Source organism: Singulisphaera chitinilytica, assembly GCF_049331405.1.
Lineage (GTDB): Bacteria > Planctomycetota > Planctomycetia > Isosphaerales > Isosphaeraceae > PoT.
On sequence record NZ_CP186274.1, the window covers coordinates 2,978,591 to 3,093,933 of the forward strand.

At 63.9% G+C, this 115,343-nt stretch carries 87 protein-coding genes (1 of these 87 cut by a window edge); 39 read left to right on the forward strand and 48 right to left on the reverse strand.

Features of this window, described 5'->3' with window-relative positions; genetic code table 11:
* Positions 1-258 precede the first annotated feature (258 nt).
* Positions 259-840: a TlpA family protein disulfide reductase gene (locus tag ACOYYX_RS12155; RefSeq protein ID WP_422930167.1), complete on the forward strand. Its 582-nt coding sequence runs from the start codon at positions 259-261 to the stop codon at positions 838-840.
* Here ACOYYX_RS12155 and ACOYYX_RS12160 read toward each other — a convergent pair.
* Positions 829-1,497: an MBL fold metallo-hydrolase gene (locus tag ACOYYX_RS12160; RefSeq protein WP_422930168.1), complete on the reverse strand. Its 669-nt coding sequence runs from the start codon at positions 1,495-1,497 to the stop codon at positions 829-831. The genes ACOYYX_RS12155 and ACOYYX_RS12160 overlap by 12 nt on opposite strands.
* Positions 1,498-1,565: 68 nt before the next feature.
* Complete coding sequence (locus tag ACOYYX_RS12165) at positions 1,566-3,113, reverse strand: thiamine phosphate synthase (protein ID WP_422930169.1); 1,548 nt, start codon at positions 3,111-3,113, stop codon at positions 1,566-1,568.
* A gap of 181 nt (positions 3,114-3,294) precedes the next feature.
* On the opposite strand from ACOYYX_RS12165, the gene ACOYYX_RS12170 reads away from it, so the two are divergent.
* Complete coding sequence (locus ACOYYX_RS12170) at positions 3,295-3,882, forward strand: glutathione peroxidase (protein WP_422930170.1); 588 nt, start codon at positions 3,295-3,297, stop codon at positions 3,880-3,882.
* Positions 3,883-4,052: 170 nt separating this feature from the next.
* On the opposite strand, the gene ACOYYX_RS12175 is transcribed toward ACOYYX_RS12170, so the two are convergent.
* On the reverse strand, positions 4,053-6,089 hold the full coding sequence (locus tag ACOYYX_RS12175; protein ID WP_422930171.1) for an HlyD family secretion protein: 2,037 nt from the start codon (positions 6,087-6,089) through the stop codon (positions 4,053-4,055).
* A 701-nt stretch (positions 6,090-6,790) separates the two neighbouring features.
* On the opposite strand from ACOYYX_RS12175, the gene ACOYYX_RS12180 reads away from it, so the two are divergent.
* The 4 genes from ACOYYX_RS12180 (at position 6,791) to ACOYYX_RS12195 (ending at position 10,632) form a co-directional block, all read left to right on the forward strand.
* Positions 6,791-8,344: a matrixin family metalloprotease gene (locus tag ACOYYX_RS12180; RefSeq protein ID WP_422930172.1), complete on the forward strand. Its 1,554-nt coding sequence runs from the start codon at positions 6,791-6,793 to the stop codon at positions 8,342-8,344.
* A 104-nt stretch (positions 8,345-8,448) separates the two neighbouring features.
* A complete protein-coding gene (locus ACOYYX_RS12185) occupies positions 8,449-9,063 on the forward strand; it encodes a superoxide dismutase (RefSeq protein WP_422930173.1) in 615 nt (204 codons plus the stop codon).
* A 323-nt stretch (positions 9,064-9,386) separates the two neighbouring features.
* Positions 9,387-9,818: a hypothetical protein gene (locus ACOYYX_RS12190; protein ID WP_422930174.1), complete on the forward strand. Its 432-nt coding sequence runs from the start codon at positions 9,387-9,389 to the stop codon at positions 9,816-9,818.
* A gap of 112 nt (positions 9,819-9,930) precedes the next feature.
* Positions 9,931-10,632 (forward strand): RluA family pseudouridine synthase, encoded by a 702-nt coding sequence (locus tag ACOYYX_RS12195; protein WP_422930175.1) that lies wholly within the window; start codon positions 9,931-9,933, stop codon positions 10,630-10,632.
* A 44-nt stretch (positions 10,633-10,676) separates the two neighbouring features.
* Here the strand turns inward: ACOYYX_RS12195 and greA are convergent, their stop codons facing one another.
* The 5 genes from greA to ACOYYX_RS12220 form a co-directional block, all read right to left on the reverse strand.
* The gene (greA, locus tag ACOYYX_RS12200) at positions 10,677-11,156 is read right to left on the reverse strand and encodes a transcription elongation factor GreA (RefSeq protein ID WP_422930176.1); all 480 of its coding nucleotides are present in this window, start codon (positions 11,154-11,156) and stop codon (positions 10,677-10,679) included.
* 382 nt (positions 11,157-11,538) lie between these two features.
* Positions 11,539-12,816, reverse strand: a complete 1,278-nt coding sequence (locus tag ACOYYX_RS12205; RefSeq protein WP_422930177.1) for an ABC transporter permease — start codon at positions 12,814-12,816, stop codon at positions 11,539-11,541.
* Positions 12,817-13,007: 191 nt separating this feature from the next.
* Positions 13,008-13,826: an ABC transporter ATP-binding protein gene (locus ACOYYX_RS12210; RefSeq protein ID WP_422930178.1), complete on the reverse strand. Its 819-nt coding sequence runs from the start codon at positions 13,824-13,826 to the stop codon at positions 13,008-13,010.
* Positions 13,826-15,586: an efflux RND transporter periplasmic adaptor subunit gene (locus tag ACOYYX_RS12215; RefSeq protein ID WP_422930179.1), complete on the reverse strand. Its 1,761-nt coding sequence runs from the start codon at positions 15,584-15,586 to the stop codon at positions 13,826-13,828. The genes ACOYYX_RS12210 and ACOYYX_RS12215 overlap by 1 nt, the downstream gene beginning before the upstream one ends.
* A 7-nt stretch (positions 15,587-15,593) precedes the next feature.
* Entirely contained in the window at positions 15,594-18,500 is a 2,907-nt protein-coding gene (locus tag ACOYYX_RS12220) for a hypothetical protein (RefSeq protein WP_422930180.1), read from the reverse strand.
* Positions 18,501-18,945: 445 nt separating this feature from the next.
* Between ACOYYX_RS12220 and ACOYYX_RS12225 the strand changes: the two genes are divergently transcribed.
* Positions 18,946-21,582, forward strand: coding sequence for a beta strand repeat-containing protein (locus ACOYYX_RS12225; protein ID WP_422930181.1), 2,637 nt, complete (start codon positions 18,946-18,948; stop codon positions 21,580-21,582).
* An 81-nt stretch (positions 21,583-21,663) separates the two neighbouring features.
* Here the strand turns inward: ACOYYX_RS12225 and ACOYYX_RS12230 are convergent, their stop codons facing one another.
* From ACOYYX_RS12230 to ACOYYX_RS12250, 5 genes are all read right to left on the reverse strand, one after another.
* Entirely contained in the window at positions 21,664-22,476 is an 813-nt protein-coding gene (locus tag ACOYYX_RS12230) for a hypothetical protein (protein ID WP_422930182.1), read from the reverse strand.
* A gap of 13 nt (positions 22,477-22,489) precedes the next feature.
* Positions 22,490-23,635 (reverse strand): M20 family metallopeptidase, encoded by a 1,146-nt coding sequence (locus tag ACOYYX_RS12235; RefSeq protein ID WP_422930183.1) that lies wholly within the window; start codon positions 23,633-23,635, stop codon positions 22,490-22,492.
* A 47-nt stretch (positions 23,636-23,682) separates the two neighbouring features.
* A complete protein-coding gene (gene menC / locus ACOYYX_RS12240) occupies positions 23,683-24,792 on the reverse strand; it encodes an o-succinylbenzoate synthase (RefSeq protein ID WP_422930184.1) in 1,110 nt (369 codons plus the stop codon).
* A gap of 217 nt (positions 24,793-25,009) precedes the next feature.
* On the reverse strand, positions 25,010-26,692 hold the full coding sequence (locus tag ACOYYX_RS12245; RefSeq protein ID WP_422930185.1) for an alpha-keto acid decarboxylase family protein: 1,683 nt from the start codon (positions 26,690-26,692) through the stop codon (positions 25,010-25,012).
* 32 nt (positions 26,693-26,724) lie between these two features.
* Positions 26,725-27,108, reverse strand: coding sequence for a gamma-glutamylcyclotransferase family protein (locus ACOYYX_RS12250; protein WP_422930186.1), 384 nt, complete (start codon positions 27,106-27,108; stop codon positions 26,725-26,727).
* A gap of 290 nt (positions 27,109-27,398) precedes the next feature.
* On the opposite strand from ACOYYX_RS12250, the gene ACOYYX_RS12255 reads away from it, so the two are divergent.
* The gene (locus ACOYYX_RS12255; RefSeq protein WP_422930187.1) at positions 27,399-30,272 is read left to right on the forward strand and encodes a sigma-70 family RNA polymerase sigma factor; all 2,874 of its coding nucleotides are present in this window, start codon (positions 27,399-27,401) and stop codon (positions 30,270-30,272) included.
* 16 nt (positions 30,273-30,288) lie between these two features.
* On the opposite strand, the gene holB is transcribed toward ACOYYX_RS12255, so the two are convergent.
* The 4 genes from holB to ACOYYX_RS12275 form a co-directional block, all read right to left on the reverse strand.
* Positions 30,289-31,323 carry a DNA polymerase III subunit delta' gene (holB, locus tag ACOYYX_RS12260; protein WP_422930188.1) on the reverse strand — a complete coding sequence of 345 codons (1,035 nt, stop codon included), beginning with the start codon at positions 31,321-31,323 and terminating at the stop codon, positions 30,289-30,291.
* The gene (tmk, locus tag ACOYYX_RS12265; RefSeq protein ID WP_422930189.1) at positions 31,295-31,972 is read right to left on the reverse strand and encodes a dTMP kinase; all 678 of its coding nucleotides are present in this window, start codon (positions 31,970-31,972) and stop codon (positions 31,295-31,297) included. Before tmk ends, holB begins: the two co-directional genes overlap by 29 nt.
* Before the next feature lie 78 nt (positions 31,973-32,050).
* Entirely contained in the window at positions 32,051-32,509 is a 459-nt protein-coding gene (locus ACOYYX_RS12270; RefSeq protein WP_422930190.1) for an NUDIX domain-containing protein, read from the reverse strand.
* 62 nt (positions 32,510-32,571) lie between these two features.
* Positions 32,572-32,862 (reverse strand): biotin/lipoyl-containing protein, encoded by a 291-nt coding sequence (locus tag ACOYYX_RS12275; RefSeq protein ID WP_422930191.1) that lies wholly within the window; start codon positions 32,860-32,862, stop codon positions 32,572-32,574.
* Between the two features lie 430 nt (positions 32,863-33,292).
* Between ACOYYX_RS12275 and ACOYYX_RS12280 the strand changes: the two genes are divergently transcribed.
* The 5 genes from ACOYYX_RS12280 to hflX all read left to right on the forward strand — a co-directional run bounded on the left by ACOYYX_RS12280 (position 33,293) and on the right by hflX (position 42,518).
* A complete protein-coding gene (locus ACOYYX_RS12280) occupies positions 33,293-35,173 on the forward strand; it encodes a redoxin domain-containing protein (RefSeq protein ID WP_422930192.1) in 1,881 nt (626 codons plus the stop codon).
* Between the two features lie 196 nt (positions 35,174-35,369).
* Positions 35,370-37,823, forward strand: a complete 2,454-nt coding sequence (locus ACOYYX_RS12285; RefSeq protein ID WP_422930193.1) for a sigma-70 family RNA polymerase sigma factor — start codon at positions 35,370-35,372, stop codon at positions 37,821-37,823.
* Positions 37,824-37,965: 142 nt separating this feature from the next.
* On the forward strand, positions 37,966-39,681 hold the full coding sequence (locus ACOYYX_RS12290; RefSeq protein WP_422930194.1) for a TolC family protein: 1,716 nt from the start codon (positions 37,966-37,968) through the stop codon (positions 39,679-39,681).
* 304 nt (positions 39,682-39,985) lie between these two features.
* Positions 39,986-40,897 (forward strand): tRNA pseudouridine(55) synthase TruB, encoded by a 912-nt coding sequence (gene truB, locus ACOYYX_RS12295; RefSeq protein ID WP_422930195.1) that lies wholly within the window; start codon positions 39,986-39,988, stop codon positions 40,895-40,897.
* Between the two features lie 373 nt (positions 40,898-41,270).
* Complete coding sequence (gene hflX / locus ACOYYX_RS12300) at positions 41,271-42,518, forward strand: GTPase HflX (RefSeq protein WP_422930196.1); 1,248 nt, start codon at positions 41,271-41,273, stop codon at positions 42,516-42,518.
* Positions 42,519-42,625: 107 nt separating this feature from the next.
* Here the strand turns inward: hflX and ACOYYX_RS12305 are convergent, their stop codons facing one another.
* The 4 genes from ACOYYX_RS12305 to ACOYYX_RS12320 form a co-directional block, all read right to left on the reverse strand.
* The gene (locus ACOYYX_RS12305; protein WP_422930197.1) at positions 42,626-43,909 is read right to left on the reverse strand and encodes a TPM domain-containing protein; all 1,284 of its coding nucleotides are present in this window, start codon (positions 43,907-43,909) and stop codon (positions 42,626-42,628) included.
* A 254-nt stretch (positions 43,910-44,163) separates the two neighbouring features.
* Positions 44,164-45,585, reverse strand: coding sequence for a phospholipase D-like domain-containing protein (locus ACOYYX_RS12310; protein ID WP_422930198.1), 1,422 nt, complete (start codon positions 45,583-45,585; stop codon positions 44,164-44,166).
* A 69-nt stretch (positions 45,586-45,654) separates the two neighbouring features.
* Positions 45,655-46,809, reverse strand: coding sequence for an SUMF1/EgtB/PvdO family nonheme iron enzyme (locus ACOYYX_RS12315; protein WP_422930199.1), 1,155 nt, complete (start codon positions 46,807-46,809; stop codon positions 45,655-45,657).
* Between the two features lie 281 nt (positions 46,810-47,090).
* Positions 47,091-48,836 (reverse strand): arylsulfatase, encoded by a 1,746-nt coding sequence (locus ACOYYX_RS12320; protein ID WP_422930200.1) that lies wholly within the window; start codon positions 48,834-48,836, stop codon positions 47,091-47,093.
* A 160-nt stretch (positions 48,837-48,996) separates the two neighbouring features.
* Here ACOYYX_RS12320 and ACOYYX_RS12325 point away from each other — a divergent pair, with 160 nt between their 5' ends.
* On the forward strand, positions 48,997-49,374 hold the full coding sequence (locus ACOYYX_RS12325; protein WP_422930201.1) for a hypothetical protein: 378 nt from the start codon (positions 48,997-48,999) through the stop codon (positions 49,372-49,374).
* A gap of 182 nt (positions 49,375-49,556) precedes the next feature.
* Positions 49,557-52,808, forward strand: a complete 3,252-nt coding sequence (locus ACOYYX_RS12330; protein WP_422930202.1) for an efflux RND transporter permease subunit — start codon at positions 49,557-49,559, stop codon at positions 52,806-52,808.
* Between the two features lie 75 nt (positions 52,809-52,883).
* Here the strand turns inward: ACOYYX_RS12330 and tuf are convergent, their stop codons facing one another.
* The gene (tuf, locus tag ACOYYX_RS12335; protein WP_422930203.1) at positions 52,884-54,059 is read right to left on the reverse strand and encodes an elongation factor Tu; all 1,176 of its coding nucleotides are present in this window, start codon (positions 54,057-54,059) and stop codon (positions 52,884-52,886) included.
* Between the two features lie 390 nt (positions 54,060-54,449).
* On the opposite strand from tuf, the gene ACOYYX_RS12340 reads away from it, so the two are divergent.
* From ACOYYX_RS12340 to ACOYYX_RS12350, 3 genes are all read left to right on the forward strand, one after another.
* The gene (locus tag ACOYYX_RS12340; RefSeq protein ID WP_422930204.1) at positions 54,450-54,893 is read left to right on the forward strand and encodes an NADAR family protein; all 444 of its coding nucleotides are present in this window, start codon (positions 54,450-54,452) and stop codon (positions 54,891-54,893) included.
* A 129-nt stretch (positions 54,894-55,022) separates the two neighbouring features.
* The gene (locus tag ACOYYX_RS12345; RefSeq protein WP_422930205.1) at positions 55,023-55,823 is read left to right on the forward strand and encodes a DUF6065 family protein; all 801 of its coding nucleotides are present in this window, start codon (positions 55,023-55,025) and stop codon (positions 55,821-55,823) included.
* Between the two features lie 258 nt (positions 55,824-56,081).
* Positions 56,082-56,756, forward strand: coding sequence for a PEP-CTERM sorting domain-containing protein (locus ACOYYX_RS12350; protein WP_422930206.1), 675 nt, complete (start codon positions 56,082-56,084; stop codon positions 56,754-56,756).
* A 44-nt stretch (positions 56,757-56,800) separates the two neighbouring features.
* On the opposite strand, the gene ACOYYX_RS12355 is transcribed toward ACOYYX_RS12350, so the two are convergent.
* The 3 genes from ACOYYX_RS12355 to ACOYYX_RS12365 all read right to left on the reverse strand — a co-directional run bounded on the left by ACOYYX_RS12355 (position 56,801) and on the right by ACOYYX_RS12365 (position 58,952).
* On the reverse strand, positions 56,801-57,394 hold the full coding sequence (locus ACOYYX_RS12355) for a histone deacetylase (RefSeq protein ID WP_422930207.1): 594 nt from the start codon (positions 57,392-57,394) through the stop codon (positions 56,801-56,803).
* 66 nt (positions 57,395-57,460) lie between these two features.
* Positions 57,461-57,730 carry a hypothetical protein gene (locus ACOYYX_RS12360; protein WP_422930208.1) on the reverse strand — a complete coding sequence of 90 codons (270 nt, stop codon included), beginning with the start codon at positions 57,728-57,730 and terminating at the stop codon, positions 57,461-57,463.
* A 49-nt stretch (positions 57,731-57,779) separates the two neighbouring features.
* On the reverse strand, positions 57,780-58,952 hold the full coding sequence (locus tag ACOYYX_RS12365) for a glycosyltransferase family 87 protein (RefSeq protein WP_422930209.1): 1,173 nt from the start codon (positions 58,950-58,952) through the stop codon (positions 57,780-57,782).
* A gap of 395 nt (positions 58,953-59,347) precedes the next feature.
* Between ACOYYX_RS12365 and ACOYYX_RS12370 the strand changes: the two genes are divergently transcribed.
* Positions 59,348-60,292, forward strand: coding sequence for a YybH family protein (locus ACOYYX_RS12370; protein ID WP_422930210.1), 945 nt, complete (start codon positions 59,348-59,350; stop codon positions 60,290-60,292).
* A 67-nt stretch (positions 60,293-60,359) separates the two neighbouring features.
* Complete coding sequence (locus ACOYYX_RS12375) at positions 60,360-62,246, forward strand: tetratricopeptide repeat protein (RefSeq protein WP_422930211.1); 1,887 nt, start codon at positions 60,360-60,362, stop codon at positions 62,244-62,246.
* A 40-nt stretch (positions 62,247-62,286) separates the two neighbouring features.
* On the opposite strand, the gene ACOYYX_RS12380 is transcribed toward ACOYYX_RS12375, so the two are convergent.
* The 5 genes from ACOYYX_RS12380 to ACOYYX_RS12400 all read right to left on the reverse strand — a co-directional run bounded on the left by ACOYYX_RS12380 (position 62,287) and on the right by ACOYYX_RS12400 (position 67,034).
* Positions 62,287-62,832: a hypothetical protein gene (locus ACOYYX_RS12380; RefSeq protein WP_422930212.1), complete on the reverse strand. Its 546-nt coding sequence runs from the start codon at positions 62,830-62,832 to the stop codon at positions 62,287-62,289.
* A 152-nt stretch (positions 62,833-62,984) separates the two neighbouring features.
* Complete coding sequence (locus ACOYYX_RS12385; protein ID WP_422930213.1) at positions 62,985-64,079, reverse strand: TlpA family protein disulfide reductase; 1,095 nt, start codon at positions 64,077-64,079, stop codon at positions 62,985-62,987.
* A 117-nt stretch (positions 64,080-64,196) separates the two neighbouring features.
* Positions 64,197-64,817, reverse strand: coding sequence for a hypothetical protein (locus ACOYYX_RS12390; RefSeq protein ID WP_422930214.1), 621 nt, complete (start codon positions 64,815-64,817; stop codon positions 64,197-64,199).
* Between the two features lie 2 nt (positions 64,818-64,819).
* On the reverse strand, positions 64,820-66,418 hold the full coding sequence (locus tag ACOYYX_RS12395; RefSeq protein WP_422930215.1) for a protein kinase domain-containing protein: 1,599 nt from the start codon (positions 66,416-66,418) through the stop codon (positions 64,820-64,822).
* The gene (locus tag ACOYYX_RS12400) at positions 66,402-67,034 is read right to left on the reverse strand and encodes an RNA polymerase sigma factor (RefSeq protein ID WP_422930216.1); all 633 of its coding nucleotides are present in this window, start codon (positions 67,032-67,034) and stop codon (positions 66,402-66,404) included. The genes ACOYYX_RS12395 and ACOYYX_RS12400 overlap by 17 nt, the downstream gene beginning before the upstream one ends.
* A gap of 653 nt (positions 67,035-67,687) precedes the next feature.
* On the opposite strand from ACOYYX_RS12400, the gene ACOYYX_RS12405 reads away from it, so the two are divergent.
* Positions 67,688-68,737 (forward strand): DUF1559 domain-containing protein, encoded by a 1,050-nt coding sequence (locus tag ACOYYX_RS12405; protein WP_422930217.1) that lies wholly within the window; start codon positions 67,688-67,690, stop codon positions 68,735-68,737.
* 69 nt (positions 68,738-68,806) lie between these two features.
* Here ACOYYX_RS12405 and ACOYYX_RS12410 read toward each other — a convergent pair whose 3' ends face one another.
* Genes ACOYYX_RS12410 through ACOYYX_RS12420 form a run of 3 tightly spaced genes read right to left on the reverse strand, consistent with a single transcriptional unit; the run spans position 68,807 to position 73,587 of the window.
* The gene (locus tag ACOYYX_RS12410; protein ID WP_422930218.1) at positions 68,807-69,586 is read right to left on the reverse strand and encodes an AraC family transcriptional regulator; all 780 of its coding nucleotides are present in this window, start codon (positions 69,584-69,586) and stop codon (positions 68,807-68,809) included.
* Between the two features lie 27 nt (positions 69,587-69,613).
* The gene (locus ACOYYX_RS12415; protein ID WP_422930219.1) at positions 69,614-70,561 is read right to left on the reverse strand and encodes a GGDEF domain-containing response regulator; all 948 of its coding nucleotides are present in this window, start codon (positions 70,559-70,561) and stop codon (positions 69,614-69,616) included.
* Entirely contained in the window at positions 70,558-73,587 is a 3,030-nt protein-coding gene (locus ACOYYX_RS12420) for a response regulator (protein WP_422930220.1), read from the reverse strand. The genes ACOYYX_RS12415 and ACOYYX_RS12420 overlap by 4 nt, the downstream gene beginning before the upstream one ends.
* 522 nt (positions 73,588-74,109) lie before the next feature.
* On the opposite strand from ACOYYX_RS12420, the gene ACOYYX_RS12425 reads away from it, so the two are divergent.
* The 3 genes from ACOYYX_RS12425 (at position 74,110) to ACOYYX_RS12435 (ending at position 76,563) form a co-directional block, all read left to right on the forward strand.
* On the forward strand, positions 74,110-74,592 hold the full coding sequence (locus ACOYYX_RS12425) for a ribosome-recycling factor (protein ID WP_422930221.1): 483 nt from the start codon (positions 74,110-74,112) through the stop codon (positions 74,590-74,592).
* A 115-nt stretch (positions 74,593-74,707) separates the two neighbouring features.
* Entirely contained in the window at positions 74,708-75,223 is a 516-nt protein-coding gene (locus tag ACOYYX_RS12430; RefSeq protein WP_422930222.1) for an endonuclease V, read from the forward strand.
* Positions 75,224-75,357: 134 nt separating this feature from the next.
* A complete protein-coding gene (locus ACOYYX_RS12435) occupies positions 75,358-76,563 on the forward strand; it encodes an acyltransferase family protein (protein WP_422930223.1) in 1,206 nt (401 codons plus the stop codon).
* On the opposite strand, the gene ACOYYX_RS12440 is transcribed toward ACOYYX_RS12435, so the two are convergent.
* The 4 genes from ACOYYX_RS12440 to ACOYYX_RS12455 are packed head-to-tail and all read right to left on the reverse strand — an operon-like array spanning position 76,558 to position 81,009.
* Positions 76,558-78,426 carry a hypothetical protein gene (locus ACOYYX_RS12440; RefSeq protein WP_422930224.1) on the reverse strand — a complete coding sequence of 623 codons (1,869 nt, stop codon included), beginning with the start codon at positions 78,424-78,426 and terminating at the stop codon, positions 76,558-76,560. The two genes, ACOYYX_RS12435 and ACOYYX_RS12440, sit on opposite strands and share 6 nt — an antisense overlap.
* A 51-nt stretch (positions 78,427-78,477) precedes the next feature.
* A complete protein-coding gene (locus ACOYYX_RS12445; RefSeq protein WP_422930225.1) occupies positions 78,478-78,681 on the reverse strand; it encodes a DUF5989 family protein in 204 nt (67 codons plus the stop codon).
* 21 nt (positions 78,682-78,702) lie between these two features.
* On the reverse strand, positions 78,703-79,119 hold the full coding sequence (locus ACOYYX_RS12450) for an SxtJ family membrane protein (RefSeq protein ID WP_422930226.1): 417 nt from the start codon (positions 79,117-79,119) through the stop codon (positions 78,703-78,705).
* Positions 79,120-79,152: 33 nt separating this feature from the next.
* Positions 79,153-81,009: a carbamoyltransferase gene (locus ACOYYX_RS12455; RefSeq protein ID WP_422930227.1), complete on the reverse strand. Its 1,857-nt coding sequence runs from the start codon at positions 81,007-81,009 to the stop codon at positions 79,153-79,155.
* A 378-nt stretch (positions 81,010-81,387) separates the two neighbouring features.
* Between ACOYYX_RS12455 and ACOYYX_RS12460 the strand changes: the two genes are divergently transcribed.
* A complete protein-coding gene (locus ACOYYX_RS12460; protein ID WP_422930228.1) occupies positions 81,388-82,149 on the forward strand; it encodes a cyclase family protein in 762 nt (253 codons plus the stop codon).
* A gap of 191 nt (positions 82,150-82,340) precedes the next feature.
* Positions 82,341-84,311 carry a hypothetical protein gene (locus tag ACOYYX_RS12465; RefSeq protein ID WP_422930229.1) on the forward strand — a complete coding sequence of 657 codons (1,971 nt, stop codon included), beginning with the start codon at positions 82,341-82,343 and terminating at the stop codon, positions 84,309-84,311.
* 23 nt (positions 84,312-84,334) lie between these two features.
* Here ACOYYX_RS12465 and ACOYYX_RS12470 read toward each other — a convergent pair whose 3' ends face one another.
* The 3 genes from ACOYYX_RS12470 to ychF form a co-directional block, all read right to left on the reverse strand.
* Positions 84,335-84,541, reverse strand: coding sequence for a hypothetical protein (locus tag ACOYYX_RS12470; protein WP_422930230.1), 207 nt, complete (start codon positions 84,539-84,541; stop codon positions 84,335-84,337).
* Between the two features lie 142 nt (positions 84,542-84,683).
* Positions 84,684-86,267 carry a threonine ammonia-lyase, biosynthetic gene (gene ilvA / locus ACOYYX_RS12475; protein WP_422930231.1) on the reverse strand — a complete coding sequence of 528 codons (1,584 nt, stop codon included), beginning with the start codon at positions 86,265-86,267 and terminating at the stop codon, positions 84,684-84,686.
* Between the two features lie 164 nt (positions 86,268-86,431).
* Positions 86,432-87,520, reverse strand: a complete 1,089-nt coding sequence (gene ychF, locus ACOYYX_RS12480; protein ID WP_422930232.1) for a redox-regulated ATPase YchF — start codon at positions 87,518-87,520, stop codon at positions 86,432-86,434.
* Between the two features lie 590 nt (positions 87,521-88,110).
* Between ychF and ACOYYX_RS12485 the strand changes: the two genes are divergently transcribed.
* The 3 genes from ACOYYX_RS12485 (at position 88,111) to ACOYYX_RS12495 (ending at position 92,154) form a co-directional block, all read left to right on the forward strand.
* Positions 88,111-88,881, forward strand: a complete 771-nt coding sequence (locus ACOYYX_RS12485; RefSeq protein WP_422930233.1) for an ABC transporter ATP-binding protein — start codon at positions 88,111-88,113, stop codon at positions 88,879-88,881.
* Entirely contained in the window at positions 88,878-90,722 is a 1,845-nt protein-coding gene (locus ACOYYX_RS12490) for a hypothetical protein (protein WP_422930234.1), read from the forward strand. Before ACOYYX_RS12485 ends, ACOYYX_RS12490 begins: the two co-directional genes overlap by 4 nt.
* Before the next feature lie 172 nt (positions 90,723-90,894).
* Positions 90,895-92,154 carry a serine/threonine-protein kinase gene (locus tag ACOYYX_RS12495; protein WP_422930235.1) on the forward strand — a complete coding sequence of 420 codons (1,260 nt, stop codon included), beginning with the start codon at positions 90,895-90,897 and terminating at the stop codon, positions 92,152-92,154.
* 97 nt (positions 92,155-92,251) lie between these two features.
* Here the strand turns inward: ACOYYX_RS12495 and ACOYYX_RS12500 are convergent, their stop codons facing one another.
* The gene (locus ACOYYX_RS12500; protein WP_422930236.1) at positions 92,252-95,335 is read right to left on the reverse strand and encodes an FtsK/SpoIIIE domain-containing protein; all 3,084 of its coding nucleotides are present in this window, start codon (positions 95,333-95,335) and stop codon (positions 92,252-92,254) included.
* A 13-nt stretch (positions 95,336-95,348) separates the two neighbouring features.
* Entirely contained in the window at positions 95,349-96,350 is a 1,002-nt protein-coding gene (locus ACOYYX_RS12505; protein WP_422930237.1) for a hypothetical protein, read from the reverse strand.
* 322 nt (positions 96,351-96,672) lie between these two features.
* Here ACOYYX_RS12505 and ACOYYX_RS12510 point away from each other — a divergent pair, with 322 nt between their 5' ends.
* The 4 genes from ACOYYX_RS12510 to ACOYYX_RS12525 all read left to right on the forward strand — a co-directional run bounded on the left by ACOYYX_RS12510 (position 96,673) and on the right by ACOYYX_RS12525 (position 102,750).
* Positions 96,673-98,136 carry a sulfatase-like hydrolase/transferase gene (locus tag ACOYYX_RS12510; RefSeq protein ID WP_422930238.1) on the forward strand — a complete coding sequence of 488 codons (1,464 nt, stop codon included), beginning with the start codon at positions 96,673-96,675 and terminating at the stop codon, positions 98,134-98,136.
* Between the two features lie 373 nt (positions 98,137-98,509).
* Entirely contained in the window at positions 98,510-99,223 is a 714-nt protein-coding gene (locus tag ACOYYX_RS12515; protein ID WP_422930239.1) for a Crp/Fnr family transcriptional regulator, read from the forward strand.
* Between the two features lie 129 nt (positions 99,224-99,352).
* Positions 99,353-101,113 carry an arylsulfatase gene (locus ACOYYX_RS12520; RefSeq protein ID WP_422930240.1) on the forward strand — a complete coding sequence of 587 codons (1,761 nt, stop codon included), beginning with the start codon at positions 99,353-99,355 and terminating at the stop codon, positions 101,111-101,113.
* An 86-nt stretch (positions 101,114-101,199) separates the two neighbouring features.
* The gene (locus tag ACOYYX_RS12525; RefSeq protein WP_422930241.1) at positions 101,200-102,750 is read left to right on the forward strand and encodes a sulfatase family protein; all 1,551 of its coding nucleotides are present in this window, start codon (positions 101,200-101,202) and stop codon (positions 102,748-102,750) included.
* 61 nt (positions 102,751-102,811) lie between these two features.
* Here ACOYYX_RS12525 and ACOYYX_RS12530 read toward each other — a convergent pair whose 3' ends face one another.
* Positions 102,812-103,309 (reverse strand): pyridoxamine 5'-phosphate oxidase family protein, encoded by a 498-nt coding sequence (locus ACOYYX_RS12530; protein ID WP_422930242.1) that lies wholly within the window; start codon positions 103,307-103,309, stop codon positions 102,812-102,814.
* A gap of 233 nt (positions 103,310-103,542) precedes the next feature.
* Here ACOYYX_RS12530 and ACOYYX_RS12535 point away from each other — a divergent pair, with 233 nt between their 5' ends.
* Both ACOYYX_RS12535 and ACOYYX_RS12540 read left to right on the forward strand, forming a co-directional pair.
* The gene (locus ACOYYX_RS12535) at positions 103,543-104,352 is read left to right on the forward strand and encodes a sugar phosphate isomerase/epimerase family protein (RefSeq protein WP_422930243.1); all 810 of its coding nucleotides are present in this window, start codon (positions 103,543-103,545) and stop codon (positions 104,350-104,352) included.
* Between the two features lie 167 nt (positions 104,353-104,519).
* Positions 104,520-105,425 carry an MBL fold metallo-hydrolase gene (locus ACOYYX_RS12540; protein WP_422930244.1) on the forward strand — a complete coding sequence of 302 codons (906 nt, stop codon included), beginning with the start codon at positions 104,520-104,522 and terminating at the stop codon, positions 105,423-105,425.
* Positions 105,426-105,444: 19 nt separating this feature from the next.
* On the opposite strand, the gene ACOYYX_RS12545 is transcribed toward ACOYYX_RS12540, so the two are convergent.
* The 3 genes from ACOYYX_RS12545 to ACOYYX_RS12555 form a co-directional block, all read right to left on the reverse strand.
* A complete protein-coding gene (locus ACOYYX_RS12545; RefSeq protein WP_422930245.1) occupies positions 105,445-106,251 on the reverse strand; it encodes a hypothetical protein in 807 nt (268 codons plus the stop codon).
* A gap of 112 nt (positions 106,252-106,363) precedes the next feature.
* Positions 106,364-107,398: a DUF1559 domain-containing protein gene (locus tag ACOYYX_RS12550; RefSeq protein WP_422930246.1), complete on the reverse strand. Its 1,035-nt coding sequence runs from the start codon at positions 107,396-107,398 to the stop codon at positions 106,364-106,366.
* 190 nt (positions 107,399-107,588) lie between these two features.
* A complete protein-coding gene (locus tag ACOYYX_RS12555; RefSeq protein WP_422930247.1) occupies positions 107,589-107,789 on the reverse strand; it encodes a hypothetical protein in 201 nt (66 codons plus the stop codon).
* 687 nt (positions 107,790-108,476) lie between these two features.
* Here ACOYYX_RS12555 and ACOYYX_RS12560 point away from each other — a divergent pair.
* Both ACOYYX_RS12560 and ACOYYX_RS12565 read left to right on the forward strand, forming a co-directional pair.
* Positions 108,477-109,163, forward strand: coding sequence for a macro domain-containing protein (locus tag ACOYYX_RS12560; protein WP_422930248.1), 687 nt, complete (start codon positions 108,477-108,479; stop codon positions 109,161-109,163).
* 343 nt (positions 109,164-109,506) lie between these two features.
* The gene (locus ACOYYX_RS12565; RefSeq protein WP_422930249.1) at positions 109,507-110,547 is read left to right on the forward strand and encodes an NAD(P)/FAD-dependent oxidoreductase; all 1,041 of its coding nucleotides are present in this window, start codon (positions 109,507-109,509) and stop codon (positions 110,545-110,547) included.
* Here the strand turns inward: ACOYYX_RS12565 and ACOYYX_RS12570 are convergent.
* Complete coding sequence (locus ACOYYX_RS12570) at positions 110,525-111,385, reverse strand: helix-turn-helix domain-containing protein (protein ID WP_422930250.1); 861 nt, start codon at positions 111,383-111,385, stop codon at positions 110,525-110,527. The two genes, ACOYYX_RS12565 and ACOYYX_RS12570, sit on opposite strands and share 23 nt — an antisense overlap.
* Before the next feature lie 408 nt (positions 111,386-111,793).
* On the opposite strand from ACOYYX_RS12570, the gene ACOYYX_RS12575 reads away from it, so the two are divergent.
* Positions 111,794-112,798, forward strand: a complete 1,005-nt coding sequence (locus ACOYYX_RS12575) for a TIGR02996 domain-containing protein (protein WP_422930251.1) — start codon at positions 111,794-111,796, stop codon at positions 112,796-112,798.
* A gap of 158 nt (positions 112,799-112,956) precedes the next feature.
* Here the strand turns inward: ACOYYX_RS12575 and ACOYYX_RS12580 are convergent, their stop codons facing one another.
* A complete protein-coding gene (locus ACOYYX_RS12580) occupies positions 112,957-113,805 on the reverse strand; it encodes a class II glutamine amidotransferase (protein WP_422930252.1) in 849 nt (282 codons plus the stop codon).
* Positions 113,806-114,240: 435 nt separating this feature from the next.
* On the opposite strand from ACOYYX_RS12580, the gene ACOYYX_RS12585 reads away from it, so the two are divergent.
* On the forward strand, positions 114,241-115,343 hold the 5' portion of the coding sequence (locus ACOYYX_RS12585) for a carboxylate-amine ligase (protein WP_422930253.1). 97 nt of this gene lie beyond the right edge of the window; the window shows 1,103 of its 1,200 coding nt (coding positions 1-1,103); it begins with the start codon at positions 114,241-114,243; its stop codon lies beyond the right edge, outside the window.

Consider the following 115,343-nt stretch of genomic DNA (forward strand, 5'->3'; position numbering starts at 1 on the left):
AAGAGCCTTCTGGGCAAATTTGAGACTGACTGAAGATCTACGCCAGGAAGTTCCAAGGCCGTGAATTAGGCCGTTGGCCAGATGGTTACTCAGAGGGGATCGGACTGAGGGTTCCCTGGAGGATCGGCTTGGGCTTAGAATCATGCAGGTCATGGGGGAGAAGGCGAAGTATTGGCCGGGATGAGAGAGATTGGCCGTTTCGGCGAAGGAAAGAGGGGGTTTGTGGAAGGGGACTCACCGGGAAAGAGGATCGATTGGGTGAGTGCCGTCATGGCGCTGGTCACGAGCGTGGCACTGGCCACGACGATCTATATGCGGTATGGGCCGGAGAAGCCCAATGAGTCGCTGGGGCTCGGGGAGTCGATGCCGCCTTTGAGGTTGAGGGACCTGGAGACGCTGGAACCTCTCGTCCTGGTGGGGCTCAAGGGGAAGGTGGTCTGGGTCAGCTTTTGGGATCAGGCCAAGGGCGAGGATCTGCTGGCGCTCGAGAAGGCGACGGACGGGATGAAGTCGCGCAAGAAGTTCACGGTCGTGGTGGCCGCAGTCGACGAACGGAATGCAGCGGCATTTCGGAAGGCCGTGGCCGAGGCGAAGGTCGGGTTGCCGACCTATCTGGCGAGCGAGGAGACCCGGAAACGGTTCGGGGCAGAGGGGAGTTCGTTGCCGTTACACGTCCTCGTCGATCGCGAGGGGAAGGTCGGGGCTGTTGCGCATGGGAGCAGGCCCGAGACGTTGAAACGACTCGAGGACCAGGCGGAACGCTGGTTGGATGAGATGGAGCCGCCGGGGGCCTCGCGCTTCGCCTCGATGGGGGGGAAAGATCGAAGGTCAGTCCGGTAAGGCCGCGACATATCTCAGGAATTTGGCCGTGTCTCGAAGCGGAGGCCCGTGGCCGAAGCATATCAGGGCGGGCTCGAGCCTGGCGAGCTGGCGGGCGGATTCGCGGTTGCGCCTCGGGTCGATCGTGTACATCAACTGTGGTTCATGAAGGCCGGGGACGCCGGTCCAGATGTTCATGTTACAGAGGACGTCGCCCATGATGAGCGTGCGGTCCGAGGCTCGCCAGTAGGCGACGTGGCCGGCGCTGTGGCCGGGGGTCTCGATGACGGTGAAGCCGCCGACCTCGTCCCCCTCGCGGAGGCGCCGAGAGACGGGATGGGCGGGGCCCATGAAATAGCGGCCGATGTTGCGGTTCACCCAGTTCTGGGGCAAACGCTCGATGATGAGGTCCGTGTCCTCGACGGCATCGGCGTCGGCCTCGCCGCACCAGAGTGGGATGTCGAGCGCCCGGCAGACGTCGTGAGAAGCCCCCTGGTGGTCGGGGTGGGCGTGGGTCAATGCGTGGGCCCGGACGGTCTGGCCTCGGAGCTGACGGAGGATCCGACGCGTCGCGAACTTCGCCCCGGCGTCGATCAGGACGTCTCCCGCGAGGTAGACGTTGATCGCGTAAGGGGGGATGCCGCCGAGCAGGTAGAGGCTATCGGCCAGGCGTTTCATGTGCGATGTCGCGTCGTCGTGGATGGATTCCTGGGGCCCCTGAGCGGGAGACCTGGATGGGGCGCGTATCAGGAGTCGAGGGCGTCGAGCCTGGCGCGGAGGGCGGCGGCGGCGGCCTTGGGACTCTCGGCGCGGACGATGGCCGAACTCACGGCGATCCGGGTTGCGCCGGCCTCGAGGACGCGGTCGACGTTCTCCTCGGTGATGCCGCCGATCGCGAACCAGGGGAGGTTCGTGGTCTCCGCGGCCGTGCGGACGTAGGCGAGGCCCGCGAGGTCGGAGAAGTCCTTCGTCGTGCTCGAGAAGACGGGGCCGACGCCGATGTAACCCGCCCCTTCTAGGATCGCGCGGTCGAGCTGTTCGCGGTCGTGCGTCGAGATGCCGATGAGCGCGGTCGGACCAACGATGCGCCGGGCGTCGCGGAAGGTGACGTCGTCCTGGCCGAGGTGCACGCCGTCGGCCCCGGCGAGGCGCGCGAGGTCGGGGCGGTCGTTGACGATGAAGCGGGCCTTGGCCTGCGCGGTGAGGATGCGGACCTCGCGGGCGCGGGTCAGCCACTCGCGATCCGTCAGGCCCTTCTCGCGGAGCTGGATGACGTCGACGCCGCCGGCGAGGGCCTCGCCCACGACCCAGGTCAGGTCGCCGAGGGTCGGGAGGCCGCCGACGAGGAGGTAGAGCTTGGCATCGCCGAGGGCGCGGTAGGCCGACACGGCCGTCATCGTGAGTTTTTCGAGAGTGTAGACGTCGTAGCGGAGGACTTCGAACCGTCCTGCGAGCCAGACGTCGACGAGCTTGCCGTATTCCTCGAGGGTCCGGAGCGCCTCGCCGGCTCGCTTGAAGTTGGCGGTGAGGACGGCCCTCGCGTTCTCACGGCTCTGCTCCGAGGCGGTCATGATGTGGGTGCCGACGTCGCCGCGCGTGTCCCTGGAGCCGATCAGGACGTCGGGGTCGAACCCCTTGATGGCCTCCGCGAGCCGGTGCCGGACCTCCTTGAGCCGCTTGGTGAGGCCGGGATCGCCGAGCACGAAGCGGACGTAGTCCTCGACGACCCGCAGGCCCTCGCGGGCCCGGTTCGCGGAGGCGTCGAGGATCCGGCCGAGGTCGACGGCCTGGCTCGGGTCGACGAGCTCCAGCGGGGCCATCTCGACCGGGAGGGGGAGCGGGTCGACGTCGGAGCTCGTCTCGGGTGCGAGCTTCTGGACGAGCTCCTCGACCACCAGGCCGGCTTCCGCGAGGATGTCGGCGGCCGGGCCGGGGGCGGCCAGCAGGCCGGCGAGGAGGTGCTCGGTGCCGACGGGTCGGCCGCGGTCGAGCGTCTTGGCCTGCACGGTGGCGTCGTTCAGGGCGGCGCGGAAGGCCTGCGACTGGGGCAGGGGAGGGAAGCTTGGGCTCGGCTCCGAGTCGTCAAGGAACTCGGCCTCCAGGCCGAGGGCGGCGAGCAGTAGCTCGGCGTCCAGGCCGTGCTCGGCGAGCAGCTCCGCGGCGCGGCTCTCGGACTCGTCGACGAGGGCGGCGAGGAGGTCAGTCGGCTCGACGCTGGCGGCCCCGCGTTGCCTCGCCCGGATCTGGGCCCGTTCCAGGGCCCGGAAGGCCCCTTCGGTGAAGGATTCAAGCATGCCTTTTCTCGATGTTCCGCGGAGGGCCCGTTGCCTTGATTTCCCCTAGGGGCCCTGCCATGATAAAAGCGTCGTGGCTCGATGTTCAACCAACGTCATACGACTTGCGTGGCCCAAAGCAGGGCCCCGAACCGCTCGACTACCGCGCCCGCCACCCACCTTCTTCAAACAGGAATCCGACGTGCTCGACCGCATCATCCCTCTGCTGCTGGTGACCGTCTCGCTGATCTCCGTCGCGACGGTTGCCCCCGCCGAAGAACCCGCCAAGAAGCCGGAATCGGTCCTCTCGTTCCAGATGAAGGACATCGACGGCAAGACCGTGGACCTGGCGAAGTACAAGGGTGAGGTCCTGCTCATCGTCAACACCGCGAGCCAGTGCGGCCTCACCCCGCAGTATGACGCTCTCGAAGACATCTACGAGAAGTATAAGGCCCAGGGCTTCGAAATCCTCGCCTTCCCCGCCAACGAGTTCGGCAACCAGGAGCCGGGTAGCGACGACCAGATCAAGACCTTCTGCTCCTCAAAGTACAACGTGACCTTCCCGCTCTTCTCCAAGATCAAGGTGAAGAACGAAGGGATCCACCCGCTCTACCAGTTCCTGACCAGCAAGGAAACCAACCCGAAGTTCGCCGGCCCTATCGGCTGGAACTTCGCCAAGTTCCTGGTCAACCGCAAGGGTGAAGTGATCGCCCGCTTCGAGCCCAAGGAGAAGCCCGACTCGGAAGCGATCACCAAGGAAATCGAGAAGGCCCTCGCCGAGGCCAAGTAACAGGCCCTCGCCCCTTTTGATCCGGGCCGGCCAACGAGTTGACGGCCGGCCTCGAAGACTTCGATCGAAATAGCAAGACGCCCCGATCCGAGCATTGGCTCGGATCGGGGCGTCTCTGTTTCCATCAGGGGAGGGGCCTTGACTCCTCCAGCCGATCGGCTGATCGTGGCTCAGCCCCGGGCGCGGCTGTTGCGACCCTGTCCGGGGTTGGCGGTCTGGATCGGCCGATCGACTTTCGGAGGCGAGAGTTCGTCCGGGGTCGCGATGACGCGATCGCCGGCCTTCACCCCCGCGACCACCTCGGCGAAGAGGGAGTCGCTCCTGCCCAGCTCGAGGGACTTCCACTGCCAGGACGGGCCTTCCTCGGTCGGGTTGGCGAGTTCCAGGGCGGCGTACGGCTTGCGGTCGACCCAACGGATCGCATCGAGCGGGATCCGCGTCACCGAGGCCGGGTAATCGACCTCGAAGTTCACCTCGGCGCTCAGGCCTGGGCGGAGCTTCTCGAAGATCCCCGACTCGATCTGAACCATCGCGTAATAGATCCGGACATCGGAGACCGGACCGTTCGCCGGCGCCGGGATGGCGGTGATCTGCGTGACCCTGCCATGCATGATCTGGTCGGGGAAGGCATCGACCCGGATGGTCGCCGACTGCCCCGTGCTGAGTTGGGCGACCTTCGACTCGTTCACCTTAGCCTTGACCTGCATCTGCTTCGGGTTGGGCACCGAGAAGATCGGCTGGCCCTGGCGGACGGTGACCCCTTCCTGGATCTGGTTCTCCACCTGGCCCCAGCCATTCGCCTGGTTGAAGTAGACGACGATGCCGTCGCGGGGCGCCCGCAGGACGCACTTCTCGACCATCTTCTTGAGCCGACGGAGCCGCTCGTCTTCCAGGACGAACTGGGCCTCGAGCGAGAGCTGGTCGGCGCGAATGGCCTCGATCTTCGCCTTGCGGGCCTTCTCGATCCGCTTGCCCGTGAAGTTCTCGAGGCGGTTGAGCATGCCGCGGGCCTCGCGCAGGGCGATATCGGCCTGCTGCTCGGCCAGTTCATCGGCCTTCACCTGGGCCGTCGAGCGGAACCCCTTCTTGGCGGTCTCTTGCGACCATTTCAACGCGTTTGCGGCCCGATTGTATTCAGTCTCGCAGGCATTGATGTACTGGCGAATGAGCTGGATGTCCTGCGGGTAGATCCCTTGCTCGTACTCCCGCAGGGAGATCTCGTTCACTTCGAGGATCGACTTGGCCTGATCCACCCAGGCCTTGGCCTGGAGGAAGCGGATCTCTTGCGCCTGGAGCTCATCCTTGAAGGCCGAGGCGTCGAGCTCGCAGACGACGTCCCCGGATTTGACCTCGGAACCCTCGGGCAGGATCCAGAGGATGCGGGTGGAGCCGGCCTGCTGGGTCTGGCCATTGTTATTACCGCCCCCGCCACCACCGCCGCCCCCGCCTCGGCCACCTCGACCGCCACCGCCGCCCTGCTGCTGTTGCTGGCTGGCGGCCTTCGCCTGGGTGCTGTTGGACGATGCTTTCGTCGCCGTACCTCGGAGGGGGATGTGGGGCTCGACAATATAGCTGAAGCTGTTGACGCTGGGCCGCTTCAATGTGTTCGTCGCTCCCTCGGCCGAGGCTCCCCCGGCCGCGCCCTGGGCCGCGGCGGGGTCGGCAGAGGCCACGCCGGCGCCTGTGGCCTTCGCCTTGGCACCCCCGGCCGACTTCTTCGCGGCGGCTCCTCCGGACGCCTTCTTCGTGGCCGCCGGGGCGGGAGTCGCCGCGGCAGCACCGCCGCCCTGTCCTCCTCCCTGGCCACCCTGACCGCCCTGGCCACCCTGACCGCCGGTACCCGCGGCTCGGCCGCCTTGCGCATTGGCCGCGCCCGTCGCGTTAATGCCGAGCAACGACTCGACCTCGCAACGGACCGGCAGGTTATCCGAGCTCTCGAGCGTCCCATTCTCCGTGATCACGAGCGCGAGGTTGCCCTGGTCGACCTCGACCGTGCGGATCTTCGCAGCGGGCTGCGCCCAAAGCCTGGAGATGCGGAACGACGTGGCCCAACCCCAGTAGCCCAGGCCGAGGGCGACGGCCAGGCCCAGCCAGACCGGCCACTTCCGCCGATGCTTGGTCTCCGGGATGACGAGCGCCCCCGGTTCCTCGCCGTGGATCAATTCCGCCTCGGCATCGTGCGGTTGGGATTCGAAGGATAAGGACATGGCGATACTCCCCCCAACGGTTGGAGCGGAGGGGGATCCTCTAAAGTAAAGAAGACTCAGGGTCGTACCGCAATCACGCTCGGCTCCGAACTCCTGATTATGAACCGTTTTCGGTTGAAGGTCAATGCAAGTTAGCTTGGGTGCTTTTGGGGATTTTTTGGCTAGTTGGATGAATGGAAAATTTAGACTCTCGCCAAAATTGGGGGAAATGGGCAGAAAAATCCTGGTCAATCGTTATAGTGCGAGCTATGAAGCTATAGACTTTTAGTTTTGCGACGAGAATGCGGTTGAGTCGTGTTGTGCTGGTTGTAGCCGGCACATTGCGAGAGATGGATTCCGAGTAGGCTTCCCCGGACTCGATTCGGATGAGCCTACGTATGTTGCTTTGGCTGATAAGGTTGGGGAATGAGCCTCGAGGCCTATTCCCTCTCCCGGCCAATTCCGCGCCGAGTGTGCGCCGTTCGCGGTGACTCACGCGAATCTCAACTCAACTTACAACCAAGAGTACACAGCACGGGGCTCCTCCATGGGAGAGCGGGATCGGCGTGCGCGCCGTGCCTGCTTAATTAGGTGGAGCCTCCAGGGTGAGGTTTGGCATGAATTTTGGCGCTCTGGTGTCCGCACTCCGAGGGAAGTCGACTCGCCCGGGAAGGAAACCTCAGTGGCGGCCCCGCTTGGAATCGCTCGAATCGCGGATGGTCATGTCGGGCACGAGCGGCGACTACGTGTTGAGTGGCTATCACTGGTCGAATACCACGCCCATCACCTACAGCATTGCTCCCGATGGTGTTTACTGGGGTCATGGGACCAATATCCTGAACTCGACCTTCAATGCCAAGTTTGGGAACGGGGTCTGGCAGCGTGAAATCGCCAGGGCCCTGGCGACGTGGGAGTCGGTCGCGAATATCAACATCACCCAGGTGGCCGATTCTCGGGCCGACCTGAACGCGTCGGGCAAGGACCAGGGAGATTCGAAGTTCGGGGACATCCGCTTCGGCGGCTTCGTCTTCGGCGACGCCCCGACGACCCTGGCCCAGACCTTCTTCCCGCCGCCCCAAGGCGGCACCCAGGCCGGGGATGTGGAGATCAACATGGCGTTGAACTACTCCATCGGGAGCGCGGGGTATGACCTGTATAGCGTCATGCTCCACGAGACCGGCCACTCCTTGGGCCTCGAACATGCCAGCAGCAACGCGGAGGTCATGTCCGGGACCTATGGCGGCGTGCGGACGGGCCTGAGCGCCGGCGACATCGCCGGGATCCAGGCCATCTACGGCGCCAGGACCGCCGACGCCTACCAGGCAAGCGGGCAGGGGACCAACTTCTCCAATGCGATCGACGTGAGCGGCGGCCTGAGCTATGGGAACGCCCTGATCTCGAACGTCTCGCTGGACACCATCGGCGACACGGAATACTTCAAGGTCGTGGCCCCGGCAGGCAGCGGGGCGGGCTTGACCGTCTCGGCGATCGCCACGAACGTCAGCATGCTGAGCCCGAAGATCACCCTGTACGATGCCTCGATGAACGCGCTCGGCAGCCAGGCGAGCCCCTCCTCCTGGAGCAACACGGTCAGCACGCAGACGGGGCAGGTCGTGCCCGGCCAGGTGTACTACGTCGCCGTCACCGGGGCGACCAGCGATGTGTTCTCGGTCGGCGGCTACAACCTCCAACTGAACTTCGGCGGGATCACCGCCCCGACGCCCACCCCCACGCCGACGCCGACCCCGACGCCCACTCCCACGCCGACCCCGACGCCGACCCCGACGCCAACTCCGACGCCCACCACGACTCCGAATAGGGGCAGCCTGAACTTCGGCCCCACGCCGCCCGCCACTCAGCCGGTCGTCGTCAACATCCCCGCGGATCGGTACGAGTCGAACGACACGATCGCGACGGCGACCCGGATCGGCTCCGTCGCCTCGAGCGTGACGCTCAGCAACCTGACGCTCAACACGGCGAATGACGTCGACAACTACTTGATCCAGCCGATGCGGGCGGGCCTGTACAAGGTCACCGCGACCGGCACGCAGATCCGGATTTTGAACGCGGCCGGGCGTCAACTCGCGGCCGGCTTCGGTGCGGTATCGTTCTCCGCGGCCCGGGCGAGGACGCCGCTTTATGTCTCCATCAGTTCCACCGGCCAGGCTGTCGCGAACTACACGCTGAACGTCGCCCCGCAGACCCAGGCCCGCGGTGGCCTCGGCGGCGGCCGGCTCACCGCCCGCCAGCGGCTGATGGCCCTCCGGTCTCATTGAAGGCTCTCCTTGGCTGTGGTAGCCTGAGCGGACCTGATGAAAAGCGAAGCCCGGGGCGTGGAGAGACTCCCGCCCCGGTGGTCCACAACCAAGGAGCGACTGCCATGGCCGAATACACCCTCCCTCCTTTGCCGTATGACTACGCCGCCTTGGAGCCGCACATCAGCGCCAAGACGATGCAGTTCCACCACGACAAGCACCACCAGGCCTACGTCACGAACCTGAACAACGCCCTGAAGGATCACCCCGACCACCAGGGCAAGTCGATCGAGGACTTGATCTCCAACCTCGACGCCCTTCCGGAAGCGATCCGGACGCCCGTCCGCAACAACGGCGGCGGCCACGCCAACCACACCCTCTTCTGGGAGATCCTCAAGCCGGGCGGGCCGAGCGAGCCGACGGGTGCCCTGGCCGAGGCGATCACCAAGGATCTCGGCGGGTTCTCGGCGTTCAAGGAAGCCTTCACCAAGGCCGCCACGACCCGCTTCGGCTCCGGCTGGGCCTGGCTCGTCGTGGGCAAGGACGGCAAGCTCGCCGTCACCTCGACCCCCAACCAGGACAGCCCCCTCATGGAAGGCCAGACGCCGCTGCTCGGCCTCGACGTCTGGGAGCACGCCTACTACCTCGACTACCAGAACCGCCGCCCCGACTACATCGGCGCCTGGTGGAACCTCCTGAACTGGGAAGAAGTCGGCGGCCGGTTCGCCGCCAAGAAGTGAACAGGTCTGTCCCAGCTATAATCCGGTGTCTCTGGATCGCTTGACCCGATAAACGCGGGGCCTTCGATCCGGGTTGACCGGGTCTTCGATTCGGTTATGATCCGGGCGCCTCGGGGGAAGGATCTCCCGAAAGCGTCCGGTTCCTTTCTTTGCTAGGCACCTCGTTACCTGCGGAATTCCTCCGGCGCCCGCCCAAAGGGTCGCATTGCGGAGGCCGCTCGCCGGGCCCAAACGGTGGTTGCGTCATGTTCCCCCCGACGAACGAGGAGACCTTGCCGATGGATCGGCTCAAACGCGCTTTGACTGCATGCGGACTTTCGGCGGTGTTGTTGAGTATGGGGACGGGTTGCCGCAGCACGCGTTCCGAAGTGCCGCCGGGGCGTCCCTACTCGGGCGACGGCCGCCAGGCCCCGCCGATCGGGTTCAGCTCCGATCCCCGTCCCCTGCCGAACAATGCCGCAGGGCTGACTCCGGGCGTGATCCCGAACACGAGCGGTAAGTTCGGAACTCCCACGCCGGGCGACTCGGGACGTTACGGCATCCCGACCGATGGCGCCTACGGGCCGCCGGGGACCTCGCCGCTGGGAGCCGCGCCTTCGGGCCCGGGACAGGTGGCCTCGCCGAACCTGGCCAATCCGCCGTCCGCCAGGCCGTCGTTTGCGGGCGGGGCCGATGGCCCGACGCCTCCCGCCGAGCCCCCTTCGGACGACCGGCCCGATCCGGCCCAGTCCCCCCTGGGCAACTACACGCCCTGACCGAGTATGATGGTCAAACCGAGGCGCGTGCCTGCGACGGCGGCCGGCCCGCTCGCCTCGGGGTCATTCGGTCTCGAGGGGTGACCCCGAACCGATCCTAGGGTCGAGACCGATGTCGGACGAACTCCTGATCCTGTTCGAGGATCCCCACGTCCTGGCGGTCGTCAAGCCCGCGGGGCTCTTGATCCAGGGGACGCCCGGGCAAGGGCCCACCCTGGAAGCGATGGTGCGTCGGCATCTCAGCCCGGATGCGCCCGAATCCGCCTACCTCGGGACGATCCATCGCCTCGATCGTCCCGTCTCCGGCGTGGTCGTCTGGGCGAAGACGCCCAAGGCCGCTCGCAGGATCGCCTCTCAGTTCGCCGCACGCGAGGCGTCGAAGGAATACTGGGCCGTCGTGGAAGGGGATGCCGGGGGCCTGGGTGGGCGCGGGACCTGGCGGGACTGGCTCTTGCCTCCGGATGCCGGAGGGGTCGCACGCGTGGTCGAGGCGGAGACGCCAAGGTCCAAACAGGCGGTGACCGCCTTCGAGCGAGGACGGTCGGGGCGCACCCCGGAAGGGACGACCTGGCTCAGGCTCTGGCCGGAGACAGGTCGAACGCATCAGATTCGCGCCCAGTGCGCCGCACACGGGTTCCCGATCCGGGGAGACCTCGGCTACGGCTCAACGCACGCGTTTCCCGGAGGGATCGCGCTGCATGCCAGAACCTTGCGGCTCCGCCATCCCATTTCGCAGCAGGAGTTGAGGTTGGTCGCGCCTCTCCCGGGCGCCTGGGCTGATCAAGGAGTCGTCTTAACCGAGACCCCTTCTTGAAGTGCGACGAGGCGATCCCTCCCTGGATATTCGGCTCAAGACCCTCAATCGATGCTGATCCCGACGATCTTGAGCCGGAGGGTCCCACGGGGGATGGGGACTTCCACTTCCTCGCCCAACTTCTTGCCGACCAAACCCTGCCCGATCGGGCTCGTGGTGAGGATCTTGTTCTGGTCGTAGTCCTCTTCGCCGGGGCCGACGAGGATGAAGTCTTCTTCGTCGTTGATGTCGAGGTCCAGGACCCGGACGCGCGAGCCGAAGACGACGCGGTCGGTAGGAAGCGTCGACTTGTCGATGATCATGGCGCGGGCGAGCTTATCCTGGAGCTCGTTGATCCTGGCCTGGAGCATGCCCTGGGCTTCGACTGCCGCGTCGAACTCGGCGTTCTCGGAGAGGTCTCCGTAACCCCGGGCCTGGGCAATCTGCTCGGCGATCCGGGGCATGTCCTCGTTTTTCATCTGGTCGAGTTGGGCCTTGAGCTTGTCATAGCCTTCCTTCGACATGGGGATCCGGTCAGTGGACATGCCTGTCTGCTCCCAAAGTCGTACTATCGCGTCGGCGTTTCATTAAATAAGGACGCCGCATTGGGACTTCGTCGACCGTCTCGAAGAGTGATGCGAGATGAGGTCCCTGGGAAGCTGCCTACAGAAGCAAACACCGCGGCTCCGGGGTGAATCCGGGTACCGCGGTCTCAGCAACGTGTTTTAGCCTAGTCTTCACATTCATGCGACGCAATACCAACACGGTGCATGCGTGCGTGGTGCATGCGTAAAAATGTTGCTGGATCGTGGGGGATGGCCCGTTGAGGCCTCCTTCAGAACCAATGGAGGGGGGCCGCACCAAGGGCGGCCCCCTCCCGAATCGGCCGGGAACGCGTTCGCGCATTCCCGGCTCGAGGCTCGGGGATCATTCGTGCCGAAGGGCGTCGATCGGATCCATCAAGGCGGCTCGCTGGGCCGGGTAGAGGCCGAACAAGATCCCGATTCCCACGGAAATACTGAAGGCCAGGAGCACCGAGAAGAGGGTGACGACGGCCTTCTGCTCGGGGATGAAGTAGACAATGATCTGAGGAATGGAGATTCCCAGGGTGACGCCGAGGAGGCCGCCCACGCCGGAGAGCACCACGGTCTCGATCAAGAACTGCTGGGTGATGTCCTTCCGCTTGGCCCCCAGGGCGCGTCGGATGCCGATCTCGCGGGTCCGCTCCGTCACCGTCGCCAGCATGATGTTCATGATGCCGATGCCGCCGACGAGCAGCGAGATCGACGCGATCGTGCCGAGGATGATGCTGAACTGGCGGGCCGTCCGCTTGGCCTCGTTCAGCAGGTCGAGCGGGACGATGATGTCGACGTCCTTCTTGAGGTGGAAGGGCTTCACCGCCGCCTCGACGATCGGATGCGTCGGGCCCACGTCGGCCAGGCTGGCCACCTGGAGCGTGAACTGCGAGAGCTGCGTCTCCTCGGCTTCCATCGAGCCGGCGCGGCTGTTCATGATCCGCTCGCCGAAACGCAGCTTGCAAGTATTAATCGGAATATAAACGTCCTTGTTGAACTCTTGCGCGGCGAGGCTGCCGCCGATGCCGGCCGTGCTCGCCCGCTCGCGGGTCACGCCGATCACGGTATAGTAGTCGGAGCCGAGCTTGACGGTCTGCTGGAGGGGATCCTCGAAGGGGAAGAGGGTCTTGGCGGTTTCGTACGCGAGCACGGCGTAGTTCTGATACTTCTCGTTGTCGAGCTCGCTGAGGAACCGCCCCTTCTCGACCTCGAGGTGGTTGAAGTCCAGGTAGTCGTGCGTCGTGCCCACGACGCGGCCGTCGATGAAGCGATTGAGGTGGCGGACCTGCTTGCGGATCTCCCGAATCGGGAGCGCCTTCTTGATCGTCGGCACGGTCGCCATCACGCGGTCGAAGTCCTCATACTTCAGGCCATAGTTGAGGATGCGGGCCGGTCGCCCGCCGGCGGCCTGGGCCTCGTCGCTCGGCTTGATCGAGCGGACGATGATGTTCGTCGCACCGAGCTGTTCGAAACGCTTCTGAGCCTCCCGGCTCGAGCCCTCGCCGATGGCGAGCATGGCGATCACCGCCGCGACCCCGAACACGATACCCAGCACGGTGAGGCCGGAGCGGAGCTTGTGCAGGAGTAAGCTCTTCAGCCCGAGTTTGAATCCGCGCAAGATGCGTTGCATGGTCGTCTCGGTATAAATTGGGAGAGTTAAGGTTGGAGGAGAGGCCGAAGGCCGTTGATGATTGCGGATATGTTTCGAGCCGGTGCAACTCGATGCGAGGCGGCTGGCGACGGCTCCGGCTCTCAGGGGCCGGACGCCTTCGCCCCGATCAGGAGGATCGCCCGGGTCGACGACCGATGACGGGCGTCGACTTACGTGGTGACGAGGCCGTTGTGCCCGTTGGCGGCCGCCTGGGCCTGGGCGGCGAGCATCCTCGGGCTCGGCCCGTCGTCGATGATCTGTCCGTCTCGCATGCGGATGATGCGCTTGGCGCACTCGGCGATGTCGTCTTCGTGGGTCACCATGATGATGGTCTTGCCGGCGTCGTTGAGCCGCCCGAGCATGTCCATGATTTCATGGCTGGTCTTGGTGTCGAGGTTACCCGTCGCCTCGTCGGCCAGGATGATGTACGGGTCGTTGATCAGGGAGCGGGCGATGGCCACACGCTGCTGCTGTCCGCCCGAGAGCTGCGTGGGGCGGTGGTCGAGGCGTTCGCCAAGGCCGACCATCTTGGCCAGCTCGACCGTCCGCTGCTGCACCGCCTCGCTGATCTCGCCGTCCCCTTGATAGGTCAGGGGGAGCTGGATGTTCTCGGTGACGGTGTACTGCTGGATGAGGTTATAGGACTGGAAGATGAAACCGATGTAGCGGCTGCGGACCTCGGAGAGCTCGTCGTCGTTGAGCTGGGCCACGTCCTTGTCACCAAGGATGTACTGGCCGCTGCTGGGGCGGTCGAGGCATCCGAGCAGGTTGAGCATGGTGCTCTTTCCCGACCCGGACGCGCCCATGATGGCGATATATTCGCCCTGGTAGAAATCGACCGAGACCCCTTTCAGAGCGTGAACGGTCACGGTCTGATCGGGGCCCTTGCGGCGGCCGAAGAGGCCGCCGCCGCTCGAGTGATGGCCCATGACGTACGTCTTGCGGACGTCGACGAGCCGGACGATGACTTTACCGGAACCCTGACCCATCACTGTTGGGGACCTCCCCTGCCGCCGCCACCGAAGCCACCGCCGCCTTCACCGCCGCCAGGACCACCGGGGCCGCGACCACCGCCGCCACCCTTCATCTTCTCCATAATCATGTCGACGTTGCCTTCGGGGACGCCGCGATCAATGAGCATCTTCCTCTGTTCGTCGGGGCTAGCGGCTTGGAATTTAGCACGTTGCTCCGGGTCCATTTTACCCATTGCCCCGCCGCCACGCTGTCCTTTTCCGCTCGCTTTCCCCTTACCTTTGCCTTCGGGCCCGCCACCCTTGCCGGCGGCGCTAGCGGCCGGCGGGCCGCCGGGGACGCCCGGGATGTCGGACTTGCCCTTGGGGGCCGAGCCCCATTCCTTCTTCGCGCTGTCCTTGCCCGAGCCGAAGGCCTCGCGCTTCTCGTCCTCGCTCATGAGCGAGGTCGGGTTCAGGGCGACGAGGTCGCCGGTCTTGAGGCCCTCACGGACCTCGATGTGACGATCGTTGGTCGTGCCGAGGACCACGTCGCGGAAGGCATACGAGTCGCCGGCGCGGACGGCGATGTGATCCTTACCTTTATATTGGAGCACGGCCTGGACGGGGACGCTCAGCACGTTGTCGAGCTCGGCCACGAGGATCTCGACCTGGGCGGTCATGCCGGGACGGAGCCCGCTGATCCCCTTGTCGATGGTGACGTGGGTCGTATAGACCTTGATGTCCGAGCTGAAGAAGCTCGAGGGGTCGGGCAGGGGGGCGACGTCTCGGACGGTGCCGGTGAGCACCTGATCGGCGAAGGCGTCGACCCGGACCCTGGCCCGCAGGCCGGCCGACAGGCGGTCGATCATCGACTCGTGGACCTTGACGTTCACCCGCATCTGGCTGATGTCGGGCAAGCTGAAGATCTTCTGGCGCTCGCGGACCGCGGCGCCTTCCTCGATCTGGGGCTGGGAGCTGCCGCCGAACCGGTTCGGGTCGTTGGCGTAGACGACCAGGCCGTCGTCCGGGGCGTACAGCATGCAGTTCTTGATCTGGACTTCCAGCTTGGCCTGCTTCTTCTTCTCAAGGTCCCAGGTCTGCTCCTTGGCGAGTTCGTCGGAGCGGGCCTTCTCCACGTCGCTCTTCAACTCCTTGACCGTCTTCTCCTTGGTGAAGTCGATGAGCACCCGGTGCTTGGTCTGGGACTGTTCGAGCGAGAAGTTCTTCTGCTGGAGCGAGACCTTATCGGCGAGGTTCTGGGCGATCGAGACATACCCCTTGGCGAGCATGCGGTTCGACCACTCGAGGCGATCCTCGGCCCGCTTCCGCTCGGCGTCGGCCAGGGTGATCTCACCCTTGACCGTCTGCTGCTCCTGGAGGAAGACGCCTTCGACGTATTCCTTGACCGCGATCTCCGCGACTTCGCGGGTCAGCTTGGCGTTGAGGTAGGCGGCCTTGGCCCCTTCGGTCGCGATGACCTGGTTGGTCAGCGAGTCCTTCAGGGTGGCCGAGTCGAGCTCGCAGACGAGCTCGCCCTTCTTCACTGCCTTGCCTTCCGGCACGATCATGATGATCGTCGTCGAACCTTCGACCTGGCAGTAGACGTCCTTATTCTGGGCGCTCTCGAGGCTGCCACGCTCGACGACCGTGACCGGAAGGCTGGCCGGTCGCACTTCGTAGGCGATGACCTCGGTCTTCGCCGAGGCGAAGAGCTTGGTGATCGACTTGTTCACGCTCGGGACGCCGAGGAAAGCTCCTACCCCGGCGACCCCGATCGCGACCAGCACGACCAGCATGACCATCTTACCGATTGATGACTTCCGTCGGCCGGACCGTTGGAGTTCGGGCAGCTCCCGGGCCGGCACCGAAGGTGTTGTTGTTTGCGGGGGCTGCGGCTCCGTTGCCGGAGGAGTCTGAAGGGAAAAGTTCACGGTATGCCTCCCATTCGTCATACGGCAAGGTGCCGAGGTCTCGTAGTAGGGCGAGCCGACCAGTCTCGTAAGTCAACCAAGTGTTAACGAGCGTATTCTCGAGGGTGAGCAACTGATTCTGGAAGCTGATGAGGTTACTCGTCTGGGTCGCCGCCAGGCTGGCCTGGGCGACGCCGCCACCGCCACCGCCTTGCTGCTGGGGCGGGGCGATGATCTGCTCGAACGCCTGGTCCTTCTGTCGGATCGTGAGCACGAGATTCCGCTTCGCAATCTCGTAGTAGATGTAAGTCGACTGCAGGGTACGAACGTCGCCGCGTAGGCCGATCTTCAACTGGTCTTCGGCGACCTGCAAGGCGCGGCGCTGACGCTGATAGTTAATCAAGGCCGCGCGGAATTGGTTTCGTTCGTTCATGCGGACGAGAGGCAATTCCGCGTTGAGAATGAGTGAGAATTCCTTGGCCTGGCTGAGGAAGGCGAACGGGTTCGACGTCGTAGGGGGGGTGACGAACTGGTTGGTCAGCGTGACGTTGAACACGCCCTTCAGTGCGTTTGCCTGCACCCGGATCTGACGCCAGAAGTCGTAGAGCTGGGCCCGGGCATTCATCAGGTCGAGGCGATGCTCGAGCCCGACTCGCTCCGCGGCAAGGAGGACGTCTTCAAGCTCATCCTCATTATCCGTTTCTTTTTTGTAGACGGCAAGCAGCGATCTGCCGTCGATGACCACGTCTTCCAAATCGGGGAGCCTGCCGACGATCGAGGGCAGATCCTCGAGCTTACGCTTGGCGTCTCGCTGCCAGATGTCGATCTCGTTGAAGGTTTTCTTGAACTTCGCGGTCAGGGCTCGGTCCAGGATGATGGGCACGTCCGGCGGCAGCCCGAGCTGGAGCTTCAGGGAGTCGAGCGTATTGCGGTAGGCGAGCTTGTCCTGGACGAGCGTGCGACGAGCATTCTGAACCTGATTATCCACCTGGTCGAGCTGAAGTTTCGTCAAACCCGAAGATTCGCCGAGGATCAGCTCAGAGTACAGCTTGTAGAGTTGCTCGAACGCGGCCAGGTTCTTGCGATCGTTCTCGATCTGCTGGATGTCCTGGACGACGTTGAGGAACCCGGTGACCGGGTCGGAGTTGCCGCCGCCCGAGAAACCCTGCGTGATGCTGGTGCCCGGGGTCGAGAACGAGCCGCCCACGAGCGTGGCCACCACGAACTCCTGGCGGAACTTGGCGAAGGCGCGGACCTGATAGAGGAGGTCACGCTCGGCCTGGGTCAGCGGCTCCAGTGTGACGGCCCGTCCGCCGCCGCGGAGGAACGGCTGCACGAAGGTCAAGGGGAGCGACGACTGGACGCTCGGCTGCTTCGAGTTCTTGCCGATGAAGTTGAAGACGACCTGGTTGGCGAACCCTAGGAGGAGCTGGCCGCCGGTGCTGAAGACCTTGCCCACGCCGGCCACGGTCCCGATGCTGAGATTCGAGGCCGGGAAGCCGGTCGCCCTGGTGGCATAGTTGAAGTTGTTCGGGGGATTCGAACCCGCGAACCCGCCCCCGCCGAGGGCACCGCCCGTTGGGACGTTCGATCCCGACCCGAACGGCGAGATCCCGGTCGGCCCGATCGGCGATCCCTTCTGCGCGGCCCCCGTCAAGGGCGAGAGGCCTGCGTAGAACTGGGGCTGGAAGGCGAAGCGCTGGAGGGTCACGGCGAGGCTCGCCAGGTACAGCTGCTCGAGCTGGAACTGGTACACGCGGGCATTGATCAGGCCGAGGACGAAGGCCTGCTCGATGGTCAGCTTGTAGGGGCGAGAATCTCGAGCCAAGCCCGCAGCCTCCGCATCGTCGAAGTCGATCTCGCCGGGGACGAGGATCCCAGCCATTTCGCTACCAGCCGCCTCGGACGCCTGATACTCTTCGGGAGTGAGGTCGGGCCTGGGGTTGTCCGGCGCCGAGAGGTCACGATCCCTCGGATCGGGATCCATGCCGACCGGTGGCGTGCCGACGTCCCTCGGGCGTCGCGACTTCACCTCTTCCTCCTCCACCGGCTGTGCGGTCACCGGCGCGGGAATACCCGTCTCCTGGAAGGCGGCGAGCTGCACCGCTCGATCCAGCTTTCCATTCTTGGCCTGGGGTGGAGTCGAGGTTTCCGGACGAGGAGGAGTCGAGGTTGGCGCTCCCGGTACGTTTGTAGGCGATGTTTCCCCGGAGGCCGGCCCGGAATTCCCATCGGAGCCGAATGGCGAGGGGGAACTCGGCGGAGGGAGCGGAGGAGCCGTGGACGTCGGCTTCCCGTCGGTGTTTGGTTTCGCGCCCGAGTTGGGCGGGCCGTTGGCCCCGGGGGCCACGTCATCCTCGTCCGGATGGGGCCTCGGGTCGCGTCGGGGTTCGTCGGGCGGCGAGGGCTGGGCCCCCGCGGCGACCTCGCCACGCTGCCAGGCGTCCAGGAGGTCGAGGTAGCCGGTGCCTTCCGCCGGCACGAGGAGCCGGTTGTCCGGCCACTGCGGGACGGGGGAGAGGGCCTGGGCGGCGTAGTCGTCCGGCGGGGCCGGCGGCACGTCGGGATCATAGGGGTCCGCGAAGCGCGACAGCGCCGGCGGGTCGATCGAGAAGAGGTCGATCCGCCATCTCGGATCCCGGCTCTTCTCGAAGATCGCTTGCGAAGCGTCCTGGTTCGCCCACTCGCGGAAGAATTCGCGGGTGCATCCCGCCTGGGAGCACATGGCGAGTATGGCGATCAGCAGCTTGCATCGATGCGAGAGGCGCGGGGATGGTGACGAGAACGCGCTGGCATTCATAAGAATCGCCTCGGAACATGCGGGATCGCGGAACATCCCTCGATCACTACGACGTACGCCTTGGACTCTTTGTCTCGAGTCGCCGGGCATGACACTCGGCAAGCCCGGCGTGGGTCGGTCGTGCTCCCGATCGGGACCGCAGTCGGGAGATCCATCCCACGTCGGTCATTTCTATCGGATCTGCCGGTCGTAGAGGTTGAGCCGAAAAGCCGTCCGGCCATTCGAGGTTAAGTCGCGTTATGGACGGATTGGATGGAGTCGGACGGCTCGGCGGGCCGAAATTTCCCACGTCGTCGGATTCTCTCGGCGGCGTGCGGATTGCGTCGATACGTCTCCAGGAATGAGCGATCGGCGTCAAGGATTCCGGCGGACTGTTCGCTGCGTGCCACGTTGAATCATCCGCAGCGACGATCTGACGACATCACGAGGGAGGAGGGAGTCTCCAATGCGGTTAAGTCATCGCGAGATTCGATCGTCGGCGGCCCGCCGACGTGCGGCCCATAAGCCGGTCATACAGACCCTGGAAGAGCGTTGCCTGTTCGCCATCGACCTGGGTTCCACGGCACCCCCGACCCTCCCGAACATCGCCTCCACCCCGTTTGGCGTCGAGCTCGCCGGCGGCCTGGCGAACGGCGGCGCGGGCTGGACCGTATCCGACGTGGGCGACGTGACCGGGAGCGGCTTCGACAGCTTCCTGATCTCGAGCCCCACGGTGACGAGCAACACCTCGTCCCCGTCGCTCGGCAGCGGCACGGCCACGGTCTACCTGGTCTTCGGCTCGTCTTCGGTCAATTCCAGCACCCTTGATTGGCTGCTCAGCACGGCGGATCAGCGCGTCGGCGACCTGACGCAGCTCGGCTCGGCCTCGCAGACGAACCCGATCAGCGGCAATGCCGGCTATGCCTTCAACGGCATCACCATCACCACCGCCTCGCAACCCGGGTCCCAACTCGGGGCCTCGGTGGCGGCCGTGGGCGATATCAACAACGACGGCTTCCAGGACTTCATGATCGGTGCCCCGGGCGGGACCGACGTCAACGGTGCCAATCCCGGCACGGGCCGGGCCTACCTCATCTATGGCGGCTCGAACCTCCCGAACGTCGCCAACCACGCGTTGAACCTCGACAGCCCCGGCGGCTCGAACGTCAACGTCGTGACCTTCGTCAATAACGCGATCGGCTCTGGCACGGGCCGTTCTGTGGGCGGCGTGGGCGACGTCATCACCGACGGCATCCCCGACATCGCGATCGGTGCCCCCACCGCGAGCATCGCCTCGTCGGTGAACACTGGTGCCGTCTACCTCGTCTCTGGCGCGGTGCTGAACTCGGCCCAGACCTCGACGATTCAGCTGCAGAACGTCGGGCAGACGAACGGCCCGGCGGGTGCCATCCTCCTCGGTGCCAACTCCCTGGATCAGACCGGCTTCGCGGTCTCCGGTGCAGGCAATACGAACGGCGGGATCACCTCGGGCAATATTTCGATCGACGACATGCTCATCGGTGCCCCCGGGGCCTCGGCCAGCACCGGCCGCGCGTACCTCATCGACGGCGCCTCCGACTTCACGTCGCTGGCCACGACCCTCAACGGCATCAACGTCATCCAGCTCTCGCAGGTCGGCAACACCGTGCCGGGTGCGATCATCAACGGCACGGCCCCCGGCGACCTCACCGGCTTCTCCGTGGCCCAGGCGGGCGACTATAACCAGGACGGGTTCGCAGACGCCCTCATCGGCTCCCCCGGCTTCCAGTCGAGCCGAGGCCAGTCGACGGTCCTCTACGGCGGTGCGAACGGCATCTCAGGCACGTTCTCCCTCTCGAGCCTGCCGACCGGCCAGCTCAGCGTCAACTTCATCGGTGCCAACACAGGCGACCTGGCGGGCTACTCGGGCACGCAGGTCGGACAGATCAACTCCAACGTGTCGGCCGGCTTCATCGCCATCGGTGCGCCGGGCTACAGCAGCGGGCAAGGTACGGCCTACCTGATCCCGTACAACATCGGCGAGCTCACCGGCAACTTCTCGCTGAGCGTTGCCGAGCAGCAGCCGATCGCCGGCACGCAGATCTTCATCACCCAGCCGACCGGCGGAGGCACCTCGCCGGCGTTCCTCGGTGCGTCGATCTCCGGCCGTCCCAACCAGACCGGCAAGGTCACGGCCGACAACGACACCCTGGCCGACCTGATCATCGGTGCCCCCGGGTACGCCGCGACCTCCTCGCGGTCGTTCAATGGCGGTGCGTTCATCCTCGAAGGCCAGTTCATCCCAATCCAGGCCCCGATCAACACCGGGATCACCACGCAGATCGGCGTCGGCCAGCCCTTCGGTCCGTTCATCGTCAACCCGACGGCTCCGAACACGCTGTCCATCTATGTCTTCAGCAACGCCTCGCTCAGCCCGACGTTCGACCCTGTCACCGACATCGACCCGACCACAGTCACGGTCAATGGCGTGGCCTTCCCGAACGCGACCATCGCCGCCGACCCGGTGGACGAGAACAACGACGGCATCCCCGACGCGATCATCACGGTCACGCCGCGGTCGTCGATCGGCCTGAACTCGGCCAACTCGACCTTCACCATCCGCGGCCGGACGCTGGCGAGCAGCGACAACGCCAACAAGTCGTGGAGCGGCACGACGAGCATCACCGTCAGCTCGACGCCGATCGTCCCGACCGGCCCGGTGACGACCTCGAACAACGTCGGGTTCGTCTTCCCGACGAGCTATAATCCCCAGTTTGGCGTGAACCAGGCGGTCCCCTCGATCGCCCAGCTCTCGGCCTACAACTACATGGCGATTCCTCGGGCCGCCGCCCTGAATCAGTACCTCCCCTCGAGGGCCTACCAGGAGCGGATCCGGAACTACTACACCCCCAACAACAAGACCCACTACACGCGACAGGTCGAAAACCTGTACGGGGTCAAGTATCGCGGCACCTTCACGCTACCCAACGACGTGGGGACCCGCGGCAACAAGCTGAAGCCGGGCAAGGTGATCCAGTTCACCCACAAGGTCCCGGTCGTCCCGGCCTACCGCCAGACCGAGCGGTACGTGCCGACTTCGCAGAAGCGAGTCCGGCTCGGTTGATCGAAGCCTCGGCTTCGATACCGGAATCAGAGACGGCCGTCCTTCGCCCCTGCGAAGGGCGGCCGTTTCACATTTTGCGGATCAGGCCCTTTCGAGGAGGTAAGTGGAGACCTCCTCCCCCTCGGATCGGAGCGTCTGGCAGGCCACGGCGCGATAGCCCGTCGCGAAGGCGGCGACGAATCGCTCGCGGACGGCGAGCCGCCACTGTTCGGCCAGGTCGGGGCGTCGTGAGCGGAGGGCTCCGATATCGGCCGGGATCTCCAGGAGAACTCGGGGCGCATCGCTCGATCGGACGCCATCGACGACCTTCTCGCCGTCTCTCGTGCCTGTGAGGATCAGCCTGGGAAGCGCCTCGAACTCGTCAGGTTCGAGCGGCGACCTCGGCTCGGCGTTCAGCTCCCACTCGGCGATCAGGCGGTCGGTAGGGACGCCCGCGTTGAGGGCGTCGGTCCTGGGTCCGTACATATCGTCGATGTAGCGATGGGCGGTGGCCCCGAGCTTGTCGAGATTGAACCGGGCGTTGCCGGATCGGAGCGGATCGAACGCCCAGGCGATGAGGTCGATGCCTTGCTCGAGGGCGTAGGCCCTCTGCGCCTGCTTCAGGCGGTTCCCGAGGCCGCGAGACTGCTGGCCGGGGACGACGCCGGTGAGCTGAGAGTAGAGGCAGAGGCGCCCTTCCGAACGGCCGAGGAATGCGAAAGAGAGCGCCGCCGCCTTGCCGTCGGGCAGGAAGGCGCCGAGGACGAGGCCCCCGTGGAGCTGCGCCCCGACGAGCGTGGCGATGGGGACGATGTAGCCTGGATCGGCGATGCCCCAGGCGAGTCTTTGCGCCTCCTGGCAGGCGAAATAATCGGCCGGGCTCTCAGCCTTTCGGATCGTGATGTCGTCGCCCATCGCCGCAATTGCCTCAGAGTTCCAGGAGCAGGCACGCCAGAAGGGCGGCCCGCTCGGGGAGGGTATCGATCAGGATATGCTCGTGGATCGCGTGGGCTCCGGCCCCCTTGACGCCGAGGCCGTCGAGCGTCGGGATCCCCGCGGCTGCCGTGAAGTTGCCGTCACTGCCGCCCCCCGTGGAACCTTCGCCGAGCTCGAGCCCGAGTCGACGGCCGATCTCTTTGGCACTGGCGAAGAGGCTGGCGATGGCCTCGGTCCGCTCCATGGGAGGCCGGTTCATCCCCCCACTGACGACGAGTGCGGCGCCGGGGTGGACCGGGCGGAGTTGCCGGATCCCTTCGTCGATCCTTTTGGCTTCGTCGGTGCTGGTGACCCGGACGTCGACGCGAGCCTGGGCATGGGCGGGGACGACGTTCGGCGTCGTACCCCCCTGAATCAGGCCCACGTTGATCGTCGTGCCGCGTGATGGGTCGGCGAGTTCGTTGATCCGGAGGATCTGGTGGGCGAGTTCGTTGATCGCGCTGATGCCTTTTTCGGGCTCGACGCCGGCGTGGGCCGCTTTCCCCTCGACTTCCACGGTGTAGGCACCGACGCCTTTCCTCGCGGTTTTGAGGCTCCCGTCCGCGAGCGGGGCCTCCAGGACGAGGGCATAGGCGCTCGGAGCGGCCGTCGCCTCGATGAGGGCCCGCGAGGTCGGGCTGCCGATTTCCTCATCGGAGGTGAAGAGGACCTCGACCGGCCTGGGCAAACTGGCTCCGACCCTGGCGATCGCCTTCAAGGCCCACTCGACCAGGACCAGGCTTGCCTTCATGTCATAGGTGCCCGGCCCGAAGGCCCAGTTGCCGTCGATCCGGAAGGGCTGGCTTTGCAGCGTCCCGATCGGCCAGACCGTGTCGAAGTGTCCGAGGACCAGGCCGGGCGCAGGGGATTCGGGCCCTTTGGAGCCGAAGCTGGCGAGGACGTGATCGCCGCCCGAGGGGTTTCCGAGGACGGACACATCCCCGCCGATCGCCTCGAAGAGATCGGCCACCGTCCTGGCCAGGCTATCGAGGGCGGCCTTGTCCCGGCTCGGCGACTCGTGGTCGACGTAGGCTTCGAGCCTCGCGAGCATGGCTTCGCGCTCGCCGGTCAGGAACTTGAGGATTTCGTGGCCGTGCATTGGGGTATCACTCGGGGCGGGTTCGGGATTTCGGGGGGATTCTGGCCTCAGGCCTCGAGCGTCCAATCCCGCACGCTCTTCTCCGCGATCCGCTCGAGGATCGGCTCATGGCCGATGCCGACCTCGACGGGGACGGTCACGAGGCCGTTGGGGGCGAGGATCGGTGGCTCGACGATGTCCTCGTGGTAGTACTTGTCGGAGCCGGAGACGTCGCCCGGGAGGCTGAAGCCGGGGAGACTGGAGATCGCCACGTTCGCCGCGCGGCCGATGCCGTACTCGTGCATGCCGCCGCACCAGACGGGGATGCCGCGCGCCAGGCAGTGGTCGTGGATCCGCTTCGCCTCGCGGAGGCCGCCGACCCGGCTGACCTTGATGTTGATGACCCGGCAGGCCTGGAGGTCGAGCGCCTTGCGGGCATCCTCGACCGAGTGGATGCTCTCATCGAGGCAGACCGGCGTCGTCAACGCCGCCTGGAGCCGGGCGTGGTCGATGATGTCGTCGTGGGCTAGCGGCTGCTCGATCAGCAGGAGGTTGAAGTCGTCGAGCCGCTTGAGGTGCTCGATGTCGTCGAGCGTGTACGCGGAGTTGGCGTCGACCTGGAGCGGGATGTCCGGGTAACGCTCGCGGACCTGCCGGACGACGTCGACATCCCAGCCGTGACCGATCTTCAGCTTGATCCGGCGATAGCCTTCGGCCAGGTATTGCTCGATCAGGTCGAAGAGGGTCTTGATGTCGCGCTCAATCCCGAGGCTCACCCCCGACGCGATCTCGGTGCGGGTCCCGCCCAGCAGTTTGGCGAGGGGCTTTTTCTGCTCGCGGGCGAGGGCATCCCAGCAGGCCATTTCCAGGCCGGCCTTGGCGAAATTGTTCCCCTTCACGAGCCGGTAGAAACCGACGAGGTCGTCGATCGACTCCCAGTCCTTGCCGATGACCGAGGGGGCCAGGAAATCCTTGAGGATGTGCCAGCAGGTCTCGGCCGTCTCGGGACAATAGTACGGGTCGGACGGGCAGGCGCACTCGCCCCAGCCGACGACCCCCGAGGCCGCCTCGACGCGCACGAGGATGTGCGCGATGTGATCCTTGGCGCTGGAGCTGGTCCGGAAGGGGCGGACGAGGGGTAGCCGGAGGAGTTGGAGGGAGATCTTTTGAAGTCGCATCCTGGCGTCCGTCCGCTCCCGCAGGTGGAAAGTGCAATTCGTGATGATGCGTCCCGGTCGAGTGGGCGAGCACTCGTGGCATGTCATCCTACGTAGATGCGAAGACCTGTTCAGGCGAGGGGCTTTCCTCGGCATCCGGGACCATTCTACACTCTCGCCGGGCCCCTTGCGAGCCGCGAGGTGGTCGATCCCAGATGCCGAGGGACCCGTCGGCGTGTCAGACCATCTTCGAGATCTTCTCCGCGAGCCGCTCGAGGGCGGGGCTGCGGTCGTAGCGGTCGAGGTGGACGTTGATCAGGCTGAAGCTGGTCGTGTTGGCCACCGAGGCCTGCAGGGCCGACTCGAATTCCTCCTCGGTGCGGACCTCGAACCCGAGGCCGGTGCCGAAGACGAGCGGGATCTTGTGGAAGGCCCACTCCTGGATGTCGTTGAAGGTCCCTTCGAGCAGGAACCGCTCGGTCGTGTACCCGTGGTTATTGAGGATCACCACGATCGGGTTGAGCCCGTGCCGAGCGACGGTGGAGAGTTCCATCCCCGTCATCTGGAAGGCTCCGTCGCCGACGATGACCAGGGCCCTCGACTGGGGATTGGCCATCCCCACGCCGACCGCGGCCGGCACCGAGAACCCCATCGACGTGTAATAGGCCGGGCTGAGGAACTCGGTCCGTCGGCTCATGGAGAGGTCGACCGAGCCGAAGAGGCAGTCGCCGATGTCGGCGATCACGGTCATCGAGTCGTCGATCAGGTGGTTCAAGCGGGAGAAGAGCCGGGCCGAGGTCATCGGCTCCCCTTGTTTCGGGACCCAGGGAGTGGCGAGCACTTCAGGCCTGGCGGGGACCGGCGTACGCGCGAGCTTGAGGTTGCGTGCGGTCAGGCCCCGGATGAAGTCGTCGAGGCGGACGTCGCTGTAGTGGTGGTAGCGGATCCGCAGGTCCTCGCTCGTCGCGTCGATGCAGCGAGAGGGGTCGAGCTTGGCGGTGAAGATGCCGAGGTTGATGTCGGTCAGGAAGCATCCGAGCATCAAGAGGCAGTCGGCCGACTCCACGCACTCGGTCACCTCGGCCCGCCCCATCGCCCCTTCGTACACGCCGGCGAAGAGGGGGTGCCCTTCGGAGATCACGCTCTTGCCCAGGATCGTCGTGGCGATCGGCATGCCGGTCTGCTCGGCCAGGGCGATGAGGTCGTCCTGGAGGCCGAAGCGGTGGATCTCGACGTCGGCCAGGATCATCGGGCGTTTGGCGGCGGTCAGCATCGCCGACGTTTCGTCGAGTGCCTCGCGGAGGGCGTCGGGGTCGCTGGCGGGGAGGCCGACGGGGGCTCGGTGGGGGGCGACCTGCTTGGCCTGGACCTGGTCGCGCGGGATCTCGAGGTAGACCGGGCGCTTGTAGCGGACGGCCGCCTCGAGAACGCGGTCGATCTCGTTGAAGGCGGTCAGCGGGTCGTCGAGCACGGCCGAGGCCACCGTGATCTTCTCGAAGACCTCGAACTGCGTCTCGAAGCCCTTCACTTTGTGGTGCAGCAACGGGTTGCGGGCCCGCTCCGAGAGCCCCGGAGAGCCGCTGATCACGATGACCGGCGACTTCTCGGCGTAGGCCCCGGCGATGCTGTTGCAGAGGCTCAACCCGCCGGCGCAATAGGTGACGCAGACGCAGCCGACGCCTCTGAGCCGGGCGTAGGCGTCGGCGGCGAACCCCGCGCTATCCTCGCGCGTGACCCCCACCAACGTCATCGGGCCTGTCTCCATCATCTTGTAGAGGGTGAGCACGTAGTCGCCCGGGATCCCGAAGACGTGCTCGACGCCGAGGCCGTGGATCCGGTCGAGGAGGTACTGGCCGATCGTCGGCGTCGAGGGATCGGAATCATCCGCGAGGATCGCGCCCGGGGAGGTCGAAGTCGCCATCTGATCGTCTCCTTGGCCGAGAAGTCGAGGCATCATTCCGGGGAGGAAATCGGCCCGAGGCCGATCCGAGGCCCTTCCCAACGCGTCAAAGGTCCCTGCGCGCCCTGGGGCAAGGGGCGGACATAGACGTAGACCCAGGCCGATCTGCCCGAACGCGTCGTGACGGCCAGGCGCTCGTACAATCCTTCGTCCACACCTTCGTAAAGGTCAAGGCGGCGGAGCAAATCATCGGAGATGGTGGAACATGTCATCCCATCAACCCATGATGCGTCGGGGTCGTCGACGTCGACCAGGCCCGGATAAGGACCGAAGTTGTAGAGACGCCCCCGGACCGCGTCGGCGACCCAACCCCCTGCAATGGCCGCGGCGGGGTCGGCCGGCATGAGCGTCCCGTAGGTGAACAGGCTCGTGGGCATGACGTCTCGAACCGTCGCCTCGACGTGTGGAAAGGAGCCGTCGAGTCCGTCTGGGTTATCCACTGCACGTCCCCTTCTCTTTTTTTATCCGGCCAACCACCTGTCGCATGACATTTCTTCGTCCCAAAGGCCCTGTTTGTTCCTCGCCAATGGCGTGAGGGGGCAGGGGAGGCGACGATGAGAGCGAGCATTTTTGGAGATCCGGGGAAAAGTCTGATCGGCCCGGCCATCGAGGCGTCTGTATTAGAGTGTGCGGTTTGTGAGTTCGGGGCAACGAGGAGCCGCCTGGAATGGGGAACGGCCAACGAGGGACCCTGCATCGGCAGATCGGACGCCTTTTCTCCGAGGGCACGGACGCCGGGGCCTCGGATACCCAACTGCTGAAGCGGTTTGCGACGGCGCGGGATGAGGACGCCTTCGCGACCCTGATGACCCGGCATGGGCCGATGGTCCACTCCGTCTGCCGGGGTGTGCTCCACGAGTCTCGCGACGTCGACGACGCCTTCCAGGCCGTCTTCCTCATCCTGGCGAGGAAGGCGGAGGGAATCTGGGCCGAGGGCCCACTCGGGGGCTGGCTCCACAAGGTCGCCTACCGGGTCTCGCTCCGGGCCAACGCCGCGAGTTCCCGCCGGCGAATCCACGAACGACGCTTCGCCGAACTGGCGAGCCTGTGGTCAGGTACCAATGGCAATGATGACTTCGGGCCGACGCTCCACACGGAGATCGCCCTCCTGCCGCCTCGCTTTCGCCTTCCCGTCGTCCTCTGCTACTTCGAGGGCCTGACCCAGGCCCAGGTGGCATCGGAACTGAAATGCGGCGAGGCCACGGTCCGGCGTCGACTGGCGGGGGCTCGGGAGCGATTGCGCACGCGGCTCTTGCAGAAAGGCTTTGCCCCAGGCGTGGCTCTGGCTGCACTGGAGTCGATCGTGTTTTCGGAGGCAAAGGCCGCGATTCCAACGGTTTGCGTCGAGGCAACGCTCAAGGCCGCGATGAGGATTTCTGCCGGCGAGTCTGTTTCGGCGGTGGCGGGAACCAGGCTCCTGGAACTGAGTCGAGGAGGAGTGGGAGCCATGACGATCGGCGTGGGGAAGGGGACTATCATCGCATTGATCCTGCTCGGGGCTTGTGTCTCCTTGCCGATCGTACTCGCCGGCATGGAGAACGATCGGCCAATGGTTATGGAGAATCCGTCGCCTGTCGGGACGCCCAGGACTCGAATTGCCTCGGCGCCTCCCGCTGATGACACGCTCCGCTTTCAGGGCCGAGTGCTCGACCCAGAGGGGAAACCCGTCGCGGGGGCCTCGATCTTCGTGTCGCACAATTTTCGTGAGTATCGGCCAGACCCCGTGGCACCTCGACCCAGGGGGATCTCCGGCGCCGACGGTCAATTCTCGTTAGAGATCAAGAAGGCCGATCTGCCGACTTCCCTCTACACCGAGGCCTGGAAGTGGCCACTGTTGATCGCCACGGCCCCCGGATTCGCACCTGGCTTCCAGATGCGAGCGGAGACAGATGGTCGTTGGTTGATCCGCATGATCCGAGATGATGTGGCGATCGAGGGCCGCATCCTCAATGTTGACGGTCAACCAGTGGAGGGAGCCTCGGCGAGGGTCATTTCGCTGTCGCAGCACCCCTCGGGGAGCCTCGAGCCTTTCTTCGCCGCCATTGATGCGGGGAGGCCTGCAACTCAGACGCAGGGAGAAATACTTGCGGTCTGGGAAAGTGACGACGTTGCAGGATCATTCTCGAAGGTCATGACGGGCCCCGATGGGCGGTTCCGGCTCGCGGGGATCGGCCGCGAGCGGCTCGCGGAGGTGCTGATCGAAGGGCCGACGATCGAGAGTCACATCGAACGCGTGGCGACCCGTGTGATGGCAACTCGCCGAGCCCCCGAGAGGGCATTTTCTTTCGCCCCTGATCGCATCTATCAGGGAGCGAAATTCGAGGTCGTCGCAGGGCCGACTCGACTCGTGACCGGCCTGATTCGCGATGCGGAATCCGGCCAGCCGATCGAGGGGGCCTTGCTCACGTCCAACCGGCCGTCGGATTGCCGGTACGTTCATGCCATGACCGACGCAGAAGGACGTTACCGCCTGACCGGCCTGCACATCCGCCGCGATGATATCGGGGAGCGTGCGGAAATTCTCGTCACACCTCCTCCCGGCCAAGCCTATGCCCGGGGCTCATTCTGGCTGGACGACGGCCGAGATACGAAGGCGGTCACGCATGACGTGGCGCTCAGGAAGGGTATCCGAATCCGTGGACGGACCATCGATAAGGCGACCGGCAAGCCGCTTCGCGCGATCGTCGGATATCTCACGCGAGCCGGGAATACGCACCTCCGAGAGTACCCCGCGATCAGCGAAGTACGGACCGGGGTGCCCGACCTGCTCAGCGACGAGGACGGTCGCTTCGAGCTGGTAGGAATCCCCGGGCCGGGGGTGGTTACGGCCAGGATCAGGGACGTCAGGGACGCTCCTTATCGCATGGGCGTCGGGGCCGAGAGCATCAGAGACCGATCCGTCATTAAAGGTGCGGATGTCTTCGTCGGAGGCGAGGGAAACTGGCACATCATTGGCAACTTTCATGTTCTTGCGCCTATTGACCCGGCGCCTGGTATTCGGGAGCTTGACCTGACGCTGGCCTTCGATGCGGGGAGTTCGATCGAGGCGACGCTAGTAGGCCCCGACGACCAACCCTTAGCCGGGGCCGTCGTCGAGGGCTGGTTTCACTTCTGGGACGTACCCAAGGGCCCGCTCGAATCAGCTACGGTGAAGATCACGGGTCTCGCGCCGGGCGAGGAGCGTCGGATCCTGGCCAGGCATCCGGCTCTCAAGTTGGTCGGCACGAAGGTGATCGACGGCGAAGCCAAGGGCCCGGTCCGGATCAAGCTGGAGCCGTGGGGCGTCGTGACGGGGCGGATCGTCGATCCCGATGGGCAGCCCAGGAGCAAGGTCACGCTGACCTGCAACGGCGCTGAACCCTCAGAGGTCCTGGCCGACGCCGATGGTCGCTTCCGCGCCGAGGGGGTCGTCCCCGGGGCACCTTTCTCCATGTTCGTCCACTCGAAGAACGGGAGGAAGGTCATCAAGCAGGTCCACGAGATGACCCTCGCCGGGGGCGAGACCAAAGACCTCGGCGATATCGAAGTCGACGAGCGTTGATGCCCTCGCCCGTCGCTCAGGGGTTGCGTCGGTTGGTCAGCTTGGCGACGTCGTGCAGCAAGGAGTCGAAGACCATTTGAACATAGACTTTGCGGGCGATGTGATAGTCGGCCTCGATGCAGCGGTCGGCGAGGACGAGGACGTCCTCGGGCTCGATGCGGGCCACGAGGTTCGCGACGGCGGCGAGGTCGTGCGGGTCGGAGGAGGGGGGGGCGATCCCGGCCGTCTCCCAGAGGGCGTTGCGGAAGAAGCGGGCGAGCTCGCCGATGAGCAGCGAGGCTCGATTTCTCCTGTCGATCGACTCCTTGCCCGCCTCTTTCACGAAGGCGTCGATGCGGAGTGAGAGGGCCGAGGCGTCGAAGCCTTGCGGCCCTGCGATCTCGTCGATCATGTTGCGGCGGAAGTGCGAGAGCTCCGGATCGGCCAAACCTCGGGCGCGGCCGACGCTCCCCTCGGAGAGTCTGGCGAGACGCTCGGCGTCTTCCGGGTCGGAGGTAATGCCTTGTTCCTGGAGGAGCGCGGCGAGTTCCGGCTCGGGAAGGGGCTCGAACCGGACGACCCGGCAACGCGAGACGATCGTCTCGAGCTGGAGCTCGGCCGAGGTGCCGATCAGGATCAGGACCGAGCCGGCCGGGGGCTCTTCCAGGGTCTTGAGGAAGGCGTTGGCGGCCTCGTCATTGAGGTCGTCGGCGTCGTCGATGATCGCGATTTTGCGAGCGCCTCGCGCGGGCTTGAGGCCCAGCTCGGAGCAGAGTTCGCGGATCACCTTGATCGGGAGCTCGTGCTTGTCCTCGGGCTTCGCCACCATGTGGACGTCGGGGTGGGTCCCGCCGAGGACTTGCAGGCAGCTCGAGCAGGTATTGCACGGCTCGAGCATCGACTCGTCGTTGGTCTCGCAGAGCAGGGCGCGTGCGAGGGTCTGGGCGAACGTCCGCTTGCCAATCCCCTCGGGGCCGGAGAAGAGGAAGGCGTGCGGCAACCGCCCCTGGGCCTGGCTTTGCCTCAGGCTCTCGACGACGCGGTCATGACCTCGGACCGTTTGCCAGGGCACGTTCCACCTCGCTTCGAATCTGGGCCGACACCGAGGCGGGGTCGGCCGACGCGTCCATGACCACGATGGGGCCGGAGTCGTAGGAGAAGAGTCCCGCTTTTCGGTCCCTGTCGGCGTTCAGGAACCCCTCGCGGACCCTGGCATGATAGCTGGCGGGGCGATCCTCGATCCGGTCCCTGGCCCCGCCGGTGCGGTCCCTGGCCACGTCGGGCGGGACGTCCAGGATGATGGTCAGGTCCGGGAAGATGCCCCCCGTCGCCGCACGGCCGACCTCCGCCACCTCGGCGATTGGGATCCCCCCGGCGTAACCTTGATAGGCGATGTTGGCCAGCAGGTAGCGGTCGGAGAGGACGAAGGCGCCTCGCTCCAGGGCGGGGCGGATGGTCTCGGCCACGAGCTGGGCCCGGCTCGCCATATAAAGGAGCATCTCGGCCCTGGGCGAGATCTCGACCTTACTCCGATCGAGCAGGATGGACCGGAGCTGATTCCCGAGCGGGGTCCCCCCCGGGTCTCGACAGGTCACGACTTCACGGCCCAGGGAACCGAGCCAGGCCGAGAGCTGCGCGACCTGCGTGGTCTTACCGCCGCCGTCCGGGCCGTCCAGGGACAGGAAGAAGCCGGGCAGGCGTATCTCGGGCCGCGTGTCCATCGCCAACGGTCCATCGGAGTCCAGGGGCAGTCCATCCGGGAGCGGGCCCAGGCCCGAGCCTCGGCCGACTGGATCAGGTCAGTTCGACTCGCCCGCGTCGGATCTGGGTTCGGCTTCGGGTGCTGAATCGACCTCGGATTCGGGCAATTCCTTGAGCCAGGCGTTCGCCTCGGCGAAGACCTGCCGGATCTTGGAGTGGTAGAGCAACCTCGAGATTTGCTCGAAGGTGCCCCAGTGATGCCAGTAGCCGAACGGGTCCTCGACGTGCTCATCGGAGCGGTTCAGCGACGCGATGTCGCGGACCTCGGCGAGGTAGTAGGTCACCGTCTTGACGACCTTGCGGCCGCGGCGGATGTACGTGTACGACAGGCTCTTCTCGAATCCCTCGTAGAACGACCATTCGACGAGCCCCGTCTCCTCGAGGAACTCTCGAGCCGCGGTGTCGCGGGACGACTCGCCGATCTCCATCCCCCCCTTGGGGAATTCCCACTTGGCTCGCGGGTTGCGCACGGTGGCCGAGTGAAGGACCAGGAACAAGAGGCCCTTGTCCTTGTCCCTTCGAAAAGGGATCACACCGGCAGAACGCTCGTGAAATGTGGTCATGTCGGGCGGTGGCCTGACGGCGGACCGTCGCCGTCTCCGTCTTCTGTGGCCGCCACCAGACCGAGCACGGTCCCGGGCGCTACCAGATCGTCTTCCCACCCTCGAATCTCGGCCAGGCGGCCGGTCGTGGGCGCGAGTACGTCAAAGGTCGCGGGGCCGACGAGGACTTCGACCAGTCGATCCCCTTCCCAGACCACGTCTCCTCGCGCAGCGAACCAATGGCTCACGACAATCGGCACGTCCGGACCGGTCCCCAGGTCGGGCAGGATCACTGCCTCCAAACGCATGGCGAACCCCGTCGTAACAGACTACCGCATTTGAGCGATGCGATGGATCCGCCCGTTGACGGTCCACGATCGCTGATTAGTCAACTTTATACCGTGAAGCTCAGTTTGGCCAGAGCGTTTCGCCACGACATCGGTCCGTATATCCAGGTTAAACATCGTGCCCATGGTGAGATGAGGGGCCTGGGTATCGTCGTGGTGATGGGAGAAGCAGGGCATGGATTCGACATTCTTCCTTGAAATTTTCGCGAAACTTTAGCGCGAAGTCCTGGTAATTTAAGGGATCATCTCTCCGTCCTGACCGGGAATGGACTCCATTTCACGCCTGATGATGAAGTGGGGAGGCCATCCGAAAGGTACCTCGGAGGAGAGGCGGGCCGACGTGGGTCCGTCCCGAAGGGGCCGAGGTCGAGTCATCGGAAGAGGAAACCGCATGGCCAGTCGAATTGTGCGCGGCGTCGTCGGGATCCTGGCCCTGGCAACGACCCTGGGCAGTGCCCGGGGGGCCGAGGCTCCGCCGTTGGATCGAGGGGTCGGCCAGCGAGTCTCGAACTTCACGCTCGAGGACGTCTCCGGGAAGAAGATTTCCCTGTATGGCTATCGCGGTAAGAAGGCGGTCGTGGTGACCTTCATCGGCACCGACTGCCCGGTCGGGAACCTGTATATTCCCCGGCTCGTCGAGATGAACAAGGAATACAAGGACCGTGGGGTCGTCTTCCTCGCGATCAACGCCAACGCCCACGAGACGATGGAGCAGGTCGTCGCGCACGCGAAGGAGCGTGGCATCGACTTCCCCGTCCTCAAGGATCCGAACAACCTCGTCGCCGACCAGTTGCTCGCCGAGCGGACCTGCGAGTCCCTCGTGATCGACGGCAAGGCGATACTCCGCTACCGGGGGGCCATCGACGACCAGTACGGCCAGGGGACCCGCAAGCCGGACCCGACCAGGAACTTCGTCCGCGAGGCCCTCGAAGAAGTGCTCGCGGGCAAGCCGGTGACGACCGCCTCGACCCCTGTCGTCGGCTGCCTCTTCGACCGGGCCGAGACCGCCTCGGCGAATCTGGCCAAGTCCCGGCGCGTCCGGGGTGCCAGCCCCGAGATCCTTGCCGCCATCAAGGAGCAGGGGGAAGTCGCCCCGGCCAAGGTGGGCAAGGTGACGTATGCCTCCGACGTCGCCGCGATCCTCCAGGCGAAGTGCCAGTCCTGCCACCGCCCCGGCGAGGTCGGGCCATTCCCGCTCCTCTCGTATGACGACGCCCGCGGGCACGCCGCCATGATCCGCGAGGTCGTCGACGAGCGACGGATGCCCCCCTGGCACGCCGACCCCCGCTATGGCCACTTCCAGAACGACCGCAGGCTGAGCCCCGAGGAGCGTGCCAAGCTGATCGCCTGGGTCGAGCAGGATTCCCCGCTCGGCGACCCGGCCGCGATCCCCGTGGCGAGGACGTTCTCCGAGGGCTGGACGATCGGCAAGCCCGACGCGGTCTTCGAGATCCCCGAGCCCTATACGGTCGCCGCCCAGGGGGTGATCGACTACGTCAATATCCGCGTCCCGACGCACTTCACCGAGGACAAGTGGATCCAGGCCGCCGAGGCCCGTCCCGGCGACCGCGGCGTGGTCCACCACATCATCGTCTACGTCGACGACCACACGAAGAAGTCTCGCAAGTCCGAAGGCCACCTCTGCGGCTTCGCCCCGGGGGACCTGCCGTCCGTCTACGAAAATGGCACGGCGAAGAAGATCCCGGCCGGCTCCGACCTGATCTTCCAGCTCCACTACACGCCGAACGGCAAGATCACGACCGACCGCTCGAAGCTCGGCGTCATCTTCGCCAAGGAGCCCGTCCAGCACGAGGCCCACACCCGGCCGATCGCCCAGGGCAAGTTCGCCATCCCGCCGGGGGCGGATAACTACGAGGTGAACTCGACGCTGACGGTCGACAGGGACATCCGCCTCCTCAACTTCATGCCGCACATGCACCTGCGAGGCAAGAGCTTCGAGTACAAAGCGACGTACCCCGACGGCCGCTCCGAGATCCTGCTTTCTGTCCCCGCGTACGACTTCGCCTGGCAGAGCGTCTACGTCCTGGCCAAGCCCCTGACGTTGCCCAAGGGGACCCGGATCGACTGCCAGGCCCACTTCGACAACTCGGAGGGGAACCCCAACAACCCCGACCCCAAGAAGACCGTGACCTGGGGCGACCAGACCTTCGAAGAGATGATGATCGGCTACATCGACTATGTCGATGAAGAGGCGATTGCATCCAAGACACCTGAATCGAAGCCGGCGGACTCGACCTCGAGCTCCGACTGAGCCACGCGGCGACCCTCGTGCGAGATTTGTGAAACGGGAGTCTCGGTCACCCTCTGGCCAGGACTCCCGTTTCGCGTTCCTGGGGGTGATCGCCCAGGAAATCTCTCCCGCCGCGAAAATCGGCGCATGAGATGAGGCCGAGCCGGCATGGTAGGGGTAGGATTGGAACACGACCACCCCCGCCGGGACGAGGCCCATGGCGCAACCGAGATCCTCGCATGTCCTCCACAACGTCGGCTTGCTCTGGAATCAAGGAGTTGCCGCCGGGCTCTCCGACGCCCAGTTGCTCGAGCGTTTCGCCGCGTCCCAGGCCCTGGCGGCCGAGTCGTTCCATGCCGCCGAGGTCGCGTTCGAAGCCCTGGTCTCCCGGCATGGCCCGATGGTCCTTGGTGTCTGCCGCCGCGCTTTGAACGACCCTCGCGACATCGAGGACGCCTTCCAGGCGACGTTCCTCGTCCTCGTGCGGCGGGCCCCTTCCGTCAGGGTGGAGGGCTCCCTCGGCCGCTGGCTCTATGGCGTGGCCCGTCGCGTCGCCGCCAGGGCCCGGATCCGATCGGAGCGAATGAAGGCGCGTTCTCTCCCTCTCAACGGAGATGAACCCGAGGCTGAGCCCGAAGCGCGAGCCTCGGATGAGTTGCTGGCCGTCGTCGACGAGGAACTCGGACGGCTTCCCGAGAGGTATCGGTCGGCGATCATCCTCTGTCACCTGGAAGGACTGACGCACGCCCAGGCGGCCGATCGACTGCATTGCCCCGTCGGCACGCTGAGCGGTCGGCTTTCGCGGGGTCGAACCTTGTTGAAGCGGAGGCTTGTGCGTCGGGGCTTTTCCTCGACCGCCGGATCGTTTGCCGCGTTCCTGACTCCGGAAGCGACTCGCGCCGCAGTCCCCGAGTCCTGGATTTCGCAAGCGGCGAGGGCCTCGGCCGAACTCGCCCTCGCCGGGCGGATCCAGGGGGGAGCCGTCTCCGTCACGGCGGTTGCGCTCAAGGACGAGGTCTTGCGAGCGGCCCTGGCTTTCAAGCTGAAGGCCTGCGCCTCGGTGTTGCTGGCGGTCGCGTTGACGACCGTGACGCTCGGGGGCAGGGCGGGGGCCGGGGATCAGGCCGCACAGCCTCGGGGCCAGATGCTCAATGCGGTCGCGTCGAAACCGGACAAGGCCGTCCCGTCTCCTTATCCACCGGCGGACGAGCTCATCCGGGAGATCGAGGGACTCATCAAGTCGGCCCGTCGGCCGATGGAGTCGGAGCTCTTCAAGTCGACATTTACGAACCTGGCCGATCGCATCGCCGTGTTGCGCCAGGGTTATCCCCGGGATCCTCGCGTCTCTCAATACATGCTCGATCGGTGGATGTCCTTGAACTTCATCGGCAGGAGGGCCGAGATGGACGAGGAGGTCGCCGCCGTCCTGGCGACGTCGAGCGATGACGTCTTGCGGAGGAATGCGCTCTACATCCAGTCGGCCCTCCGACTCCAGGATCCGATCGGTGTCGGGCGGACGGTCGCGATCGCCGAACGGTTCGCACGCGATTTTCCCGGCGACAACCAGGGCGCCTTCCTCTTTCGACAGGCCGGGCAGAACCTTGATGGTGCCTGGTACACGTTGATCGGGCTCTCCGCCGCTCTGGGAGTCCTGGCGGCCACCCTTTTCGGACTTTCCCGCCGAGTTTCGAGGAGCAAGATCAGGGGTTGGCTCAAGGTGGCCTTCCGCGTCGCGGTTGTGGTGATGCTGGCCGCGAACCTGATCCTGATCGCGTATCGGGTCCAGTCGAGCAGCGCCAGGGAAGGGCTGATTGAAGTCGTCCTGAAGCATCTCGAGACGGCCTCGAGGAGCTTACTCAGTCTTCAGCCGATGGCGTCGGCGCTCGGCTATATCATCACGGAGAACCTGAGGCGTGTTGCGTGGACCCCCTGGATGGGGCTCGCGATAGGTCTGTCGGCGCTCGGGGCCTATGCCGTTGCGTCTTATCGAGGACTGACCTGGGAGACCTTTCGATGTCGGTTCTCGAGGGGGGTGCTCGCAAGTCTGAGCTTCCTGGTGATCCTCCTCGGTTTCCAGCTCGTCGGCCTGGTCTGGGTGACGTACAAGCTCTGGCAGATCGAGGCCCGGCTCGAACGCGAGTATCCCACCTCATACGGCAGCCAGATGGTCAAAGGAGCCCGGAGGCAGAGCGAGGGGCTGGGGAAGCCATTCGAGCTCGAGTTCAATGACGCGATCACGGGGCGTCACATCTCGATGAAGGACCTGCGAGGAAAGGTCGTTGTCATCGACTTCTGGGCGACCTGGTGCGGCCCTTGCGTCGGCGAGGTCCCCGAGATGAAGCAGGTCTATGCCGAGTATCACGACCAGGGGGTCGAGTTCATCGGCGTGAGCCGCGACCTGCCCGAGGAGGACGGCGGCCTCAAAGACCTCAAGGATTTCGTGGCGAAGCATGACATGCCCTGGCCTCAGTACCACGAGGCGCAGGACAACCACCACCTGGTTCGCAACGGGGATGCCTCGAAGGGTTTCTCGGAATCCTGGGGTGTTAACGGAGTGCCCACCGTCTTCCTGGTCGACGCCGAGGGGAATCTGTCCTCGACGACGGCCCGGGGGAAGCTCGAGACGCTGATCCCTCGCTTGCTAAAGGCTCGGGACGCGAAGTCGCCTTGAACTTTGTTGGAAGCCCGGTCAGTCGTCAAAAACGGCTCAACTGGCAGCATTGTAACGCCGATATCATCCCCGGGCTCATCGAACCGGCAGGTCCGGACGCGCCTTGGGCTGCGCTCCGGGCCTTGGACTTCGGAGTTCGGGGATGTCGCGACGATGGCCGACTCGATTGCTGGTGGTGCTCTTTCTCGCCCTGGGTGGTTGCGCGCAGCCGCTTCCCCGACGTGAATACGTCGAGGTGGTCGAGGGCCTGCATCAGGTGGCCCACCGCCCGCCGCACACGATCCACCCCGACGAGCCCGAGGCACTACGGCTCGACCCCGAGCCCATGCCCGTCGAGATATCGGGCCCGCAGCCGGTCGACGCGTACATTCAGCGAGCCCTCGCCGAGAACCAGACCGTCCAGGCCGCCCGCTTCAACGTCCTGGCGCTGAAAGCGAGGATTCCGCAGGTCACGTCGCTCGACGATCCGACCGTCTCGAACACGATCTATCCCATCCCGAGCGTGGCTCCCCAGTATTCCTTGATGGGATACAACCCGTACAACCTCATGATCGCCCAGCAATTCCCCTGGGCCGGGACCTTGCGGCTCCGCGGCGAGGCGGCCGAGCAGGATGTACAAGTGGCCTTCGCCGAACTCGCCGCCGCGCAGCTCGATGCCGTGTCGGGGGTCAAGCGGGCGTATTACGACCTCTACTTCAGCGAGCGGGCCGAGGCGATCCTGGTCGAGAACCGGAAGTTCGCCAGCGACGTGGTCGAGTTCGCCAAGGCGAGGCTGAAGTCGGGCGGGAGCCAGCAGGACTACCTCCGCGCCGACGTGGTGATCTCCGACATCGACCGGGAACTGCTGCGGATCCGGCAAGGGCTCACCTCGGCACGGGCGGATCTCGCCCAGGTGCTCCACGTCAGTCCGGAGTCGGACCTGCGGACCACGCCCGAGATGAAGATCGCCGAGGTCCCCAAGGCGGTCGACCGGCTCTATCGCCTGGCCGTCGCCGCCCGTCCCGAGCTGCGCGGACGGCTGGCGGCGGTCGCACGCGACGAGCGGGCCGTGGAACTCGCCCGGAAGCGCTACTACCCCAACGTCACGCTGGGCCTCTCCTACATGGATATGGAGAAGACCAACGCGATGACCCCCAACACGGCGGGGGGGATGCCCAACATCGGCTTCTTCGTTGGGTTCAACCTCCCGGTCTATCGTGCCAAGCTCGCCGCCGGCGTCTGCGAGGCCCAGGCCAGGACGGTCGCCGACGCCAAGCTCTACGAAGCCGAGCGCGACGCGACCTATCGCGAGGTGAAGGACCTGCTCAGCCAGGCGAACACCCAGCGCCAGACCATCGAGATCTTCCGCACGAACATTTTGCCCAAGAGCGAGCAGGCCCTCGAGGCCGCCGCCAGCGACTATCGCCTCGGCAACGTCGATTACGTCACCCTCATGACGGCCTGGCGCGAGGTGCTCCAGATCAAGCTCCAGGTCGCCCAGGTCGAATCGGAGCTGGGCAAGGCCCTGGCTTCCCTCGAGCGGGCCGTCGGCGTACAGCTCAACGAGCATCCCCCGACACCCGAGGCCGAGTCGACGCCTGATGCGGCCTCGGACGCCAAACCGATGGTCCGACCCGTGCCCCCCGGAGCCGACTCATCGAGCCCATTCCCGTCCCAGAACGACCCGGCTAAGGATCAAGGCGAGGATCGGGCCAAGGGCAAGGAAGAGAAATCGACCCCGCCGCAGAGACAACCACGCACGACCGACGCGGGGGGCCGCGACCAGGACAAGCCCCACGCCGAGGCCAATGGCGAGGTCATCGAGTCCATCCCTCCCATCGAGATCGAGGTGAGCGGCCCGACTGCCTCGAACGACTGAACCGAGATCGAGGATCGTCCCTCTGAATTCGAGGCCGGGCCTCTCGCCGAGCGGTCATACGGACGGCTGCCCTCCGCGGCGGCTTCCTGGTATGATGATCCAAATGACGATGCCGGGCCTGCGAGGGCCTGGCGTCCGACCGTGCCTCGACGGATGCGAGGTGCCGGGATTTGCGGGCGGCCCGGGCGTCCCAGACGCCGATCGGCCGCCCGTTTCGTTTCTGTTCTTGATGGGCTCACCTCGATGCGCCGCGTGTCGGCGGCGTCGGGGCGTCTGGAATTGGGCTTCGCGGAGTAAGTCAGGCGTGGCGACTCGAGTGACCAAGCGGCAGATTTGCGGGATCCTCAACCTGGACAAGCCCTCGGGCATGACGTCGCGCGCGGTCGTCGACTGCGTGTCTCGCCCGCTGCGAGGCGTGAAAGTGGGGCATGCCGGGACCCTCGACCCGCTGGCGACGGGAGTCCTCGTCGTCTGCGTCGGCGCGGCGACTCGCCTGATCGAGCTCGTCCAGAGGATGCCGAAGACCTATCGCACGGTCATCCGACTCGGGGCACGCAGCGACACCCTCGACGCGGACGGGCAGATCGTCGAAGTGGAGTCCCCGAAGGTTCCCGCACTGGAAGAGATCCACGCGGCGCTCGCTCCCCAGATCGGCCTGATCGACCAACTCCCGCCGGAATATTCTGCGTTGAAGGTCGCCGGGGAGCGAGCCTACGACCTCGCCCGCGCCGGGCGCCCGGTGGTGCTCCAGCCCCGACAGGTCCGGATCGATCGCATCGAGCTCATCCGCTACGAGTGGCCCCACCTGGAACTCGAGATCGACTGCGGCAGCGGCACGTATATCCGCTCGATCGCTCGTGACGTGGGCGAGGCTTTGGGCTGCGGGGGCCTGATCGAGGTCCTGACTCGCACCCGTATCGGCGTTTTCAAGCAGAAGGACGCCCTCGATCCCCAAAACTTGCGCGTCGAAGAGATCCCCGACCTGCTCAGGCCTGCGCTCGATGCCGCGTCGGGCCTGCCGCAGCTCGCCATCGACCAAGAAGGCCTGGCCGCGATCCTCCAGGGCCGTGCCCTCGAACAGCGGTTCTTCGGTGAGGCCGCCATCCCCGCGGGCGAGGTCGCGCTCGTCGGCCCGGACGGGAACCTCGCCGCGATCGGCGAAGGAGATCCGAACACGGGTCGCGTCGCGCCCCGACGGGTGCTGGCCACGGAGTGAATGCCGGAGTCCGCTCCCTTTCGGGGATCGGGTGCGAACCAGGGGGTTCAGGGGCCTGTCATTACCCATGAAACGGTTGTGACGAAGGCATAGGAATCGGAGGCCCCGGGCCTGCTCGCGGCCGATCGCTCCGAACATCTCTCCGGTTTTGTCCGTAACAAGATGGATAATCCGACGAGGATTATGCCGATGTCTGAAAGCATGGCAGGCCTCGATCTCGCCGAGGGCGAGTGTCGTTGACGGGAGGGCCGGGGTGCTCTAGAATCCCGTCAGAGCCTGCCTATTCCTATCCTCTTTCCCAGAGAGGTCGTACCCCACCTTGGCTGAACTCAAAAGCACCGAGCGGTTGGATCGTCGGGAGAAAACGATTCTCGTGGGAGTCATCCTGCCGGAGTCCGAGATCAACCCGGACGATCCCCTGGACGAAATCCGGGGGCTGGCCAAGACGGCCGGGTTAATCGTCGTCGGGAGTATGCTTCAAAAGCGCCATCAGGTGGATATCGCCACGTATATCGGGTCGGGCAAGGTCGAGGAGCTCAAGGAGCTCGTCGAGGCGCACGAGGCGGACCTCGTGGTCTTCGACAACGACCTCGGGCCGGCGCAGACCAGGAACCTCGAGAAGCTGCTCGGGGTCAAGGTCATCGACCGCACCGAGGTGATTCTCGACATCTTCGCGACCCGGGCACGGACGCATGAGGCCCATCTCCAGGTCGAGTTGGCGCAGCTCGAATACGCGATGCCTCGCCTGAAGCGGATGTGGACCCACTTGTCGCGCTATAAAGGCGGCATCGGCGTGCGCGGTCCCGGTGAAAAGCAGTTGGAAGAAGACCGCCGGCTGGTCATGCACCGGATCCAGGACCTCAAGGCGAAGCTCTCCAAGGTCCAGGCCCGGAAAGAGCGCGAGGTCGCCGGCCGGGGCGATGCCCCGACCGTCTCGCTCGTCGGCTACACCAACGCCGGCAAGAGTACCCTCATGAATGCCCTGACCGACGCCGGGGTGCTCGTCGAGGACAAGCTCTTCGCCACGCTCGACACCCGCACCAGGCGCTGGCGGTTCCGCGGCGGCGGCCACGTGCTGCTGTCCGACACCGTCGGCTTCATCCGCAACCTGCCGCACTCGCTCGTCGCCTCCTTCAAGGCGACGCTCGAGGAGGCTCGCCAGGCGGACCTCCTGCTGCACGTGGTCGACTCGTCAAGCCCCGAGGCCGAACTCCAGATCCAGGCCGTGAAGAGCGTGCTCGAGGAACTCGGGCTCGCCGATCAGCCGACGATCCTGGTGCTCAACAAGTCGGATCGGGTCCCCGACCGTTCGTTCCTGGACGTGTTGAAGGCCCACCACGACGACTCGGTCACGATCAGCGCCGCGAGCGGCGATGGCCTGGAACGCCTCGAGCAGGCCGTGCGTGAAGTCCTCAACGAGCGGGCCCTCGATGCGGAAGTCGAGACGGGCGTCGAGAACGGCCGGGTCCTGGCGTACCTCGCCCAGCACGCGCAGATCCATAACCGGACCTACGACGATGACCGCGTGGTGCTCCAGTGCCGGCTCCCCCGACGCTGCCTCGACTACTTGAACGAGCACGGCGCCCACGTCCGCACCAACGACCAGCGGCAGTACGCCTGAGCGATCGGGCGGAATCCACCGTCATCAACACAGAAGCACCCGGGCCGGCTGATCGCCGACCCGGGTGCTCTTGGTTTCGAACTTGAGTTTACCTGGCGAGTCGCCGGTTACCAGCTTCCGCCCTGGCCGGAGTCATCGCCGCCGCTGTCGCCACCGCCCCAATCGCCACCGGCGCCGGCGTCATCGGAGCCGCCACCGCCCCAGTCGTTGCTGGCACCGGCATCGTCGGAGCCGCCACCGCCCCAGTCGCCGCCGGTCCCGGCGTCGCTCGACGCGTCGCTGGAGCCCCAGTCGCCACCGACGCCGGTTCCGCCCGACCAGTCGGCATCGGCCGAGGGTGTGTGCTCGGCAGGCGCCCCCCAACTCCCTTCGCTGGCGCTCGAGGCATGGTCGCTGTAGGACGAGTCGGTGCCCTCGGGCGTCGAGGGATTGATTACGCCGTGGCTGCCCGCGACGTCGCCCTGGATCGGGTGGCCTTCCGGCGTGTGCGGGCGGCCGAACTGGTCGTAGAGGATGTTGCCGACGACCGCGCCGCCGATGCCGCCCAGGGCGCTGCTCACGAAGCCGCCGCCCTGGCGAGGGGGCGGGCCACCATAGCCGGGTCCGGGCCCGACGCCGGGACCGTAGCCATAGGGGGGAGCTGCGCCTGGGCCTTGCGGGCTCATGCCGGCGCCGTAACCTCCCGGAGGCATGGCTCCGTAACCGGGCCCGCCTTGCTGGGCACCATAGGCGGATTGTGGCTGCGACCCTCGGAAGAGTCGGCTCACGACGAAGAGGAGGATAATGACCGCAAGACCAACGAATAAGAGCATGGGTAGAGCACTCCCTTTCTTGGCCGGCGGCGCCACGTCGGGCACCTCGGCGTCGGGTACAGGGACTCGGGCGGGTGCGGGGGGAGCCGGGCTGGCCGAGATACCTCGGTTCGCCCCTGGGTTCTTCGCCGCGATACGTTCGATGTCGGCGACCGTTCCCAGCAACCCTTGATCAAATTGACGCTCTTTGAACGAATTGAGCAAGATAGTGTTGATGGAACCGAGGTCGGCCTTGGTAAAGAGGTCCTCGGCCGAGTGGCTCCTGGCGACCCAGAACTTGTGCTCGGCCTTGGCGATGAGGATGTAGAGCCCGCGCAGCTTCAACGCCTTGGCATTGGAGACCGCGCGATTCTCGGCGGTCTCCCCGTCGAGGCTCTCGACCGTCTCGATCACGATGTCGCGGTGGTGGGCAAGCCCCAGCTTCCGAAGCGACTGGTCGGCCTTTTCGACCGCCGACTCGCTGAAGAGATGCGCGCGATCGTGCACGCCTGTTTGGATTGCCGGAGTTTGCGCCGGGACCAGACCCGCAGTCGCGAGAATCGCGACGAAGGCGCAGCCCGTTGTCAGCCATCGCATCATCAATGAATCTCCTCCTTCGGGTCACCGAGTTCTGGCGGCTTCACATCTCCGCGAGGAAATCGATTAAGCCGCACGCGACATGCCAACGGCGTCGGAAGCTCGGCCCCTCTTTGGGGTATTCGTCCGTCCCCGACAAATCTCGGGACCCATTTTCAGGCTGCTGAGGATACCAGGCCCGTCTCACCCGGGCAGGCTATCGAAGCGGATTACGCGGAAATCTCGCGGTTGGGACGACACTCGCCCCGGTTCCGGCTTCAGAGCAAGGGGGAAAGGAGCCGCACGACGTCCTCGGCGAGGGCCCGGAATCGGCCTCCGACGGGCAATTCCGTGTGGGATTCGGCCATGATCGATTCGACCCAGGCCGTGGTCTCCTCGATGTCCCCTCGCGAGGTCAAGAACAGAGCGACCTCGTAGTTGAGAAAGAGGCTCCGCATGTCCATGTTGGCGGATCCGACGATCGCGACGTGGTTGTCGATCAGCACGACCTTCGCGTGCAGCATGACCGGCTCGAAGAGCATGACGTGCCCGCCCGAGCTGTGGAGCTCGCGGATGTAGCTCGCACGGGCGAGGTCGGCCATGAGGTGGTTCGAATGCTCGGGCATGATGAGCCGGACGTCCACGCCCCGGCGTGCGGCGAGGTCGAGGGCCTTCGCGAGCGTCTCATCCGGCACGAAGTAGGGCGTCACGACCCAGATCCGGCTCGTTGCCGTGAACATCAACGAGACGAGCGACTCGAAGAGTGGGTCGCCGGCCACGTCGGGGCCGCTCGCCACGACCTGCGCGACAGTTGTCTCGCCCTCGATCGGCGGTGCGGGCGTGGCGTCGATCGTCACGCTCTTGCCGGTCGTGAACTTCCAGTCGGAGCGGAACAACTCGGCGAGGTCGGCGACCGCCGGGCCCGAGATCGCGAGCGAGAAGTCTCGCCAGCGCTTCGGGTTGGGGGTCGGCCCCATGTACTCCTCGGCCAGATTCATCCCGCCCGTGAGGGCCTCCCGCCCGTCGACAACCACGATCTTGCGGTGATTGCGCAGATTGGCCCTGCCTCGGAACGGGGTGTGAAGAACCGGCATGAAGAAGGCGACCTCGGCTTTCGATTCATACAAGGGGGCGAGGAAATATCTGCGGAGGCGCCAGGAGCCGACGGAATCGAGCAGGAGCCGGACCTCAACCCCCTCCCTCGCACGCCCGGCGAGCCTGGTGATGATGGCCTGGGCGACGTCGTCCATGCCGAGGACGTACGTGGTGATGTGGATGGATGTCTTCGCGTTGTCGATCAGGTTGATGAGGTGTCTGTACGCCTCCTCGCCGCTCGTCAGCGCCTGGATCCGGTTCCCGGGGGTCGCCGGCGGGACCCCGTAGGACTGGAGGACTCGCTCGGCGGGGCCGATGCCACTCGTCTCGCGGGAGATTCGCCGGAAGTGGTAGACGGGTTCCTTGCGACCCGCCCGGATCCGCATCTTGCGCCCGCCGAACATCAGGTAGAGCGGGACCCCCACATAAGGGAGCAAGAGGATGATCAGGAGCCAGGCGATCGTGCTCGACGGCGACCGCTGGGTGCGCAGCATCCTCGCGAGGAGGACGAGGGCGAGCAGGAAGCCGAGCGAGGTCAGGAGTGGTGAGAGGAACCAGAAAACTTCTTTCGGAGGCGAACTCGGCATCGGCACGTTGATATCCATCGCCTCGGACGTCTCCGGGCCCTTCGCAACGAGGGGATCGCGTTTCGGTTTGCGAGTCGACGAGCCCGGTCAACCGGCGTTCGGGGGTCGCTTGGGGGTCTGGACGCAGCGGAAGCCGGTGTGATTCGTGCCGCTGTCGGTCGCCCCCTTGCCGCGGGCCCCGGGCAGATATCGCGTGCAGTAGAGGTCGCTGCAGAGGAAGGAGCCCCCACGCTGGACGCGCTTGGGGATCTGCGGTTCGGCCGGGTCGTAGCTCGAATCCGGGCCCTGCGGGTCGCGTTCCTTCGAGGCGTCATAGCCGGGCTTATACCAGTCGGCGCACCACTCCCAGACGTTTCCGGCCATGTCGGACAGGCCATAGCCGTTGGGGGCGAAGGTGCCGACGGGGGCCGTCTTGACGTAGCCGTCCGAAGCGGTGTTCTGCGAGGGGAAGTCCCCCTGCCAGTTGTTGACGAGCCACTTGCCGTCGGGCATCAGCTTGTCGCCCCAGACGTAACGCTTCTGGTCGAGCCCGCCGCGTGCCGCGTATTCCCACTCGGCTTCGGTGGGGAGCCGCTTGCCGGCCCATCGGCAATAGGCCGCGGCATCATCCCAGCAGACGTGGACGACGGGGTGATCGTCCTTGCCGTCGATGTTGCTGCCGGGCCCTTCAGGGTGCTTCCAACTCGCGCCCGGGACGTAGCTCCACCAGATGTAGTGATTCTCGAGCGAAACCTTGCCGGCGGGGGGCGTGAAGACGAGCGAGCCGGGGACGAGCAGTTCCTTGGGGGCACCCGGGAAATCCTTGGGGTCGGGGGCTCGTTCGGCGACGGTCAGATAGCCGGTGTCCTTGACGAACGCGGCGAACTGCTTGTTCGTCACCTCGCTGCGATCGATGAAGAAACCGTCGAGCGTCACCTTGTGGACGGGCAGGGCATCCTTGGTCGTCGGGTCGTCATAGCCCATGATGAAGGAGCCACCCGGGATCCAGACCATCCCTTCGGGGGCGGGGCCCGGCGCCTTGGTCCTCGGGGCGGCCGGCGCCGTGCTCGATGCGGGCGGAGTCGGAGCGGCCTCGGACGTTGGTGGTGAGGATGTCGTCGGTGCGACGGTCTCCGACTCGACAACGACCGCGTCCGAGACTTCCTCCTTCGCCCCACGGCCGGACAGGGCCGCATAGGCGCTCAGCCCAGCGACCGCCAGCACGAGGACGAGAATCGCCGCCGGCCGTCGCCAGTTCTTCAAGGAAGAGGATGCCTCTTCGCGACGATCTCGGGCGGCTTTTCGCGATTTCTGCGACACGGATACCCCTTCATCTGAGTCCGACACTCTCGATCGCCCGCGGGCCCTTTGACAGTCCCACGAGGCGAGATCAACGCACCACATCCGCCATCTTCAAGTATGCTTCCGGCCCCGGCCGATTGCAACGCAACCCGTCGTTTGCCCGCAAATCGGGCGGTTAAATCGAGTTTTGTTATGAAGTTTAGATATTTTTGTATGTAAGGTGCGAATGGATTTGATCTTGGCTAGGGTTTGCGAGTGACGGTGACATAGCGGACGCCCCGACTCGCGTCGCCGAGGGCGAGCCAGGCTTGCAGTCGGCCGGGGCCTGACTTCAAGGAGACGTCGTCGAAGGTGCATTGTGTCGCGTTCGGCTTCAGATCCTGGTCGAGCGAGACGCCCCCGAGTTCGAAGTGGGCCTTCGATGCGGCGGGGACCGGGTCGAACCGCAGGGTGATCCGATAGGAACCGGCATTCGCGACGTCGATCTCCCAGAAGCCCAGGTCGTTCGGATTCCAGCCGGCCCGAGGGCCGCGCCAGTCCTGGCGGGTCAGGATCGAAGGATTTTCCTCGGGAGATCCCAGGATGATCCGCGATGCGGCATAGCCGTGGAGCCGGCCGACGTCCTGGAACCATGCTTCGTAGCCGGCTCGCATCCTGGCGACGACATCGGGATGTTCGGCGGCGACGTTGTGCATCTCGAAGGGGTCTTTGGCCATGTCATAGAGCTCGAGCGAGCGGTCGAGCGGTTGGGGCTTGGGTGTCTCGGCTCGGACGAGCTTGTAACGCTGGGACTCGGCGGCGAAGGCCCGGAAACGCTCGGGGGCATCACCCCGATGCCACTGGAGGTAGAACGTCCGGTCGGGCCATTGCACCGGCTCGCCTTGTAGGAGTGGGAGCAGGCTGAGGCCGTCGAACGCCAGATCCTTCGGCGGGGCGACTCCGCAGGCATCCAGGATGGTCGGCGTCAGGTCGAAGGCCATGGCGATCGTATCGACCTGCTTGCCTTTGGGTAGATGGCTCGGCCATCGGATGAAGCAGGGGACCCGGATCCCTCCCTCGTAGACCGAGCCTTTGCGGTCGCGCATCCCGCCGTTGTAGCGGAGTTGCTGGGGGCCGTTGTCGGTGAGGAAGATGACCAGGGTCTTCTCCGCCAGGCCGAGCTTCTCCAGCGAGGCGAAGAGGCGTCCCAGGTTGTCGTCGATGTTCGTGACCATACCGTAAATGCGTGCGGTCGTGTCCTGCTCGACCTGCGGGGGCAGTGGGTGGCCGACCTTGGGGAAAGCGTCGGCCGGGAACGTCTTCGACTTGTAAGGGGCGTAGTCGGCCTCGGGCACTTGCAAGGGGGTGTGAGGCGCATTGAAGGCCAGGTAGGCGAAGAAGGGCTCATCCTTCTTCTTGGTGATAAATTCGATGGCCGCGTCGGTGTAGACTTCGGAGCAATACCCCCGCCGCTTTTCCTCGCGGCCGTTGTGCTGGAGGATGGGGTCGAAGTAGCTCTCGCCGCCGGGGACGTCGGGATCCGAGGGCTGGCCGATCCCGCCGCCGCGATGGACGAGCGACTCCTGGAACCCCTGATCCATCGCTCGCATCGGGTAGCTATCGCCGAGGTGCCACTTGCCGAAGATCCCCGTCTTGTAACCGGCCGAGCCGAGCATCTCGGCGAGCGTCACCTCGCCGGGATACATCATGGCCCGTCCGAGCCAGGTGTCGACGACCCCAGTGCGGTAGGCGTATCGCCCGGTGAGGAGGCTCGCTCGGGTCGGCGCGCAGACGGGGGAGACGTAGAACCGCGAGAAGCGGACGCTCTCCGCCGCGAACCGGTCGAGGTTGGGGGTCCGGATCAGGGGGTTGCCGTGGGAGCCGAGATCGCCGTAACCCTGGTCGTCGGTCATGATCAGGATCACATTGGGCCTCTCGGCCGCGGCGAAGGCGGTCTGACCCAACCCCAGAACGGCCAGTACGCAGGCCGTAGCGATTCGACGTTTCATGGCGTAACCTCGACGAACGACGTGGGCGTGCCCACAAGTGATGCGACCGAGACTCGGGCTAGTGCGAACCTGGGACATCCTGTAGAACAATAGCGATCCGCTCACGTACAATGGAAGTCCGGGCGGGTCATCCGTCGACGATCTTCCGAGGTCTGCCAGCGTGTTCCTCCACCGTGTTCGTGCGATCAAGGCCGGATTGCTGCTCGCTGCGCTGATTGGTGCAGCTTGCGGAGCCCTGCGCAGCGAGTCCGCGAATCCGGGAACGCCGCAACGAGCCGCGGGGTCCTTCGCGGTGGGCCACGCCGAGGCGATTGGCCCCCATCTGGTCCACACCGGGACCGTGCCGGCCGTCGTGCACTCGGACGAGCCGATCGACCGGCTGGACGACGACGACGATCGCTGGAAGTTGCTCAAGACCGTCCAGTACGCCCAGGACTTCATCCCGCTCGACCTCGCTTGCCCCCCCTCCTCGACCCCCCGCGAGTGGCGTCCCTCAGGTTCCACGAGCGAAACCTTGCAGCTCCACCTTCGCTGCTAGCCGAGACGTCCCGATACGTGCGATCCCACCCGCCTGCGCGCGTCCACCGCGGACGATCCAGGTACGGCCGTTCGTCCGATCCCCGTCATTCGCCTTGATAACCTGGCGGTCGGGGGACGTCTCCTGCCAAGCTCGTCGAGTCATCTCACAAACCTCAACAACGCCACGCGAGGCCCTGTCCCATGGTCCGCGCCATCATTCTCTGGAGCCTGCACAACCGCCTGGTGGTCCTGCTGGGCGTCGTGGCTCTGATCGCCATAGGCATCCACTCCGCGAATAACCTGAACGTCGAGGCGTATCCCGACCCCACGCCGCCCCTCGTCGAGGTCATCACCCAGAACCCGGGAGCCTCTCCCGAGGAAATGGAGCGCCGGGTCGGCATCCCCATCGAGACCGCGCTCAACGGCATGCCCGGTCTCGAGGACATGCGGAGCACGTCCGTCGCCGGCCTCAACGACATCAAATGCCAGTTTGCCTACGGGACCGACTACAAGTCGGCGCGTCAGGAGGTCATCAACCGCATCGGGGCGGTCAGCAACCTCCCTCCCGGCGTGACCCCCGGCCTCTCCCCCTGGAGCCCGACCGGCGAGATCATCCGCTACGTCCTCGAAGGCCCCGGCTATACCACGAACCAGCTCAAGGCCGTGCAGGACTGGGTCCTCTCCCGAGCCCTCAAGACCGTGCCGGGGGTCATCGACGTCACCGGATACGGCGGGACGGTCAAGCAGTATCAGGTCCTCGTCAGCCCGAGGATGCTGAAGCAGTACAACCTGACGCTGCAGCAGGTCGAGGACGCCCTGGCGAAGTCCAACGACAACGTCGGCGGCGACATCCTCATGCTGGGCAATCAGGCCCACAACGTCCGGGCCATCGGACTGCTGGGGGAGGGCACCGACCCCCTAGACCCGGCGAATATCGACCACGCCGTCGAGATCGAGCAGGACAAGCTCGACGACATCAACAAGGTGATCGTCGCGACCTCCGGAGGCGTGCCGATCTACGTGAAGCAGGTGGCCAGGGCGATCATCGGCCATCGACCCAGGCTCGGGATCGTCGGGCGCGGCAGCGAGAACGACGTCGTCGAGGGCATCGTCCTCATGCGCAAGTATGAGAAGAGCCTGCCGACGGCCAAGGCCGTCATGGACAAGCTGCGCGAGATCGAGGAGGAGAAGATCCTCCCCAAAGGGATGAAGGTCAAGATCTTCAACCAGCGGACCGACCTCGTCCACGTCACCACGCACAACGTGCTCCACAACCTGATCGTCGGCATGGCGCTGGTGATTGCGGTCCTGTTCATCTTCCTGGGGGACCTCGCCAGCGCCGGGATCGTGGCGATGATGATCCCGCTGGCCTTGCTCTTCTCCGTGACCGTGCTCTTCTTCCAGGGGAAGTCGGCCAACCTCCTCTCGATCGGCGCCGTAGACTTCGGGATCATCGTCGACAGCTCGGTCATTATCGTTGAAAATATCTATAGGCATATTACGTCGCGGAATACGGACAGGACCCGCCCGCTCATCGACCGGATCGCCGAGGCCTCGCACGAGATCGAGCGGGCCTTGTTCTTCTCGGCGGCGATCATCGTCTGCGCGTTCCTGCCGCTCTTCGCGATGACCGGCCCCGAGGGTGCCTTGTTCGGGCCGATGGCGAACACCTATGCCTTCGCGATCTTCGGCGCCCTGTGCCTGGCCCTGAGCCTGGCGCCGGTGCTCTGCTCCTTCTTCTTCCAGAATAAGAAGGAGGAGGTGGATACCTTTGTCGACCGGATCATGAAGCGCGGATATCTCCGTAACCTGAACCGGGTCCTGGACCGTCGCTATCAGACCCTCGCCTTGATGGTCGTGCTCCTGATAGCCACGATCGCCATGATCCCCGGGCTCGGCGGCGAGTTCATGCCCGAGCTGGAGGAAGGGAACCTCTGGATCCGCGCCCTGATGCCCCGGACGGTCTCGCTCGAGGAGTCCGCTCGGATCGCGCCGAGGCTCCGGGAGATCATCGCCTCGGTCCCCGAGGTGCGCGGGGTGATGTCGCACGTCGGCCGGCCCGATGACGGGACCGACGTCACCAGCTTCTTCAACATCGAGTTCAATGTCCCGCTGAAGCCGATGGAGCAGTGGCGCAAGGGGATCACGCGCGAGAAGATCCAGGACGAGATGATGGCCAAGTTCCGCGAGTTCCCCGGGCTCGACTTCAACTTCTCGCAGTTGATCCGGGACAACGTGGAGGAGGCCCTCTCCGGGGTGAAGGGGGCGAACTCGGTCAAGCTCTTCGGCAACGACTTCAACGTGCTGGAGGACGTCGGCCAGCGGATCGTCGGCATCCTGCGGTCGGTCAGGGGGATCGAGAACGTCGGGATCTTCCACATCCTCGGCCAGCCCAACATGGAGATCGCCATCGACCGGGACGCCTGCGCCAGCTATGGCGTGAATGTCGCCGACGTGGAAGCCATCATCCAGGTGGCCATCGGCGGCCGGGCCTTCTCCCAGATGGTCGAAGGGGAGAAGCTCTATGACATCGTCCTCAGGCTCCCGCTCGAACAGCGAGACGACCCGACGGTCATCGGCCGGATCCCCATCGACGTGCCGAGCAACGGCGCCGGGCAGAGCACCCGGATCCCGCTCTCGCAGGTCGCCAGGATCAACCCGCACAAGATGGGGTCCTCCTACATCTATCGGGAAAATAACCGCCGCTATATCCCCATCAAGTTCGCCGTCAGGGATCGCGACCTCGCCTCCACGATCGACGAGGCCAGGCGCAAGGTTGAGGATCCCAAGACGGGGGCCAAGCTTCCGCAAGGGTACAAGATCGAGTGGTCGGGAGAGTTCGCCCAGATGCAGGCGGCGAACGATCGCTTGATGTGGATGGTGCCGCTGTCGATCACGCTCATCATGGTCCTGCTCTACACGGCGTTCAACTCGCTCAAGGACGCCTTGCTCGTGATGGCCAACGTGCTGGCGGCGACGATGGGGGGCGTCTGGGCCCTGAAGCTCACCGGGACGCACTTCAGCATCTCGGCGGCGGTGGGCTTCATCTCCATCTTCGGCGTGGCCGTGCAGGACGGCGTGCTCCTCATCTCGTACTTCAACCAGATGAGGGCGGTGGGGATCCCCGTCCGCGAGGCGGTGATGCGAGGCGCCGAGCTTCGCGTGAGGCCGGTCGTCATGACCTCGCTGACGGCGGCCCTCGGGCTCTTGCCGGCGGCTCTGGCCACCTCGATCGGCTCGCAGGCGCAGAAGCCGCTCGCGATCGTGGTCGTCGGCGGCATGGCGGTGACGCTGCTCCTGACGCGTTACCTCATGCCGGTGCTTTATAGCTTCTTCCCCGCACCGGCGGGCCACGCCCACGACGACCACCAGGCCGAACTGATCGAGGGTTCGCACTACACGGATGAGCTGCTCAACCTCCGCGCTCGGCGGGAACGTGAAGAGCACTCGTAAATGCAGTGAGCGGAGACGAACGTCGGCGTGGTGGATGGCCACCACGCCGGCGTCTTGCGTTATCGGAGGATCGACTCAGTCGCGGACCTCGGAAACGACGCCCGAGCCCACCGTCTTGCCCCCTTCTCGGATGGCGAAGCGGCTGCCGACGTCGAGCGCGATCGGCTTGTCGAGGCGGGCCTCGAGCTGCGTGTGATCGCCGGGCAGGACCATCTCGACGTCGCCCGGGAGTTGCAACTCGCCGGTCACGCTCGTCGTGCGGAAGAAGAACTGCGGCTTGTAGCCGGCGAAGAAGGGCGTGTGCCTTCCCCCTTCATCCTTGTTCAACACGTAGATCTCGCAGAGGAACCGGGTCCGCGGGATCAGCGACCGGGGCGCGGCGATGACCTGCCCGCGCTGGATCTGGTCGGACTTCACGCCCCTCAGGAGCAGGCCGACGTTCTGGCCGGCCTCGGCCCCTTCGAGGGACCGATTGAACTGCTCGACGCTCGTCACGACCGTCTCGCGGACGTCGCCCAACCCGACGACCTCGACTTTCGTCCCCGGCCCGATCCGCCCCTGCTCGATCTTGCCCGTGGCGACCGTCCCGCGGCCTTCGATGGTGTGGACCCCCTCGATCGGCATCAGGAACGGCTTGTCGGTGGCCCGACGCGGGGCCGGGATCGCGCGGTCGAGAGCATCGAGCAACTCGGCGATGCTGCGGGAGGCCTCGGGGTCGCTGGGACGCTCCAGGGCGGACCGCGCATTGCCTCGCACGAACGGCGTATTAGCGCCGTCGAAGCCATACTTCGACAACAGCTCACGCGTCTCGAGCTCGACGAGGTCGATCAGCTCGGGGTCGTCGACGAGGTCGACCTTGTTGACGAAGACGACGAGATGCGGGACACCTACCTGGCCGGCGAGCAGGATATGCTCTCGGGTCTGGGGCATCGGGCCGTCCGCCGCGGAGATCAGGAGCACGGCCCCGTCCATCTGCGCGGCTCCCGTGATCATGTTCTTGACATAATCGGCGTGACCTGGGCAGTCGATGTGCGCATAATGCCGCGTCTCGGTCTCGTACTCAACGTGGCTGGCCGTGATCGTGACCGTCTTCGACGGGTCGCGGACGTTTCCGCCCTTGCTGATGTCCTGGTACGACTTGGGGCGAGCCAGCCCCTTCGCGGCCTGGACGGCGAGGATCGCGGCCGTCAGGGTTGTCTTGCCGTGGTCGATGTGCCCGATCGTTCCGACGTTGACGTGAATCTTCTCCACCGAACAAACTCCCAGACTGCCGAAAAGGGCAGTCTTGAGGGTTCCGGCCCCTTCCTCCCGGTCGCGAGCGACCTTTTTATCACGACGAGTGACGCCAGAGAGTCGGGGACCACGCGACCCAGGGTCGAAGGCGAACGCCCGGAGCCGTCTACCGTCGGGAGACATCGCCTCGCGGGCTCTGCCTGCCTGGGCGGGACCTGTCCGTCCTATTTCCACGAGACGCACGGGGTCCACTTCGATGACAATGGAAGGCGGCCCGAGGTTCGCATTCGTCTCTGCCGTCAACTCGAGTCGATCGAGTGAACGGCCGGGGCCTTGGAGTTGTCCGACAAGCCGGGACTTCGAAGTTGCGATCCGTGCGAATGTCGTCAGGTAGGATGTCAATTGATCATGAGCACCATTAACTTTTATAGCGTGAGCGATGAGTATGGCGAGTTCTCCAACTTCTCGCCTTATCCCATCTTGCTCCGAGGGAAGCGTTGGCCCACGACCGAGCATTACTTCCAGGCGCAGAAGTTCGCAGGCGCGCCCGATGAGGAGGAGTTGCGGAAGGCCAAGTCGCCGATGATCGTCGCCCGCATGGGCCGGAGCCGTTCGCGACCGCTTCGCAAGGACTGGGAGTCGGTCAAGGTCCAGATCATGCACGAGGCCGTGCTGGCGAAATTCACCCAGCACGAGGACCTGCGAGCCCTCCTGATCGGCACCGGCGACAGCAAGCTCGTCGAGCACACGACCAACGACGATTACTGGGGCGACGGCGGCGATGGCTCGGGCAAGAACATGCTTGGAATCCTCCTGATGCGAGTGCGTGAGGAATTGACCAGGAACGGTTGATAGCTTGCTCACTTCGGAGGCCGCGGTGTGATCCGGGCGTCCGTTGAGTTAAAGTATCACTTCAAGAATTGAACGTTTTTCCGGGACAGGAAACTCGAAGTCCCGGCGAACCACATGGAACCCCCAGCCATGTCGACCGAACCCGACGAACAGCTCGAACCATTGCAGATCACCGCATATTCGGCATGGGGCTTCGACGTGAAGATCGTCCCGGCCTGGTTCAAGCGGGACTGGATGGACGCGACGTCGTCGGGTTTCGCATATCAGTGCCTCCCCATGACGCTGGCCAACCAGTCGGGCTGGTTCATCCTGGCCCCGCACGGGGCGACCGCGGAGTGGAACGGGGGCAAGGCTCCCACCGACTTGAAGGTTCATGTCGAGGGCTCCCCGCCGATGACGCATGCCATGTCGCAGGTGGGGAGCGGGATCCTGACCTGGACGATCCCTTATATCTTCAGGACGCCCCCCGGCTGGAACCTCCTCTGCCGAGGCCCGGCCAACCACGTCAAGGATGGCATCTCCCCGCTGGAAGGCCTGGTCGAGACGGATTGGAGCCTGGCCTCATTCTCGATGAACTGGAAGATGACGCGCCCCGGCAGCGTGACTTTCGAGGCCGGGGAACCCGTCGCCATGCTCGTGCCGCACTTCCGGGAAGACCTCGAAGACTTCCAGGCGGACTTGCAGGAACTCTCGAACAACCCCGAGTTGAGCGAGGGCTACCGGGTCTGGATCACCTCGCGTCAGGAGTTCCTCGCCGCCCAGAGGAGTGGCGATCTCGCAGCCATCAAGAAGAAATATCAAAAGCATTATTTTCAGGGAACGACCAACTCCGGAGTCTTCTTCGAAGGCCATCAGAAGAAGCGCCGCCTGGCCCACTTCGATGCCAGCAAGATCTCCAGGCCTCCTGAACCGGAGCCGGGCGTTTCGTGAGGATCAAGTAGATGGTGGAATTGAGAATTGCGTGCGAATGTCCGTTCGGCTTTGATTTGAAAGAAGAAACCGGAAAGTTTGCGGATTTGATGAATTTCAATTAAAAGTCGCCTTGAGCAGCGTCTTCTGGGGCAGGTTGAGCGGCGGGGTCCGAACGGCCGAACTACGACGAAGAAATACATTTGATCTTGACTGGATAACCTTGTCTCGCGACTATTTTCCGACAGCATGGATGGTGACACAATCCGGAGGATTCACATGCATTGGCCGCTCCTCACAACCCTCGTCTCGTTGCTCTTGATCGCGGGAGGCCAGATCGCCGAGTCTTCGGCGATCTCGTTACTGAATTACGAGGGGGGCTTAGCTCTCTCGCAGAGCGCACCCGAAAACTCGGGCTTTTTCATTCCCATGTACTTGCCGATGACTCTCGATTACGGGCCGCAAGGGGGAAGCATTACGTTTAACGCCGGCGCCTTCACTCCCCCGTTTACTGGCCTCGACGCATATTCCGATCAGACTTTTCCGATCAGTGGGCAGTTCTTCTTCAATCTTGGCGTGCCGGCGAACGGTTCCAATGATTCGTTTGCAGGACCGGTGCTGGATATCTCAGGATCGTTGTCCGGTTCGGTTGATGGTCCAGGGTCGGGAGGCACGACCTGGCGGTGGTCCGGCAAATACGGGGGAACGGCGACATCGGCGATGATTGATGTGTTCAGCCCGCAGGACGCGTCACTGCTCCCGGCTCCACTTCAAGACATCCTCAATCACCCGGACCATTTCCATTTCGCCGCCGTCGTGACGGGTGGGTGGCAAAATGAGCTGCAAGTCACGTTGACCTTCGACGCTCCCACGCCGGTCCCCGAGCCTACCACACTCATCACGCTGGCCGCTGGTGTTGCCGGACTCATTTACCGCCGCCGCAATCGTCGATAGCCCTGGCCTTGCGCATACGGAATCCGTCATGAGCCATTGACAGATCAGGCGACACCGTCGAATCGCGTGAGGATCCCCTCGATCGAGTCAGCATGGATCTGCCAGGACTGCTCGGAGTAGCCGCCGGAGAGGACCATCGCGACGGGGATCTTGCGCTCCCGGGCGAGGTTCACGACGAGCATGTCCCGCTCTTCCAAATCGCCGGCGGAGAGGCAGAGGTTAGCCAGCGGGTCGTCGGTATAAGGGTCGGAGCCGCCGTTGTAGATCAGGAGGTCGGGGCGGACCTCGTCGAGCACGCCGGGCAGAAAGGTTTGCACCATTTCCAGGTATTCGGCCCCGGTCGTCCCGCGCTGGAGCGGGAGCGGATAATCTTCCGGCTCCTTATACAGGGGGAAGATCTCGCCCTCATACATATCGGCGATCGAGGCCCACGGCCAGTCGTTGAAGACGGCGGCGGAGCCGTTGCCCTGGTGGGCGTCGAGGTCCACGACCAGGACTCTCGCGACGAGTCCCTCGGCGTGGAGGATCGCGGCCGCGATCGGGATGTCGGCGTAGACGCAGAACCCGCCGCCCCAACCCGACGCCGCATGATGGAACCCGCCCCCGAGGTTGATTGCGATACCTCGCTCGAGGGCCATTCGGCAGGCGAGGATCGTGCCCCCCGTGGCTCGACGCTTGGGCCTCAGGATCCGCCAATCGACGAGCTAGGCCGGGAGCTTAGCGACGATCGGGACCTCGAGGATCTCCGCGAGCGAGCCGCTTCGCTTCAAGGACCGCAGGTAGTCGGGTGTATGCACGGAGAGCAACTCCGCGCGAGTGACCGGCTTCGGAGAGACGAAGTCGCCCGGCTTCCTCAAACCTCTGCGGATCAAAGCCTCGTGGATGCGATGATACTTGCGCCCGTCGAATCGATGCAGGCGTTCGAGGCCGAAGACCGTGATGTTATAACCGGGGTGATAGACGATCGGGATCATACTGGCGGAACCCTCCGCGGGGTTTCATGGCCGGGATCTCGCGTCGACTTCAGGCGGCCTCGTAGTCGGGATAGCTTGCAGGGTCGCGGGCGAACTTGTGGAGGTCGTGGACGACGAGGCCGAAGAGCACAAACGCCAGGATCATGTGGCACCCGAATCCGCGCGTTGTCTGGAAGATCGTGCCGACGATCGCCAGCGCGGCGAAGACCTTGAGGAACCGAGGCCGGTGGCTCAGGAACAGGGTCGCCGGCAGGGTCCAGAGGAAGTAGTGGTGCCAGCAGATGGGAGTGGCGGCGAGCATGACGATCGCCGTGAGCGCGAACATCGCGTGCCAGCCGGCCCGGGGCGGCAACGCGGCCGCGGGGCGGATCGACGCGATCCAGGTGATGATGAGCGCCCCGAGCACGACCCCCCAGCATCCCCAGATCAGGTTGAGCGGCAACTTCGCCAGCGAGATGCTCGGCGGCTTGACCTTCGTTCCCAGGTCGCCGAAGGTCCGGGCCAGGACGATCGGGAAGCTCTCATTATTGGGGCGGAGGTCCGACTGCCTCGCCACGAGATGCCAGGGCTTCTCCTGATCCTGGATCAACTGGAATTGCAGGAGCGTCCCCTCGATCGCCAGCTTCGGGCCGACGGCAAGGGCCATGACGCCGAACCCGAACGCGATGGCCAGAGCCATCCCGACGAGGACCTTCCACGAAGGACGCCGGGCGAAGATTGTGGTCCAGAAGATGACCGGGAGGAACTTGATCATCGCCGCGAGCCCGACCAGGCTCGTGCCGGTGATCTCCCGCCCCGTCGAGGCCGCGAGCAGGCCGACCGTGACGAGGAAGATATTGATGGGGTCGCTCTGGCCGAGCACCAACGCATCGATGAAGCAGGGGATGACCGGCAGCCAGGCGAGGATTTGACGAGGCCTCGGGATGCCCGTCAGCTTGGCAAGCAAGCGAGGTAGCGCGAGGATCGCGGCCACGGAGAGGACCGCCCAGATGGCGGCGGCGAGGCCGATGGAGCGGCTGGCCAGGGGGGCGAGCAGGACGTGGAAGGTAACCGGGTAGCGTGGCTGGGCGGCGACGGCGAACTCGCCCGTCTTCCAGACGTGCCGGGCCACATTGTACGGATACTTGAAGTCGTTGCCCCGGGTCGCCCCGCGATGGACCACGTAGGCGAGGAAGACGGGAAGCATGACCCAGAAGAGACGTCTCGCCGTTTTGGCCGCCATGCCACCGTCACACTCGAATCCTGGGGAGCCGACCCTCGGCGCACGCCTGCCCCAGACCGCCCTCGGGCCGAGGCGTCCCTACGATACGGGTCCGATGTCTCGATTTCAACCCGCCGGCCGTGCCCATCTCGTGGCGTGGCGTAAGCTTACCCCGGAGGATGGTCGCTCGACGAGCGGGGTGCATCTCCTCGCGTCGATTCCTCTTCCCGAGGGCATCCGAAGTGCAGGACACTCCGACGATTCCGGCACTTCCGTCTAGCTTCGGGTGACTCGGGCGCGGCACGCTAGTAAGAGGGGCCGAAGCGCAGTGCGAGGGCCTGCGGCCCGGAATCAAACCTTTGCTAGGTTGGTGTCGCCCGGTCCTCGGCGACACCTCGAGTAAGGAGCCAATGTTCATGAGAACCGTCCTCACCGTCTTGGGGCTGATCCTGATCGGTTCGGCCGCGCCCGCGTGGGCGTGGGACGAGCCCAAGGAGGCCCCGGCCGCCAAGGGGAATGCGACTCCCGACCGCAAGGACGATGAGAAGGCGATCCGCGCCGCGGATGAGGCGTTCGTGAAGGCGTACAACGCGGGGGACGCCAAGGCGATCTCGGAACTCTTCGCCGAAGATGCCGATGCCGTCGACGAGGAAGGGGACATCGTGCAGGGGCGAGAGGCCCTGGCCGTCGTCTTCGACGAGATCTTCGAGGAGAGCCCGGGCAGCAAGATCGAGGTGGACGTCGATTCGATCCGCTTCCTCGGCGACAGTCTGGCCATGGAGACCGGGCGGACCAAGGTCACCCCGAAGGACGGCGGGAGCCCCGAGTTCAGCCGGTTCAGCGTGCTCTACGCCAAGCAGAAGGACGGCAAGTGGCTCCAGGCCCACGTCCGCGAACTCGCCGAGAAGCACGTCAGCCCGCACGACCGCCTCAAGGAACTGGAGTGGATGGTCGGTGAGTGGGTCGAGGAGGACAGCCACGCCGTCGTGTCCAATACCTGCCGCTGGTCGGAGGACGGGAACTTCCTCCTTCGGCAGTTCTCGATCCAGATCTCGGGCAAACCGGCCCTTTCCGGGACGCAGCGGATCGGCTGGGATCCCTCGGCGCGACAGATCCGCTCGTGGGTCTTCGACTCCGACGGCGGCTTCGGCGAAGGGTACTGGACGCGCAGCGGCAACCAGTGGGCGATTCGCTCGCACACGACCCGTCCCGACGGGCACCGGGAGACCTCGACCCAGGTCCTGACCCTCGTCAATGCTCACTCCGCCCGCTGGAAGTCGGTCGACCGCGTTGCGGGCGGGAAGATCCTCCCGGATATCGACGAAATCGTGATGGTCAAGACCCCCCCCAAGCCGCAGTGAGCGGGATCTCCGCGGTGTCATGACCCCATGTGCTTACACCAACCATTCCTGGAATGATGAGGATACCATGAGGCGCATCTTCGGCAGGGCCGTTCTCGCGACCGCGATCGTGCTCCAGTCGAGCGGTTTCGTCTACGCCCGTGGCTTCGGCGGGGGCGGATTCCGCGGCGGCGGAGGCGGCGGTTTCAGGGCCGGCGGGTTCAGCGGCGGTGGCTATCGCGGCGGCGGTTTCAGTGGCGGCGGCTATCGCGCGGGCGGGTTCAGCGGCGGTGGCTATCGTGCCGGCGGGGTCAGCGGCGGGAGCTATGGCGGTTATCGAGGCGGCGGTTTCGAAGGCTATCGCGCCGGGGGCTACCGAGCGGGCGGAGCGGAAGGCTTCCGCGCCGGCGGTGTGAGCGGCTATGGGGCCGGCGGCTATCGTGCTGGCGGGGCCGAGGGCTTCCGCGCGGGGGGCGTGAGCGGCGGTGCGGTCGGTGGCGCCAGCGGCTTCCGCGCGGGAGGCGTCGAGGGCTATCGGGCCGGGGGCGTGTCCGGGAACCGATTCGGCAACACGGCGATCGGGATCAACAATACGCACGTCGGCAACTTCACGAACATCAACAACCGCGCGAACGTCTTCAATAATCGCACGAACGTCTTCAATAATAATAGCGTGAATATTAACAGAAATGTTAATATTAATCGCAACAACTTCGCGAACGTCAACTACACGAACCGCAACTGGTCGCACTCGCCCTATTACGGCTACCACTCCGGCTGGGTCAACGGCTACTGGGGCGGACACTACGGCGGTTGGGGTGGCTGGGGGTACGGCGGGTACGGCGGCTACCGCGGCTATGGCGGCTGGGGTGGGTACGGCGGCTATGGTGGCTGGGGCGGGTATGGGGGCTATGGCGGCTGGGGTTGGGGCCTCGGCAATGGCCTCGCCTGGGGCTTGGGGATGGGCCTCGGAGTCGGGATCTCGAGCTGGGCGCTGGGGTCTTCGCTCTATAACTGGGGATACTCCAGCTATTACAACCCGTATTACGCCGCGCCCGCGGTCGTAGTGCAGCAGCCGATCAACGTCGTGAACCCCATGCCGTACGACTATGCGGTCCCGATCGACACGTCGGCTCCCGCCCCCGAGCAGACGGTGGCGGATGCGGGGATCGATTCTTTCGACCAGGCGCGGCAGGCCTTCAAGGATGGAGACTACCAGAAGGCCCTGCAACTGACGAACGTGGCGCTCGCCAAGCTGCCCAACGACCCGACGCTGCATGAATTCAGGGCCCAGACGCTGATCGCCCTCGGCCAGTTCGACGCCGCCGCGGCTGCGCTCTATGCCGTGCTGACGATCGGACCCGGTTGGGACTGGACCACCCTGATCGGGCTCTATCCCAACGTCGACGTCTACACGAACCACCTCCGGGCGCTCGAGGCCTATGCCAAGGATCACCCCGACTCGGCGTCGGCCCACTTCCTCCTGGCATCGCAATACATGACCGAAGGGTTCAGCGACGCGGCGGTGGCCCAGCTCAAGAAGGTCGTGGCCTTGCAGCCGAACGACAAGCTGTCCCCCAAGCTGCTGCAACAGTTCGCCAAGACCGACGAGACCGCGGCCAATAACGCAACGGCCCCCACCGATGCGAAACCGGCCACGGACGCCGCCACCACTCCTCCTGTGGTGAACGTCGACCCCAGGCAACTGGTCGGGACCTGGACCGCGAAGCCGAACCAGGATACCACGATCACGCTGACGATGGGGGATGACAAGAAGTTCACCTGGAAGGTGTCCGACAAGGGCACACCTCGCCAGTTCGCGGGGGAATTGTCGCTCGCCGACGACGTCCTCACCCTGACCCAGACTGGCGGGGCCACGCTGGTCGGCAAGGTGACGCTGAGCGGCAACAACCAGTTCAACTTCAAGGCCGTCGGCGACGGCCCCGAGGACTCGGGCCTGAACTTCCAGCGATGAAATCGCTTCGCCAATTCGACTGGCAATCGCCCGGGGTTCTTCACAGGACCCCGGGCGTTTTCATTTCTGGGCCACGGTGGGCGAGGCTCGCTCCCATCGGATCGGCCGCCAATAACTCCGCGGGCATCTCGGTCATCCTGAACCCGACGCCGGCGATCCGAGGCAGTCCCTTGCATGTCGCGGTCGCCGGTTCTGCCGTTCCGAAGAAGACCTGGATCTTGATCCATTGATCCGTCTGGCGGGCCTGGCCCAGGGCGTGGACCTCTGAGCCTGAGATCTCGACGACCTTCCGCAGATCGAGCCCTCTCGTCGAGCCGTAGAGGGCAAGGTAGCGATCCGTGGTCTCGTCGATCGGAAGTTGCCCCTCGCGAGGGGGCTCGAACCGCTCGACGACGAATCGACGGATCGTCTCGCGATGGCCCGTATTGATGGCGTGGAGCAGCGCGTTCACTTGCTGGATCGAGGGGGTCTCCCGGGTGGGACTCTCGGATTTCGTTCCCCCGGAGAGTGGCGAAGATGTCCGGCAATTCGCCAGGGCGACGACGGCGGACACCGCAAGGAGGATGGTCGCGGCTGGGGCTTTCAACGCGAGACTCCTTAGACTTCTGGATTAAGCAGGGGGGACGTGCGCTCGGCGCGAGGATCGAACGGGCTCCCGTTCATTCAAGTGAGGAAGTGATTCTGCCTTTCGGATTTCTCGTTCCCCGGAAACAATTCTCACCGACTTAACAGTGGATTCTACTTCTGCTTTGCCTGTCCTTCGATATCCTTCAGGTATTCCTCGACTCTCGCACGGACCTCGGCCGGTGCCAGTTCCAGGGCTTTGGCAGCGGCGGCGCGGGCTTCATCGTCCCGGCCGGAGTAGAAGTAGGCACGCGCCAGGACGATGTGAGGTGCGTACTCCTTGGTATCGACGAGCGAGAAGTACGCCTCGGCGGCCTTGAGTAGGAGTTCCCTCGCGGAATCATCCGCCAGCACCTTGGGAGCTGCCAGGGCTTCGAGGACCACCAGGGCTGTCCCGGCCGACTTGTTCTTCTTGGAGTCGGCGATGAGACGCTCGCCCGCGTCGTGGGCCGCCGCGAAATGGCCGGCTTGGAGGAGTGCGATCAGTCGTTGCGACGTCTTGGTGCGCCCAAGCGCCGGATATTGCGTCATGGCCGCTTCCCAGGCGGCGTCGCCGGCCGCGAGGCTCTCTTTATACTTCGCCTCGGCATCGGTGAACGCGGCGCTGGCAAGCTTCAGCCTCTTGGGCCCGGAGGCGATGTCCCATCGGCCCTGGCAGACCTCCTCCAGGACCATGTCCAGCATCATGGGATGGCCGATCCACGCCACCACGCCCTCTCGATCGAGCACGAACGTGCAAGGTATCCCGTTCCTCTCCGCGGCGTGCATCCAGTTGTCATCCATGAATTTGGCCGCCCCATCGTACGCGACCGTGAAATCCATCTTGTCGCCCTGCTTCTCCACGAACTTGGAAGCCGCTTCCAGCGTGGAAGCGTCGTATTTTGCGGCTTCCCAGATGTTCACGCCGCAGATCGTCACGTGCCTGTCGCGATATTCGCGCTGGAGCTCGGAGAGGTGGGGCATGCTCATAACGCAAGGTCCGCATCCCGACGCCCAGAAGTCGAAGACATAGACTTCGCCCCGCTTCAGTGCCGAGAACGGCTCCCCCTTGAGGAATCGTTCAACCCGGAACTCCGGGGCACGCATCCCGGGCCTGAGCACGCTCTTGGCATCCAATTTCTCGGCGGCGTCCTGGCCGCGCGCCGGGCTTGAGCCGACTGCCGAGGCGAGGATCAGGCCCATCAGGCCAGTGATCGAGAGTCGTTGCATGGCGGTTTCCTGAATCGGGAAGATCCTTCGTAGGAGGGCGTAGTCACAACGGACGGGCCGCCGACGGGGTGAGGTCCGTCGACGGCCTGGGAGGAGAGTCGTGTCGAGGCGGGGGCTTCAGAAGCCGAGGCCCTGGCTATCGCGGACGAGCTGGTCGAGCCTTCGGGAAATGATCTCGGAGCGGTTGTCTTCACGCTTCTTGATGAGTTCCTTGAGCTTCTTGACCTGGGCCTCGAGCGCCTCGACCTCCTTGGCTTGGCGGGTTTGCCGCGAGTCGAATTGCTTGCTGAGAACCTCCGTCAGCTTCGTCCGGAGTTCCTGACGCTGTGACTCCGACTCGGCCTTCGCCAGTTCCTGAACGAGCTTGTTGGTGTTCGCGACAAGTTCCCCCTCTGGTCCGCTGACATGCGTGCGGAAGAGGGGCGTCGCATCGGTGCTGAATGTGGGCCTCCTGACGAACTGAGGATCCGCGTCCTGGAAAATGACTCGTCTCTCGGTCCGTGCGGGCTGCGTGACATCAGCGGGGGGAGCGTCGGGGATCGTGGCGACTTTGAAGCCACTGAGTGAGCGAGTCTCGGAAGTTGATTTCAAGTCGTCGGGAACAGCTCGGAATACATCGGTGGTTTGAACCGACCTGTCGCTGTCGGCCGAGGGGGGGCCATCCTGGGCGAAGGCCGTCGCGACGGCGACGACGAGTCCGAGAACGGCGAACAGGCTGAGCACATCTTTTCGCTTCATGGTCATCTCCGGTTCGGGCTGGTGGCTTTTGGGGTACTCGAAGGGACTTCGGCTCGAGGAGTCGGCGAGTGGCCGCCGACGATCTCGCGTTCCAGGGCCACGGCCTCACGCAAGAGTCGGGCACTCTGCTGGGAAATCAGGTCGGGTGAGTCGGTGATCTGCCGGGGGAAGAGCTCGCTGTCGACCGAGCGGGCGTGGTTCTGCCCCTCGACGAGCAGGCGCTGAATCTCCTCGGAGGTGAGCTTGCCGAGTTGCTGTTTAACCTCCAGGGCGGTCTCCGTCGACTCGCCCGAGGTCGTCACCTCCGATTGAGCCTGTGTCATCTTGACCATCGGCTGTCCTCGCTTGAACACGATTGCCTTCACTAAGAAGACGAAGGTGAGCAGGGAGAGCAGCACCACCCATCCCGCCGTGGCCAGGTGCTTGGCGATCGGTCGCGGCAAGTCGCCCTTGCCCTTGTTCGGCGGGGCCTTGAACTCGAGGTCCTCGGGCGGGGGCGGATCCGAGGCGAGCGGCTGCTGAACGTGGGCCAGGCAGCGGCTGAAGACTTCGGCGACCTCGGCGGCCGACTGGAACCGCCAGGTGGGATCCTTGGCCAGGAGCCGGGCGATGATCGTGTCGAGCCAAGGGGGGACGTCCGGGTTCTGCTCGCGGATCGGCCGCGGGGCGTCGTCGCAGACGCGGCGGAGCACGGCGAGGGGGGACTCGGCCCGGAACGGCGGATGCCCGACGCAGGCGGCGTAGAGCGTGCTGCCGAGGCTGAAGAGGTCGGAACGGGGGTCGGCCGTTTCCCCCTTCGCCTGCTCGGGCGACATGTAATAGGGCGTCCCGGCGATGATCCCGCTCCGCGTCAAGGCGGCGTCGGCCGCCGCCCTCGCGAGGCCGAAGTCGGTGAGGCGGACCCGCTCGACCCCGTCCTCCAGCAGGATGTTCGCCGGCTTGATGTCGCGATGCACCAGCCCTTGGGCATGGGCGGCCGCGAGCCCCGACGCGGTCTGCATGCCGATGCGGAGGATCTCGGGGAGCGACAACGCCCCCTGGCGATCCATGCGTTCCTGGAGCGAACGGCCGGGGACGTACTCCATCACCAGGAACGGCAGGCCCGACGACTCCACGACCGCATACACGGCCACGACGTGCTCGTGGACGACGGCCGCGGCGGCCCTCGCCTCCCTCAAGAACCGTCGACGGGCGGCCCCCGAGGTCGCCAGCGACGGCGAGAGCACCTTGATCGCGACATTGCGGTGCAGGGCGGGGTCGAACGCCTTCAGCACGATCCCCATGCCGCCACGGCCGAGCACCCCCTTGATCTCATAGTTGCCGAGCTTGCCGAGCGAGTCGGGCCAGTCGGAGGGATCCAGGAAGTCGAGACTGATCGGCGGCCCCTGCTCGTGCTCTTGCAGGTCGTCCGGCGAGTTGCTGACGTACTGGCGGAAGGCCGAGAGCCAGCGGTCGTCGCCGAGGCTCTGGTCGAGCTGGGATCGGCAGGAGTCGCAGGTTTCCAGATGCACCTCGAGCCTGGCCACGTCGCCGGCGGGGAGGCGATCCTCCATGAGGAGGCGGAGGCGATCGGGGTCACACTGGCTAGAGAGGGAATTCATCGTCGACCTCCTTTCGGATTTCCGCCGAGATCTCGCCGAGCGATTCAATCCGGCGCTTGAGGCGGGACAGGATCCGGCTGCGGGCCACGTACAGGGCTCCGAGGGTGATGCCAAGCTCGGCCGCGACCTCCTTGGGAGGGCGTCCTTCCACGGTGGACTGCCAGAAGGCCTGCCAGGTCGCCGGGTTGAACTCCCCCTGGACCCGCTCGGCCGCCCACTGAAAGACCCGCCTGCGGTGCTCGTCCTCGAAGGCGGCCGTAGCGGAGGGGTCGTTGGCCGGCTGCTCCTGGAGGAGGAACTGGACCGTCGTCGAGCCGCTTCCCCTGGCGAACTTGTTACCCCGAGCGAGCAGGTTGATCAGCAGGTTCCGGGTGATCTGCGAGACCCAGGCGCGGAAGCTCCCCCGCGCCGGATCCCAACTGTCGATCGACCTCGCCAACGCCTGGAAGACCTCCTGCGTCAGATCCTGTGCGTCAGCATCCTGCAACCCCTTGCGCCGGGCGATCCGGTAGACGAGAGGTTCGTACAAGCTCGCGAACTCCCGCCAGGCCGCCGTGTCGGCCGGGTCGCGAAGCTTCACGATCAGCGAGTGTCGGGTATCGGGCGAGTCGTCCATCGATTCTCCTTACCCCGGCTATACACGGGCTCGGCGGAAACCTTACAGCGATTTTTCGCGAACCTTCCAGGATCTGTGCCCGCCGGCCGCATCGCAACACAATCGAAGAAGGGAAGCTGTCCGTTTCGAGACGATTGATGTCTGTTTCGCGTGCGATGGACAATTTGTCTACGGATAAAATCTTGAGATTGAATCTCAATTTCTACTGATCCGGATCGAGACGAGTGTAATGCGTGGCACTCCGAGGCGATTGAAGGTCGAGACCATCATGCGATTCGTGCGATGCTCGCGGCGATCCGACGGCCCGGGTTCGGCGGGTGAAGTCGAATCAAGAGGTCGGAACGTGATCAAGGTGAGCCATGCTCGGCCTTCGCTTCGTGATGGGGGGTTCCTCCTCGGTCCACTCGTCTGCTCGTTGGCTTTCCTCGGCTGCTCGGCGGAAGGGGAAGGGGTCGGGAAGCACCCAGACATCCGGTCGAGGATCGAGCAGATCAAGCAGAGTCGCGAACGCCCGACCAAGGTGCTTTCGAAGACCGGAAGCCGGACGCGTCGACCCTAGTCACGAGTTCCGGCTCGACGTCGAGCCGCACTCGCCAAAACATCCTTTCCACTCTGGATTTCGCGGTCTTTCGGGAATCGAAAAGAGCATCAACATGGATTCGAAACGGTCGGGAAAGCGCGGGTTCACCCTCATCGAGCTACTGGTCGTCATCGCGATCATCGCCGTCCTGATCGGGCTCTTGCTGCCGGCCGTGCAGGCGGCGCGCGAGGCCGCTCGCCGGTCCCAGTGTACGAACAACCTGAAGCAGATTGCCCTGGCGGCGATCAACTATCACGAGCAGGTCGGGGTCTTGCCGGTCGGCGACCTCATGGCGCCGTATCCGTCGCAGGCCTACGTCCGCAAGATCAGCCACAGCATCTTCGTCGCCATGCTCCCGCAGTTCGAGCAACAGGCCCTCTTCAGCGCCTACAACTTCAACTTCGGGAACTACGATGCGTGCAACTTCACCGTGAATGCCACGGGGTTGTCGACGCTGTGGTGCCCCAGCGACGGCGCCGCGAACCGCTCGTTCCTGATGGCCTACTGGGGGCCCAACTTCTACATCCGCTACACGAACTACGGCGGCAACATGGGGACCTGGGCCACGGCCCCGGTCAAGTACGCCGATTGCCACGTCACCTATCCTGCACCCATGGAGAGCAGCGCCCACTTCGTGCAGATCGCCCAGGGGGAGAACGGCATCTTCCGGCATTGCTACCCGACCTCGGTGGCATCGATCACCGACGGGACCAGCAACACGATCTTCTTCGGCGAGCGGACCAACTCCGTCTTCGACCCTGATGACCGCGACTATTACTGCTGGTGGTTCGACGGCGAGACGGCCAACACGCTCCTGAGCTCGCTCTATCCGATCAACCCGTTCCGCAAGATCCCCAAGGTCAGCTCCGAGAACATCGATTCATGGGTCGGCGGCGCCTCGAGCTTCCACCCGGGAGGTGCCAACTTCGCCTTCGCCGACGGCTCGGTCCACTTCCTCAAGGAGTCGATCGGGACCTGGGCCTTCAACGCCTCGACCGGGTTCCCGAACGGGGTCAATGACAACAACGGCGTCTTCACCCTCACGCCAGGCACGCAGACCGGCGTCTACCAGAACCTGACGACTCGGGCCGGGGGCGAGGTCATCAGCAGCGATGCATTCTGACGAGTCCTGACGGCTCGGACGATGTAGGCCCCGGCTCGATCCTCGAAGAGGGATCGAGGCCCGGGGCCGTCATCCTTTGCTGCGGAAGTAGGCGCTGGGGGTGATCCCCAACGAGCGGCGGAACATCGCGGAGAAGGCGCTCGGGCTGTCGTAGCCGGCCGAGAGTGCGACCTGGAGGACGGACTCGCCGCGGCCCAGGCGTTCCAGGGCGGAGAGGAGCCTCGCCTGCTGGCGCCAGACGGCGAAGGTCATCCCGGTGTCGCGGACGAAGAGCCTCGCGAGGGTCCGACCGCTGGCGCCGACGCGTCGGCCCCATTGCTCGAGCGTGAGGTCCTGCGAGGGGTCGGCCCTGATGGCCTCGCAGACCTTCGCCGCGCGGCGGTCCGAAGGGGTCGGGAGGTGAAGCGCGATCATCGGCATGGCCTTGATCTCGTCGAGGATCAGGGCCGCGACGCGGGCCTCGTGGCTTTCGGCGAGGTACTGGGCCGGCAGGGAAGCCGCCCTGAGGAGTAGCTCGCGGAACAAGGGCGAGACCTCGACGATCGAGGGGGACCCTGGGAGCCCGCCGACCGCCTCCGGGGCAATGTAGGCGGTCCGCATCCGGACCCGGCCCACCATCCGGATCCAGTGCTCCACGCCCGCGGGCATCCAGAGCCCGCGGTGGGTCGGGACGACCCAGAGGCCTTGCTCCGTCCCGACGGTCATGACGCCCGACGAGCTGTAGACGACCTGTGCGCGACGATGACGGTGGGGCGGCTCGTACGAGCCGTTCGCATAGTCCACGGCCATCACGGCGACAGGACAGGAGAGGTCCTGGTAGTCTCGCGAGTCTTCGCTCTTACCGTACATGGTCCGGGGTGCGCGGCGGTGTCGGGATCACTTGCGGGCGACCATCACGGGCTCCTCATCGACCGTCGACGCCGACGTCTCCAGGGAACGGCCGTGGGTGACACGATTTCGCCCGAGGCTCTTGGAATGGTAGAGGGCGCGGTCGGCCATTTCCAGGACCCCGGCCAGGTCCGCCGAGTCCTGGTCGCTCGTCGCGACGCCGAAGCTCGCGGTGATGGGTCGGGCGGGCCACTTGGTCCCCTCGATCGTGGAGCGGAGCCGCTCGGCCAGGGCGCTGGCCTCGTCGGCGCTGGTGCCCGGCATCAGGATCGCGAACTCCTCGCCGCCGTAGCGGGCGAGCGTGTCGTTCTCGCGGACGTTGAGCCGCAAGGTCCAGGCGACCGACTTCAACGCCTCGTCGCCGGCCGGGTGGCCGAAGGTGTCGTTGTATTGCTTGAAGTGGTCGACGTCCAGGATGATTACCGAGAAGGGGACGTTCCTGAAGTCGAGGGCCGACTGCGCCGACCGCATGCAATCCTCGAAGCAGCGGCGGTTCTTGAGCCCGGTCAGGCCGTCGCGCGAGGCGAGCTCGGCGAGCTGGCGGTTCTTCGCCTCGAGCTCGTGCTGGAGCGACAGGAACCGCTCGGCGATGCCGAGGCGGACCACCAACTCCTCGAGGTCCGGCGGCTTCACGAGATAGTCGTCGGCCCCGGCCCGGAGGCCCTCGAGCCGGTCCCGTCGGTCATGCTTCGATGTCAGCAGGATCACGTAGGTGTAGAGGGCGCGGGCTTCCTTGCGGATCAGGCGGCAGAGCTGCGGGCCGTCGAGACCGGGCATCACCCAGTCGGTGATGACGACGGGGATGTTCTCCTCCTGGACGATCCGCCAGGCTTCGTAGCCGTCGGATGCGACCACCGGGTCGTGGCCGAGCCGCTCGAGTGTCCGGCGGAGGTACAAGGCCGTCGGCGCCTGATCCTCTACTATTAAAATCCTCATATGTTTATCCGGTATAGATTTTCGAGAGTGTTTCGGAGTCGCATCCATTCGTGGCGGAGCAGGCCCGCGGACTGGTCGAGCCCGGCGGGGTTGCCTTCGGCGTCCAGGCTTTCGATCCCTTTGCAGACTTCGGCGAGTGCGGATGCCCTCAGGGTGAGGCAGCTCCCCTTCAGGCCGTGGGCCTCGGCGGCGATGCGATCGGCGTCTCGGCTGTAGAGGGCCTCCTCGAGGCTCTCGATCGAGCCGGGTGCGGTGGCGAGGAACGACTCGATGATCTCGCGGACCATCTCCTCGTCGCCGTCGCAGTTCTCGAGCAGGGTTTCGACCCCGAAGATCGGGATCCCGCCGTCGACGGTCCCGTCGTCATCGTCGGTGGCCTCGGGTTCGAGTTCTTCCGGCCTTGGCCTGGCGAATTGGCTGAGGGCGGAGAGGAGCTCCTGCCGCTTGACAGGCTTCGTGACGTGACCGTCCATGCCGGCGGCGAGGCAACGTCGCTTGTCCACGTCCATCGCGTGGGCGGTGAGGGCGAGGATCGAGACCCGCTCGCGGCCGCTCTCGAGCTCACGCCTGCGGATCTGCCGGGTGGCCTCCAGGCCGTCCAGGACGGGCATCTGGACGTCCATCAGGATGAGGTCCCAGGTGTCGTGCTCGAGCCGCTCGACCGCCTCCATGCCGTTCTCGACGGCCTCGGAGACGCAGCCCAACTGCTCCAGCATCCTGAGGGCTACCTTGCGATTCACGGCATGGTCGTCGGCCACGAGGACACGCAACCCGAGGCATTCACCGGTCGGTGGGGCCAGCGGCTTCTTCGGCTCCTGATGGCCGTCTTTCGCTTCGTGGCGGCTGGCGAGCGCGTCGAGCAGGGTGTTCAGCAATTGCGAGCGACGCACCGGCTTTGTGAGCGCACCTTTGAAGCACGACAGGGTACCATTCGTTATATGGTCGTTGCGCCCCACCGATCGCACGAGGAGCAGTGGGACCGCCGCCAGGCTGGTGACCGTCCGCTTCATCAGGTTGAAGCGATCGCAGACGATCTTGGCGAGGTTCTCGTCGACGAAGATCAGCGAGGGGAGGGACTCGGCATGATCGGCCTGGAACTGGCGGAGTGCCGCGGCGCCGGAGTCGACCTCCTCCGTGCGGCATCCCCACGATTGGAGGTGCTCACGCAGGACCCTCCGGTTGGTGGCGTTCTCGTCGATGATCAGGATCCGCAGCCCTTCGAGGTCGCACTGGCCCTGCTGGGCCGGCTCGACGAGCATCGTCGAGGCCTTCGGCAACGGCAACTCGAGCCAGAAGGTGCTGCCCCTGCCGACCTCGCTCTCCAGCCCGATCTCGCCCCCCATGAGGCGCGCGAGCTGGCGGCAGATGGTGAGACCGAGCCCGGTGCCGCCATAGCGGCGGTCGGTCCCGATGTCGGCCTGCGTGAAGCCCTCGAAGATCGCCTCGTGCTGCTCCTCGGGGATCCCGATCCCCGTGTCGCGGATGACGATCCGGAGATGGGAATCCTCGTCCTCGCGGGCCTCGAACTGGGCCTCGAGCGAGACCTCGCCTTCCACGGTGAACTTGACGGCGTTGCCGACGAGGTTCGTCAGGATCTGGCGGAGCCGCACCGGGTCGCCCACCATGCGCTGGGGGAACGATGCCGGGATCCGGCAGTTGATCTGCAGGCCCTTCTGATGGGCACGCGGGGCGAGGAGGTCGGCGACCTCTTCCATCAAGGTGCGGAGGTCGAACTCGACGAGGTCGATCACCATCTTGCCCGCCTCGATCTTGGACAGGTCGAGGATGTCATTGATGATCGTCAGGAGCGCGTCTGCGCTGTTGCGGATAGTCGCCGCATAGTCGCGCTGGATGCTGTCGAGCGGGGTCTCGAGCAGGAGTTCGGCGACGCCCAGGACGCCGTTCATCGGCGTCCGGATCTCATGGCTCATGTTGGCGAGGAACGCGGCCTTGACCGCCACGGCGGACTCGGCGGCTTCCTTGGCCCTGGCCATCGCCTCCTGCGACTGCTTCCGCAGGGTGATGTCCTCGCTCAGCCCGACGAAATGCACCGGCTGCCCCTTGCTGTCGCGGACCAGGGAGATGCTCCGGTGGATCCAGACGGGGTGGCCGTCCTTATGGATGTAGCGCTGCTCGGAATGGTAACCGCGGGCCCCATCGCCGAGGACTCGTTCGAACTGACCCGAGTCCGTCCGGAGGTCGTCGGGGTGCGTGATCGACCGGAAGTCCTTGCCCAGCAACTCTTCCTCGGTGTATCCGAGGGTCTCGCAGAAGGAGCGGTTCACCTGGAGGAAGCGCCCCTCGGGCGTGGCGATCGTCATGCCGACGACCGCCACGTCGAAGGCACCTCGGAACCGTTCCTCGCTCTGCCTTAGAGTCTCGTCCATCAACTGCCTGCGCATAATCTCGCGGCCGAAGAGGTAGAAGACCCCCGTGAGGATGGCGAGGTTGGTGACCATCCCGGCGAATAGGGCGGTGATGGCGCGTTGGGTGCTATGGGCGGCCGTCTGCGAGTACATCATCGAGAACCGATTCTGCTCGGCCTGCATCTCTCCCAGGATCTGGCGGATCTGCTGGGTGATCTGCTCGGCCCGTACGAAGCGGGCCATCTGGTCCGGCGGGGCCGGGGCCTTGGTCCTCTTCCGCTCGACGGACGAGTCGAGCATGGCGAGTCGCTCGGTCAGCAGGTCTTCCATCGTCGCGATTTGGATCCGCTGCGCATCGGTGACGGTCGGGAGTTTCTGGAGCCTTCGGATCTCGGTCGCCATCGTCCGGACCGCCTCGCGATACTTCTGCAAGGTGGCATCCGCGGGCCGCATCGTATACGACCGGGCGGTCATGATCGCTTCAATGAGGACGTCATGGAGCTTCCTCAGCGAGCGGACGATCTCGAGCGTGTGCTCGATGTTACGGCGAGCCGTGGAGGATCGATCGATCGCGCCGTAGAGTCCGAAGGCGATCGTGGCGGTGATGACCACCGATAAGAAGAACCACGTGCCGACCTTCCCGGTAAAGTTATTCTTCATAATTACGGATGGGTTACGTTGGTCCGAACGCTGCCGACGTCGCAGGCGTTGTCCCCAGTTCACCGGACTTAGGTCCGCCGAGGTGGACTATCATCATCATCGATGATCTCTCAGGCTTGCGTCGGGCTTCGGAGAGGCCTTTCGCGACTCCTGATATGGGCTCTACAACATCAAGCCTAGGACGCGATTCGCAAAGTGTCGAATTCGTCAAAGACGCTTTCTCATGTCGCTCAACCCCGGACCCTCCCCCAGGACGGGGAGATCCCCACACGGGGCCGCAGTCCTGTCCAAGACCCGATCAGAGCTTGTTCGCGTAAACCCCCAACTGAGTTGAAGTTTGAGGAGTTCATGATCGCTACGGCCAGGATTCGTCCCGGGCCCGCTGGCTCCGGTGAAAAGTCCCCTGGCCCGAAAAGACTCTCGGACAACGCGGACTTTTTAATTAAGACGAAAACGGAAGAACGCATGCTTGGTAGTATGCCTCGGGAGGGCCGATTCCCCATGAGCGACTGGAAGCCAAGGATGAGGAAGAGCGTGGAGCACCTTGCGGAACAACTGCGAGGGATCCGCCCTGGGAGTTTGAGCATCGGCTTCGTCGAGACGTTCCGCGTCCAGGTCCAGGGTAACTCGGTGAAGCTGGGGCATCTCGCGACCATCTCGAGCCAGGGGGATCGGATCCTGATCAGCCCGTTTGACAAGTCTAACCTGTCGTCGGTCGTGAGCTCGCTCACGGCGGCCAAGCTGAACGCATTCGCCCTGAATCCGAACACGGCCTGCGTCTCCGTGCCGCCGGTGAGCGTCGAACAACGTCAGGAGATCATCCGGCACGTCAAGAAACTCGGCGAGGAGGCGAAGATCGCCCTCCGCGCGATCCGCCAGGACGCACGCAAGCGGATCGCGGCCCAGGGGCGAGGCTCGGAGCGTGCCGTGCAGGCGGGTATCGACGCGGCAGTCGAAGAGGTTGAGCAACTGGTGAAGGCGAAGATCGCCGAGGTCGAGAAGTGAAGCAACGCTGAGCGAACCTTCGCTTGATCCTCGGCTCTGAATCGTGAGTGGCAGGGGCCGGCGCCTGTTGCGTCCGATCCTGATCAGAGGCCCGGCTTTAACGTTGAGTCCGGCGATGTCAATTCCACGGATCGTCTGCCTGGACGTCGATTATCGCGACGCGATCGCCGTAGCGGCCGGTGTCTGGTTCCGGGGTTGGGACGCCGTTGAGGCCGAGCATGAGGTGGTCGCCACCTTCGACGAGGTCGCGCCCTATCAGCCGGGGGAGTTTTTCCGCCGGGAGTTGCCCTGCCTGCTCGCGGTCCTGGAACGAGGCCCGGCCGCCGACCTGATCATCGTCGACGGCTACGTCTGGCTCGGTCCCGGACGTCCCGGCCTCGGCGCCCACCTGTTCGAGGCCCAGGGCAAAAGCAAGGTCGTGGTCGGCGTGGCCAAGACGAAATTCCAGGGGGCGACCGACGCCATCCCCGTTTACCGAGGCGAGAGCCATTCCCCCCTTTACATCAAGGCTGAGGGAATCGATCAGGCCGAGGCGGCCGCTTCGGTGATCGACATGCACGGGCCTTACCGCGTGCCGACTCAACTCAGGCGGGTGGATCAACTGGCGAGGACTTCGTACGGCAAGGCTTGAGGCTAACGAACGTTCGAGCGGGCCCTTCTCGCGCGGCGACCCCACCGGTATGCTCGCTCGAGTCCATCGCGAGTTCTCTCCGCGTGCGTCCGTCTCGAATCTCGCGGAGATCCTGACCCGGTCAAAGCCGTCATATGTTCAAGTGGATCAAGCCCGGATCGAATGGTCGGGACTATCCCGCGCTCGTCCGCGAGTCGAGATATCGGCTCCTGGACCACTGGCGAGGCGTCGCCTGCTTGATGGTGGTCCTGCATCACGCGGGGCTCGGGCTTGTGGCCGAGGCCTCGGCCTCCTCGGGGAGCGATGCCTGGCTGAAGCGGCTCGTCGGCGGCTTCTTCGCATGCATGAATCTGGGGGTGCCCCTCTTCTTCGTCATCAGCGGCTACTGCATCGCCGCGAGTTCGGACTCGATGCGTCGGAAAGGGGGCGCGGCGAGTCGATTCCTGAGTCGTCGGATCTGGAGAATCTATCCCCCGTACTGGGCGGCCGTCGCGATCCTGGCGGGTTCGATCGTCGGCCTGGATAGACTCGGGTTGCAGCGGCTCCACGTCGGCAAATATGCCCCGCACTTCGAGTCGCCCGGCAGCCTCGACGTCGTGCAGTGGATCGGCAACCTCACGCTGACCGAAGAGTGGCGGCCACGGTTCTATGCCCCGCCATCCGGGCTAGTCTACACGCGAGTCGCCTGGTCGCTCTGCTATGAGGAGCAGTTCTATTTCGTCTGCTTCCTGGCGCTTCTGATTGCGCCGACGCGACTCTATGGGACCCTCTTGAGCGTGACGATCGGCGTTCTTATCCTGCGAGTCCTGGCCGCCGATATCGGCGCCATGCATCTCCTGGAGGGGCTCTTTCCCTCGCTCTGGCATGAGTTCGCCGTCGGCATGGCCGTGTACTGGCGGTTGGCCGTGGCCTCGAATCCGCGGTCGAAACGCATGGTCGAGTTGGGTCTGGTGGCGCTCGCAGCCCTCGGCCTCATGGGATATTTCCCGTCGCGGACCGACTATTCGACGGCGATGGCCGCGGCATTCGGCCTGATCCTGATCGCGCTCCGCGACTACGACGAGCGTGCGGATGCCTTGCGCTGGCTCGCGCCGATACGCTCGTGCGGGCGACGCTGTTACAGCATCTATCTCATGCACTTCCCGATCGTGGCGTGCCTGACCCAGTGGATCTGCGGCCGTTGGACATTGAGCTTCTGGGGTAAGCTGCTGGTGATGGTTCCCGTCACGTCGAGCGCCGGGGTCGCCTTCTGCTGGCTCTTCTATGCCGGGGTCGAGCGTCACTTCCTCAACCCGCCTTTACGCAAGGCGGATCGGGGCATGACGGGGACCACCTCATAACCTGCGACGTTCCGAGTCCGGTTTGCCCTCCTCGACGGGGCGAGGGGTAGGAGCCGGCAACTCCGGGCCGGTCGTGGTCGACGGAAATACGGGGACGGGCTCCGGGAGCCCGATGTTGGGCAGCCCGACCTTCCGGGACGAGACGCCTTTGGCGATCTCCTCTTCGGCCTTGGCGAAGGCCCTCTCCTTGGCGAACCGGTCGCTGGGGTCGTAGCGCACCGACTTCATCATCTCGTAGAAGAAGAGCCCCCAATGGCTGAGTTTCTCCCACTGATATTCGCCCAGCCCGAAGAATCTCGCGCACTCGCCGGGATCGACGACGGGGGCGGGGGAGTCTTTCGGCCAGCCGAACGCCTGGCGTTTATGCAAGACGCCGAGCACCGACTGCGCCAGGGCGATGATCCCTCGGAACGAAGGGTGCATCCCGTCGTGAAACAGTTCGTCGTCGAGCAAACCGTGTCGGCCGATGGCGTGGAAGAGGGCCTGGGCGTCGATTAGGGGACAGCCGTGGTGTTTGGCCAACTCGCGGTAGACGTTCTGGAAGTCCGTGGGGCAGCGCATCGGGAGCCCGTCCAGGTCGCGGGCGGCCAGGTCGTTCTGATAGACCTCATCCCAGGCTCCGTCCCGCTCCAGGAGGCGTGCGAGCCGATAATGCGTCTCGGCGAACCCGGGGTACTGGGCGATCAAAGTCCGGTATTTCTCGATGCTCTCGATGGGGCGGTTGGATTCCAGGGCGCGAGCCCTGAAGAACTCTTTGGCGAAGGCCTCGCGCTCGACGCGAGTCGTCTTCGGCGGGAGGAACGAGCGGTTCGGCTCGAAATCGGAGTCGTTGCCGGGCGGGACGATGAGGATGGGCAGGGCACCCACGCGCTCGGCGTACGAGATCATCGCCTCGAGGCGCAGTTCGAAGTCCCTCAAGAGGGCCTGGTATTCCTGCGGCGTATACGCCGGGACGTCGACGAGGTTCCGATATCCGTTCGGAGGCGGGGGGATGGCGATCCGGCACTTGTCCGCCGCGACCCTCATGAGGGAGCAGATCGGCGAGGTCGCTTCGAGCCGCTTCATGAAGCGTTCGCGGGTCGAGGGGGTCTTGCCGTCGACGTAGTGGTCGAGCTCACGCGACCAGGAGAAACGCGCCGAGAATTCGTTATGCCCGCAATAGATGATGAGGGCGTCGGGCCGCTGCTTGATCTCGGCGAGCTTCTTGTGCTGCACCTCCAGCGTGTCGCCCGAATTCGCGACGATGCTGAGCCTGTAGGTCTGCTCGGGGATCGCCGCTTCGAGTTTCCATGTGAGAATCTGGCCGAGCGAGAGCCAGAAGTTATAAGGGACCCCCGCCGCGCTCGATTCCCCGACGATGACGAGGTGGACCTGCCCCTTGGGCGTCGGCTCGGGGAATGTCTCCGGCAGGACGACCTCGTCGAGCCGCCGGGGCATCTCCCCCTTGAGGCCTTTGTCTGACGCTTCCTTCAGCCCCCCCACGGGCACCGCCGTCGACCGGAGGTATCGGGCCCTTACGACGGCGGCGACGACCTCGGAGACCGAGAAGCCGATGACCAGGGAGAGGCAGAGCAGGAGCGCCCGCGCGGCCCATGGACGCTTCCGCCGCTGCTTCCTCGCCCTGAGGAGCGTGACGATCAGGCTGGGGACGGCGATGGAGCATGTGACCAGGGCGACGACGTACGCGATCTCGAGCCCGATCACGAAGCCGAGGGCCGCGCGCCAGCGGCTCGCCTCGGAGGTCCGCTCGTAGAGATCGATCAGGCCGAAGCCCCCGAGCAGGACGGTGATGGCGATCGCCGCGGCGATGGCGGTGAGCTTTACGAGCTTCTTCGCATCCAGCTTGACGGTCGCCTCGCCCATGGATCACCCTCTCCGGCGGTGGGGTACCCCTCGCATCGACAAAGGCCCGCGTCAGAATAGCGTGTAAATGAACGGCGCCGCGGCCGTGCCGGCGAGCATGATCAGGATGCCCAGAAGCAGCAGGACGACGACGATGGGCATGAGCCACCACTTCTTGTTCTGCTTGAGGAAATCCCAGAGTTCGCCGACGAGCGAACCGCCTTGCTGATTCTCGGCGGCTTTCTCGAAGTCGTCGGGCCGTGGCTCGCTGCTCATGCCGTCCTCGTCTCGACCGGGTTAGAACTGTCGGAAATATTGGCGGATGTTGCTCGGTGCATGCCTGGGGAGCCAGTACGTCTCGGCCTCCGGGCGCGGCTTCAATCCGAGGACGTCGCGTCCCGAGAGCCGTAGGGCCAGCCCCGTCGGGAGGACCAGTCCGAAGTAGACGAGACCCAGAAGTACCAGAGAGACGGTCCAGCCGATCGGGAAGGCCAGGATCATCCAGCCCACGAAGATCGGCCGGACGGCCTGGGGCCAGATCAGGCCAAGCGCTCCTACCGCGACCGCCAGGATCGCGATCCCGATCGCCAGGTCTTCTCTCCCCTTCGCGAACCCCTGCCAGGCCGCGATCCCGACGAAGAAGACCAGCCACAACGCCGAGAACTGGCGCAACATCCGACTCGGTGGGGCGAACGGGATGTCAGACCATCGCATGAGTGCCTCGCAATGCAACGGCGTGTCTTTAGCTCAATCGAGCGGGAACTGGGCCAGGTAGCCTTGCAGGGCCGCGCCGTCGACTTCTTGCGGCCGGTCCGGCTTCACGATCACGGTATCCTCGAGCACGAGCACGTCCATCGCCGTGGCCTGGAAGCAACGATAGGCGTCCTCGTGCATGCAGACGATCGGCTCACCTCGCACATTGAAGCTCGTGTTGATGAGCACGGGACAACCCGTTCGCCGATGGAAGGCCTCGAGCAGGCCGTGCAGGCGGGGGTTGCGCCTGGCGTCGACCGTCTGGATCCGGGCGCTGTAGTCGACGTGCGTGACGGCCGGGATCTCCGACCGCACGACATTCACCCGCCGGCGGAGGTCGGGATCTTGTTCCATCGTCGCCCGGTCGGCATCGTCCAGCGGCACGCGCTTCTCCTGGAGCACGTCGGCGACGAGGAGCATGTAGGGGCTCTCTTGCCCGGCTTTCAGGTCGAACCATTCGTGCGCGTGCTCGGCCAGGACGCAGGGCGCGAATGGGCGGAAGCTCTCGCGGAACTTGATCTTGAGGTTCATGGTGGACTGCATCTTCGGCGATCGGGGATCGCCGAGGATGCTCCGTGCGCCCAGTGACCGAGGTCCGAACTCCATCCGCCCCTGGAACCAGCCGACGACCTTGCCATCGGCCAACTGCTCGGCCACATACGCGTCAAGCTCCGAGAGGTCGTCGAATCGCCGACCCTCGACACCATGCTTCCCCAGGAACCGCCCGACATCCTCCGGCCCATGGCGGGGACCGAGGAAGCTCCCCTGCTGGGTATCTCCCGGATCCGCCCGGCGGGGCCTGCCCATGAGCTGATGCCAGACGAACAGGGCGGCGCCGAGTGCACCCCCGGCGTCCCCGGCGGCCGGCTGGATCCAGATCGCGTCGAACGGGCCTTCTCGCAGCAATCGACCGTTCGCCACGCAGTTGAGGGCAACCCCGCCCGCCAGCACGAGGTTCTTCTGCGCCGTCTTCCGATGGAGCTCGCGAGCGAGCCTGAGCACGATCTCTTCTGTCACGGCCTGGATGCTGGCGGCGAGGTCCATGTGCCTCGGCTCGAGGTCCGTCTCAGGCTTTCGTGCCGGACCCCCGAAGAGGGCGTTGAACCTGTCGCCGGTCATGGTCAGGCCGCGGGCGTATTCGAAATAATCCATCTCGAGCCGGAAGCTGCCGTCTGACTTGAGGTCGATGAGATGCTTGAAGATCGCGTCGGCGTAGATAGGTCGCCCGTAAGGAGCCAGGCCCATCAATTTATATTCGCCGCTATTGACCTTGAATCCGCAATAATACGTGAATGCCGAGTAGAGTAGGCCCAGGGAGTGGGGGAATCGGATCTCCTCGGTGAGGTCGATCTTGTTGCCCGAGCCGGTGCCGCGGACGGTCGTGCTCCACTCGCCGACGCCGTCGAGGGTCAGGATGGCCGCCTCGTCGAAGGGGCTCGGGAAGAAGGCGCTGGCGGCGTGGCTCTCGTGGTGCTCGGTGAAGACGAGCCTGGCTTTGAGCCCTTTTCCAAGGGCCTGGAGGATCATCGAGCGGGTGTGCAGCTTGTCCTTGAGCCAGACGGGCATCGCCATCCGGAAGCTGTGGAAACCCCGGGGCGCGACGGCGAGATATGTTTCCAGTAGGCGCTCGAATTTCGAGAGCGGCTTGTCATAGAAAGCGACGTAGTCGAGGTCCTCGGTGCGGAGCCCGGCTTCCTCGAGGCAATAGGCGATAGACCTCGACGGGAAGTCGGGGTCGTGCTTCTTCCGGGTGAATCGCTCTTCCTGGGCCGCCGCGACGATCCTGCCGTCGATCACGAGGGCGGCCGCGCTGTCATGATAGAACGCCGAGATCCCGAGTATCGCCGTCACTCATGAACTTCCGCTGGGGTTGTCGGAATCCGAGAAACGAGAGTTGCCGTTTTCGTCGCGCCGGCCTCGTCGCCGAACTGCGAATGTTGGCGGATGGTTCGCATCCTTCATTGACAGAAGCATTTCCTCATAGTGTGCCCTGACCCCGCCTTTCTGGCAAGAGTGGCGACCTTCGATCCAACGACGCCGGGCCGATCCACACAGCCCTGACACTCGCATCGAATCGTGACGGATTCCATGCCAATGTTCCGCAAGGTAAGGTAGCGCAATGCTCGTGGCCGTCGTGCCTGGGCAAGGCACTCTCCGGTGCCGTCGCCTCGTCCGACACAACCAAGCGTGATTGAAGTAGATCTTCCCTCGGAACCCGGAAACCGAAGAATGCGAGTCATCGACCTCACGGCCACGATCGCCCCGAGCCGCCCCGACGCCTTGCCATTTGAGCGCATCGAGATCGAGTACACGTCCCACGCCGTCGGGGCTTCCCAGGTCGAGGGATTGCTCAAGGTCCCTTCGCGCCTGCTCAGGGACGGCGAGGGTTGGGCGATCGAGGAATTCAAGTGCCTGGGTACGCACAGTGTGACCCATGTCGATGCCCCCTGGCACTACAACAGCAAGACTCAGGGGCGGAAGTCCGCCTCCATTGATGAACTGCCGCTCGATTGGTTCTTCTCCGACGGCGTCGTGCTCGACATGACCGCCAAGAAAGACGGCGAGAAAGCGACCGAGGCCGACCTCCAGGCCGCGCTCGCCGACATTGGCTATCAACTCAAACCCCGCGACATCGTCCTGATCCGCACCGGCCGCGACGCGTTCTACGGCCAGCCCGACTACGTCTGGCGCGGCTGCGCGATCACCCAGGGGGCGACCCGCTGGCTCTACGACCGGGGCATCCGCGTCATGGGCATCGACGCCTGGGGCTGGGACGGCCCCCTCGACCGTCAGGCCCGCGAGGCCCTGACCCGCGACGAGCCGGGCATCTTCTGGGCGGCCCACCAGGCCGATCTCCCTTACTCCCAGATCGAGCGCCTGGTCAACCTCGGCTCGTTGCCCTCGTTCGGATTCAAGGTCTCGTGCTTCCCCCTCAAAATCCAGGGGGGCAGCGCCGGCCCCACCCGCGCCGTGGCCATCCTGCCCGATTGACGGCCGCCTCTTGAGATTCACAAGGGAGATGGCTGCTATTATCTTAGGGGATGCATCTCGACGAGTTTCTTGCCGATCTCCGGGGCTCGATCCATCCCGGAAAGTCCTCTCCAAGCCTCCCGCGGTTCCTCCCCGGCACCCGAGAGGGCCGGCCGTCGACTCGAAGTGAAAATAAGTAAGGATAAAGCTTCATGGATGTGAATGACGCCTACCGCGAACCGGTCTCCACGGGGCCGAGCGATCTCCCTGCCGATGCGATCCCCGAATCCTCGAGGAAGACCACCCCGTCGGGCCTGATCTCGTGGAGTTGGCAGGGGATCAAGTTGGGCTTCAAGGGGGCGACCTATCTCATCCTGGCGTGCCTGCTGATATTGTTGCCGGTCGCCCTCGTGCCGACAGCCATCGGTTTTGGGGCGGGACGGGGCTTTGGCCTGCATGGTTACGGTTATTGGGTCCTGGCATTCAGTCTCTGGTTGGCGGCCGTGGGGATGATCTTCGGACTACTCGCCGGGTTTATCTCCTGGGGGCTGCACAGAATTCGGCCTCGTAAGGTGGACCCAGGCGAAGGCCGAGGGGCAGGCCTGAGACGTCTCTGGGGATTGAATCGGACTCGGCTGGCCCCTGAAATCCTCGCCAGGCGACGATCCAGGCGTCGACGCTGGCTCATGCTAGCCACCGTCCCGGCTCAGATCATCCTGCTCGTGGCCTGCGGCGTGGGCTACTACTTCAACCGCGATGTCGATCGTCGTTTGAAGGCGGCCATCGCCGAGGCCGACGCGGATGATCCGCATTGGCGGCTCGAAGACTTCTTTGCCAATCGCGTGCAGATACCCGACGACGAGAACTCGGCCCTGGTGGTTGATGAGGTGGTCTCGGCCCTCCCGGAATTGTGGCTGACACCGACCCGACGCGACCAGCCCGATCCACCCGAGAACACGAAGGCACTGCTCTCGGCCTATGAGCAGATTCAGACCATCGAACCCAACGTCCTCCTCGATGACAGGACGACGAACGTCCTCCGAAATGGGCTGGAAGATTACAGGGACGCCGTCGACCTGGCGCGAACCGTCGCGGACTACGAGATCGGCATGCACGAACTCGTTCCGACGAACAATCCCCTGCAAATGCTCCAGCCACAGTCTCATCATGTACGTACAGCCGCGCGACTCCTCCACATTGACGCAACAATCCGGAGTCAGGATGGCGACGTCGATGGTGCGCTCGAGTCTTGCGGTGCGATCTTAGGGGTGTGTCGATCGATCGGCGACGAACCGACCGCCATTTCTGCATTGGTTCGTGTGGCCATGGGCCACTACGCCCTGATCTCGGCACGTCGGGCGTTGGCGATAGGCGAGCCCTCGGAGGAGGCACTCGCCCGCTTCGAGCAAGCTGTCCTCGATGAGATCGGGGAACCCATCCTTCTGCGGGCTTGTCGAGGTGAGAGGTCGAGCTTAACCGCCTTGCTCAGCCGAGTCGGCTCGGGGGAGTTGCCACTCTCGGAGCTTGGGTTCAAGGAGCCCGATCACGATTTGACTATTGTGCTTGGCGGTAGCGCGCCATGGGAACATCTAGTGTTCGATAGCCAATTGGCTTATGGACTCGACTGGACGAATCAACTCGTCGAAATCGCCAAAGGCCCCCCTGCACAGCGACCGACTCGTCTGAATGTATGGGAAGCTATGTTCGCGAGGACCAAGCAACAACGATTCAGTGGCTACCTCGCGGGCCTCCCGCTCAAGTTTATGCCTGCGATGAAGAACATGTTCGAGTCGGAATCGCGTTACAAATCCGGGCTTGGAGCCACGGCCATCGTCTTTGCGGCCGAACGACAGCGCCGGAAGACGGGGGAGTGGCCGAAGTCGATCGAGGCGATCGTGAAGAAGTTCCTGCCTCGTGTGCCGAGCGATGGATTCACCGGGACTTCACTCGTCTACGAGATCCGCGACGGCCAACTCCTCGTCCATTCCGTGGGGCCGAATCTCAAGGACGAGCACGGAGTCTATGACCCGAAATACCACCTCAACAAAACACCCGATGACATCGGTTCGGGCGCCTGGGATGTAATCCTGAGACGTCGGCCGGCGCCGGCGAAATCGGAAGAGAGGGATGAAACGATGCCCTCGCCCGAGGATTCAACCAGGGGCGAGGGGCCGGTTGAGTAGGAATGCAGTCAGCCGAGGTTCATTTATGAAAGGCCGTTGCCAGGAAGTTTGGATGCGGCGTCGGCCCAGGCGGCGGCTTCGCTCGGGCCCTGGCCGAGCTGAGTGGCTCCGATCTCGTCGGAACGATAGACGGCCCAATGACCTTCGTGGGTGTCGCCCACGACAGGAGGGTTCCATCGGGCCCTGGCGGCAGAGTGGGCCGCGATGACGGTGGCTTTGTAGTCGGGCATATGCGTGACCCTTTCCCGTTGGGGGAGCGACTGGGGCAGGGTGGAGGTCTCTACTCCATCATACGAAATCCGGGCGGGAAAAGGTCGTCGAGATCCGGACAGGTCTCGCCCAGAGGTGTCAGCGTATTGCCTCACACGCCGATTAGCAGAGGAAGAGGCGATAGGCTGGGTTATCGGTCTCATCGATGTAGGGATAGGCCAGGCTTTCGATGAACGCCTGGAAGTCCGCCCGCTCGCCGTCAGGGATCTGGACGCCGATCAGAATCCGGCCGTAGTCGGCCCCCTGGTTGCGATAATGGAAGAGGCTGATGTTCCAGTGCGGATGCATGCTGGAGAGGAACCGCATCAAGGCGCCCGGCCGCTCGGGGAACTCGAAGCGATAGAGCCGCTCGTCGGAGGCCAGGGGGCTGCGGCCGCCGACCATGTAGCGCACGTGCTCCTTCGAGAGCTCGTCGCGGGTCAGGTCGACGGTGGCGAAGCCATTCTCCGTCAAGAGCCGGGAAATCTCCGCGGACTCATCCTTCGAACGCGTGGCGAGGCCGACGAAGACGTGGGCGTTCTGGTCGTCCGAGATCCGGTAGTTGAACTCGGTCACACTCCTCGGGCCGATGACCTCGCAGAGCCGCCGGAAACTCCCGCGCTTCTCGGGGATCGTGACGGCGAAGACGGCCTCGCGTTCCTCGCCCACCTCGGCACGCTCGGCGACGAACCGTAGGCGATCGAAGTTCATGTTGGCCCCGCACGTGATCGCCACCAGTGTACGACCCGTGATCTGGTGACGGGCGATATACTGCTTGATGGCGGCGACTCCCATCGCCCCGGCCGGCTCGAGGATGCTGCGGGTGTCCTCGAACACGTCCTTGATCGCCGCGCAGACGGCGTCGGTGTCGACCGAGATGAAGTCGTCGACCAAGGCCCGCGTGATCCGGAAGGTCTCGGCCCCGACCTGTTTCACGGCCGTGCCGTCGGAGAAGAGCCCGACGTCGCTCAGCAAGACGCGTTCGCCGGCCTTGACGGATCGGATCATGGCGTCGGAGTCGACCATCTGGACCCCGATGACCTTGATCTCGGGCCGCACGGCCTTGAGATACGCGGCCACCCCGGAGATCAGGCCGCCGCCACCGATCGCCACGAAGACGGCCTCGATGGGGTGTTGGTGCTGCCGGAGGATCTCCATGCCGACCGTCCCCTGGCCGGCGATGACGTCCGGGTCGTCGAACGGATGCACGAACGTGTAATCGTGCTGCTTGCCGAGTTCCAGGGCGTGGAGGTAGGCGTCGGAGTAGCTCTCGCCGTGCAGGACGACCTCCCCCTTAAGCGACGCGACGGCGTCAATCTTGAGCCTGGGGGTCGTCACCGGCATGACGATCACGGCACGGCAGCCCAGGCGGCTGGCGCTGAGCGCGACCCCCTGGGCATGGTTCCCGGCCGAGGCGCAGATGACGCCCCGGGCGAGCTGCTCGGGCGAGAGTCGGGCCATCTTGTTGTAGGCCCCGCGCAGCTTGAAGCTGAAGACGGGCTGTGCGTCCTCGCGCTTGAGCCAGACCTGGTTGTCGAGCCGCTCGGTGAGCTTCGTGGCCAGCTCCAGGGGAGACTCGATGGCCACGTCATAGACGCGGGCGGTCAAGATCCTCTGCAAGTAGTCCATGAGCCCCAGCGGAGCTTCCGGGGTCGCGTCGACGTCCTTCGCCGACGCGTTCGTCCCCCAACGGCCTGGTCCGAGCATGTCCATCGTCGTTTGAATCACACCTTCGGGGCATCGGGTCGCGTCGGACCCATCGGGAAATCAAAGGGGCGACGAAGCCTCGACTCCGTCGCCCCAAAGTCTATGCCGTTGTCAATCCGCCGAGAGCCTCGACGTTTGAGGCAGAAAGATCCGGAATCCAGGCGTCAATTGAACAGGAAGTGGCAGATGTCGCCGTCCTGCATGATGTAGTTCTTGCCCTCGACTCGCAGCTTGCCGGCCGCCCGTATCGCCTTCTCGGACTTGTGGGTCTCGAGGTCTTCCAGGTTGTAGACTTCGGCGCGAATGAAGCCCTTCTCGAAGTCGGTGTGGATCACGCCGGCGGCCTGCGGGGCGGTTGCGCCGATGGGGATGGCCCAGGCACGGACTTCCGTCTCGCCGGCGGTGAAGTAGCTCTGGAGCCCGAGCACGCGGTAGGCGACGCGGGCCAGGACGGGCAGGGCGGCCTCGGTGAGGCCCGAGGACTCGAGCATCTCCTTGCGGTCGGCCTCGTCGAGCTCGGCGATCTCCGACTCGAGCTTGGCGCAGACGGGGACGACCGAGGCCCCGACCTTGGTCGCGTAGTCGCGGACCTTCTGGACGAGCTCGTTCTCGCCGGCCAGGTCGTTCTCGTCGACGTTGGCGACGTAGAGGATCGGCTTGGCCGTCATCAGGCCATAGCTGTTGATCGCCGCCTTCTCCTGCTCCTCGAGCTGGAGCTTGCGGAGCGGCTCGTCCTTGGCGAGCTGGGCGAGGCACGCCTTGATCGCGTCGACGCGCAGCTTGGCGTCCTTGTCCCCCCCCTTGGCCGCGCGTTCGGCCTTCGGGAGCGCGTTCTCGAGGGTCTGGAGGTCGGCCAGCATCAGCTCGATCTCGATCGTCTCGATGTCCGAGAGCGGGTTCACGGCGCCCGAGACGTGGACCACGTTCGGATCCTCGAAGCAGCGGACGACCTGTAGGATCGCGTCGACCTCGCGGATGTGGCTGAGGAACTTGTTGCCGAGCCCTTCGCCGACGCTCGCCCCCTTGACGATCCCGGCGATGTCCACGAGCCGGAGGGCCGAAGGCACGATCTTCTTGGGGACGATGTACTGGCTGATCCGCTCGAGGCGGCCGTCAGGGACGCTCACGATTCCCTCGTTCGGCTCGATGGTGCAGAAGGGGTAGTTCGCGCTTTGCGCAGCCTTCGAGCTCGTGAGGGCGTTGAACAACGTGCTCTTGCCGACGTTGGGCAGACCGACGATACCGGCTCTCATGGTGGGGCAACGACCTCGGGGATAGAACGCGTCAAAAAGGGTCAGCCGGCGGATCTCGGCCTTTGCCGGGTCGGATTTTTCTCGACCTCGGTCCGCTCGGGGCGTGACACCGGATAGATATGGTACACGTTTCGAGCCGTTGTCCCAAGCTCAGGAGATGGGCGTCCACTCGTGAACGCACGGGCGATCGTCGAGCCGAGAAGGTTTGGTCCCTCCCAACCTTAACCGAGAACCCGGCAATAATTGTCGGTCGGGAGCGAACTACCGTGCGAGTTTGGCCTCGAAGAGGCCGGCCATCTCCTGGCGGCGGACCAGGATAGCCCGAGCCCAATCCGACGGGCGAGGGCATGCCGGAGGCGGCCGACGTCGCCTTTCTGGTGAATGAACCTTTGCGATCGAGGGCGATCGACGTGGGGCCTTCCCCTCGTGGGGACCCCGCACGCGCCGAAGTTCGTCGCCAAATAGGTTTTCAATGCCTTTGAGGCTCATGACACCGACGAGTCACGACGTTAGTCTGGCTCCTCGAGTGGTTGATGCTGCCTGACGCGTGAGGACGATCGTCGAAATCCTATCCCAAACGAGAGCTGGCCATGTCCCTGGCGATCGAAACCAAGCAGTTGACTCGATTTTTCAGCGGCTTCTGCGCCGTGAAGGGCGTCGACATCGTGGTCGAGCCGGGCACCTTCTACGGGTTCCTGGGGCCTAACGGCGCGGGCAAGTCGACGACGATCAAGATGCTGACCGGGCTCCTCGCCCCTTCGGGCGGCGAGATCAGGGTGCTCGGCAGGAACATGCAGGACCCGGCCGAGGCCCTTGAGGCGAAGCGTCACATCGGCGTCATCCCCGAAGACCTCGCTCTGCTCGACAACCTGACGGCCCGAGAGTACCTCACGTTCGTCGGCCGCATCCACATGATGCCGCGCGAGACGATCCGCAGCCGATCCGAAGAGCTCCTCTCCATCCTGAGTCTCCACAATGAGGAGAAGAAGCTCATCCTGGAATACTCGCACGGGATGAAGAAGAAGCTGGCGATGGCCGCAGCTCTCCTCCCCAATCCCGACCTCCTCTTCCTCGACGAGCCGTTCGAAGGCGTCGACGTCGTCACCTCTCGCGTGATCAGAGATCTCCTGGCCACGTACGTCGCGAGAGGCTCGACGGTCTTCCTCACCTCGCACGTCCTCGAGATCGTCGAGCGGCTCTGCACCCACGTCGGCATGATCGTGAAGGGTCAGCTTGTGGCGCAGGGCCCCCTGGAGGAGATTCGCCGCGACGGCACCCTCGAAGACAGCTTCCTCGAGCGCGTTCAGGCCGAACCAGAGTCGACCGGCAAGCTGGCCTGGCTCGAGGAGACGACGTCATGAACTGGTCTCATATGAAGACGTTCATCTGGTTGCGCTGGCGTCTGGCCGCGAACCAGTGGCGTCGATATGGCAAGCTCAACGCGATCCTGATGTCGATCATCATCGTCGCGATTCTGGTCGTGACCATCCCCATGTTCATCGGGTCGCTCGTCCTCGGGATCTACGTCATCCCCAAGGCGCAGCCCGAGCACCTGATGTATGCCTGGGACGCGATCGTCGTCGCGTTCCTGTTCTTCTGGTTGCTCGGCCTGCTCACGGAATTGCAGAGGACCGAGTCGCTGTCCCTCTCCAAATTCATGCACCTGCCCGTGACGGTCACGGGGGCGTACATCATCAATTATGTCAGTTCATTGGTAAGGCTGAGCCTGATCTTCTTCGGCCCGATCATGCTGGGGTACTGCCTGGCGCTCGTCATCACGAAGGGGTTCGTGATGGTCCTGGCCCCGCTGCTGACGGCCGCATTCCTGCTGATGATCACGGCCCTGACTTACCAGTTCCAGGGGTGGCTCGCCTCGCTGATGAGCAACCCCAGACGCCGGCGTTCGGTGGTCGTTGGCATCACCATGAGCTTCGTCGTACTGGCCAATTTACCGAACCTGATCAACTTCTCCGGAGCCTGGAAACAACCCATCCAGAAGGGACAGACTCAGTATCAGGTCGAGATGGAGAAGCTGAACGCCGAACTCGCGGCCCAGAAACTCGACGTCCAGGAGCACTCTCGTCGGGTCAATGAGCTCAACGAGAAGCGCAATCGCGAGTTCATCGAGTCTTACCAGAAACTCAACCAGAAGGTCGATCGGATCGCGACGATCGCGAACACCGCCTTGCCGATCGGCTGGCTCCCGCTGGGGGTGAGGGCCGCCTCCGAAGGTCGTCCCCTCCCGGCGCTCCTGGGCCTCTTCGGCATGACGCTCATCGGTGGTGTGAGCCTCTGGCGAGCCTACAACACGACCGTCGGCATCTATCAGGGGCGATTCACCAACGACGGGGGAAGGGGCGAGCCGGAGCCCGTCGCCATTGTCGAGACGCCGGGCGTCGAGCGCAAACCGGGGATGCTCGAGGTCCGACTGCCGATCGTGTCGGAGCCGGTATCGGTCATCGCGGCGGCGACCCTGAAGTCGCTCATCCGGTCGCCCGAAGCCAAGATGATGCTCCTGTCTCCGATCATCATGTGCGTCGTCTTCGGTTCGATGCTCGTCAAGGTCGGCTCCTCATTCTCGACCGACATGAGGCCGTTGATCGCGATAGCGACGATGGCGAGCGTACTGTTCGGCGTGATGCAGCAGATGGGCAACTTGTTCGGCTTCGACCGCGACGGGTTCCGCGTATTCGTGCTCTGTGCGGCGAGGCGTCGGGACATCCTCCTCGGCAAGAACCTGGCCTTCGCCCCCATCGCCCTGGGTCTGTCGTTCATCCTGCTGATCGTGCTTCAGGTCGTCTACCCGATGTCGATCGACAGGTTCCTCGGCATGATCCCGCAGTTTGTGACGATGTACCTTATCGCGTGCTTGCTGACGAATGTGTTGTCGATCTACACGCCCTTGCACATCGCCCTGGGCTCGATGAAGCCCGCGAAGGTCAAGCTCACCACGGTCCTGATTCAGGTCCTGACAGGCCTCGTGGTCTTCCCGATAGCCCAGGCCGTGACCATTTTCCCCTACGGCCTCGAGTTCCTCGCGAAGACCCTTGGCTGGACCTCCCACTTCCCGGTCTTCCTGATCCTGGCGGTCCTCGAGTGCGCCTTCGTGATCTTCCTCTACGACGTCCTCCTGAACTGGGAGGGCGAGATGCTCCAATCCCGCGAGCAGAAGATCCTCGAAGTCGTCACCAGCCGGGATTGAGAACTTGAGGAGAAGTTCGGACCTTCGAAACGCCATCGCGGCCCCAACCGGCCGCGATGGCGATCTTTTTTCATGATGTCCCGAATCGACCATGATAAGATGGCCTCGGCTCGGATCCTCGTCGCCTTCCACCGGCTTAGTTCTCAATAAATTAAGATAAGCGAGGCCTCACTTGGAACTGATCATTGCCCTCTTCCAGGCGTATTCGGCGGTGAAGGACGTGGCGCAGGCCTCCGAGGGAATTTCGGACTGGGTCCTCGATAAGATCATGTGGTGGAGTAAGAAAGCCACGACATCCGCGATCGATAAACAGGTCATGAGTATGGGGGGAGCTAACGACGCCGAGATCCGCAAGGCGGCCGCGACGATCTTCGCCAAATCCCCCAAATCATCGGCCACGGAAGCCAAGCGCGAGGAGCTGATCAGCCTGATGATCAACATGTCGCGGAACATACGCTATCGCAGCGCCTTTGGCTCCATGAGTGGCAGCACCTTCAGAAGCGAACAGTCGCTGATTAGCCTTGTCGTTGGGCTGGAGCCTGTTCGGCACGCGAATGAACCTGTCGTAAAAGGTTCCCCCTGGGTCTTGAAACGACACCTCGGGATGGGGAGCTTCGGCGAAGTCTGGATGGCCCAGAATCCGGACTTTCCCCTCCCGCGTGCGTACAAGTTCTTCACGAATGATCAATCGGGCGAATGGTTGCGCCGGGAGCAAGAGGGCCTCAGGCCGTTGCTCAAAGCGTTAGGAGGACATCCTCATATTGTCAAGTTTGAGGATGTACAATCGCAGAATTGCGACCATCCATACCTGGCCTTCGAGTACATGGGAGGAGGCTCGCTCGAGCAATGGATCGTCAGCGACAAGGATAGACGGCCGGACATCGATTCTTCTGAGATCATCCGCCAGGTCGTCGCCGGCCTGGCGGCGGCACACACGCAGAACATCGCACACCGGGACATCAAACCGGCGAACATCCTCCTCACCGAGGGGCCCGACGTGCGGGTCAAGATCGGGGATTTCGGCCTCGCGAAGTTGATGGGCACCGCCAGAACCCATTCGCAACTGGCTTCGCTCACCGGCATGGTCGGGACGATCCTCTACCTCCCGCCCGAGGCCCAGCAACGAGGCATTCAGCGTAAATCGAAGCAGGACGACGTCTTCGCCGTGGGAGTCGTCTGGTACCAACTCGCCATGGGAGCGATTGAACGTCCCCCCTATGATTTCGCCGAACGCCTGCGGTCGAAGGGGATCGACTCCTACACGATCGGCCTGATCGAGCGCTGCCTGGCTCACCCCGACCGACGGTTCCGCGACGCCCAGGAACTCCAGGCAGCTTTGACCGACAACATCCCGCCGATCACTTCCTTCGAGCCAGGTACGCCCGACGTGCAGTATCTTGCGAGAGAATACCTCTCGACCCTCTCCCGCTAACGCTTCCCGGCCAGGGGTTGAACAGCCCTTTCGAATCCGACATTTCAGAAGGCTCGATCCGGGCGAATTGAGCCTTCTACACCGGTGCCAAAGTCTCTCATCCCTCGATCTTCAGGATTCGCTCGAGTTCTTCCTGGGTGACGTACGGGCTCTGAAGCCTGAGCAACTCGCCCCCTCGCTTCCAGAAGAGGTCTCCCTTGCCGAGGAGGTTCTCGGCTTCGGGAGAACCCAGGATGAGGTCGCTCCCGGCCTTGGACGAGACACTCAGCGCGATGCGGCCTGGGAGATTCTCGCGAAGTAATGGCGTGACGACGTCCTTATCCGGACGCTGAGTCGACAGGATCAAATGGATCCCGGCGGCCCTCGCCATGGCTCCGATCCGTTTCAGGAGATCGACGGTGACCTTCTTCGACTCCTTGTCTTCGAGGAAGCTGGCGAATTCGTCGATGACGATGACGATCCTCGGCAGAAGTTCGGGAGGCAACTGGGAGACGTTGCTGAGTTTCTTCGCCTCGAGGAGTCGATACCGTCGATCCATCTCGGCCATGCACGACTCGATCGTCGGCAATGCCTCATCGAGGCTATACGCAACCGGGAACCGCAGATAAGGACTTGTCCCTCGGAGGTTGAAGGTCACTCTCTTAGGATCGATCAAGACGAACTGGAGCCTGTCGGACGAGAGCCGGCTTGCCATCGCACCGATCGTAGCCCGGAGGAATTCGCTTTTCCCGCTCCCCGTCGTTCCCGCCACCAGGATATGGCAATCCGAGGGCTCGGCAAGGTTGAGCCAGTGACTCTGCCCGGTCACATCTTTCCCGACCGGGAACGCCGGCAAGTCCTGCAGCGATTGCGGCGGATCCGCCAGGGCCTCATCCAGCTTCACCACCGACCGATCCGGCAACTGGATATCAATACTGATACATCCCGCCTGCGATCCCACGATCGGCACGACCTTGAGCCCGAGCGAGATCCGCAAGTCCACCGCCTTATTGCTGACCCCCTTGAAGTTCGTCTTCCCCATCGGCCGCACTCGGAGCCTTGCGAAAGTTGGTCCCACCTCAAACCCGTCCTCCTCGACCGATTGCCCGAGCAAATTCAGCTTCTTGACCGCCTCTGTTAGCTTCGTCGCGGCCCAGGTATCTGTATCAGGTTTTGGCTTGACCGGAGGCTTATCACTACTACCTGGCGCTACCTTGGGCTCTGGGATTGGCTTTGGAGCAGGTGGAGCGACGGAGGCAGGAACCGTTTGAGGAGCCGGGGAAGTCACTGGGACGGCATGGTTTCCGTTACTGACCAACGCCGCGGTATCTGATGGCTTACTTGGCCTCGCGCCTGCTCTTTTCCATCTACCGAGCATCTTGAAAAGGTCGAGGTTGTCAATAAGGCCAGTTTTGATGACGAGGTCGCGACAATCCTCGGCCGAGAGTGTGACACCCTCGAGGATAAACTCCCGCGCGTTGGCCCGTTCCAATAAAGCCGCCAGACATTCCGTGGCGTAATACGTCATCGGAAAATCTTCGAGCGGCATGATTCTGAGCCTGCCCTCTTTGAGAGCGGCATTAACGTTAGTACGAGCTTGAGGACCGAGATCCAGATCTCGTTTGGGATGGATGACCACGGCGCCGACAACTGGATCGGCAGATGCATTAAATATGGCATTGAAATAGTGACCAAGGCTTTTTGTTGCCTCTTGTTTGGAGAGGGCCACTAGGATCGATTGAGATTCCTCGCCAGGACCTCCCGCGAGTGTGACCATTGCGCCTGGACGTGGATTCGAAGCCGTGGCTCTAACAGCCTTATCGCGCACGTCGACGATGCGTACTCCGCCGAAATTTCGCATGCGTTGGGCTGAGTTGGCTAGCTTAAGCGCCTCGAGGACTCCACGATAAAGACGATCCTCGGGCAGGTACGACGCAGCCCTTTCGGGAGCTTGGCGGATAACTTCGACCTCACGGTTCCATTCGTTTATGAATAATCTTTCGAGATTAATAGGCGTTGGTTCATCGCCGTTTGTAAGGTCGATCTCGCCCTGTGAACCCTCTTCGATCCATTTGCTCAATTCGGAATCGCACTTTTGGATTAAGGCTCGGGGAGTCGGCCCGTGTTCTCGGACGAGCTGTGATATGGAGACGTTCTTGATTGGCCAAGTCGCGTCTCGATCAGGCTGTCGTCCCGACCATGAAGTAAGCCGGCTCTTTATCAGTCGAAGGCCCTGCTCCGGCTGCAGGCGTTCAAGTTTGAACTCGGGTTGTTTTACCCGCATTTTGAAGGCAGAAAAGGCATTCTTGTAGAACTTGTCCCACTGATCTTTGAAGCAGCTTAGAACGAGTTGTACAGGGACGGCTTGCAAAAGATCCATCATCGAGGAGCTGAATCGGTTGATTGCATCAGCATTGTCGCCCTGAAGTAACGCCTCGATCTGATCGCAGCAGATCATCATCGGACGTTCATGACTGAATAGGGCGGGAATAGATCGAATTACCTCGAGCGCAGTCGGAGGTTCCTCAGGTAGATTGAGGGCTGATCGCTCAAGGTCCGGTAGATCTTGGCCTTGGAGCCAACGACGTGCCGTTCCGGACCATGGTGTCGGCGCCCAGCCGAGGGCTAAGGCTCTGACGATCCCAGCGTCCTGCGGAAGAATTTGGATCAGTGAGTCAGCCAGCTTTGCGAAAGGCTCGAGATTCTTCACTTGCTTGACAATCTCGAGCACCGCCTCGGAATGTTCGTCGAGTCGACGATGCATGGTCTCATGTCGAGCGGCGAGCGTTGGAGGCAGGTTTGCAAAGTAGGCAGCGAATGCAGGCCTACAGATTCGGGCCAGCCCAAGCTCTAGAGGGGAATGTCCACCCTCCGGCGACCGAAATAGTGCCTCGATCACATGCCAGCGGATATGGTCGAGTGGAGCAGTGCGTTCCTCAAACGCAGGTACAAACACGAAGAAGACTTCGTGGCCAATCAAGTGCTCGATTCGCCCGAAAAGGTGAGTCTTACCGTACCCGGGCGGTCCGATCATCGTGGCGATCATCTGCCCCGGATCAGACTCTGATCGTCCTCGTAGGCGGCTAACTTCTTCGACAAGCCACTTGGTGATGCCTTGATTGAGCTCTGGGACATCCCACTCAGGCCGGAAGTTGCGGCTATTGTTTAAGCGACTCTCGCGAAAGGGATTCTCGAACAACATCGATTATTGGCTCCTAACCTACGACGATGTAGAAGAGGGTTTCGTTCATCCCTGGAATCGAATCATCGAGTTGCTCTTGAGTCGCGTCGCGATTGTCGCTGATCGCGATTACCTCTAGTTGACCATCACTTCGCATTTCCTTCACGATTCGATCGAAAACAGCATGAGTTGCCAGTGCTTCCCCAAGGTTGCTGCCCACGAGTTGACGCAATTCGTGAATCGGGATTAGATCTTTCCCTGCATACTTGCCTGTACGAAGTTGATCCAGAAACTTGGAAATCTCCAACGGACTTAAGGTCTTTGGAGGCGTCTCAAGGTTGTCCATATCCACTGTTGGAAGTTCACCAGACTCCGCACTTACTGCGGCAACATGAAGCACCTTGGATTGACGAGCGGTAGTGAGCAAGGCATTCAGGGTCTCGCCGGTCAGCGTGAAGCTGACGGCCTCGTGCTGCTTGGAGGAGGCGAGGGCCGCAGCGCCTTTTTCGGGGTTGAGCTCGAAGCTGATCGAGACTCCCCGCTTCAGCACGGTCAGGCATTGCTTGTCGACGAGCTCGGCGAGGTGGTAGTCGATCGTCTCGGGGGCGGCCTTGACGTCGAATTCGAGCTGGCCGACGGCGGCGCGGCTCTTGAGCTTGCCGTTCAGGTCGGAGCGGGTGAGCTTTTGCTCCTTCGCCCGGAACACTTGCAGGAGGATGAAGGCCTCTTGTGCCTGCAAAAGTTCGTCGGAGAAGTCGGGGCGGGCAGGGCGGAGGTGGGCGATACCTTCGCGGGTCAGGCGATAGGCCGCGTTGGGGCGAGGATGCGGGGCGTCCTGGGCACCGCCGCTGATCGCCAGGAAGCCCTGCTCGATCAGGCTGGCGAGCGTCTGGTTGGCCTCGGCCGGGTCAGTTCCCTTCTTCGTGCCGATTCCGAGCTTCTTCTTGAGCTCGGCGGCGGTAAGCCTGGGATCGTTGAGCCTCTCGAAAATTCTCAGCACGGCGATCCGTTGCGGCTCGGAAGTCGTTTCGACCATGGGATCTCCTCATGAGGACAATTCCAAATCGCAACTATATTAACCGGCTGGACTTCGAAGAATCTATGATCTGCTGTCGCAAGATCAGGTCAGAAGTCCAGGATTACCGATGCTTTGACCGAATGATTAAGAATTCGTATGGACATGAGATGCAATAGGATAGCCGAGGTTTTTGTGAGTGCTCTCCTCGCGGCTACGCGAAGACGTCCAGCACTCGGAGCCGGGTATCTTCTCGTCGGCACTCCGAGCAAAATAGGCGTGGTGTAAATTCGAGCGAATCCTACTGAGGCAGGGCAAGGTGATCTCAACGACGGGTCGCACGATGGACCAGCCGCCGGTTCGAGTCGGATTGACGTGGAAGCCAGGGGCTCGGCTATTGCTCGGGTGCATCCCTTGGGTCCTGCTGGGGATCTGGGCTCAACCGGCTTCGGTCGAGGCCGATGAGGCGAGGCGCCCGAATATCCTGTTCCTCCTGACGGACGACCAGCGTCCGGATACCGTCGACGCGCCTGGCGTTCGCATCGTCTCCACGCCGAACCTCGACCGGCTCGCCCGCCGAGGCACGAGGTTCACCAGGGCCATTTCCCCGTATCCGTTGTGCGTCCCGAGTCGGGCGGAGATCCTCAGCGGTTGCTCGGCGTTCCGGAACGGGTTCTGCCCGCCGTTCAGCCACCAGGCGAGGCTCGACCTCACGACCTGGCCGGAAGCTATGCGACGCGCCGGGTATCACGCGTGGTACGTGGGCAAGTGGCACAGCGCGGGCCGGCCGACGACCCGAGGCTATGAAAGAAGCCTTGGCCTGTTTGGTGAGGGGCTCACGCTCTATCCACCGCAACGCGATTCCCTCGGCCGGCTGACCACCGGGTATCCAGGCTGGGTGTTTCAGGATGATGCCGGCAAGTTGTACCCCGAACGCGGCGTGGGGCTGAGCGGCGACACCAGCGCGACCCTGGCCGATGCCGCCATCACCTTGCTCGACACGCAACCCAGGGAGCCGTTCTTCCTCCACGTCAACTTCACGGCACCGCATGACCCGCTCATCATGCCGCCCGGATATGTCAGGAAGTATCGGCCGGAGGACATACCTCTGCCGCCGAACTTCCTGCCTCGCCACCCTTTCGACCACGGCAGCCTCGGGGGGCGGGATGAGGAACTCTGGCCCTGGCCTCGCACGCCGGAGATGGTCAAGAGCGAGTTGGCCGTCTATTACGCGGTGATCTCCCACATGGATGAGCAGATCGGTCGCATCCTCGACGCGCTCGATCGAAATGGCCAGGCCGGGGACACCATCGTCGTCTTCTCGAGCGATCATGGCCTGGCGATCGGGAGTCATGGTCTACGCGGCAAACAAAATATGTATGAACATACGGTCGGCGTCCCGCTCATCCTCGCTGGGCCGGGAATTCCCAAGGGGCAACGCTGCGATGCCCAGGTCTACCTGCGCGAACTCTATCCCACCCTGTGCGATCTTGCCGGCGTGCCGATCCCTGCGTCGGTCGAAGCCCGGAGCTTCGTGTCTGTCCTCGGAGATCCGAAGACACCATTTCGCGAATATGCCTTTGCGTATTACACCGATACGCAGCGGATGGTGCGTGGGGATCGCTGGAAGCTCATCGACTATCCCAAGATCCACAAGCAGCAACTTTTTGACCTTCGCGAGGATCCCGCGGAAACCTTCGATCTTTCGGAAGACCCTGGCCGAACCGACACAATCCGCACCCTCCGAACGGCATTGGACCGGTGGCAAGACCAGGTGGGCGACCCACTTCGCAAATCACTGAGATAGGTTTCACTGATTCGATGGTTCGACCCAGTGGAAGCGTCGGTCGACTCATGGGCATAAGAGCGATCGAGGCGATGGGCGTAATACGGGAAGTTATGTCAGCGGCGAGCGTAAGGATTTCGTGTACGCTTCAAATGGCGTAGGCGTGGACGTTTATTGCGATTCTTCTATGCCCGGCCTTCTTGATTTTTCAGGCTGAACCTTGGCTCGAGTCAGACGTGGGCCGATGTAGGGATCAGTCGTCAGAATGGGGTTTGCCGTCGGCTGCGGCTGCTCCCTTGAGACCCGAGGTACTCTGGCCTAATCTTGGGCCGGGGTTCGTGGGGCAATCGCGGTTGAATTGCTCACAAATGTGGGCTTGGAGCGGAGCTGCTCAATGTCATGGATACCCAGGTTGCGAGACAGCGGCAATCATCTTCTCGACCGGTTGCCGGTGGACGAGTTCGAGATCCTGGCTCCCATGCTTCAGAGTGTGTCATTGAGCCTCAAGCAAGTCGTTTATCAGCACCAGTCCGACATCACTCATGTCCATTTCCCCACGACAGCCTTGATCTCGCTCCTCACGGTCATGGAGGAGGATGACCCGGTTGAGGCGACGACGGTGGGGCGTGAAGGATGCTTCGGGACGTCGACGCTCCTCGGCGTCGAGGCCAGTCCCTTTCGTGCGATCTGTCAAATGGCTGGCGAGAGCCTTCGTGTTTCCGCCAGGTCGCTCCTGGAAGTCCTGCCCCGATGCCCGAGCGTGAGCCGGCTCATTCATCGTTACATCGTTTTCACGTCGCGAAACATCGGGCAGGGGATCGCGTGCAACACCCTGCACAATGTCGATTCGAGGACGTGTCGCTGGTTATTGCGAGTCCATGACCAGGCCGGCCGCGATGAGTTCCCGATGACCCAGGAATTCCTCGCGTTCATGCTCGGTGTCAGACGCCAAAGCGTGACTGTTGTCGCCGGGACGCTCCAGAATGCGGGCTTGATCTCATACAGGCGAGGCACGATCGTCATCCGCGATCGAGTCGGGCTCGAGGATGCGGCGTGTGAATGCTACGGTGTCATGCAAAATTATTATGAGCAAATCATGATGAATTAGTTTGCATATTAAGAATTTCAAAATAATATTTAGTGGAAATTGAATATCTATGCATAAACATGCGGGTTTGCATTCCTGCGATTTTCCCTTCGATGTATGGAGCGGACCCTTTCGGGGCCGATTTGTCTCATGAATCTGCAAGCCGCCATCTTCACGACGATCGCCCTTTGCACGTCGACTTCGGCCTGGGCGGCGAGCAAGCCTAATGTCGTGGTGATCCTGTCCGACGATCAGGGCTGGGGGGACCTCAGCGTCAACGGGAATACGAACCTGAGCACGCCCAACATCGATTCGCTCGCGCGGGACGGGGCCCTCTTCGATCGGTTCTTCGTCTGCCCGGTTTGCTCTCCGACGAGGGCTGAGTTCCTGACGGGGCGATATCACCCGCGCGGGGGTGTCTGGAGTACGTCCACGGGTGGTGAGCGGCTCGACCTCGACGAGAAGACCATCGGCGATTCGTTCAAGGCTGCCGGGTACAAGGTTGGCGCCTTCGGCAAGTGGCACAACGGGACCCAGTATCCCTATCACCCCAACGCCCGCGGCTTCGACGAGTTCTACGGGTTCTGTTCGGGGCACTGGGGCGACTACTTCAACACGCCGCTCGAGCACAATGGGCAACTCGTTGTGGGCGATGGATTCATCGCCGATGATTTCACGAACCATGCGATTCAGTTCATCGAATCGAACCAAGAGTGTCCGTTCTTCTGCTATCTGCCGCTGAATACGCCGCACTCGCCGATGCAAGTCCCCGGCCGTTTCTTCGAGAAGTTCAAGGATGCGAAACTCGAGATGCGTCACGTGGGGCCTCAGAAGGAGGACCTCGACTTCACCCGCGCCGCCCTGGCGATGTGCGAGAACATCGACTGGAACGTCGGCCGCCTGTTGAAACGGCTGGACGAATTGAAGCTGGCCAACGACACGATCGTCCTCTACTTCTGCGACAACGGCCCGAACGGCTGGCGCTGGAACGGAGGTATGAAGGGGCGCAAGGGGACGACCGACGAGGGGGGCGTTCGCTCTCCGCTCCTGCTTCGCTGGCCCGGCCGCGTCAAGCCCGGCACGAAGATCGACTCCATCTCCGGTGCCATTGATTTGCTGCCGACTCTCGCCGAACTCGCCGGCGTTCCCATCGTCTCGACGAAGCCGCTGGATGGGGTGAGCCTCGCGTCGCAATTGTTGGGTCGGACCTCGACCGAGTCGCCGGATCGCCTGATCTTCAGCCACTGGACCGGCAACGTGAGCGTGAGGTCGCAGAGGTTTCGCCGCGACTCCTCCGGTCACCTCTACGACATGACCCGCGACCCGGGCCAGGCTCGCGACGTCTCCAGCGAACATCCTGATGTTGCCGCCCGGCTCGCCTCGGCCGCCGCGGATTGGTCGCGAGAACTCCTGCCGGATCTGAAGAAGGACGATCGTCCGTTCCCCGTGGGCTACCGCGAATTCCCCATCACCTGGCTTCCCGCCCGCGACGGCGTCCCGCACGGCAAGATCAGGCGGAGCGCCAACGCCCCGAACTGCTCGTACTTCACGAACTGGACGAGTGCGGAAGACTCCATCACCTGGGACATCGAGGTCGCGACGAGCGGCCGTTACGAGGCCGTGGCTTATTACACGGCGGCCCCCGAGGATGTCGGCTCGACCCTGCAACTCGGCTTTAACGGGTCACAGATCCGGGCCAAGGTCGTCGAGGCTCATAATCCTCCGGCCCGAGGCGCCGAGCACGATCGCGTCAAGCGAAACGGAGAGTCGTATGTCAAGGATTTCAAGCCGATGCGCCTGGGAGCCTTCGATCTGACGAAAGGTCGCGGACCCTTGACTCTTCGCGCCATCGAGATCCCCGGCCGGAGCGCGATCGAACTGAGGACGATCGTGCTCACCCTGGTCGAGTGACTCTGAGACTGGCTCGTTCGCTTGAGGAAATGCAGATTTCAAATCAGGGCGGGGTGAATCGAATCTCCGTATGAGTGGAGTTGCCGATGCGCGTAAGTCTGTTGATATTGATAGGGGCCCTTGCACTCGCCCTCGTGATGTTCCAGGCGGTCGTGGCCGGGGCGGCCGCGCCGTCGAGGCCCCCCAACATCGTTTACATTCTCGCCGACGACCTCGGCCTCGGCGACGTGCGCTGCTACAACCCCTCAGGCAAGATAGCCACGCCCAACCTCGATCGCTTCGCGTCGCAGGGGATGCGTTTCACGGATGCCCACTCGGGCTCGGCGGTCTGCACGCCGACTCGCTATGGCATCCTGACCGGGCGTTACAGTTGGCGGACTTCGCTGAAGATGGGCGTTCTGTTCGGATACGATAGGCCGCTGATCGAACCCGATCGATTGACCGTGCCCGCGTTCTTGCGACAAAGCGGGTACAGGACGGCCTGCGTCGGGAAGTGGCATCTCGGCATGGACTGGCCGCTCGCCGAGGGGGAAAACTCGGACAAGATCGCGACCGGCCGGGAAGTCGACTACTCCAAGCCGATCGCAAACGGGCCGACGTCGTTCGGCTTCGATCGGTATTTCGGCATCAGTGCGTCGCTCGACATGCCCCCCTATGTGTTCATCGATCAGGATCGCACGGTGGGGCTCCCGACCGTCGAGAAGAATTTCGGGCGGAAAGGGCTCGCGGCGACAGGCTTCAAGGCCGAGGAGGTCGTGCCGACCCTCGTCCAATCCGCGATGTCTTATATCGACACGGTCGCAAATGCCAGGAGGTCGGGGGGCTCGAAGCCGTTCTTCCTGTACATGCCGCTCACCGCGCCCCATACCCCGCTCACCCCTTCGCGCGAATGGTCGGGCAAGTCCGGGTTGTGCGCCTATGCCGACTTCGTGATGCAGGTGGACGACGCCATCGGGCAGGTGTTGGCCTCGCTCGAAGCCTCCGGGCTGGCTGGCGAGACCCTCGTGGTCGTGACGAGCGACAACGGATATGCACCCCAGGCGGACTACGAGACCTTAATTGAGGGGGGACACGATCCCAGCGCGGGGTTCCGAGGTACCAAAGCCGACATCTTCGAAGGAGGCCATCGCATCCCCTTCATCGTCAGATGGCCGGGGCGAGTTCATCCGGGGACGACCAGCGATCGCCTCATCTGCCTGACTGACCTCTTCGCCACCTGCGCCGAGATTCTTGGAACGCACCTGCCGGATTCCGCAGGTGAGGACAGCGTGAGCTTCCTGCCGACGCTCCTCGGCAATGTCGATGCGCCCGGGCGTGAGGCCATCGTGCATCACTCGATCAACGGCTCGTTCGCGATCCGACAGGGATCGTGGAAACTCTGCCTCTGCCCCGACTCGGGCGGATGGACGAGTCCGCTTCCCGGGACCGAGGAGGCGAAGGGGTTGCCGAGAGTCCAGCTTTACGACCTTGCGAAGGACCCCGCGGAGAGGCATAACCTCCAGGCCGAACGGTCCGACGTCGTCGAACGCCTCACCTGGCTACTGGAAAAGTACGGGGCCAATGGCCGCAGCACGCCGGGGATCGCCCAGCCGAACTCGGGGTTCTCGGCCGAGATTCCTTCGGCGCATAAGCGTTGAATCAAAAAAGGCCGAGGTAAACCCTCGGCCCGATCGATGTCTTGAGAGTCGTGGTGGCGGGTCAGAGGTCCACCTTGCCGTGGATCTTGGGATCACCTTCGACGTGAGGGCGCGTACCGGTCGCGAGGGCCTTGCCCGCCTCGATGAGGTACTTGATCCCCTTGGTGCCGCTGTTGTCCCAGTATTCGCCCCGCTCGCCGTCCACGCGTAGAAGGAGGATGTTCGGGTCGTCCTTGCCGCCCGGGAACCAGACCTTCCACTCGACTTTCCAGAGCCGCTCGACCCTGTCGCGGTCCTCGACGGGCGAGGCCTTCCCGCTGAGGGAGACGAACTTGCTCCTCGACTGCATCGTAACGACCACGTGATTGTCGCTGGCGAGTTCGTCGACCTTGCCCGAGTGACGATCGGTGATGAACCAGAGGGTGCCATCGTCCTCGACCTCGGCGAGGGCCATCGGCCTCGCGCGGAGTTGGCCTTCGAGGGAGCGCGTGCCCAGCATCGCGTCGCTGAAGTCTTCGAGCAGTTCCTGCAACTTGTTCTCGGTCGTCGCGGTTGCCATTCGTCTTCTCCCGGATGATTGCTGTTCATCTGCGTCATTGCGACAGTTTGGAAATACTCAAGCAGCAAATCCCTTGCCGACACGGGGGAGTACACGCTGACGTGCGAGGATGCAGCGAGGCGTCGATGGGATGGGCCGGATTGAAAGGCTCCCCGGGATCCGAGAGAATGTCCGGTCGCTTCCCTCCCCCGGCGTCGACGCACAACTCGCGATAGAATCTCAGAGGTTTTCATATGAAGACGGAAGGCTCTGCGAACTCGAGCGGAAACGGCAAGCTCGCGATGCCCATCGGCTGCCAGGTCTGGCCGTTGCGCGCGATGCTCGACGACTTCCCGTCGTTCGCGAAGAAGCTGGCTGACATCGGCGTGAGCCGGCTCGAGTTGTGCTCGCCCATCGGCTTCGGCGAGGAGTTTGCCTCGCTGTCCGACGCGAAGGAGGTGAAGAAAATCCTCGAGGATCATGGGATGCGCGCCGAGAGTTCCCACTTCAGCCTGGACGAACTGCGCAACTGCCATGGGAAGAGCATCGATTGGGCGAAGGAAATCGGCATCACGCAGATGATCACCGCGACCCTCGGTGCCAGAGGAGCCACTCCGAGCCTGGATGATGTGAAGAAGGCGGCGGAAGAATACAACGCCATCGCGGCCGCCTCGGCGAAGGCCGGGCTCCAGCAGGGGCTGCATAATGAGGATTTCGAACACGCGATGGTCGGGGGGAAGCGTGCGTATGACCTCCTGTTCGACCTCCTCGAACCCGACCTGGTCAAGTTCCAGTTCCAGATGTCGGCGATCGCGGTCGGACTCGTCGCTGCCGACTACTTCCTGAGGCACCCTGGCCGGTTTTACTCGATCCACGTCCAGGATGTGGACATGGATGCGCCCGGCGAGGGGAAGAAGCCGCAAGTCGCGGTCGGGCAGGGGAGCATCGACTGGGTGAAGACGTTCGAGGCCGCGAAGACGGGCGGGGTCAAGAACTACTTCGTCGAGCAGAACTGGGAGCTCACCCAGGCGAGCGTGGCCGCCCTGAAAGCCATGAGCCTTTGAAGCGCTTTGAGCCTCATCCCGGTCTCGCGGGAGAGTGATGAATTGATTGCTCGTTGCTCGGAGCCTATGATGCGGCGAGTGCGAGGCGACATCATCGAACCCGGCCGAGGCCGGCAAAAGCGGAGGCTCGAACCGCGATGGGAGAGGGCACGACCCGAAGGGACTTTATGCGAGAAACTTCGATGGCCGCGGCGGCGATGGGCACCCTGGCGACGCTCGGCGCGACGGGGGGAGCGGCCCAGTCTCCGCCGGACGGGACCCCTTACCTCTGCGTCACCTGCGGCACCCAGTTCAAGGAGACGCCCAAAGCCCCCGAGCATTGCCCGATCTGCGAGGATGAGCGGCAGTACGTCGGCCCCGAAGGCCAGCAATGGACGACGTTGGAAAAGCTCCGGACGACGCACAAGAACACGATCAAGAAAGAGGAAGAGCACCTCTACTCGATCAACACCGAGCCGAAGTTCGGCATCGGCCAGAGGGCGTTCCTGATCCAGACCCCCCGCGGCAACCTCCTCTGGGATTGCGTCGGGCTCATCGACGACGCCACGATCGCGCAGATTAAGGAACTGGGCGGGATCGCGGAGATTGCGATTTCCCACCCGCATTACTACACGGCGATGGTGGAGTGGAGCCGGGCCTTCGGCAATGCCCCGATCCACATCCACGAGGCCGAACGCCCCTGGGTGATGCGGCCCGACCCCAGCGTTCACTTCTGGAAGGGGGAGAAGCAGACGCTGCTCGGCAGCCTCCCTCTCATTCGCACGGGCGGGCACTTCGAAGGCTACCAGGTCCTCCTCTGGCCCGCCGGTGCCGGAGGCCGGGGTGCCCTGATGGCGGGCGACCAGCCCCAGATCTGCATGGACCCGAAGCAGGTCAGCTTCATGTGGAGCTATCCCAACTACATCCCCCTGAACGCCACGACGATCCGACAGGTCATGAGCTATCTCGAGCCGCTCGAGTACGATCGGATCTACGGGGCGTTCTTCGTCCGAGGCAAAGGGATCGTCCCGACGAATGGCAAGGAGGTCGCCCGGCGCTCGGCCGATCGATACCTCAAGGCCATCCAGGGCTGAGGCTTTGCCCCGAGCCCATTCAGACCTCGGGGCTCGTCGTTTTCTTGCTGACGGCGTTCTCGACCATCACGACTCCTGCGGCGGCGAAAGTCGCCACCAGGAGTCGGCCGAGGAGCCTGGCGACGGTCGTGGCCGCGATTGGCTTCGAGGTCTCATCGAGCGGGAAAGCGAGGGCCCCGGCCAATTCATAGGCGAGGGTCCCGGCGAGGGCGCCGATGACGCCTCCCACGACGGTCTGGGTCGTACGCCCGCGCTTGCCGACTCCGAACGCCACGCCCCCCGCCGCGCCGACGGCAGCTCCGATTCCCCCCTGGATCAGCAGGGCGAGCACCATGTCGTCGCTATCCGGGTTGTAGAAGCGAAAATAGATAGGTAAGAGCAACTGAGGTGTGATGGCGCCGAGGGCTCCGCCTAGGATCGTGCCGAGGATGGCGCCGTTCCGCGTGGATCGGGAGGAACCCCGGAGGACGCCCCCGACGAGCCCGAGCCCCAGACCCAGGGCCGCACCCAGCGAGCCGAATGCCAGCGAGACCTGCATGGCCACGGCCTTGCGAGTCCCGCTCGCGCCCGCGGCGGCCTCCTCGGCCGTCGGGACACCGCCGGTCGACAGAAGCTGCGGCTGGATCCGGTCATTGAGCGCTTCGCCTACCAGCCACGAGACAGTGCCCGCGATCAGGCCGGCCGCCAGCATGAGGAGCCAGGCCTTGCCTTGAGCCGGTGCGGGGCGGAGGTCACTGGTGGTCGGTTCTGTGACGAGGGGTGAAGAGAGGGGGCCCGGGTCTAGAGCAGAGGCCGCAGATGTTGGGTCGGAATCATTGATGGACACGAGTGGGGCTCTCATCTTGGAAATGGAAGAGGGACGCTGATCGCCGCGGAGGCGACCGGCGTCCTCATTTTCAGGACGATCTTGGCGAGTGGAGAAACAGGGGGGAGGGGCGTCAGTACGAGTCGGAGCTCAGCACTTCGCCGCCGGCCTTAGTACCGAGGGCCCACCACGTCCTCATGTTGATGGACGATTTGATGAACTTCACGCTGCCGTCGGCCATCGCCGTATTCACGCCGCCGGGGTGGTTGCTGCTCGCGCTGAAGTAGCCGCTCTGGAGTGACCCGCAACCCCCGCCGCAATCGAGCCGGCACGAGTTCCAGGGGTAGTCGTTGGAGTTCGGCGGGACCAACGTATGGAAGAGCGTTTCTCCCAGGCCGCCGAGGCCCCAGCGATAGCCTCGCATCCCGTAGTTTGTCGTCGTGACGAACAGGTTGTTGCAGTTCTGCCAGTCGGACTGAAGTGCGGCGAAATTGGCCGTGGCGTCCAGTGCGTAGTAAGAGGCCCCGACACTGCCGCCGACGGAAGGCCCGTCACGCCACTTCGTCGACTTCGGCCCGCCGAAAGTGGTGGAGACGAGCGCCTCGGAATAGGCCACCGTGTTCGAGGTGCCGTCGGTGATGTTGGCGATCGTATAGGTCCGGCCGAAGGCGTAGATGCCGGTTGAGTCGGCGTTGTTCATGAAACCAACCGTTGTCCCGACCGAGCCGAAATAATTGTTGAGGTTTTCCTGGCCCGCCAAGCCGTCGGAAGGGCACATGTAGGCAGCGAGCTTGGTCGTGAAGACCGTGCTGTTCCGCGCCGCTCCCGAGCCTTGCCAGCTCGTCCAGTTGAAGTTGATCGAGTCGTAGATCGGCTTCTGCTCGAGGTAGGGGAGCATCAACGCATGGGCGCCCCATGTCCCCCAACTGGCCTGCACGCCGGGATCCGAATAGGCGGTCGTGCTCGTCATCGGGAACGAGCCGATGGCACTGTGGTAGTTGTGGAGGGCCAGGCCGATTTGCTTGAGATTATTGGTACACTGGGCGCGACGGGCGGCCTCGCGGGCGGCCTGCACGGCGGGGAGCAGCAGGGCAATCAGGACCGCGATGATGGCGATCACGACCAGGAGCTCGATTAGTGTAAAACCTCGGCGCTCGATTCGGTTCATCTGGGAATTCCTCTCGGATTGAGGACGGAAGATGAGTCAGTCACCGAAACGGAGAAACGAGGGAGACAAGACGATACAGCCTCGGATCGCCGTGCGGGTTTGGACCGCACGATGGCTCCCAAAGGGTCGAGAAAACGGATTCATCAGACGAGGAGAGAGGGGGCCGGCCATGGGCCGGTGGTATCGGCAATCAACGGATGTGACGTTTTGACTTCGCCTTGCTTTGCTGCTTCTCCATGTAGCCGCCCATCGCCTTCAGGACGGCGTTCTCCTTCTCCTTATCGACCTTGACGTGAGTACCGGAATCACTGCTCCCGCAGCCAATCGTCGGGGCCAGGAATCCAGTCGCCGCGGCCAAGAGCAGCAATCCGCGCAAACCACGACTCGGCATGAAGCACCTCGGTGTGGGCGTTGAGCTGTGTTGGATCGTTATTAAGGATAGATAGGCAGATGTTGGCACAATCTTCAACACAGGGCAATAGTTGTGTTAGCGTTTTTCGGATCGATATTGGCAATTTTTCCGCGCACAAGATTCACACATCGGAAGTCGTCCTGTGCCAAGTCGGGATGATGGATGTCATGGGTTGGAGATTTCATCCAATGACACAAAATGGCCTGTTTTAAAGAGGTCTGGGCAGAAATCCTGCGCGTCTTTTAATCATGAAATTCTTAAAATTAACTGTCTAGTATCCCGGGTTGGACGCGTCTTGTTGATGGAATGATGAGGGAGAAGAATTGTCATGGGACAATCTCGATCGCATCGGTGTCCGTCCTGCTTTTGGATCTCATTGGGGAATCGAAAGGAGGAGGCTTGCTCATGGCTGCCTTGTCAAACGTCTTCAGTCAAATGCTTGAATGATGAACAAGGATATAGCCGAAAGTTTCTTGCTTCACGCGGCCTGAGGAGTTTCGAAATATCAGTCTTCTTCGGTTGGGTGGTTTGTGACCTCGAGACGACGCGAGCGGATCGATCGCCTGACTCACGATGAATGCCGCGAGGCTGCCGTCATTTTCAGAGGCTGGAGAATCCACGTTGATCCGTCGACTTATGGATCGTGCGAGGCGAATGAGGATGAAGGTGCTCAAACCATTCGGGCGTGGCGTAACCCCGGAACTCTTGAGGATCAGCTTCTCCAGCTTGAATCCGGAGGTTTCGCAGGCCCTTGCCGCTCGTTTCCACGAAACCGCGGCCGTCGAGGTCCTCGTCGGCGACCTGCTCGAACTCGACTGCGATGCGCTGGTGAGCCCGGCCAATAGCTTCGGCGACATGAGCGGCGGCTTCGATCAGCAGATCGATTTGTTTTATCGAGAAGAGGCGCAGCGTGCGACGATGGGACGGATCGCCGAACGTTTCCACGGCGAATTGCCGGTCGGCCTGGCGACGATCCTCTCGATGAGCTCGCGACGTTTCCCGTTCCTGGTCGTGGCCCCGACCATGCGGGTCCCGAGTCGCGTCTTCGGAACGATCAACGCCTACCTTTCGATGCGAGCCGCCCTCGTGGCCATCCGCGACCATAACGCGAGCGGGCTCGACCGGAAGATTCGGAGCGTCGCCGTCCCTGGCCTTTGCACCGGCGTCGGCGGTATGCCGGCCGATGAGGCGTCGATGCAGATGAAGGCCGCGTACGACATGATCGAGCTCGGCGGCTGGAAGCAGATTGGCCATCCCATCCAGGCACCGTTCGCCCTCGAACCTCGGAAGGCCCGGAGAGATGGTGGCTCCTCGAATCCCGATATTGGGGATTCCAACAGGAAGCCACAGTGAGTGAGTCAGGGAGCCGGAGATAGCTTCACGATGACTCTTCGAGCGATTCCATTTGTTGAATTGTCAATTATTGGATTTATGTAATCCATAAATATGGGAACTCTCGGCAGTGACCCTGAGGATGCCGCGTCGATCGCCGCTTTGCGTCGACCTTGGTTTCAGGAGCCTTGAGGGCTCTCATCGCCCGTATCGACCGCAATTTCGTGCAAAGGGACCGCAGTAAGCTGGAAGATGCGAGTCAACCCTGGGGCATAAGATACCTCTCGCAGGCGGAGACTCACCCATTCTCTGCGGGAACGCGATTCCCGCGGGCCGTGGATCTTCCGAGAGGATCGGATTTGATATGAAAAATCATGGAAATGAAGGTTTCCCACTGTCCAGGCGCGAAGCATTGGCCATCGCCGCGGGATCGGTATCGGCTCTACTCGGCCCTGAACTGGCCGAATCGGTGTCGGCCGAGGCGGCGAAGACCCGGCGGTTCGATGTCGTTATCGTCGGCGGAGGCCCCGCGGGGCTGAGCGCGGGGCTCGTCCTTGGTCGGGCGTGTCGCCGGGTCCTGATCTGCGACTCGGGGCACGGCAGGAACGCCCCGGCGGCGGCGGTCCACGGGTTCCTCACACAGGATGGCACGCCGCCGGCTGAGTTGCGTCGGATCGGACGTGAACAGTTGAATCCCTACGACGTGGCCTTGCATGACGGGACGGTCACGGATGCGAAGAAAGTCGAAGGAGGGTTCGAGGTCACGCTCGATGATACGGAAGTCGTCGCGTGCAGGAAGTTGATCCTGGCGACGGGATTGGCCGATGGCCTGCCGGAAATCCCCGGCCTGAAGGAGTTCTGGGGCGACAGCATCATCCTTTGCCCCTACTGCCACGGCTGGGAGTTCAAAGGGCAATCTTGGTCCTTTATCGCCGCCCCCGAGGATGTGATCGAATCGGCGACCTTATTGCTCGGCTGGACGAAGCGGTTGAGCCTGCTCACGAATGGGCCTGTTGATCTGCCCGCCGCTACGCGAGACTGGCTCTCGAATCGCTCGATCGAGGTCTTACAGGAGCGGATCGAACGGCTCGAGGGAGACGATGGCAAGCTGAAGGCCATTCGCTTCGAAAGAGGGCGGCGGCTTCAGTGTTCGGTCCTTTATCTCAGGTCCCGGTTTCGGCAGGCTTCGAACCTCGCGGAAAAGCTCGGCTGCGAACTGATCGAGTCGGGATTCACGGCGGGAATGGTCAAGACCGATCCCATGAGCGTCACGCGAGTCGAGGGCGTCTACGTGATCGGGGACGCTTCCGCAGGCCCCCCGAGCGTCGCGTCGGCGGTGGCCGAAGGATCGATGGCGGCCGGGGCTGCGAACCGGGCCATGCTCATCGAAGATGCTGGTTCGTAAGACTTTGCCGCCGGGCCAATTCTCCGGGAGTCACCCCGAGGAGTCGCCTGATGTGTCGGTGGAGGTGGCTCTGGCTCGAAAAGCCGACGCGCAGGGAGGCCTCCGCGATCCCCGAGCCGTTCACCAGCAGTTCCCTGGCACGTTCCACTCTGCGCTCGATGACGAACCGGTGGGGCGTCTTGCCCATGGCTGCCCGGAACCGCCGCAGGAAATGATGGGGGCTGAGCCCGGCGATGGCGGCAAGTCGGCCGAGGCTCAGGTCATCGCCGAGATGGTCATCGACGTGGCCGACGACGCGTCGCAGGTCCTCGGGCGAGAGCCGGGCCTCTCCCCGTCTAGGATGGCTATCTTCGGCATACTCCCGTAGCAGGTGTAGGGTCAGCGCCTTGCCTAGTGGCTCGGCCAGTAGCCCTCGTGTCTCCGCGTCGGCATCGTCGAGCCTGCGGGCGAGGGCGCAGACGAAATCATCGCGACGCATCATCAACGGTCGAAGCGAGCCTGGAGTGCGTCCCGCACGCCTCGCCGCCCGGTCGAGCATATCCGTGGAGATCCGCAAGGAGATGGACTCGAACGAGCGATTCAGGCGCACGAGCGTGTGGACACGCGCCGGGCAGATCACGACGTCACCTTCCTTCGGTAGGCCTGAGAAGGCTCCATCGTCCCCGACTTTCCACTCGATGGCCCGCGAGCAAGATAGCACGACGGTCACCTGATGGAAGTCATGAGCGTGCAGAGTCGGCTCGTAGACCTGCAGCGATGACGTGCGCCGGAGCCCGAATCCCCCGATGAGTTCCACGTCACCGCTCTTCAAAGCCATGAGCTTGAATGGCTCGGGCATGTTTCTTCACCACTTCCCGCCGGTTGGAATTTAGTCCGAGGGCACGATGCTCTCTCCAGTTTACGCGGGGGGACAAGCCATCGCGCCGGGTGGTGGGCTGATTCGGTCGTAGAGGCTTCGCTGAGTTAATCCTGCCTTCCCACCTAAAATACAAGCCTTCTTGAACATCGAACCCGAGCCGCCTTGGCTATGTCTTGGTTTGAAACGTACGGCCTTGGACGACAATCGGTCTGATAGGCGGCGTCTTTGGCGACCAGGGCTGTTATGGTTGTTGAATAGCGTTCTTGCTAGCCAAGAGGGTCCGTTGGCCTACTTCAGGCTGAGAACACGCCAGTTTTGATATTGTGATCATTAATGTAATTAAATAATATTATGAGGTTTTATTGTTTTTAACAAAAAGAGGTTTTTATGCAAAAAGAATCCGAGTTCCTGAATTCCATCAAGTTCTCTCAGGACAAGGATTTACTTCGGCTCTCCTATGCCGAATGGCTGGACGCTCGAGATGACATCCGTGGCCATTTTATCCGCCTCCAATTGGCCCTGGGCGCTTGCTCCCCGGATCATATCGACAGGGTGGCGGGAGAGCACGAACTCAGTCAGTTGAGGAGAGCTTGCAGTCCTGACTGGCTAGCCATTATCGAGCCGGAAAACTTACCACGACACGAAGATGAACTCATTTACTGCAATTGCCAGTGCTTCGACATGGGGGGCCATCCGCAGAAGAAGCGTTCTCCCCTACCTTGCTTTCACACCGATGCGCAAGATACCGAGTGTGATGCCTGGAAGCGTTTGCTGGACCTCATCGAGGAGGCGGCCGCCGATGGCCGGGAAGAGTTCGACCCGTTCTTGGGGATGAGTCTCCAGGAGAGGTCGAAGATCGTGACACTTCCGGCCTCCATCGCGAAGTTGAAGGCGGTCAAGACGCTCGTCATCTATGGGAGTTGGCTCGTTCGCATCCCGCCCGAAATTCGAGAGATGACGAGCCTGGTTGATTTCGATCCGTATTCTTCGTATCGCCTCCACTGGTTCCCTTATGAACTCTCTCAATGTCCTAATTTGCGAGAGAGTAGGGTGAGTACGCGGGCCCTTTACGGCAATTTCAAGTACCGACCGCCATTTCCGTGGCTCAAGTCCGGTGTCCCTATCGTCCCCGGTCGGAGCGAACCGAGCCGGCTTCCGCTCAAGTTTCTGACCAGCAGCGCAATTCGGACATGCAGTGTCTGCTCCCGTCCATTCGAAGATCAACGCCACCATCGCGTGTGGATCTCTTCGCGTGTTGCGACGGATGTCCTGCCATTGCTCGTGAACGCCTGCTCTAGTAACTGCATCAAGCTGCTTCCAACTCCACCGGAGGGATATGTTCAAGAACCACACAAAGGTGGGGCCGGAGTGGCGCAGCCACCTCGCTATTAGGGACTCGGAGAGGTCACCTCCATCGGTGTTACAGTCAAAATGTAGTGAAGCCTGCTTGGTTGGCTTATCAGGGCCAAGAATCGAACCCGATAAGTCGGCGGAAAATTCCTTCGAGTTGGGCCAAGATGGGGCTCAATCAAGGCTCGGAGAAATCAGGATCACGTACCCCGCTCCGATTGACCATTTCCGCCGAAAGCCATCACTTCGAGCGGGGCACCGTCGGCGCCGTTGCGGTGGCTCGAGTAGCGGATCATCCCGGCTTCCATGACCATGAACTGCCCCTTGTGGAAAGGGTGCCAGGTGGCCTGGCTGAGCGGGCGCGAGGCGATGACGAGGCCTCGGTTGAAGAAATCTCCCTCGATGTTGAGCGAGAGCGACTCGTCCTCGAAGTGGCGGACGGTCGTGTCGTTGATGCGTACCTTCCGGAAATGGAGGCCCTTCCAGCCGCCGATGTCGTGGTAGCAGAAGAGGCGGGTCCCGTCGGACATCAGGAAATTCAGATGGCCGAGCTTGTTGAGTTCGCCGACCAGTTCTTGAAGCCAGCGCCAGTCGGTCTCGCCATCGAGGCCGATTCCGCGCTCGGCGATTTCATGCAGGATGTGGCAGAAAACTTGCTCGGAATCGGTCGCACCGAGCGGTCGGGCCGGGCCGAGCGGGAGACCCCAGACGCGCTCGTCAAGCGTGCCGTTGTGTGCGAAGACGTACTCGCGACCCCCCAGTTCCCGGCCGAACGGATGGGTGTCTGCGTGACTGGGCGATCCCCCTCGCGTCTTGTGGCGGATGTGCGCCATCAGGATCCGGCTCTCCACACCGGGGTAATCGCAAAGGAACTGAGCGTAATGGCTCTCTCGCCATTTCCTCGGTTCCTTGACGATGGCCAGGGATTGGTCGGGATACCAGCAGACACCCCAACCGTCGGCATTGTCCTGGTCGCCCGAGGAGAACTCCTTGAACGTCACTGAGGCTGAGATCGGCTTCTCGAACGAAAGCCCCAGCAGTTCACACATCAGATGTGTACTCCCGTGCCCATCGATCCAACCACGTTGCGTATGACCCGTGCCATCATGAAGCGAGCCTTGACGCGTAACCTGATCACGAAAGTTCCAGCGAATACGAGGCCAGATTCGCGAGAAGCGGTCGCAATCCCCGCGTTACCATCGCCCGAAGATGGGTATTTCGGCGAATCCTGGGAAAAAAAACGTTAACGATTTGGCATGCACTCATGAGTCGTCTGGCCGCAAGAATGGCGCAGGACTTGCGAACCTATCGCTTGATGTGGTTCGTGCGACTCAGGACGCCGGGCATGCGAGCTCGGCGCTGAAACAAGGTGAGGCCATAGGCTGGCCTCGCGAGATCCGAGAGCCTTTCCAAGAGGAACCCTCGTTGTCGCGACATGCGCAACGAGAGGCCGGCTCCATCATCGCCCAATAGAAGAGAAACCCATGAGTCTCGAGACGTTCCGAGGCAATTTCAGGCCCAGTCTCGGTGTGGAACTGGAGTTTCAACTCGTCGACGCCGAATCCATGGCCCTTTCCAACGCGGTCGACGACGTCTTCGCGGCGCTTCCTTCATCCGCCCTCGACTCGGTCAAACCCGAGTTCTATCGCAGTTGCCTCGAAATCAATAGCGACGTCTGTGCGGACGTCGACGAAGTCCGTCGCGACCTCGAGCCTCGGATCGCCGAACTCGACAGGGCGGCCAGGTGCGCGGGGGTCCGCCTGGCTTGGGGCGGCACGCACCCGTTTTCCCACTGGCGCGACCAGGAGGTCGTACAGACCCCGCGTTACAAGGAACTCGTCGAGCAATATCGCGAGACGCTTTGCCGTCAGGTGACCTTCGGCCTCCACGTCCACGTCGGCGTCCCCTCGGGCGACGAGGCCATCAAAGTTTGCGACGGCCTTCGCGAGTATATCCCCGGCCTCCTCGCCCTCTCGGCGAATAGCCCGTTTTGGTGCGGCAGGGCCACGGGCTTGCTCTCGCACCGGACTGAAATCATGGCCACCTCTCCCGTGAGCGGCCCGCCCCCGGCGATGGGCTCTTGGGCCCATTTCGAGGCACTGGTCGACCGGCTCAGTTCTTGCGGGATGATTCAGACCCCCAAAGAACTATGGTGGGATTTGCGTCCGAACGCGAGCCTCGGCACCGTCGAGGTCCGCGTCTGCGACATGCCGGCGGATCTCCCGACAACCCTCGGGATCGTGGCCCTGATCCAGTGCCTCGTCCATCGGATCGTGCAAGCCGACGCTTACTCGCACGCCGACGAGGAATGCGAATCCCTGATCCTCGACCAGAACCGCTGGCGAGCTGCCCGCCATGGCCTTGACGCGATGTTCGCCGATCTCAACACCTCGCAAACGCAGTCGGCGAGGGATGTCCTCGAACAGCTGGTTCACGAACTCGAGGCGACAGCCGTCGAACTTCACTGCGATGGATGGCTCGCATACGCAGGCACCATGGCTCGGCAGCCGATCGGAGCCGAGCAGCAACTCGCCGAATTCGAGCGAACCGGCAACCTCGTTGACGTCGCCCGCTACCAGGCTGATTG

Excerpts from the sequence above, each read along its gene's own strand:
- ACOYYX_RS12160 (WP_422930168.1), bottom strand. The coding sequence starts at position 1,497 with ATGAAACGCCTGGCCGATAGCCTCTACCTGCTCGGCGGCATCCCCCCT.
- ACOYYX_RS12165 (WP_422930169.1), bottom strand. The coding sequence starts at position 3,113 with ATGCTTGAATCCTTCACCGAAGGGGCCTTCCGGGCCCTGGAACGGGCC.
- ACOYYX_RS12175 (WP_422930171.1), bottom strand. The coding sequence starts at position 6,089 with ATGTCCTTATCCTTCGAATCCCAACCGCACGATGCCGAGGCGGAATTG.
- ACOYYX_RS12180 (WP_422930172.1), top strand. The coding sequence starts at position 6,791 with ATGTCGGGCACGAGCGGCGACTACGTGTTGAGTGGCTATCACTGGTCG.
- ACOYYX_RS12185 (WP_422930173.1), top strand. The coding sequence starts at position 8,449 with ATGGCCGAATACACCCTCCCTCCTTTGCCGTATGACTACGCCGCCTTG.
- ACOYYX_RS12195 (WP_422930175.1), top strand. The coding sequence starts at position 9,931 with ATGTCGGACGAACTCCTGATCCTGTTCGAGGATCCCCACGTCCTGGCG.
- greA (WP_422930176.1), bottom strand. The coding sequence starts at position 11,156 with ATGTCCACTGACCGGATCCCCATGTCGAAGGAAGGCTATGACAAGCTC.
- ACOYYX_RS12205 (WP_422930177.1), bottom strand. The coding sequence starts at position 12,816 with ATGCAACGCATCTTGCGCGGATTCAAACTCGGGCTGAAGAGCTTACTC.
- ACOYYX_RS12210 (WP_422930178.1), bottom strand. The coding sequence starts at position 13,826 with ATGGGTCAGGGTTCCGGTAAAGTCATCGTCCGGCTCGTCGACGTCCGC.
- ACOYYX_RS12215 (WP_422930179.1), bottom strand. The coding sequence starts at position 15,586 with ATGCTGGTCGTGCTGGTCGCGATCGGGGTCGCCGGGGTAGGAGCTTTC.
- ACOYYX_RS12220 (WP_422930180.1), bottom strand. The coding sequence starts at position 18,500 with ATGAATGCCAGCGCGTTCTCGTCACCATCCCCGCGCCTCTCGCATCGA.
- ACOYYX_RS12225 (WP_422930181.1), top strand. The coding sequence starts at position 18,946 with ATGCGGTTAAGTCATCGCGAGATTCGATCGTCGGCGGCCCGCCGACGT.
- ACOYYX_RS12230 (WP_422930182.1), bottom strand. The coding sequence starts at position 22,476 with ATGGGCGACGACATCACGATCCGAAAGGCTGAGAGCCCGGCCGATTAT.
- ACOYYX_RS12235 (WP_422930183.1), bottom strand. The coding sequence starts at position 23,635 with ATGCACGGCCACGAAATCCTCAAGTTCCTGACCGGCGAGCGCGAAGCC.
- menC (WP_422930184.1), bottom strand. The coding sequence starts at position 24,792 with ATGCGACTTCAAAAGATCTCCCTCCAACTCCTCCGGCTACCCCTCGTC.
- ACOYYX_RS12245 (WP_422930185.1), bottom strand. The coding sequence starts at position 26,692 with ATGGCGACTTCGACCTCCCCGGGCGCGATCCTCGCGGATGATTCCGAT.
- ACOYYX_RS12250 (WP_422930186.1), bottom strand. The coding sequence starts at position 27,108 with ATGCCCACGAGCCTGTTCACCTACGGGACGCTCATGCCGGCCGACCCC.
- ACOYYX_RS12255 (WP_422930187.1), top strand. The coding sequence starts at position 27,399 with ATGGGGAACGGCCAACGAGGGACCCTGCATCGGCAGATCGGACGCCTT.
- tmk (WP_422930189.1), bottom strand. The coding sequence starts at position 31,972 with ATGGACACGCGGCCCGAGATACGCCTGCCCGGCTTCTTCCTGTCCCTG.
- ACOYYX_RS12275 (WP_422930191.1), bottom strand. The coding sequence starts at position 32,862 with ATGCGTTTGGAGGCAGTGATCCTGCCCGACCTGGGGACCGGTCCGGAC.
- ACOYYX_RS12280 (WP_422930192.1), top strand. The coding sequence starts at position 33,293 with ATGGCCAGTCGAATTGTGCGCGGCGTCGTCGGGATCCTGGCCCTGGCA.
- ACOYYX_RS12285 (WP_422930193.1), top strand. The coding sequence starts at position 35,370 with ATGGCGCAACCGAGATCCTCGCATGTCCTCCACAACGTCGGCTTGCTC.
- ACOYYX_RS12290 (WP_422930194.1), top strand. The coding sequence starts at position 37,966 with ATGTCGCGACGATGGCCGACTCGATTGCTGGTGGTGCTCTTTCTCGCC.
- ACOYYX_RS12305 (WP_422930197.1), bottom strand. The coding sequence starts at position 43,909 with ATGATGCGATGGCTGACAACGGGCTGCGCCTTCGTCGCGATTCTCGCG.
- ACOYYX_RS12310 (WP_422930198.1), bottom strand. The coding sequence starts at position 45,585 with ATGGATATCAACGTGCCGATGCCGAGTTCGCCTCCGAAAGAAGTTTTC.
- ACOYYX_RS12320 (WP_422930200.1), bottom strand. The coding sequence starts at position 48,836 with ATGAAACGTCGAATCGCTACGGCCTGCGTACTGGCCGTTCTGGGGTTG.
- ACOYYX_RS12330 (WP_422930202.1), top strand. The coding sequence starts at position 49,557 with ATGGTCCGCGCCATCATTCTCTGGAGCCTGCACAACCGCCTGGTGGTC.
- ACOYYX_RS12340 (WP_422930204.1), top strand. The coding sequence starts at position 54,450 with ATGAGCACCATTAACTTTTATAGCGTGAGCGATGAGTATGGCGAGTTC.
- ACOYYX_RS12345 (WP_422930205.1), top strand. The coding sequence starts at position 55,023 with ATGTCGACCGAACCCGACGAACAGCTCGAACCATTGCAGATCACCGCA.
- ACOYYX_RS12350 (WP_422930206.1), top strand. The coding sequence starts at position 56,082 with ATGCATTGGCCGCTCCTCACAACCCTCGTCTCGTTGCTCTTGATCGCG.
- ACOYYX_RS12355 (WP_422930207.1), bottom strand. The coding sequence starts at position 57,394 with ATGGCCCTCGAGCGAGGTATCGCAATCAACCTCGGGGGCGGGTTCCAT.
- ACOYYX_RS12360 (WP_422930208.1), bottom strand. The coding sequence starts at position 57,730 with ATGATCCCGATCGTCTATCACCCCGGTTATAACATCACGGTCTTCGGC.
- ACOYYX_RS12365 (WP_422930209.1), bottom strand. The coding sequence starts at position 58,952 with ATGGCGGCCAAAACGGCGAGACGTCTCTTCTGGGTCATGCTTCCCGTC.
- ACOYYX_RS12370 (WP_422930210.1), top strand. The coding sequence starts at position 59,348 with ATGAGAACCGTCCTCACCGTCTTGGGGCTGATCCTGATCGGTTCGGCC.
- ACOYYX_RS12375 (WP_422930211.1), top strand. The coding sequence starts at position 60,360 with ATGAGGCGCATCTTCGGCAGGGCCGTTCTCGCGACCGCGATCGTGCTC.
- ACOYYX_RS12385 (WP_422930213.1), bottom strand. The coding sequence starts at position 64,079 with ATGCAACGACTCTCGATCACTGGCCTGATGGGCCTGATCCTCGCCTCG.
- ACOYYX_RS12390 (WP_422930214.1), bottom strand. The coding sequence starts at position 64,817 with ATGAAGCGAAAAGATGTGCTCAGCCTGTTCGCCGTTCTCGGACTCGTC.
- ACOYYX_RS12395 (WP_422930215.1), bottom strand. The coding sequence starts at position 66,418 with ATGAATTCCCTCTCTAGCCAGTGTGACCCCGATCGCCTCCGCCTCCTC.
- ACOYYX_RS12400 (WP_422930216.1), bottom strand. The coding sequence starts at position 67,034 with ATGGACGACTCGCCCGATACCCGACACTCGCTGATCGTGAAGCTTCGC.
- ACOYYX_RS12405 (WP_422930217.1), top strand. The coding sequence starts at position 67,688 with ATGGATTCGAAACGGTCGGGAAAGCGCGGGTTCACCCTCATCGAGCTA.
- ACOYYX_RS12410 (WP_422930218.1), bottom strand. The coding sequence starts at position 69,586 with ATGTACGGTAAGAGCGAAGACTCGCGAGACTACCAGGACCTCTCCTGT.
- ACOYYX_RS12415 (WP_422930219.1), bottom strand. The coding sequence starts at position 70,561 with ATGAGGATTTTAATAGTAGAGGATCAGGCGCCGACGGCCTTGTACCTC.
- ACOYYX_RS12420 (WP_422930220.1), bottom strand. The coding sequence starts at position 73,587 with ATGAAGAATAACTTTACCGGGAAGGTCGGCACGTGGTTCTTCTTATCG.
- ACOYYX_RS12425 (WP_422930221.1), top strand. The coding sequence starts at position 74,110 with ATGAGGAAGAGCGTGGAGCACCTTGCGGAACAACTGCGAGGGATCCGC.
- ACOYYX_RS12430 (WP_422930222.1), top strand. The coding sequence starts at position 74,708 with ATGTCAATTCCACGGATCGTCTGCCTGGACGTCGATTATCGCGACGCG.
- ACOYYX_RS12435 (WP_422930223.1), top strand. The coding sequence starts at position 75,358 with ATGTTCAAGTGGATCAAGCCCGGATCGAATGGTCGGGACTATCCCGCG.
- ACOYYX_RS12440 (WP_422930224.1), bottom strand. The coding sequence starts at position 78,426 with ATGGGCGAGGCGACCGTCAAGCTGGATGCGAAGAAGCTCGTAAAGCTC.
- ACOYYX_RS12445 (WP_422930225.1), bottom strand. The coding sequence starts at position 78,681 with ATGAGCAGCGAGCCACGGCCCGACGACTTCGAGAAAGCCGCCGAGAAT.
- ACOYYX_RS12450 (WP_422930226.1), bottom strand. The coding sequence starts at position 79,119 with ATGCGATGGTCTGACATCCCGTTCGCCCCACCGAGTCGGATGTTGCGC.
- ACOYYX_RS12460 (WP_422930228.1), top strand. The coding sequence starts at position 81,388 with ATGCGAGTCATCGACCTCACGGCCACGATCGCCCCGAGCCGCCCCGAC.
- ACOYYX_RS12465 (WP_422930229.1), top strand. The coding sequence starts at position 82,341 with ATGGATGTGAATGACGCCTACCGCGAACCGGTCTCCACGGGGCCGAGC.
- ACOYYX_RS12470 (WP_422930230.1), bottom strand. The coding sequence starts at position 84,541 with ATGCCCGACTACAAAGCCACCGTCATCGCGGCCCACTCTGCCGCCAGG.
- ilvA (WP_422930231.1), bottom strand. The coding sequence starts at position 86,267 with ATGCTCGGACCAGGCCGTTGGGGGACGAACGCGTCGGCGAAGGACGTC.
- ychF (WP_422930232.1), bottom strand. The coding sequence starts at position 87,520 with ATGAGAGCCGGTATCGTCGGTCTGCCCAACGTCGGCAAGAGCACGTTG.
- ACOYYX_RS12485 (WP_422930233.1), top strand. The coding sequence starts at position 88,111 with ATGTCCCTGGCGATCGAAACCAAGCAGTTGACTCGATTTTTCAGCGGC.
- ACOYYX_RS12490 (WP_422930234.1), top strand. The coding sequence starts at position 88,878 with ATGAACTGGTCTCATATGAAGACGTTCATCTGGTTGCGCTGGCGTCTG.
- ACOYYX_RS12500 (WP_422930236.1), bottom strand. The coding sequence starts at position 95,335 with ATGTTGTTCGAGAATCCCTTTCGCGAGAGTCGCTTAAACAATAGCCGC.
- ACOYYX_RS12505 (WP_422930237.1), bottom strand. The coding sequence starts at position 96,350 with ATGGTCGAAACGACTTCCGAGCCGCAACGGATCGCCGTGCTGAGAATT.
- ACOYYX_RS12510 (WP_422930238.1), top strand. The coding sequence starts at position 96,673 with ATGGACCAGCCGCCGGTTCGAGTCGGATTGACGTGGAAGCCAGGGGCT.
- ACOYYX_RS12515 (WP_422930239.1), top strand. The coding sequence starts at position 98,510 with ATGTCATGGATACCCAGGTTGCGAGACAGCGGCAATCATCTTCTCGAC.
- ACOYYX_RS12520 (WP_422930240.1), top strand. The coding sequence starts at position 99,353 with ATGAATCTGCAAGCCGCCATCTTCACGACGATCGCCCTTTGCACGTCG.
- ACOYYX_RS12525 (WP_422930241.1), top strand. The coding sequence starts at position 101,200 with ATGCGCGTAAGTCTGTTGATATTGATAGGGGCCCTTGCACTCGCCCTC.
- ACOYYX_RS12530 (WP_422930242.1), bottom strand. The coding sequence starts at position 103,309 with ATGGCAACCGCGACGACCGAGAACAAGTTGCAGGAACTGCTCGAAGAC.
- ACOYYX_RS12535 (WP_422930243.1), top strand. The coding sequence starts at position 103,543 with ATGAAGACGGAAGGCTCTGCGAACTCGAGCGGAAACGGCAAGCTCGCG.
- ACOYYX_RS12540 (WP_422930244.1), top strand. The coding sequence starts at position 104,520 with ATGCGAGAAACTTCGATGGCCGCGGCGGCGATGGGCACCCTGGCGACG.
- ACOYYX_RS12550 (WP_422930246.1), bottom strand. The coding sequence starts at position 107,398 with ATGAACCGAATCGAGCGCCGAGGTTTTACACTAATCGAGCTCCTGGTC.
- ACOYYX_RS12555 (WP_422930247.1), bottom strand. The coding sequence starts at position 107,789 with ATGCCGAGTCGTGGTTTGCGCGGATTGCTGCTCTTGGCCGCGGCGACT.
- ACOYYX_RS12565 (WP_422930249.1), top strand. The coding sequence starts at position 109,507 with ATGAAAAATCATGGAAATGAAGGTTTCCCACTGTCCAGGCGCGAAGCA.
- ACOYYX_RS12570 (WP_422930250.1), bottom strand. The coding sequence starts at position 111,385 with ATGCCCGAGCCATTCAAGCTCATGGCTTTGAAGAGCGGTGACGTGGAA.
- ACOYYX_RS12575 (WP_422930251.1), top strand. The coding sequence starts at position 111,794 with ATGCAAAAAGAATCCGAGTTCCTGAATTCCATCAAGTTCTCTCAGGAC.
- ACOYYX_RS12580 (WP_422930252.1), bottom strand. The coding sequence starts at position 113,805 with ATGTGTGAACTGCTGGGGCTTTCGTTCGAGAAGCCGATCTCAGCCTCA.